Annotated in this window: 97 protein-coding genes, 1 pseudogene and 1 riboswitch; of the genes and pseudogenes, 33 read left to right on the top strand and 65 right to left on the bottom strand. The window is 72.2% G+C overall.

Annotated features, from left to right (window positions below):
* Positions 1–136: 136 nt before the first annotated feature.
* Positions 137–608 (bottom strand): annotated as a pseudogene (locus ASC56_RS22435) (metallophosphoesterase); the annotation flags it as partial.
* A 69-nt stretch (positions 609–677) separates the two neighbouring features.
* A complete protein-coding gene (locus tag ASC56_RS42055) occupies positions 678–920 on the bottom strand; it encodes an SCO4848 family membrane protein (RefSeq protein WP_055493279.1) in 243 nt (80 codons plus the stop codon).
* On the opposite strand from ASC56_RS42055, the gene ASC56_RS22425 reads away from it, so the two are divergent.
* Positions 859–2,316 (top strand): D-alanyl-D-alanine carboxypeptidase, encoded by a 1,458-nt coding sequence (locus ASC56_RS22425; protein WP_234377019.1) that lies wholly within the window; start codon positions 859–861, stop codon positions 2,314–2,316. The genes ASC56_RS42055 and ASC56_RS22425 overlap by 62 nt on opposite strands.
* Here the strand turns inward: ASC56_RS22425 and ASC56_RS22420 are convergent.
* On the bottom strand, positions 2,264–3,175 hold the full coding sequence (locus tag ASC56_RS22420; protein WP_055493278.1) for a YihY/virulence factor BrkB family protein: 912 nt from the start codon (positions 3,173–3,175) through the stop codon (positions 2,264–2,266). The genes ASC56_RS22425 and ASC56_RS22420 overlap by 53 nt on opposite strands.
* Positions 3,176–3,316: 141 nt before the next feature.
* On the opposite strand from ASC56_RS22420, the gene ASC56_RS22415 reads away from it, so the two are divergent.
* Positions 3,317–4,081: a decaprenylphospho-beta-D-erythro-pentofuranosid-2-ulose 2-reductase gene (locus ASC56_RS22415; RefSeq protein WP_107309326.1), complete on the top strand. Its 765-nt coding sequence runs from the start codon at positions 3,317–3,319 to the stop codon at positions 4,079–4,081.
* Positions 4,082–4,116: 35 nt separating this feature from the next.
* Here the strand turns inward: ASC56_RS22415 and ASC56_RS22410 are convergent, their stop codons facing one another.
* Both ASC56_RS22410 and trpS read right to left on the bottom strand, forming a co-directional pair.
* On the bottom strand, positions 4,117–4,719 hold the full coding sequence (locus ASC56_RS22410; RefSeq protein ID WP_055493276.1) for a 2'-5' RNA ligase family protein: 603 nt from the start codon (positions 4,717–4,719) through the stop codon (positions 4,117–4,119).
* A gap of 154 nt (positions 4,720–4,873) precedes the next feature.
* A complete protein-coding gene (trpS, locus tag ASC56_RS22405) occupies positions 4,874–5,884 on the bottom strand; it encodes a tryptophan--tRNA ligase (RefSeq protein WP_055493275.1) in 1,011 nt (336 codons plus the stop codon).
* A 176-nt stretch (positions 5,885–6,060) separates the two neighbouring features.
* On the opposite strand from trpS, the gene ASC56_RS22400 reads away from it, so the two are divergent.
* Positions 6,061–6,729, top strand: a complete 669-nt coding sequence (locus tag ASC56_RS22400; RefSeq protein ID WP_234377024.1) for a hypothetical protein — start codon at positions 6,061–6,063, stop codon at positions 6,727–6,729.
* Positions 6,730–6,759: 30 nt separating this feature from the next.
* Here ASC56_RS22400 and ASC56_RS22395 read toward each other — a convergent pair whose 3' ends face one another.
* On the bottom strand, positions 6,760–8,208 hold the full coding sequence (locus ASC56_RS22395) for a glycine hydroxymethyltransferase (RefSeq protein ID WP_055493274.1): 1,449 nt from the start codon (positions 8,206–8,208) through the stop codon (positions 6,760–6,762).
* A 32-nt stretch (positions 8,209–8,240) separates the two neighbouring features.
* Positions 8,241–8,334, bottom strand: a riboswitch (ZMP/ZTP riboswitch).
* A gap of 102 nt (positions 8,335–8,436) precedes the next feature.
* On the opposite strand from ASC56_RS22395, the gene rocD reads away from it, so the two are divergent.
* Together rocD and ASC56_RS22385 are read left to right on the top strand one after the other, a co-directional pair.
* Complete coding sequence (gene rocD, locus ASC56_RS22390) at positions 8,437–9,642, top strand: ornithine--oxo-acid transaminase (RefSeq protein WP_055493273.1); 1,206 nt, start codon at positions 8,437–8,439, stop codon at positions 9,640–9,642.
* Positions 9,643–9,729: 87 nt separating this feature from the next.
* Positions 9,730–10,551, top strand: a complete 822-nt coding sequence (locus ASC56_RS22385) for a hypothetical protein (RefSeq protein ID WP_055493390.1) — start codon at positions 9,730–9,732, stop codon at positions 10,549–10,551.
* Positions 10,552–10,567: 16 nt separating this feature from the next.
* On the opposite strand, the gene ASC56_RS22380 is transcribed toward ASC56_RS22385, so the two are convergent.
* Positions 10,568–11,959 (bottom strand): PLP-dependent aminotransferase family protein, encoded by a 1,392-nt coding sequence (locus ASC56_RS22380; protein ID WP_055493272.1) that lies wholly within the window; start codon positions 11,957–11,959, stop codon positions 10,568–10,570.
* 46 nt (positions 11,960–12,005) lie between these two features.
* Here ASC56_RS22380 and ASC56_RS22375 point away from each other — a divergent pair, with 46 nt between their 5' ends.
* Genes ASC56_RS22375 through ASC56_RS22370 form a run of 3 tightly spaced genes read left to right on the top strand, consistent with a single transcriptional unit; the run spans position 12,006 to position 13,386 of the window.
* Positions 12,006–12,503 (top strand): carboxymuconolactone decarboxylase family protein, encoded by a 498-nt coding sequence (locus ASC56_RS22375; protein WP_055493271.1) that lies wholly within the window; start codon positions 12,006–12,008, stop codon positions 12,501–12,503.
* On the top strand, positions 12,500–12,655 hold the full coding sequence (locus ASC56_RS42050) for a hypothetical protein (RefSeq protein ID WP_234377018.1): 156 nt from the start codon (positions 12,500–12,502) through the stop codon (positions 12,653–12,655). The genes ASC56_RS22375 and ASC56_RS42050 overlap by 4 nt, the downstream gene beginning before the upstream one ends.
* Positions 12,601–13,386, top strand: a complete 786-nt coding sequence (locus ASC56_RS22370; RefSeq protein WP_371330234.1) for an isocitrate lyase/phosphoenolpyruvate mutase family protein — start codon at positions 12,601–12,603, stop codon at positions 13,384–13,386. The genes ASC56_RS42050 and ASC56_RS22370 overlap by 55 nt, the downstream gene beginning before the upstream one ends.
* Here the strand turns inward: ASC56_RS22370 and ASC56_RS22365 are convergent, their stop codons facing one another.
* The 5 genes from ASC56_RS22365 to ASC56_RS22345 form a co-directional block, all read right to left on the bottom strand.
* Complete coding sequence (locus ASC56_RS22365; RefSeq protein WP_055493269.1) at positions 13,387–14,343, bottom strand: ABC transporter substrate-binding protein; 957 nt, start codon at positions 14,341–14,343, stop codon at positions 13,387–13,389.
* Position 14,344: 1 nt separating this feature from the next.
* Positions 14,345–16,282 (bottom strand): proline/glycine betaine ABC transporter permease, encoded by a 1,938-nt coding sequence (locus ASC56_RS22360; protein ID WP_055493268.1) that lies wholly within the window; start codon positions 16,280–16,282, stop codon positions 14,345–14,347.
* A complete protein-coding gene (locus ASC56_RS22355; RefSeq protein ID WP_055493267.1) occupies positions 16,282–17,370 on the bottom strand; it encodes a glycine betaine/L-proline ABC transporter ATP-binding protein in 1,089 nt (362 codons plus the stop codon). Before ASC56_RS22355 ends, ASC56_RS22360 begins: the two co-directional genes overlap by 1 nt.
* Positions 17,370–18,896, bottom strand: coding sequence for a GMC family oxidoreductase (locus ASC56_RS22350; RefSeq protein ID WP_055493266.1), 1,527 nt, complete (start codon positions 18,894–18,896; stop codon positions 17,370–17,372). Before ASC56_RS22350 ends, ASC56_RS22355 begins: the two co-directional genes overlap by 1 nt.
* A 65-nt stretch (positions 18,897–18,961) precedes the next feature.
* Positions 18,962–20,482 carry an aldehyde dehydrogenase family protein gene (locus ASC56_RS22345; RefSeq protein ID WP_055493265.1) on the bottom strand — a complete coding sequence of 507 codons (1,521 nt, stop codon included), beginning with the start codon at positions 20,480–20,482 and terminating at the stop codon, positions 18,962–18,964.
* 214 nt (positions 20,483–20,696) lie between these two features.
* On the opposite strand from ASC56_RS22345, the gene ASC56_RS22340 reads away from it, so the two are divergent.
* On the top strand, positions 20,697–21,479 hold the full coding sequence (locus ASC56_RS22340; protein WP_055493264.1) for a hypothetical protein: 783 nt from the start codon (positions 20,697–20,699) through the stop codon (positions 21,477–21,479).
* An 87-nt stretch (positions 21,480–21,566) separates the two neighbouring features.
* Here the strand turns inward: ASC56_RS22340 and ASC56_RS22335 are convergent, their stop codons facing one another.
* From ASC56_RS22335 to ASC56_RS22315, 5 genes are all read right to left on the bottom strand, one after another.
* Positions 21,567–22,556 carry a malate dehydrogenase gene (locus ASC56_RS22335; protein ID WP_055493263.1) on the bottom strand — a complete coding sequence of 330 codons (990 nt, stop codon included), beginning with the start codon at positions 22,554–22,556 and terminating at the stop codon, positions 21,567–21,569.
* 431 nt (positions 22,557–22,987) lie between these two features.
* Complete coding sequence (locus tag ASC56_RS22330; protein ID WP_079102640.1) at positions 22,988–24,208, bottom strand: XRE family transcriptional regulator; 1,221 nt, start codon at positions 24,206–24,208, stop codon at positions 22,988–22,990.
* Between the two features lie 389 nt (positions 24,209–24,597).
* Positions 24,598–25,143, bottom strand: coding sequence for a helix-turn-helix transcriptional regulator (locus tag ASC56_RS22325; RefSeq protein ID WP_055493262.1), 546 nt, complete (start codon positions 25,141–25,143; stop codon positions 24,598–24,600).
* 276 nt (positions 25,144–25,419) lie between these two features.
* Positions 25,420–25,905, bottom strand: a complete 486-nt coding sequence (locus ASC56_RS22320) for a DUF3017 domain-containing protein (RefSeq protein ID WP_055493388.1) — start codon at positions 25,903–25,905, stop codon at positions 25,420–25,422.
* A 16-nt stretch (positions 25,906–25,921) separates the two neighbouring features.
* Positions 25,922–26,776, bottom strand: coding sequence for a bifunctional methylenetetrahydrofolate dehydrogenase/methenyltetrahydrofolate cyclohydrolase (locus ASC56_RS22315; protein ID WP_055493261.1), 855 nt, complete (start codon positions 26,774–26,776; stop codon positions 25,922–25,924).
* A 260-nt stretch (positions 26,777–27,036) separates the two neighbouring features.
* Here ASC56_RS22315 and ASC56_RS22310 point away from each other — a divergent pair, with 260 nt between their 5' ends.
* Positions 27,037–27,693 carry an RDD family protein gene (locus ASC56_RS22310; protein ID WP_055493260.1) on the top strand — a complete coding sequence of 219 codons (657 nt, stop codon included), beginning with the start codon at positions 27,037–27,039 and terminating at the stop codon, positions 27,691–27,693.
* Between the two features lie 101 nt (positions 27,694–27,794).
* Here ASC56_RS22310 and purH read toward each other — a convergent pair whose 3' ends face one another.
* Positions 27,795–29,387, bottom strand: a complete 1,593-nt coding sequence (gene purH, locus ASC56_RS22305) for a bifunctional phosphoribosylaminoimidazolecarboxamide formyltransferase/IMP cyclohydrolase (RefSeq protein ID WP_055493259.1) — start codon at positions 29,385–29,387, stop codon at positions 27,795–27,797.
* Entirely contained in the window at positions 29,384–30,034 is a 651-nt protein-coding gene (purN, locus tag ASC56_RS22300; protein ID WP_055493258.1) for a phosphoribosylglycinamide formyltransferase, read from the bottom strand. Before purN ends, purH begins: the two co-directional genes overlap by 4 nt.
* A 339-nt stretch (positions 30,035–30,373) precedes the next feature.
* On the opposite strand from purN, the gene ASC56_RS22295 reads away from it, so the two are divergent.
* The gene (locus ASC56_RS22295) at positions 30,374–31,165 is read left to right on the top strand and encodes a hypothetical protein (RefSeq protein WP_055493257.1); all 792 of its coding nucleotides are present in this window, start codon (positions 30,374–30,376) and stop codon (positions 31,163–31,165) included.
* A 91-nt stretch (positions 31,166–31,256) separates the two neighbouring features.
* On the opposite strand, the gene ASC56_RS22290 is transcribed toward ASC56_RS22295, so the two are convergent.
* Complete coding sequence (locus tag ASC56_RS22290; protein ID WP_063784993.1) at positions 31,257–32,927, bottom strand: DUF6350 family protein; 1,671 nt, start codon at positions 32,925–32,927, stop codon at positions 31,257–31,259.
* Between the two features lie 96 nt (positions 32,928–33,023).
* Between ASC56_RS22290 and ASC56_RS22285 the strand changes: the two genes are divergently transcribed.
* Positions 33,024–34,148, top strand: a complete 1,125-nt coding sequence (locus ASC56_RS22285) for a helix-turn-helix domain-containing protein (protein ID WP_055493256.1) — start codon at positions 33,024–33,026, stop codon at positions 34,146–34,148.
* Between the two features lie 205 nt (positions 34,149–34,353).
* Here ASC56_RS22285 and sucD read toward each other — a convergent pair whose 3' ends face one another.
* The 6 genes from sucD to ASC56_RS22255 all read right to left on the bottom strand — a co-directional run bounded on the left by sucD (position 34,354) and on the right by ASC56_RS22255 (position 42,733).
* A complete protein-coding gene (gene sucD, locus ASC56_RS22280; protein WP_055493255.1) occupies positions 34,354–35,238 on the bottom strand; it encodes a succinate--CoA ligase subunit alpha in 885 nt (294 codons plus the stop codon).
* 21 nt (positions 35,239–35,259) lie between these two features.
* Positions 35,260–36,441, bottom strand: a complete 1,182-nt coding sequence (gene sucC, locus ASC56_RS22275) for an ADP-forming succinate--CoA ligase subunit beta (RefSeq protein WP_055493254.1) — start codon at positions 36,439–36,441, stop codon at positions 35,260–35,262.
* Between the two features lie 541 nt (positions 36,442–36,982).
* Positions 36,983–37,192 (bottom strand): hypothetical protein, encoded by a 210-nt coding sequence (locus ASC56_RS22270; protein WP_234377017.1) that lies wholly within the window; start codon positions 37,190–37,192, stop codon positions 36,983–36,985.
* Between the two features lie 589 nt (positions 37,193–37,781).
* On the bottom strand, positions 37,782–38,981 hold the full coding sequence (locus tag ASC56_RS22265; RefSeq protein WP_055493252.1) for a VWA domain-containing protein: 1,200 nt from the start codon (positions 38,979–38,981) through the stop codon (positions 37,782–37,784).
* A complete protein-coding gene (locus ASC56_RS22260) occupies positions 38,978–41,338 on the bottom strand; it encodes a DUF5682 family protein (RefSeq protein ID WP_055493251.1) in 2,361 nt (786 codons plus the stop codon). The genes ASC56_RS22265 and ASC56_RS22260 overlap by 4 nt, the downstream gene beginning before the upstream one ends.
* A gap of 126 nt (positions 41,339–41,464) precedes the next feature.
* Positions 41,465–42,733, bottom strand: coding sequence for an AAA family ATPase (locus tag ASC56_RS22255; RefSeq protein ID WP_055493387.1), 1,269 nt, complete (start codon positions 42,731–42,733; stop codon positions 41,465–41,467).
* Between the two features lie 134 nt (positions 42,734–42,867).
* On the opposite strand from ASC56_RS22255, the gene ASC56_RS22250 reads away from it, so the two are divergent.
* Positions 42,868–44,220 carry an SWIM zinc finger family protein gene (locus ASC56_RS22250; RefSeq protein ID WP_055493250.1) on the top strand — a complete coding sequence of 451 codons (1,353 nt, stop codon included), beginning with the start codon at positions 42,868–42,870 and terminating at the stop codon, positions 44,218–44,220.
* A gap of 143 nt (positions 44,221–44,363) precedes the next feature.
* Positions 44,364–45,986, top strand: a complete 1,623-nt coding sequence (locus tag ASC56_RS22245; protein ID WP_055493249.1) for a DUF5691 domain-containing protein — start codon at positions 44,364–44,366, stop codon at positions 45,984–45,986.
* A gap of 357 nt (positions 45,987–46,343) precedes the next feature.
* On the opposite strand, the gene ASC56_RS22240 is transcribed toward ASC56_RS22245, so the two are convergent.
* A complete protein-coding gene (locus ASC56_RS22240; protein WP_055493248.1) occupies positions 46,344–46,760 on the bottom strand; it encodes a cobalamin B12-binding domain-containing protein in 417 nt (138 codons plus the stop codon).
* 656 nt (positions 46,761–47,416) lie between these two features.
* On the opposite strand from ASC56_RS22240, the gene ASC56_RS22235 reads away from it, so the two are divergent.
* Complete coding sequence (locus tag ASC56_RS22235; protein WP_055493247.1) at positions 47,417–48,277, top strand: triacylglycerol lipase; 861 nt, start codon at positions 47,417–47,419, stop codon at positions 48,275–48,277.
* A gap of 272 nt (positions 48,278–48,549) precedes the next feature.
* Positions 48,550–50,175, top strand: coding sequence for a M23 family metallopeptidase (locus tag ASC56_RS22230; RefSeq protein WP_055493246.1), 1,626 nt, complete (start codon positions 48,550–48,552; stop codon positions 50,173–50,175).
* 50 nt (positions 50,176–50,225) lie between these two features.
* On the opposite strand, the gene pcrA is transcribed toward ASC56_RS22230, so the two are convergent.
* Entirely contained in the window at positions 50,226–52,712 is a 2,487-nt protein-coding gene (pcrA, locus tag ASC56_RS22225; RefSeq protein WP_055493245.1) for a DNA helicase PcrA, read from the bottom strand.
* Between the two features lie 258 nt (positions 52,713–52,970).
* On the opposite strand from pcrA, the gene ASC56_RS22220 reads away from it, so the two are divergent.
* Entirely contained in the window at positions 52,971–53,945 is a 975-nt protein-coding gene (locus ASC56_RS22220) for a tellurite resistance/C4-dicarboxylate transporter family protein (protein WP_055493244.1), read from the top strand.
* On the opposite strand, the gene ASC56_RS22215 is transcribed toward ASC56_RS22220, so the two are convergent.
* Complete coding sequence (locus ASC56_RS22215) at positions 53,923–54,276, bottom strand: hypothetical protein (RefSeq protein ID WP_055493243.1); 354 nt, start codon at positions 54,274–54,276, stop codon at positions 53,923–53,925. The genes ASC56_RS22220 and ASC56_RS22215 overlap by 23 nt on opposite strands.
* 463 nt (positions 54,277–54,739) lie before the next feature.
* Here ASC56_RS22215 and ASC56_RS22210 point away from each other — a divergent pair, with 463 nt between their 5' ends.
* A complete protein-coding gene (locus ASC56_RS22210; protein WP_055493242.1) occupies positions 54,740–55,807 on the top strand; it encodes a C40 family peptidase in 1,068 nt (355 codons plus the stop codon).
* A gap of 50 nt (positions 55,808–55,857) precedes the next feature.
* Here the strand turns inward: ASC56_RS22210 and ASC56_RS22205 are convergent, their stop codons facing one another.
* Both ASC56_RS22205 and ASC56_RS22200 read right to left on the bottom strand, forming a co-directional pair.
* Positions 55,858–56,592 carry a response regulator transcription factor gene (locus ASC56_RS22205; RefSeq protein WP_055493241.1) on the bottom strand — a complete coding sequence of 245 codons (735 nt, stop codon included), beginning with the start codon at positions 56,590–56,592 and terminating at the stop codon, positions 55,858–55,860.
* On the bottom strand, positions 56,589–57,881 hold the full coding sequence (locus tag ASC56_RS22200) for an ATP-binding protein (RefSeq protein ID WP_107309323.1): 1,293 nt from the start codon (positions 57,879–57,881) through the stop codon (positions 56,589–56,591). The genes ASC56_RS22205 and ASC56_RS22200 overlap by 4 nt, the downstream gene beginning before the upstream one ends.
* Before the next feature lie 177 nt (positions 57,882–58,058).
* Here ASC56_RS22200 and ASC56_RS22195 point away from each other — a divergent pair, with 177 nt between their 5' ends.
* Both ASC56_RS22195 and ASC56_RS22190 read left to right on the top strand, forming a co-directional pair.
* The gene (locus ASC56_RS22195) at positions 58,059–59,558 is read left to right on the top strand and encodes a PspC domain-containing protein (protein WP_055493239.1); all 1,500 of its coding nucleotides are present in this window, start codon (positions 58,059–58,061) and stop codon (positions 59,556–59,558) included.
* Entirely contained in the window at positions 59,545–59,787 is a 243-nt protein-coding gene (locus ASC56_RS22190) for a hypothetical protein (RefSeq protein WP_055493238.1), read from the top strand. The genes ASC56_RS22195 and ASC56_RS22190 overlap by 14 nt, the downstream gene beginning before the upstream one ends.
* A gap of 73 nt (positions 59,788–59,860) precedes the next feature.
* Here ASC56_RS22190 and ASC56_RS22185 read toward each other — a convergent pair whose 3' ends face one another.
* Both ASC56_RS22185 and ASC56_RS22180 read right to left on the bottom strand, forming a co-directional pair.
* Complete coding sequence (locus ASC56_RS22185; RefSeq protein WP_055493237.1) at positions 59,861–60,391, bottom strand: DoxX family protein; 531 nt, start codon at positions 60,389–60,391, stop codon at positions 59,861–59,863.
* Positions 60,392–60,528: 137 nt separating this feature from the next.
* A complete protein-coding gene (locus ASC56_RS22180; protein WP_055493386.1) occupies positions 60,529–61,818 on the bottom strand; it encodes a hypothetical protein in 1,290 nt (429 codons plus the stop codon).
* Positions 61,819–62,086: 268 nt separating this feature from the next.
* Here ASC56_RS22180 and ASC56_RS22175 point away from each other — a divergent pair, with 268 nt between their 5' ends.
* Positions 62,087–62,965, top strand: coding sequence for a DUF4429 domain-containing protein (locus ASC56_RS22175; protein WP_055493236.1), 879 nt, complete (start codon positions 62,087–62,089; stop codon positions 62,963–62,965).
* Positions 62,966–63,034: 69 nt separating this feature from the next.
* Here the strand turns inward: ASC56_RS22175 and ASC56_RS22170 are convergent, their stop codons facing one another.
* A complete protein-coding gene (locus ASC56_RS22170; protein WP_055493235.1) occupies positions 63,035–63,829 on the bottom strand; it encodes a class II aldolase/adducin family protein in 795 nt (264 codons plus the stop codon).
* Between the two features lie 183 nt (positions 63,830–64,012).
* Here ASC56_RS22170 and ASC56_RS22165 point away from each other — a divergent pair, with 183 nt between their 5' ends.
* A complete protein-coding gene (locus ASC56_RS22165; protein WP_055493234.1) occupies positions 64,013–64,498 on the top strand; it encodes a pyridoxamine 5'-phosphate oxidase family protein in 486 nt (161 codons plus the stop codon).
* A gap of 18 nt (positions 64,499–64,516) precedes the next feature.
* Here the strand turns inward: ASC56_RS22165 and guaA are convergent, their stop codons facing one another.
* A complete protein-coding gene (gene guaA, locus ASC56_RS22160) occupies positions 64,517–66,106 on the bottom strand; it encodes a glutamine-hydrolyzing GMP synthase (RefSeq protein WP_055493233.1) in 1,590 nt (529 codons plus the stop codon).
* 361 nt (positions 66,107–66,467) lie between these two features.
* Between guaA and ASC56_RS22155 the strand changes: the two genes are divergently transcribed.
* Positions 66,468–66,830, top strand: a complete 363-nt coding sequence (locus ASC56_RS22155; RefSeq protein ID WP_055493232.1) for a chorismate mutase — start codon at positions 66,468–66,470, stop codon at positions 66,828–66,830.
* A gap of 646 nt (positions 66,831–67,476) precedes the next feature.
* On the opposite strand, the gene ASC56_RS22150 is transcribed toward ASC56_RS22155, so the two are convergent.
* A complete protein-coding gene (locus ASC56_RS22150) occupies positions 67,477–68,595 on the bottom strand; it encodes a hypothetical protein (protein WP_055493385.1) in 1,119 nt (372 codons plus the stop codon).
* Between the two features lie 214 nt (positions 68,596–68,809).
* Between ASC56_RS22150 and ASC56_RS39860 the strand changes: the two genes are divergently transcribed.
* Positions 68,810–69,814, top strand: coding sequence for an LPXTG cell wall anchor domain-containing protein (locus ASC56_RS39860; protein ID WP_055493384.1), 1,005 nt, complete (start codon positions 68,810–68,812; stop codon positions 69,812–69,814).
* A 126-nt stretch (positions 69,815–69,940) separates the two neighbouring features.
* Here the strand turns inward: ASC56_RS39860 and ASC56_RS22140 are convergent, their stop codons facing one another.
* From ASC56_RS22140 to ASC56_RS22110, 7 genes are all read right to left on the bottom strand, one after another.
* Positions 69,941–71,755 (bottom strand): GMC family oxidoreductase N-terminal domain-containing protein, encoded by a 1,815-nt coding sequence (locus ASC56_RS22140; protein WP_055493231.1) that lies wholly within the window; start codon positions 71,753–71,755, stop codon positions 69,941–69,943.
* A gap of 59 nt (positions 71,756–71,814) precedes the next feature.
* The gene (locus ASC56_RS22135; protein ID WP_055493230.1) at positions 71,815–73,455 is read right to left on the bottom strand and encodes a succinic semialdehyde dehydrogenase; all 1,641 of its coding nucleotides are present in this window, start codon (positions 73,453–73,455) and stop codon (positions 71,815–71,817) included.
* A 155-nt stretch (positions 73,456–73,610) separates the two neighbouring features.
* Entirely contained in the window at positions 73,611–75,266 is a 1,656-nt protein-coding gene (locus tag ASC56_RS22130) for a serine/threonine-protein kinase (protein WP_079102636.1), read from the bottom strand.
* Between the two features lie 77 nt (positions 75,267–75,343).
* Positions 75,344–76,984, bottom strand: coding sequence for a serine/threonine-protein kinase (locus ASC56_RS22125; protein ID WP_055493228.1), 1,641 nt, complete (start codon positions 76,982–76,984; stop codon positions 75,344–75,346).
* Between the two features lie 129 nt (positions 76,985–77,113).
* Positions 77,114–78,715 (bottom strand): serine/threonine-protein kinase, encoded by a 1,602-nt coding sequence (locus ASC56_RS22120; RefSeq protein WP_055493227.1) that lies wholly within the window; start codon positions 78,713–78,715, stop codon positions 77,114–77,116.
* 183 nt (positions 78,716–78,898) lie between these two features.
* Positions 78,899–81,559 carry a protein kinase gene (locus tag ASC56_RS22115; RefSeq protein ID WP_079102657.1) on the bottom strand — a complete coding sequence of 887 codons (2,661 nt, stop codon included), beginning with the start codon at positions 81,557–81,559 and terminating at the stop codon, positions 78,899–78,901.
* 170 nt (positions 81,560–81,729) lie between these two features.
* Positions 81,730–83,805: a serine/threonine-protein kinase gene (locus ASC56_RS22110; protein ID WP_055493225.1), complete on the bottom strand. Its 2,076-nt coding sequence runs from the start codon at positions 83,803–83,805 to the stop codon at positions 81,730–81,732.
* Positions 83,806–84,092: 287 nt separating this feature from the next.
* Here ASC56_RS22110 and ASC56_RS22105 point away from each other — a divergent pair, with 287 nt between their 5' ends.
* Positions 84,093–85,145 (top strand): serine hydrolase, encoded by a 1,053-nt coding sequence (locus ASC56_RS22105; protein ID WP_055493224.1) that lies wholly within the window; start codon positions 84,093–84,095, stop codon positions 85,143–85,145.
* 124 nt (positions 85,146–85,269) lie between these two features.
* On the opposite strand, the gene ASC56_RS22100 is transcribed toward ASC56_RS22105, so the two are convergent.
* Positions 85,270–86,976: a glycerol-3-phosphate dehydrogenase/oxidase gene (locus ASC56_RS22100; protein WP_079102635.1), complete on the bottom strand. Its 1,707-nt coding sequence runs from the start codon at positions 86,974–86,976 to the stop codon at positions 85,270–85,272.
* 261 nt (positions 86,977–87,237) lie between these two features.
* On the opposite strand from ASC56_RS22100, the gene ASC56_RS22095 reads away from it, so the two are divergent.
* Complete coding sequence (locus tag ASC56_RS22095) at positions 87,238–88,446, top strand: nucleotide sugar dehydrogenase (RefSeq protein ID WP_055493222.1); 1,209 nt, start codon at positions 87,238–87,240, stop codon at positions 88,444–88,446.
* Between the two features lie 132 nt (positions 88,447–88,578).
* On the opposite strand, the gene ASC56_RS22090 is transcribed toward ASC56_RS22095, so the two are convergent.
* The 4 genes from ASC56_RS22090 to ASC56_RS22075 all read right to left on the bottom strand — a co-directional run bounded on the left by ASC56_RS22090 (position 88,579) and on the right by ASC56_RS22075 (position 92,986).
* Positions 88,579–89,703 (bottom strand): GuaB3 family IMP dehydrogenase-related protein, encoded by a 1,125-nt coding sequence (locus ASC56_RS22090; protein ID WP_055493221.1) that lies wholly within the window; start codon positions 89,701–89,703, stop codon positions 88,579–88,581.
* Positions 89,704–89,849: 146 nt separating this feature from the next.
* Positions 89,850–91,355, bottom strand: a complete 1,506-nt coding sequence (guaB, locus tag ASC56_RS22085) for an IMP dehydrogenase (protein ID WP_055493220.1) — start codon at positions 91,353–91,355, stop codon at positions 89,850–89,852.
* Between the two features lie 187 nt (positions 91,356–91,542).
* Positions 91,543–92,118: a sigma-70 family RNA polymerase sigma factor gene (locus tag ASC56_RS22080; protein ID WP_055493219.1), complete on the bottom strand. Its 576-nt coding sequence runs from the start codon at positions 92,116–92,118 to the stop codon at positions 91,543–91,545.
* Positions 92,119–92,374: 256 nt separating this feature from the next.
* Positions 92,375–92,986: a response regulator transcription factor gene (locus ASC56_RS22075; RefSeq protein ID WP_003948568.1), complete on the bottom strand. Its 612-nt coding sequence runs from the start codon at positions 92,984–92,986 to the stop codon at positions 92,375–92,377.
* A gap of 378 nt (positions 92,987–93,364) precedes the next feature.
* Between ASC56_RS22075 and ASC56_RS22070 the strand changes: the two genes are divergently transcribed.
* Entirely contained in the window at positions 93,365–93,697 is a 333-nt protein-coding gene (locus ASC56_RS22070) for a WhiB family transcriptional regulator (RefSeq protein WP_055493218.1), read from the top strand.
* Positions 93,698–94,069: 372 nt separating this feature from the next.
* On the opposite strand, the gene ASC56_RS22065 is transcribed toward ASC56_RS22070, so the two are convergent.
* Entirely contained in the window at positions 94,070–94,966 is an 897-nt protein-coding gene (locus ASC56_RS22065) for a LysR family transcriptional regulator (RefSeq protein WP_055493217.1), read from the bottom strand.
* A gap of 80 nt (positions 94,967–95,046) precedes the next feature.
* Between ASC56_RS22065 and ASC56_RS22060 the strand changes: the two genes are divergently transcribed.
* The 3 genes from ASC56_RS22060 (at position 95,047) to ASC56_RS22050 (ending at position 97,459) form a co-directional block, all read left to right on the top strand.
* Entirely contained in the window at positions 95,047–95,721 is a 675-nt protein-coding gene (locus ASC56_RS22060) for an MOSC domain-containing protein (RefSeq protein ID WP_055493216.1), read from the top strand.
* An 88-nt stretch (positions 95,722–95,809) separates the two neighbouring features.
* Entirely contained in the window at positions 95,810–96,583 is a 774-nt protein-coding gene (locus ASC56_RS22055; protein ID WP_055493215.1) for an SDR family oxidoreductase, read from the top strand.
* A gap of 168 nt (positions 96,584–96,751) precedes the next feature.
* Complete coding sequence (locus tag ASC56_RS22050) at positions 96,752–97,459, top strand: ester cyclase (protein ID WP_055493214.1); 708 nt, start codon at positions 96,752–96,754, stop codon at positions 97,457–97,459.
* Between the two features lie 175 nt (positions 97,460–97,634).
* On the opposite strand, the gene groL is transcribed toward ASC56_RS22050, so the two are convergent.
* From groL to ASC56_RS22030, 4 genes are all read right to left on the bottom strand, one after another.
* Positions 97,635–99,260 carry a chaperonin GroEL gene (groL, locus tag ASC56_RS22045; protein ID WP_055493213.1) on the bottom strand — a complete coding sequence of 542 codons (1,626 nt, stop codon included), beginning with the start codon at positions 99,258–99,260 and terminating at the stop codon, positions 97,635–97,637.
* A gap of 150 nt (positions 99,261–99,410) precedes the next feature.
* Positions 99,411–99,719: a co-chaperone GroES gene (groES, locus tag ASC56_RS22040; protein WP_055493212.1), complete on the bottom strand. Its 309-nt coding sequence runs from the start codon at positions 99,717–99,719 to the stop codon at positions 99,411–99,413.
* Between the two features lie 649 nt (positions 99,720–100,368).
* Positions 100,369–101,190 carry a polysaccharide deacetylase family protein gene (locus tag ASC56_RS22035; RefSeq protein ID WP_234377016.1) on the bottom strand — a complete coding sequence of 274 codons (822 nt, stop codon included), beginning with the start codon at positions 101,188–101,190 and terminating at the stop codon, positions 100,369–100,371.
* Positions 101,187–102,158: a polysaccharide deacetylase family protein gene (locus ASC56_RS22030; protein WP_079102656.1), complete on the bottom strand. Its 972-nt coding sequence runs from the start codon at positions 102,156–102,158 to the stop codon at positions 101,187–101,189. Before ASC56_RS22030 ends, ASC56_RS22035 begins: the two co-directional genes overlap by 4 nt.
* 90 nt (positions 102,159–102,248) lie before the next feature.
* On the opposite strand from ASC56_RS22030, the gene ASC56_RS22025 reads away from it, so the two are divergent.
* Positions 102,249–103,424, top strand: coding sequence for a class I SAM-dependent methyltransferase (locus ASC56_RS22025; protein ID WP_055493210.1), 1,176 nt, complete (start codon positions 102,249–102,251; stop codon positions 103,422–103,424).
* Here ASC56_RS22025 and ASC56_RS22020 read toward each other — a convergent pair.
* From ASC56_RS22020 to ASC56_RS22000, 5 genes are all read right to left on the bottom strand, one after another.
* Positions 103,421–104,716 (bottom strand): RNA polymerase sigma factor, encoded by a 1,296-nt coding sequence (locus tag ASC56_RS22020; protein WP_055493209.1) that lies wholly within the window; start codon positions 104,714–104,716, stop codon positions 103,421–103,423. The genes ASC56_RS22025 and ASC56_RS22020 overlap by 4 nt on opposite strands.
* Before the next feature lie 44 nt (positions 104,717–104,760).
* On the bottom strand, positions 104,761–105,117 hold the full coding sequence (locus ASC56_RS22015; protein ID WP_055493208.1) for a YciI family protein: 357 nt from the start codon (positions 105,115–105,117) through the stop codon (positions 104,761–104,763).
* 165 nt (positions 105,118–105,282) lie between these two features.
* Positions 105,283–106,329 (bottom strand): LCP family protein, encoded by a 1,047-nt coding sequence (locus tag ASC56_RS22010; protein WP_199836039.1) that lies wholly within the window; start codon positions 106,327–106,329, stop codon positions 105,283–105,285.
* A 217-nt stretch (positions 106,330–106,546) separates the two neighbouring features.
* Positions 106,547–107,920, bottom strand: a complete 1,374-nt coding sequence (locus ASC56_RS22005) for an ATP-binding protein (RefSeq protein ID WP_371330241.1) — start codon at positions 107,918–107,920, stop codon at positions 106,547–106,549.
* Between the two features lie 244 nt (positions 107,921–108,164).
* On the bottom strand, positions 108,165–108,842 hold the full coding sequence (locus ASC56_RS22000; protein WP_055493207.1) for a response regulator transcription factor: 678 nt from the start codon (positions 108,840–108,842) through the stop codon (positions 108,165–108,167).
* A gap of 134 nt (positions 108,843–108,976) precedes the next feature.
* On the opposite strand from ASC56_RS22000, the gene ASC56_RS21995 reads away from it, so the two are divergent.
* Entirely contained in the window at positions 108,977–109,591 is a 615-nt protein-coding gene (locus ASC56_RS21995) for a PepSY domain-containing protein (protein ID WP_055493206.1), read from the top strand.
* A gap of 13 nt (positions 109,592–109,604) precedes the next feature.
* Here the strand turns inward: ASC56_RS21995 and ASC56_RS21990 are convergent, their stop codons facing one another.
* From ASC56_RS21990 to tsaB, 4 genes are read right to left on the bottom strand one after another with little or no spacing between them, the layout of a single operon-like run.
* The gene (locus ASC56_RS21990; RefSeq protein WP_055493205.1) at positions 109,605–109,859 is read right to left on the bottom strand and encodes a hypothetical protein; all 255 of its coding nucleotides are present in this window, start codon (positions 109,857–109,859) and stop codon (positions 109,605–109,607) included.
* Positions 109,856–110,953, bottom strand: a complete 1,098-nt coding sequence (gene tsaD, locus ASC56_RS21985; RefSeq protein WP_055493204.1) for a tRNA (adenosine(37)-N6)-threonylcarbamoyltransferase complex transferase subunit TsaD — start codon at positions 110,951–110,953, stop codon at positions 109,856–109,858. Before tsaD ends, ASC56_RS21990 begins: the two co-directional genes overlap by 4 nt.
* Positions 110,946–111,443: a ribosomal protein S18-alanine N-acetyltransferase gene (gene rimI, locus ASC56_RS21980; RefSeq protein ID WP_055493380.1), complete on the bottom strand. Its 498-nt coding sequence runs from the start codon at positions 111,441–111,443 to the stop codon at positions 110,946–110,948. Before rimI ends, tsaD begins: the two co-directional genes overlap by 8 nt.
* Before the next feature lie 29 nt (positions 111,444–111,472).
* A complete protein-coding gene (tsaB, locus tag ASC56_RS21975) occupies positions 111,473–112,126 on the bottom strand; it encodes a tRNA (adenosine(37)-N6)-threonylcarbamoyltransferase complex dimerization subunit type 1 TsaB (RefSeq protein WP_055493203.1) in 654 nt (217 codons plus the stop codon).
* Between the two features lie 172 nt (positions 112,127–112,298).
* On the opposite strand from tsaB, the gene ASC56_RS21970 reads away from it, so the two are divergent.
* Entirely contained in the window at positions 112,299–112,856 is a 558-nt protein-coding gene (locus ASC56_RS21970) for a hypothetical protein (RefSeq protein WP_107309312.1), read from the top strand.
* Between the two features lie 27 nt (positions 112,857–112,883).
* Here the strand turns inward: ASC56_RS21970 and ASC56_RS21965 are convergent, their stop codons facing one another.
* The 3 genes from ASC56_RS21965 to ASC56_RS21955 all read right to left on the bottom strand — a co-directional run bounded on the left by ASC56_RS21965 (position 112,884) and on the right by ASC56_RS21955 (position 114,970).
* Positions 112,884–113,066, bottom strand: coding sequence for a hypothetical protein (locus ASC56_RS21965; protein WP_055493201.1), 183 nt, complete (start codon positions 113,064–113,066; stop codon positions 112,884–112,886).
* A gap of 172 nt (positions 113,067–113,238) precedes the next feature.
* Positions 113,239–113,769: a tRNA (adenosine(37)-N6)-threonylcarbamoyltransferase complex ATPase subunit type 1 TsaE gene (tsaE, locus tag ASC56_RS21960; RefSeq protein WP_055493200.1), complete on the bottom strand. Its 531-nt coding sequence runs from the start codon at positions 113,767–113,769 to the stop codon at positions 113,239–113,241.
* Positions 113,738–114,970 carry an alpha/beta fold hydrolase gene (locus tag ASC56_RS21955; protein WP_055493199.1) on the bottom strand — a complete coding sequence of 411 codons (1,233 nt, stop codon included), beginning with the start codon at positions 114,968–114,970 and terminating at the stop codon, positions 113,738–113,740. Before ASC56_RS21955 ends, tsaE begins: the two co-directional genes overlap by 32 nt.
* Between the last annotated feature and the right edge of the window lie 47 nt (positions 114,971–115,017).

Below are 115,017 nucleotides of genomic sequence, written 5' to 3'. Positions count from 1 at the left end.
CTCAGCGCATACCACTCCCCTGTGGCGCGGATCACCTAATCACAAGTGTTTCAGCCGGGGGAAGAGGGATCTGGCGAGATGAGAAAGAACTTACCGTCGGGGTGTTTCGACGCCGTTTCAGCGCTGACGGGGGGGCTCACGCCCGCTTCGACGCCAGCTCCACGACCGTGACGTCCGAGGGCGCTCCGCCCCGCGTCGGCGGCCCCCAGGCGCCCGCGCCGCGGGACGCGTGCAGCCGGGCGCCGGAGAGTTGCTCGTGGTTCCCGGCGACGAAGTAGCTGCCGTGACGCGCCCTCAGCTGCGCCGGCGGAGCCGCCGCCGGGCCCCAGTCCTTGACGCTGCCGTCGACCAGTTCGCCCCCGACGGCGGTCAGATCGGGCTGGGCCGAGTTGATCGTGTCGGCCACGCGCTGGGCGAAGCCCCGGCCGAGGGCAGGGCCCAGGTGGATGTCGCTGACCACCGCGATGCGGAAGCCTTCCGTGAGCGCGGCGGTTTGGCCAGCGGACCGTGACGCGCTGCACGGCGGGGCCGCGGAGCACGCGGCGGGCGAGGCCCCTTCCCCTGGTGCCGGGCCAGTCGGTGCCGCGCGTACCAGTGCAGCGCCGTGAGCGCGGCCGGAACGGGGTAGAGCGACCAGCGCCAGGACGACGACCGCCGTGCGTGTGCCCGTCCTTCCGCTATGACTTTCGCCGCAGCGCGCGCAGTCCGCGCAACCCGATGACGCCGATGACAGTCCCCAAGACAAAGGAGACGACGGCGAGCGTCAGATGGACCCAGAAGTACGCCGTCGGATTCCCCGCGTCATCGAACGCGAGTCCGCTGGCGTCCTTCCACAGATTCTTGACGAAAGTGACCCAAATGATCCAGCTCCACACCCCGAAGGCGAGCAGGAACCAGGAGATGGGGCGGCTGAGCTTCATACGTTCAGTATCGCCTCTCTCCCCGGGTCGCTCCCTGCGGGGTGGGGAGCACCGCCCGGGGCTTCTGGCCACGGACCGACCGGAATACGACGGGACTTCGCGCCCCGTGACCGGTACTTTCGCGGCCGTGTCCGCCCTCAAGAAGATCGCCGGGCGCCGCCTGCCGGTCGCCTCCGCCGCCCTGTTGTCCCTCTCCCTCTCCCTCGCCGCGCCCGCCACCGCGTTCGGGGCTCCGCGCAGCCCGGCCGTGTCGCCCCCGGCCACGCCCCCCGCCGTGATGTCGACGCTCGGCGGCGCGCTGCTGGGCCGCCCGGGCACGCAGGTGAACCTCGGCAACGGCGCCCCGGTGCTTCCGAAGGACCTCACCGCCCGTTCCTGGATCGTCGCCGACGCCGAGTCGGGTGAGGTCCTGGCCGCCCACAACGCGCACTGGCGGCTGCCCCCGGCGAGCACGCTGAAGATGCTGTTCGCCGACACCGTGCTGCCCAGGTTCCCGGGGAGCGAGGAGCACAAGGTGGTCCCCGCCGACCTGGCCGGCATCGGCTCCGGGTCCAGCATGGTCGGGATCAAGGAGGGCGAGACCTACACGGTCCACGACCTGTGGCTCGGCGTCTTCCTGCGCTCCGGCAACGACGCCGTGCACGTGCTGTCCGCGATGAACCACGGCGTCGAACAGACCGTCAAGGACATGCGGGCGCACGCCGAGGAGCTCCAGGCCCTGGACACGCACGTGGTCAGCCCGGACGGCTACGACGCCGACGGACAGGTGTCCTCGGCGTACGACCTGACGCTGTTCGCCCGCTCCGGGATGCAGAAGAAGGACTTCCGGGAGTACTGCTCGACGGTGCGGGCGCAGTTCCCGGGCGAGACCACGGAGAAGAAGGGCAAGAAGACCCGCGGGTCCTTCGAGATCCAGAACACCAACCGGCTGCTGGCCGGTGACTTCGACATGACGCCGTACCGGGGCATAGCCGGCGTGAAGAACGGCAACACCACCAACGCGGGCGCGACCTTCACGGGCGTCGCCGAGCGCGACGGCAGGGTACTGCTCGTCACGGTCATGCACCCCGAGAAGAACGAGCACAACGAGGTCTACAAGGAGACCGCCCGGCTGTTCGACTGGGGCTTCGCCGCGGCGGGCAAGGTACGGCCGGTGGGCGAGCTCGTCGCCCCGAGGGGCGCACAGACGGGCGGGCAGCCCGGCGCGAACCCGTCCACGGGGGCGGGCAGGGAGTCCGCCAGGCCGGTGGCCGCGTCGGTACGCGGCGGCTCCGGCGGCATGGGCGTGGCGCTCGGTGTCGCGGGCGCTGTGGTGGCGCTGCTCGCCGCGGGCGTCTTCCTGGTCAACCGCCGCTGGCCGCTGCCTGATCTGGTACGCCGCCGGACGCGCCCCTGACCTTCTCGGCTCCGTTGCTCTGCGTCGCCGTCCAGGCGGCGCAGAACAGCACGAGCTTCGCGGTGAAGTTGATCCACAGCAGCAACGCGACCGGCACTCCGAAGGCCCCGTACATGCTCTTCGAGGCGACGCCCTGGATATAGCCGCTGAGCAGCTGTTTGAGCAGTTCGAATCCGACCGCGCCGATCAGGGCGGCGGTCAGCAGCCGGCGCCGCGGGGGTTCCACGCCGGGCAGCAGCGTGAGGACGTACAGCAGCACCAGGAAGTCGGCGAGGACGGCGACGGCGAAGGCGGCGATCCGCAGCAGCAGGCTCCCCCAGCCGCCCCTGCCGAGGCCGAGCTGCCCGGCCGCCCAGTCGACCAGCGCGGTGGCGACGGTGGACGTGGCGATGGTCACGAGGATCGCTCCGCCCAGGCCGATGAGCACCACGGCGTCCTTGACCACGCGCAGCACCGGGTTCTGGTCTCCGTCCGGCAGCTCCCACACCGCGCGCAGGCAGTCGCGCACCTGGCCGACCCAGCCGATGCCGGTGAACAGCAGCGCGGCACCGGCGATGACCCCGACGGTGCCGGCGTTCTGGACCAGGCCGTGGATGTCGAGCTGGTCGGAGATGCCGGGGAACTGCTCGGCGATCTTGCGCTGCAGCTTGTTCTGCTGGGACTCGCTGAGCGTCGCGGCGCCGATCGCGGCGGAGACGGTGAGCAACGGGAAGAGGGCCACGAAGCTGATGAACGTCATGGCGGCGGCGAGGCGGGTCCACTTCACCCGGTCGAGGCGTTCGTACGAACGCCAGGCGTGGGTGGCCATGAGCCGGGTGACCAAGGGTCCGATGCCGGGGAGTCTCTTCAGCCAGTCCATGATCCGAATCTCCCCTCCAGACCCTCCGTCTGATCCTGCGCGGAAGACCGAGTGCCCCCACTCGCCCATTTCAGTGAGGAGCCGCAGGAAGGTGGAGGCATTGGCGAGTTATATCCCTTTTGTAATGCTACGGTCATGGCCATGCCTGCCCACAAGGACGCCTTCGGCACTCCCCAGTCCCTGCTGATCCTCGGCGGCACGTCCGAGATCGCGCTGGCCACCGCGCGCCGCCTCATCACCCGGCGCGCCCGTACCGTATGGCTGGCCGGGCGCCCCTCCCCCGAGCTGGAGAGGGCCGCCGGGCACCTGCGTGCGCTCGGTGCCGACACCCGGACCGTCGCCTTCGACGCGCTCGACCCCGAGGGCCACGAGAGCGCCCTGGGCAAGGTGTTCGCGGAGGGCGACATCGACCTGGTGCTCCTCGCGTTCGGTGTGCTCGGGGACCAGGCGACCGACGAGCGCGACCCGGTGGCCGCGGCACGAGTCGCACAGACCAACTACACGGGCGCGGTCTCGGCAGGTCTGGTGTGCGCGGGTGCGCTCCAGGCGCAGGGCCATGGCTCGCTGGTGGTGCTGTCGTCGGCCTCCGGTGAACGGGCCCGCCGCTCCGACTTCATCTACGGCTCCAGCAAGGCGGGGCTCGACGCGTTCGCCCAGGGCCTGGGCGACGCGCTGTACGGCACCGGCGTACACGTCATGGTCGTGCGTCCCGCCTCCGTCCGTACCCGTCAGGTGGCCGCGCGGGAGGAGGGGCCGCTGGCCACCACACCGGAGGCGGTCGCCACCGCGATCGAGCTGGGACTGCGCAGACGCTCGGAAGTGGTGTGGGTGCCCGGCGCTCTGCGGCTGGTCATGTCGGCCGTGCGGCACGTGCCGCGGGCGCTGTTCCGCCGGCTGTCCCTCTAGACGGTGTCCGACCCACCCGGCGGACGGGGCGTTCGTCAGCTGCAGGCCGTCTGTGGCCGGTCGCACAGTTCCGCGCGCCCCTCACGGGTCGCGTTCGCCTGCGGCGGCACCACCGCGCTCCCGAAGGGGAACTCGCTCAGCTTGCGCCACATGCCGTCCGCGCCCTGCTCGTACAGCGCGAAGCCCGTGCACGGCCACTCGGCCTCGTAGTCGGCGAGCTCCTCGTACGCCCGGTCCATCGCCGCCTCGTCGATGCCGTGCGCCACCGTGACGTGCGGGTGGTAGGGGAAGAGCAGCTCGCGCGCCACCGGGCCGGAGGCGTCGCGAACCTGCTTCTGCAGCCACTCACACGCCTCGGCGCCCTCGACGACCCGGACATAGACCACGGGAGACAGGGGCCGGAACGTGCCCGTCCCGGACAGCCGCATCGGGAAGGGGCGACCGGCCGCCGCGACCTCGGTGAGGTGCGCCTGGATCGCGGGCAGCTCGTCGGCGTCGACCTCCGTCGGCGGCAGCAGGGTGACATGCGTGGGGATGCACGGCGCCGCGGCGTCGCCGAAGCCCTCGCGCAGCTCCTGGAGCTGGCTGCCGTGAGGCTCCGGGACCGCGATCGACACTCCGATCGTTACGGTCCCCACGTCGTCTCCTGTCGTCGTGCTGTTGTCTGGGGCGGCAGGGGCGCCTGCCGCTGCGGTGTTCGGCTTCCGACTGTAAGGCCGGGCGCGTGCCCTCGGGCAGGCGCAGACGGAGTGGAGTGCAGCACTCCATGGCGCGTCGGGGCGCTGCGGCGGGTCAGTGCTTGGCGGGCAGGAAGCCCACTCTGTCGTACGCCTGTGAAAGGGTCTCCGCGGCGACGGCGCGCGCCTTCTCCGCGCCCTTGGCCAGGATCGAGTCCAGCGTCTCCGGGTCGTCCAGATACTGCTGGGTGCGCTCCCGGAACGGCGTCACGAAGTCGACCATGACCTCGGCGAGGTCCGTCTTGAGCGCACCGTAGCCCTTGCCGGCGTACATCTGCTCCAGTTCCGCGATACCGGTTCCGGTGAGGGTCGAGTAGATGGTCAGCAGATTGCTGATGCCCGGCTTGTGCTCCACGTCGTACCGGATGACGGTGTCCGTGTCCGTGACGGCGCTCTTGACCTTCTTGGCGGTGCTCTTCGGCTCGTCGAGCAGGTTGATCAGGCCCTTGGGCGTGGAGGCCGACTTGCTCATCTTGATCGACGGGTCCTGCAGGTCGTAGATCTTCGCCGTCTCCTTGAGGATGTACGGGCGCGGGACCGTGAAGGTCTCGCCGAAGCGGCCGTTGAAACGCTCGGCGAGGTCGCGGGTCAGCTCGATGTGCTGACGCTGGTCCTCGCCGACCGGCACCTCGTTGGCCTGGTAGAGCAGGATGTCGGCGACCTGGAGGATCGGGTAGGTGAACAGACCGACGCTCGCGCGGTCGGCGCCCTGCTTGGCGGACTTGTCCTTGAACTGGGTCATGCGGCTCGCCTCGCCGAAGCCGGTGAGGCAGTTCATGACCCAGGCGAGCTGGGCGTGCTCGGGAACATGGCTCTGCACGAAGAGCGTGCACCGCTCCGGGTCGAGCCCGGCCGCGAGCAGCTGGGCGGCGGCCAGGCGGGTGTTGTCCCGCAGGTCCTTCGGGTCCTGCGGGACAGTGATCGCGTGCAGGTCGACGACCATGTAGAACGCGTCGTGGGTCTCCTGCAGGGCCACCCACTGACGAACGGCGCCGAGGTAGTTGCCAAGGTGGAACGAGCCGGCGGTGGGCTGGATCCCGGAGAGCACCCGAAGAGGGCGCTGCATCGCGGAGCCATTCCCCTGAGGGTGGCGGTGGGAGACGGGCGGGCGGTCTGAAGCCATGCTCACCATTCTCTCAGGTTCGCGGGGTCGGTCCGGAACTGGTGGGCAACAGCTGCGGACCGAATCGTCACCGGCGGTGCAACAAGAGGACAGGAGAGGGAGGGGACCGCGTGCGCGGGCTGGGCAGGCTGGTGGCGTCGCTGGTGGTGACGGTCGCGGCACTGACGGGGGTGGCGGGGGCCGCCGCCCCGGCGGAGGCCGTGAGCAAGGACATACCGGATCTGGCGCTCGTCGTGGCCAACGGCACCGGCCGTACGACGACACTGCGCTCCGGGGACCGGGACTTCGCGCTGCTGTGGCAGCTCTTGTCCCCGTCGCAGAGCGGGACGGAGCGGGTGCCCGATGCCTGGGTCCGGGGACGGTATCCCCGGGTGCGGGCCACCGTGGTGTGGGCGCTGACCGGGATCGGGGGGTGGCCGTACACCAGGCGGGCGCCGGGGGGCGACGTGGCCATCGAGCGCCAGGATCAGGTGTTCCTGGCGCCGGACGGGACGGCGTGGGTCCGGTCGGGTCCGGCGCCGGACGCCTCCGACGGTGACGTGAGGTGGCGTCGGGTGTCGCGATCGGCGTTCGACCGCTTGGAGAAGGGCGGGCTGTTCGGTCAGCCCTCCGACGCGGTCCAGGACGGCTCCTCCGGCACCTTGCTGTGGGGGGCCCTGGGGCTCGGGGCCGGGCTGGCCCTGGGTGTCGGGGGAACGCTCGTGGTGCGGCGGATGGCGGCCCGCCGGGAGGGCGGGCCGCCACCGGAGCCGCGCAGCGAACTGATCGATCTTGGCGAGCTGGGGTGACTGAGGGACGCCCCGGCCCCGGCCTCGGCCTCAGCCGAGGTCGATCTCCGGGTACAGCGGGAAGCCCGACACCAGGTCGGAGGCCTGGTGGGCGATCTCGTCCGCGATCTTCGAGTCCAGGACGTGCTGAGCCTTGGACGGTGTCCCCTTGCTCGTCGTGCCGGGGACGGCGGTGGTGAGGACGCGGTCGATCAGGGCCGCGATCTCGTCCATCTCCGCCGCGCCCAGGCCGCGGGTGGTCAGCGCGGGCGTGCCGATGCGGATGCCGGAGGTGTACCAGGCGCCGTTCGGGTCGGCCGGGATGGCGTTGCGGTTGGTGACGATGCCCGACTCCAGCAGGGCGGCTTCCGCCTGGCGGCCGGTCAGGCCGTAGGAGGAGGCCACGTCGATCAGGTTCAGATGGTTGTCGGTACCGCCCGTCACGAGCGTGGCGCCGCGGCGCAGCAGGCCCTCGGCCAGCGCCCGGGAGTTGTCCACGATCCGCTGGGCGTAGTCACGGAAGGAGTCCTGCCGGGCCTCCGCCAGCGCCACGGCCTTCGCGGCCATGACGTGCGGGAGCGGGCCGCCGAGCACCATCGGGCAGCCCCGGTCGACCTGGTCCCTGAGGGAGTCGTCGCACAGGACCATGCCGCCACGCGGGCCGCGCAGCGACTTGTGGGTCGTCGTCGTCACGATCTGGGCGTGCGGAACCGGATCGAAGTCCCCGGTGAGGACCTTGCCCGCGACCAGGCCCGCGAAGTGGGCCATGTCCACCATCAGCGTCGCGCCGACCTCGTCGGCGATCTCCCGCATGATCCGGAAGTTCACCAGACGCGGGTAGGCCGAGTAGCCCGCCACGATGATCAGCGGCTTGAACTCGCGGGCGGAGGCGCGCAGGGCCTCGTAGTCGATGAGCCCGGTGGCCGGGTCGGTGCCGTAGGAGCGCTGGTCGAACATCTTGCCGGAGATGTTCGGGCGGAAGCCGTGGGTGAGGTGGCCGCCCGCGTCCAGGGACATGCCGAGCATGCGCTGGTTGCCGAAGGCGCGGCGCAGCTCGGCCCAGTCCTCCTCGGAGAGCTCGTTGACCTGGCGGACGCCCGCCTTCTCCAGGGCGGGGGCCTCGACGCGCTGGGCGAGGACGGCCCAGAAGGCCACGAGGTTGGCGTCGATGCCGGAGTGCGGCTGGACGTAGGCGTGGCGGGCGCCGAAGAGCTCCTTGGCGTGCTCGGCGGCGAGCGACTCGACCGTGTCGACGTTGCGGCAGCCCGCGTAGAAGCGGCGGCCGACGGTGCCCTCGGCGTACTTGTCGCTGAACCAGTTGCCCATGGCCAGCAGCGTGGCCGGGGAGGCGTAGTTCTCGGAGGCGATCAGCTTGAGCATCTGACGCTGGTCGGCGACCTCCTGGCCGATGGCGTCGGCGACGCGCGGCTCCACCGCGCGAATGACATCGAGGGCGGCGCGGAAGGCGGTGGACTCGGTGGAGAGGGGCTGCTCTGGCATGGGGACCTCCGGACAACGTGCGTTCGGCGTACACGGCTGGCCCAGGCGCACGGCACACGATCGCTTGACTCCGGGCCGCTCCCCGATGGTCGGTCCCATCCCAGCGCGCCAGTCACGGCCCGCCGGTCAGCCTACCGGGCGCCCCGGACGGCCAGGTTCCCGCGTCCACCATGCGAGCGAGGATAGGAAGGGCGGTACACGTCCTCGTACGGCCGGAAGGGGAGCCCCGTGAGCACCATCGACAGCCTCATCGCCGCGGCAGAGGCCCACAGCGCACCCACGTACCACCCCCTGCCGGTCGTCGTGGCGACGGCGGACGGGGCCTGGATGACCGACGTGGAGGGGCGCCGCTACCTCGATCTGCTGGCCGGTTACTCGGCGCTGAACTTCGGCCACGGCAACCGGCGGCTCCTCGACGCGGCCAGGGCGCAGATGGAACGGGTGACGCTGACGTCACGGGCGTTCCACCACGACCGGTTCGCCGACTTCTGCGCGCAGCTGGCCGAGCTGTGCGGCATGGAGATGGTGGTGCCGATGAACACGGGCGCCGAGGCGGTGGAGACCGCGGTGAAGACGGCCCGCAAGTGGGGTTACCGGGTCAAGGGCGTGCCCGCCGAGATGGCGAAGATCGTGGTGGCGGCCAACAACTTCCACGGCCGTACGACGACGATCATCAGCTTCTCCACCGATCCGGAGGCGCGCGCGGACTTCGGCCCGTACACGCCGGGCTTCGAGATCGTTCCGTACGGGGACCTCACCGCGATGCGCTCGGCGATGACGGAGAACACGGTGGCGGTGCTGCTGGAGCCGATCCAGGGCGAGGCGGGGGTGCTGGTGCCGCCGGCCGGGTATCTGCCGGCGGTGCGGGAGCTGACGCGTGAGCGGAACGTGCTCTTCGTGGCCGACGAGATCCAGTCCGGACTCGGCCGCACGGGGCGGACCTTCGCCTGCGAGCACGAGGGGGTCGTGCCGGACGTCTACGTGCTCGGGAAGGCGCTCGGCGGCGGGATCGTGCCGGTGTCGGCGGTGGTGTCGAGCGCCGAGGTGCTCGGGGTCTTCCGGCCCGGCGAGCACGGGTCGACCTTCGGCGGGAACCCGCTGGCCTGCGCGGTGGCGCTGGAGGTCATGGCGATGCTGCGGTCCGGCGAGTACCAGGCGCGGGCCGCGGAGCTCGGCGAGCATCTGCACCGCGAGCTGGGCGCGCTGACCGGCACGGGCCGCGTGAGCGAGGTGCGTGGGCGCGGGCTGTGGGCGGGCGTGGACATCCATCCCAGGTACGGGACGGGACGGGAGATCTGCGAGAAGCTCATGGACCGGGGCGTTCTGGTGAAGGACACCCACCGGTCCACGATCCGCATCGCCCCGCCGCTCGTCATCACCAAGGAGGACCTGGACTGGGGGCTCGCCCAGCTGCGCGGCGTCCTGGGCATCTAGGGTGATCGCACTGGAGAGCGTCGCTCCGGTCTTCCCCCCTGCCCCCGCGTCTGCGCCGTCCCCTACAGTCACTTCGTGTTCTTCGGCATGGTGTGCGCGCTCGGCGCGGCGGTCTGTTTCGGTACGGCGACGGTGTTGCAGGCGGTCGCGGCCCGCGCGGCGGGTACGGGCGGGGGCGGCGACGCCGCGCTGCTGCTGCGGGCGCTCGCGCAGTGGCGTTATCTCGCGGGGCTCGCGCTGGACGGGCTCGGATTCCTGCTGCAGATCGCGGCGCTGCGGTCCATTCCGATCTACGCGGTGGGAGCGGCGCTCGCGTCCAGCCTGGCGGTGACGGCGGTGGTCGCGGCCCGGCTGCTGCGGGTGCGGCTGACCGGGAGCGAGTGGTCCGCGGTGGCGGTGGTGTGCGCGGGGCTGACGATGCTGGGGCTGGCGTCCGGGGCGGAGGGGCACCGGGACGGGTCCACGACGCTGAAGTACGTGATGCTGGCGACGGCGGCGGTCGTGCTGCTGCTCGGGCCGGCCGGGGGGCGGCTGCCCGAACGTGGCCGGGCCCTGCTGCTGGGGCTGGGCGCCGGGTTCGGGTTCGGGGTCGTCGAGGTGGCGGTCCGGCTGATCGACGGGCTCGCGCCGTCCGTTCTGCTCACCAATCCGGCGACGTACGCGCTGCTGCTGGGCGGGGGCGCCGCGTTTCTGCTGCTGACGACCGCTCTGCAGCGGGGGTCGGTGACGACCGCGACGGCCGGGCTGGTGATCGGCGAGACGATCGGGCCCGCGCTGGTGGGCGTGGTGTGGCTGGGCGACCGTACCCGTGAGGGCCTGGCCTGGCTGGCGGTGCTGGGCTTCCTGGTCGCGGTGGCGGGGGCGCTGGCACTGGCGCGCTTCGGGGAGGCGCCGGCGGCGGAGGGGTGAGGCGGCGGCGCATACGTCAGGGCAGCGCCCTGCACAACGCCTCAAGCGCCCCCGCCCACGCATGCTCCGGCGGGGTGCCGTACCCCACGACCAGGGCGTCCAGCGGCTCGACGGCGGCGTCCGGGTGACGGAAGCGGGACAGGCCGGGCACGGCCAGGCCCTGCCATGCCGCCGCCTGGACCACCGCTTGTTCGGTGCCGGGCGGCAGGCGCAGGACCGCGTGCAGGCCCGCCGCGATACCCGTGACGCGCACCTCGGGCGCACGGCTCGCCAGGGCGCGGACCAGCGCGTCACGGCGCCGCCGGTAGCGCAGCCGGGCGGCGCGCACATGGCGGTCGTACGCGCCCGACGTGATGAACTCCGCCAGCGTCAACTGGTCCAGCGCCCCGCATGTGTCGGCCCTTCCCTTCGCCGCCGCGGCCTCCGCCACGAGCCCCGGCGGCAGCACCATCCAGCCCAGGCGCAGTCCGGGGGCCAGGGACTTGCTCGCGGTGCCCAGGTACACCACGTGGTCGGGGTCCAGTCCCTGCAGCGCGCCCACCGGCTGGCGGTCGTAGCGGAACTCGCCGTCGTAGTCGTCCTCCAGGACCAGGCCACCCGTCCGCCGCGCCCAGTCCACGACCGCGGCCCGCCGGTCCGGATGCAGCGGCAGGCCGAGCGGGAACTGGTGCGCCGGGGTCAGCAACACCGCCCCCGCACCCGTCGGCTCATCGGTGCGCGTGCCCTGTTCGTCGAGGGGAAGCGGCAGCGTGGCCAGGCCCGCTCCGGTCAGCAGCATCCGGTGGGTGTCGAGCCCGTACGACTCCACCGCGACGCTCCGCACGCCGCGCGCCCCCAGTACCGCGCCGAGCACCTTCAGACCGTGCGAGAACCCCGCGCAGACGATGATCCGTTCAGGGTCGGCGCGCACGCCGCGTGCCCGGGACAGGTACTCCGCGAGCGCGGTGCGCAGTTCGGCGCGGCCGCGCGGATCGCCGTAGCCGAGGGCGTGGTGCGGGGCGGCGGTCAGGGCGCGACGGGCGGCCTTGAGCCACTCCGCGCGCGGGAAGGACGCCAGGTCGGGGGTGCCGGGCATCAGGTCGTGGGCGGGGCGTCCGGGCTCGCGGGCGGGGGTCGCGGCGGGTGCGGTCCGCGGCGCGGGCGGGGTGCGCTCGGCCACCCGGGTGCCGGAGCCCTGCCGGGCCGTGAGCCAGCCCTCGGCGACCAGGTCGGCGTACGCGTCGGCGACCGTGTTGCGCGCGATGCCCAGGTCGGCGGCGAGCGAACGGGACGACGGCAGGCGCGTGCCGGGTGCCAGGCGGCCGCTGCGGACCGCCTCGCGCAGGGCGTCCGTCAGGCCCTTGCGCACACCGGACCCGGTCGGTTCGAGATGGAGGTCGACCCCCAAAGTGGCCCAGGATCTTGCCATGGAAATGGACCATACCTCTGGGCTGCCTCGTCCGTAGGGTCGAGGCATGACTACCGAGGAGATCATGGGGTACGCCCCCGAACACACCCCCCGACTGGACTGGGCCCGACAGGCCCCCGAGGCCTACAAGGCGATGGTCCGGCTCGACGCCGCGGCCCGGCGGGGCCTCGACCCGAAGCTGCTCGAACTGGTCAAGATCCGCGCCTCGCAGATCAACCACTGCGCCTTCTGCCTCGACATGCACACCAAGGACGCGCTCGCGGCGGGCGAGAGCGTCGAGCGGATCGTGCAGCTGAGCGCCTGGGAGGAGTCGAGGCACTTCTACACCGGGAAGGAGCTCGCGGCGATCGAGCTGACCGAGGCGGTCACCGTACTCACGGACGGATTCGTCCCGGACGAGGTCTATGAGCGGGCCGCCAAGCACTTCGAGGAGGCCGAACTGGCGCAGCTGATCGCCGCGATCACGGTGATCAACGCATGGAACCGGTTCGCTGTGACCACCCGGATGGTGCCGGGCCACTACCGGCCGGGCCAGCACGGGTGACCCGTACGAACCTGCAGGACCGCGCGCTCGGCACGGCCATGTCCGCGCCGAGCGCGGCCGCGAAGAAGCTGATCGGGCTGATCACCGTCGTCAACGGATGGAACCGGCTGATGGTCGGCCGCCGCATCCCACCGGGAGGCTGTACACCGTGAACAGCGTCGAGACCTTCCGGGCCCTGCACCGGGGCCGTCTGCCGGGCGATGCGCTGATCCTGCCCGGCCCCTGGGACGCGGCGAGCGCGCGGGTGCTGGCGGACGCCGGGTTCCCGGCGCTCGCCACACCCAGCGCCGGGATCGCGGCCTCGCTCGGGTACGCGGACGGTGCCACCCCCGCCGACGAGATGTTCGCGGCCGTCGCGCGGATCGTCCGGGCCGTCGACGTGCCGGTGTCGGCGGACCTGGAGGACGGCTACGGGCTCGCGCCGAAGGAGCTGGTGGAGCGGCTGCTGGAGACGGGGGCCGTGGGCTGCAACCTGGAGGACTCGCGCGGGGGTGTCCTCAAGGATCCGCGGGAGCACGCCGACTGGCTCGCCGGGGTACGGGCCGCGGCCGGCGACCAGGTGTTCGTCAACGCGCGCGTCGACACGTTCGCGTGCGGAAACCACGGGGCCACCACCGCCGAACAGACCATCGAGCGGGCCGCGTTGTACGTCACCGCGGGCGCCGACTGCATCTATCCGTTCGGCGCCCCGGCGGACGTACTGCCGCTGCTGCGGGCCGGAATCCAAGGTCCGCTCAACGCGTTCGCCTGGCTCGACGGGGTGGGCCCCTCGCCCGCCGAGCTCGGTGAACTCGGGGCCACCCGCGTCACGTTCGGGCCCTGGCTGCAGCGCCGTGCGACGGCCGCGCTCGGCGAGATCGCGGCACTCCTGGCCCGAGGGTGATCAGTGCAGCCACGCCTTCCATGTGGAGGCGTGGCCGTCCACCCACTTCTTCGCGGCCTGTTCCGGGGTCAGCTTCTGGTCGGCGATCATCAGGGCGACCTGGTTCTGGTCCTCCGTCGTCCACCTGAACTTCTTGAGGAACGCCGCCGCCTTGCCGCCGCTCTTCGCGAAGTCCGCGTTCAGGTACTTCTTCAGCGGCGTGTGCGGGTAGGCGCAGGCGACCTTCGCCGCGTCCGCGTCGCAGCCCTCCTTGTACGGCGGCAGCTTCACCTCGGTCATGGGGACCTTCTTGAAGAGCCACTGCGGCGCGTACCAGTACGTGAGGAAGGGCTTCTGCTCCTTCGCGAACTGCCTCATCTGCGTGATCTGCGCCGCCTCCGAACCCGCGAAGACCACCTGGTAGTTCAGCTTCAGGTTCTGCACCAGCGCCTTGTCGTTGGTGACGTACGACGGCGAGCCGTCCAACAGCTGGCCCTTGCCGCCGCTCTCCGGGGTGCGGAAGAGGCTCGCGTACTTGTCGAGGTTCCTCCAGTCGGTGATGTCCGGGTGCTGCCGGGCGAGGTAGGTGGGGACGAACCAGCCGATGTGCCCGGTGACCCCGAGGTCACCGCCGCGCGCGATCGTCTTCTTGTCCTCGACGTACCGCTTCTGCTGCTCGGGGTGGCCCCAGTCCTCCAGCATGGCGTCGACCCGGCCCTGACTGAGCGCGTCCCACGCGGGAACCTCGTCGGCCTGGACGGTGTCGACGCGGTAGCCGAGCTCGTGTTCGAGGATGTACTGCGCCACGGCGACGTTCGCCTGCGCGCCCACCCACGACTGCACCGAGAGGGTCACGGTCCTCGATCCCCGGGCGTTCGCGAACGGCGAGGCCTGCTTGGTCATGTCCGCCGCGCCGCAGCCGGTCGTCAGACCCAGAACGGCCAGGGCGATCACGATCTTCGTACGCGTACGACGCATGTCACGCTCCCTTCTGCGCGCGCCGCTCGGTCGGCTGGGTCACCCGGTCGAGCATCAGGCCGAGGCAGACGATCGCCGCGCCGGCCACCAGACCGGTCGCCAGGTCACCCTGCGCGAGACCGAAGACGACGTTGTAGCCGAGCGCGCCGCCGCCGACCAGGCCGCCGATGATGACGACGGCGAGCACCAGGACCACGCCCTGGTTGACGGCCAGCAGCAGCGCCGGGCGCGCCAGCGGAAGCTGGACCTGGCGCAGCTGCTGGACGCTCGTGGCGCCCAGCGAGCGCGCCGACTCCAGGGCGGCCGGATCGACCTGGCGCAGACCCTGGGTGGTGATCCGGACGACGGCCGGGAGCGCGTACACGATCGCCGCGGCGACGGCGGGGGCGCGGCCGACGCCGAGGAGCGCGACCACCGGGATCAGATACACGAACTGCGGCATCGTCTGGAACACGTCCAGCACCGGGCGCAACAGCCGCTCGAAGCGGTCGCTGCGGGCGGCGGCGATCCCGGTCCCGACGCCGATGACCAGGGTGACGGCGACGGCCGCCAGCACCTGGGACAGCGTGTCCAGGGACGGCTTCCACACGCCGAGCACGCCGGTGGCGGCCATGGCGAGGACGGCGGTGAGCGCGGTGCGCCAGGTGCCGATCAGCCAGGCCGGCGCGGCGACCACGAACAGCACCGCCCACCAGGGCAGCCACTGCAGTCCGGCGCGCATCGGGTCGAGGATCCAGGTCGTGAAGTGGCCCGCCCAGTCGGCGGTCCCGCCCACATAGGGGACGCCCGAGTACAGATGGGCGGTCATCCAGTCGACGGCGCGATTCACCGGCTCGGCGATGTGCACCGTCCACGGCCCCGGCCAGTCCAGGCGGCCGGCCAGCCGTGCGGCCACGGCGACGGCGACGGTCACGGCGGCGGCGTACGCCCATCCCGCGCGGCCGCCGGCCCGCAGGCCCTCGCCCGCCGCGCCGGTGACCCGGTCCAGGACGACCGCGAGCAGCACGATCGGGATGCCCGCGGCGAGCGCGGCGCCGACGTCCACGGAGGCGAGCGCCTGGTAGACGCGGTCACCGAGACCGCCCGCGCCGATCACGGAGGCGATGACGGCCATGGACAGCGCCATCATGATCGTTTGGTTGAGGCCGAGCAGCAGCTCCTTGCGGGCCAGCGGGAGGCGGGCGGTGAACAGGCGCTGACGGGCGGTGGTGCCGAGCGACTCGACCGCTTCCAGGACCTCCTCGTCGGCGCCCCTCAGGCCCAGCGCGGTCAGGCGGGCCATCGGCGGGGCCGCGTAGACCACGGTGGCCAGCACGGCGGCCGGCACACCGATGCCGAAGACCAGGACGACGGGCAGGAGGTAGGCGAACGCCGGGAGCACCTGCATGGTGTCGAGGACGGGGCGCAGGGCACGGAACGTACGGTCGGACAGGCCCGCGGCGAGACCGAGCAGCGCGCCGAGCACGACCGAGGCGAGAACCGCGACCCCCATGAGTGCAAGCGTCTGCATGGTGGGTACCCACATGCCGAGCAGACCGCAGGCGAGGAACGCGGCCCCCGTGCCGAGGGCAAGACGTACGCCCGCGACACGCCAGGCCAGCAGCCCGGCGCCGGCCGTCACGCCCGCCCAGCCGGCCGCGAGCAGCACGAGGTAGACGGCTCGCACGGACAGGACGACGGCGTTGCTGATGTAGCCGAAGAAGTACAGGAACAGAGGGTGGCTGTCCCGGTTGTTGATGATCCAGTCGCTGGCGGCGGCCAGCGGCTTGGAGAGGTCGACGGTCAGCTCCTGGGGCCAGCTGCCGCTCGCCCAGCGGGCGTTCGCCAAGGGGACGAGCACCGCCGCGAGGGCCGCGAGCAGGAGGAGCTTGCCGACCGCAGGGCGTTTGAGGAGGCCGGGGAGGGCGGTACGGGGCGCGGGAGCGGTGAGGGTCGCCATCATCCGGCCTCCCCGGGGTGCCCCGTTCCGGCCACGACGCCGAGCAGCCGCTCGTGGTCGACGACTCCCAGGCAACGGCCACCGTCCATGACACGGGCCGGGCAGCCGGTGCGGGCCACCGCCTCGATCGCCTCCGACACCGTCGCGTCCGGGGACACCGCCGGGCCGCCGCCCGCCTCCTCCGCGGAGGCGGTGCGCATGGCCGAGCGGACGGTCATGACCTGTTCGCGCGGGACGTCCCGGACGAACTCGCGGACGTAGTCGTCGGCCGGGGAGCCCACGATCTCCTCCGGGGTGCCCAGCTGCACGATGCGGCCGTCGCGCATGAGGGCGATGCGGTCGCCGAGCTTGAGGGCCTCGGTGAGGTCGTGCGTGATGAAGACCATCGTGCGGCTCTCCTCGCGGTGCAGCCGGACCACTTCGTCCTGCATGTCGCGCCGGATCAGCGGGTCGAGCGCGCTGAACGGCTCGTCGAACAGGAGCACCTCGGGATCGACGGCGAGCGCGCGGGCCAGTCCGACGCGCTGCCGCTGGCCGCCGGACAGCTGGGCGGGGCGCCGTTGCTCCATGCCCTCCAGGCCGACCTTGGCGACGAAACCGGCGGCGCGCTCGCGGCGTTCGGCCCTGCCGACGCCCTGGATCTCCAGACCGTACGCGACGTTGTCGAGGACCGTGCGGTGCGGCAGCAGGCCGAAGTGCTGGAAGACCATCGCGGCCCGGTGGCGGCGCAGTTCGCGCAGCCGGGTCCCGTCCATGGCGCGCACGTCCTCGCCGTCGATGGCGATCGTGCCGGCGGTCGGCTCGATCAGCCGGGTCAGACAGCGCACGAGCGTGGACTTGCCGGAGCCGGACAGGCCCATGACGACGAACACCTCGCCCTTGTGGACGTCGAAGCCCACATCACGGACGGCGGCCGTGCAGCCGGTGCGTTCACGCAGGTCGGCGGGCGGGAGTTCGGCGAGTTCGGGCTCGGCCGGGACGCGGTCGGCCTTGGGGCCGAACACCTTCCACAGGCCGTCCACCGAGAAGACGGGGGCCTCGGCGGAGTCGCCGGTGGGGGGCTTGCGGGTGGGGACCGTGAGTGCCATCAGGCCTCGCCTCCGATCAGGTCTGCGGCCTTCTCCCCGACCATCAGCACCCCGATCATCGGGTTGACGGCGGGCATGGTCGGGAAGACGGACGCGTCGGCGACGCGGATGCCGTCGAGGCCGCGGATGCGCAGCTGCGGGTCGACCACGGCCTGTTCGTCGGTCTCGGCACCCATGCGGCAGGTGCCCGCCGGGTGGTACACGGTGTGGGCCACCTGGCGCGCGTACGCGCTCAGCTCCTCGTCACCGGTGAGGCCCGGGCCGGGGCACACCTCCCGCTTGAGCCAGCCGGCCAGCGGCTCGGTCCTGGCGATCTCGCGGGCGATCCTGATGCCGTCGACGAGGGTACGGCCGTCGTAGTCGTCCTCGTCCGTGAAGTACCGGAAGTCGAGCGCGGGCTTCTCGTCCGGGTCGGCGCTCTTCAGGTAGAGGCGGCCCCGGCTCTTCGGCTTGGGGATGTTGGGGGTCATCGAGACCCCGAACTCCGGCCGCTCGTAGCCGATGCGCTCCGGGTTGTCCGTGAAGGGGATCTGGTAGAAGTGGAACATCAGGTCGGGTCCCGCGTGGTCGGGGTCCCGGCGCACGAAGAGCCCGGCGTCGCTGTCCATCGCGGAGTTCTCCGGGATCGGGCCGTGCGTCTCCCACACGATCACCGACTCGGGGTGGTCGAGCAGGTTCTCGCCGACACCCGGCAGATCATGCACGACGGGTATGCCGACCTTCTCCAGGTCCGCCTTCGGGCCGATACCGGAGTGCAGCAGCAGCCGCGGGGAGTCGACGGCGCCGGCGCACAGCACGACCTCGCGCCGGGCCCGTACCAGGATCTCCTCGCCGTCCTTGGTGCGCACGTGCACGCCCTCGGCGCGGGTGCCGTCCAGCTCCAGCCGGTACGCCCAGGTCTCCAGGAGGATGTGCAGGTTGGGGCGCTCGTCCATCACTGGGTGCAGATACGCCACCGACGCGCTGGAGCGCTTGTTGTTCTCGGGGTGGTAGGCGAGGTCGAAGAAGCCGGCGCCCTCGGTGAACGGCTTCTTGTTGAAGCCCTCGACGCGCGGGACGCCGAGCGCCGACTGCGCCGCGTCCACGAAGTCGCGGGCGATCGCGTTCCGGTCCTTCTCGTCCACCGGGACGATGTTGTTGAGCAGCCGGGCGTAGTACGCCTCCATCGGGACGGCGCCCCAGCCCTCGGCGCCGGCCGCCTCCCACTCGTCCCAGTCGGACGGCAGCGGCTTGAACGCGATCAGCGTGTTGTGCGAGGAGCAGCCGCCGAGCACACGGGCGCGGCTGTGCCGGATGTGCGAGTTGCCGCGCGGCTGCTCGGTGGTCGGGTAGTCGTAGTCCAGTTCGCCGCCGAGCAGGCCCATCCAGCGGCGCAGGGTGAGGACATCGTCGCGGCCGACGTCGCTCGGGCCGCCCTCGATGACGGCGACGGTGACGTCCGGGTTCTCGGTGAGGCGGGAGGCGATGACGGAGCCCGCCGTGCCGCCACCGATGACGACGTAGTCGTAGATGTGGTTCTCGGACATGGAGTGCTGCTCCTCGGGGGTCGTACGAAGGTGCTGCGCGTCAGGGGCGCGGGTGGGGCGGGGGCTCAGCCCGCGAACCAGCGGACGGGGCGCGGCGCGAGGTTCTGGTAGACGTGCTTGGCCTCGCGGTACTCGGCGAGGCCCGCCGGGCCGAGTTCGCGGCCGATGCCGCTCTTGCCGAAGCCGCCCCACTCCGCCTGCGGGAGGTAGGGGTGGAAGTCGTTGATCCAGACGGTGCCGTGCCGCAGCCTGCCCGCGACGCGGCGGGCGCGGCCGGCGTCGGCGGTCCAGACACCGCCGGCGAGGCCGTACTCGGTGTCGTTGGCGAGCCCGATCGCCTCGTCCTCCGTGCGGAAGGTCTCCACGGTCAGGACGGGCCCGAAGACCTCCTCCCGGACGACCTTCATCTCCCGGTGGCACTGGTCGAGCACGGTCGGCTCGTAGAAGTAACCGGTGGCCGGCCTGGTCTCGGCCGGCTCGGGGCGCCTGCCGCCGCAGCGCAGCACCGCGCCCTCGGCGAGCGCGGAGGCGACGTACTCCTCGGTCCTGGTGCGCTGCTGCGCCGAGACGAGCGGGCCGCACTCGACGTCCTTCTCGGTGCCGCGCCCGAGGCGGATCCGGTCGGCCCGGCGGGCGAGTTCGGCGACGAAGCGCTCGCTGACGGACTCCTCGATGATGAGGCGGGAGCCCGCCGAGCAGACCTGGCCGCTGTGGATGAAGGCCGCGTTGAGGGCCTGGTCGACGGCGGTGTCGAAGCCGTCGTCGGTGGCGCAGGCGTCGGCGAAGACGACGTTGGGGTTCTTGCCGCCGAGTTCGAGGGCGATCTTCTTGACGCCCGCGGCGGCGGCCTGTGCGACCTTCGTGCCGCTGACGAGTCCGCCGGTGAAGGAGACCAGGTCGACGCCCGGGTGTTCGGCGAGCCGGGCGCCGACCGTGTGACCGGGCCCGGTGACGAGGCCCGCGACCCCGTCGGGCAGCCCGGCCTCGACGAGCAGGTCGATCAGCGCGATCGTGGTCATCGGGGTGATCTCGCTCGGCTTGACCACGAAGGTGTTGCCGGCCGCGAGGGCCGGTGCGATCTTCCAACTCGCCTGCAGCAGCGGGTAGTTCCAGGGTGTGATCAGGGTGCACACACCGACGGGCTCGTGCACGACGACGCTGTGGACGTCGGGCGAGCCGGCGTCGACGACGCGGCCGGCGCCCTCGGCGACGACGAGGTCGGCGAAGTAACGGAAGGCATCGGCGACGCAGTCGACGTCGATCCGGCCCTCTTCGACCGTCTTGCCCGCGTCCCGGCTCTCCAGGAGGCCGAGCTCTTCACGATCGCGTATGAGGAGGTCGGCGACCCGATGCAGCAGCGCGGCGCGCTCGGCGACCGGCGTGCGCGGCCACGGCCCCTCGTCGAAGGCATGGCGGGCGGCGGCGACGGCCGCGTCCGCGTCCCGTTCGCCCCCCTCCGCGACCAGGGCCAACGGCTCGGCATCCGCGGGATCGAGGATCTCGCGGGTGGCGCCGGAGAGGGCCGTGCGCCACTTTCCGGCCACGTGAATGGTCTCTGCTGCCTGCCGTTCCTGATGTCCGGCCATGATCGGTCTTGCCTTCCGTTCCAGATCGGTACCCCTGTGTTACAGACGTGTCACTCTCAGGGACCGGGTGCGCCTGCCCCTTGTTCGCATTTGCATGCACGCATCTGGCCGAAAGTGCGCCACGTCACTGAAAGTGCGGGCGAAAAGGGTGAAACGTAAGCTGAGAGTGACCGTCCGTAGGGGTGGCGTAATCGCCGCCCGTGGAGGTGACCTGATGCCCCGGATCCATGGCTTCGCGATCGCGACCGGTGCGGCGATGACAGCCGCGACGATGACCCTCTTGTCCTCGCCCCCGTCGGGCGCCGCCGCCCCGGCCCAGACCGGCGGCGGCCCGAGCGCGCAGCAACTGGCCGCGCAGGCTCGCGCGGGGCTGCAGAAGGCGAGATCGGTCCATCTCGGCTACGCGGATCGCGGTGCGCAGGCGACGACGAGCCGCACCCTGCCGACGGCCATGGATCTCTCACTCGACCAGGGTGGAGACTGCACGGGCACCCTGACCATGGGCGGGCACGGCGGCACGGTCCAGATCGTCAAGCGGGGCACCGACGTATGGCTGAAGCCGGACGCCGCGTACTGGAAGGCGGAGCTCGCCGGCAACCGCAGCAGCTCCACGACCGCGTCGTTCCAGAACCGCTACATCCACGGCACCACGTCCAGCGGGCTCCTCAGCGGCATCGCGAGCGCCTGCGACCTCAAGTCCCTCCAGCAGGTCGCGACGGGCGGCCCGGCCCTGCCGTCGTCCCTGAAGAAGGGCGCCCGGACGGCGCTGGGCGGCACGCCGGTGATCCCGCTGTCCTTCCGGGGGAACGGCCTGACGTCGACGCTGTACGTCACGGCGGACCCGACGCACCACCTGTACCGCGCCGCGCAGCAGGGCCCGGGCACCGACCTGGCCCTGACCTTCACGGGCTACGACAGGCCGGTGGTGCTGAAGATCCCGCCCGCGAACCAGACGGTGGACATCTCGACCGTGCAGGCCCAGCTGACCGGGGGCTGACGGAAGCGGACGGAAGACGGCCACAGGCCCCGCCCCGGATCGAACCGGGGCGGGGCCTGTGCGGGTGTGCGGCGGGGCCGCCGGGCGTCAGATGAGGCCCAGCGCGCGGACCGCGTCGCGCTCCTCCTCCAGCTCCTTGACGGAGGCGTCGATACGGGCGCGGGAGAACTCGTTGATCTCCAGGCCCTGGACGATCTCGTACGTGCCGTCCTTGGTGGTGACCGGGAAGGAGGAGATCAGACCCTCCGGGACGCCGTAGGAGCCGTCCGACGGGATGGCCATGGAGGTCCAGTCGCCCTCGGCGGTGCCGTTGACCCAGGTGAAGACGTGGTCGATGGCGGCGTTGGCGGCGGAGGCGGCCGACGAGGCACCGCGGGCCTCGATGATCGCGGCACCGCGCTTGGCGACGGTCGGGATGAAGTCGTCGGCGAGCCACTTCTCGTCGTTCACGACCTCGGCGGCGTTCTTGCCGGCCACCGTGGCGTGGAAGATGTCCGGGTACTGGGTGGCGGAGTGGTTGCCCCAGATCGTCAGGCGCTTGATGTCGGCGACCGAGCTGCCGGTCTTCTTCGCGAGCTGGGTCAGCGCGCGGTTGTGGTCCAGGCGGGTCATCGCGGTGAAGCGCTCGGCCGGTACGTCCGGGGCGGCGGCCTGGGCGATCAGGGCGTTGGTGTTGGCCGGGTTGCCGACGACCAGAATCTTGACGTCGTCCGCGGCGTGGTCGTTGATGGCCTTGCCCTGCGGCTTGAAGATGCCGCCGTTGGCCTCCAGGAGGTCGCCGCGCTCCATGCCCTTGGTACGCGGGCGGGCACCCACGAGGAGGGCGACGTTGGCGCCGTCGAACGCGACGTTCGGGTCGTCGCTGATCTCGATGCCCTGCAGGAGCGGGAACGCGCAGTCGTCGAGCTCCATGGCCGTGCCCTCGGCGGCCTTCAGTGCCGGGGTGATCTCCAGGAGGCGCAGCTTGACCGGCACGTCCGCGCCGAGCAGCTGGCCGGAGGCGATGCGGAAGAGCAGTGCGTAGCCGATCTGGCCGGCCGCGCCGGTGACGGTGACGTTCACGGGAGTGCGGGTCATGGCGTTCTCCGTATGACAGCTGGCGGTGGGGCGTCCCTGCCCCGGGGTGCGGGATCCCCGCCACCGGCTTGTGGCCGGCGCCCGCCGCGATGATCGATCACGGGTATGAATGATCGATCTCTTGGCGTCAAGAGAGATCCAGCGGCCAGGCTATCGCGCATCCGGGAAGCCGGACCGCCGGGTCCCTGTGGCCCACCCCACAACGGACGACACGGCGGCCGCCCGTCCGGGAGAGGAGGGACTGAGGCAGCCGCCGTGGGGGTGTCCTGCCGGAAGGGGTATGGGCCTCCCGGCGCTGCCGGACTCCCGTGGGGGTACGGTGCCCCTGCCCAGGATCCGCGAAGGCATTCCTGTCCGAGGACCGGTTCTTGCCGGTTCTTCCGGAACGGACGTCGGCACGACTCTCGGAGCTCCAAGAGCTCCGAGCCGGGTCACGTCGTGCACCCCTTCCGCCCCGACTTCAGCGTCACACAGGCCTTCGCCGAGGCCGCGTCCTGCACGGCCACCATCGGTGTGTACGCGTCGGTGTCCGCGGCCGCGGTCACCGAGCCCGTCTGCCGGGCGACCACCGAGGCGCTCCGCCGGGACGATCCGCCCGAGGACACCTCGACCGTGTCCCCCTGAGCCGCCCTGGTGACACGGGCCCACGCCGCGCCGCAGGTCTTGCTGTAGCGCACCTCGACGAGGGTCGTGCCGACGGTGACGCTGGTGGTGGTCGTGGCCTGCGTCCCGCCGCACCCCATCTTCTCCGGGTCCTTGCCGGCGCAGCCGGCGCCGGCGCACTTGACCCCGGCCGGCAGGTCGGGGTTCGCGCTCGCCGACGGCGCGGACGGCCTGGGGGCGCCCGTCGCCTTCTTGTCGCCGCCGGTGACCGAGACGACCACCGCGATCACCACGAGCGCCCCGACCACGCCCCCGAGGAACATCGTCAGCCGCCGCTTGCGGCCCGCACCCGCGGACGCGCCACCGACGGCCGGCCGTCCGTCGCGCGAGGGCCCTCCCGCCTCGGCCGGGCCGAAGGTCCCGGGCGGCTCCGACGTCCTGGCCGGGCCGTCCGCCGACGCCGCCGGTGCCTTGGCGGCGGCGCTCCGCCCACCTGCCGCCGACGGCCCCCGGTACCCGGCCAGTCCCCAGGAGTTGCCGCCGGAGGCACGGCCCCGCGACTCCCGTGCGTCCGCCCCCGCGTCCCCGGACTCCGCGGCCGTCGGCTGGGACGGCACGACCGGGACCACTCCGGCGGGCCCCGCGACACCCGGTGTCGCCGTGGCGCTGCGGGCCGCCCTGCCGGCGCGGTCCCTGGTCTCGGAGGCCGTGGACTCGTCCAGCGCCGCGCGCGCCTGGGAGATCCGGATGGCCTCCATGGTCATGTCGTGGCGCATCTCCGAGCGGCTCCAGGCGCGCTCGGCCAGCTCCCACATGGTGGTCAGATGGACGGGATTGGTGCCGGTGACCTCGGCCAGGGCGACGATCGCGCCCTTCGGTGCGAGCAGCCGGCCGTTGAGGTAACGCTCCCAGGACGTCTTGCTGTAGCCCGTGCGGTCGGCCACGGCGGAGATGCTCAGCCCGCTGCGGTCCACGAGCCGCCGCAGCTGTCCTGCGAACTCCCTGACCTGCGGATCGAGTTCATCGGGCAAGGCCTTCCAGCGAGGCATCGCTTCCCCCCTCTTTCCCCCGGTGTGTACGGTCTCTCCCCCGTGCGTGGTGCCCGCTGCCGCGTCCCCGTTCTGGCTACCCACGGGGATGCGCCCGGCCAGGATTTCGGTTCCCGGGGCGGGGGCGCACGGGAGCATTGGGCGGGGGCATGCGCCGTTGCACGCCCGTCGGTCCGCGGCCCGGGCCTTCCACGGCCCGTTCGTACGGCCGGAATCCGCCGCGGCGCCGGGCTGTGAGCACCCGGCTCACCGCGCGGGACGCCCCGGACCGTCCCGGTTGGACACGTTAGCCCCGGTGTACGGCCGATTCGGCGTACATCCGGGAACTTGTCGACACATCAACACAACGGAAACACCGGGGTGATCTCGGCAGACTCAGGCGCATCAGCTCACCCGAGCGTGACGGCGCCGACGAGAGTGACGACGAGCAGCGCCAGCAGGGCCAGGAGCGCGGTGAGAAGGAGGCGCCGCCCGGCGGGCCTCGGCCGGGGCTCCTCCAGCGGCCGGTCCCACCAGGGAACGGTCGGATCGTCCTCGTACCCCCCGGGCGCGGGACCGCCCTCCGGGACCGGCGCCGCACCACCCACCGGTCCGCCCTCCGGGACCGGCGCCGCGCCGTCTTCCGGAGCCGTCGCCGGAGACGGCACCGGGGTCGGCGTCCGGGGCCAGGCGTGCACGGCCAGTTCCCAGCGCACACCGAAGCGCTCGGTCTCCTCACCCGTGAGTCCCGCCACCCGGCATAACGCGATGACCGCCTGGCGGGGCGGCGGCTGGGTGGCGTTGAGATAGCGCTGCCAGGAGGACTTGCTGTAGGCGGTGCGCGCGCCGAGGGCGACGAGGCTGAGCCCGGTGCGGTCCTTCAGGAGCCGCAACTGCTCCACGAAGTGCCGTACCTCCGGCGGCAGATCGTCCGGCAGCGGCTGCCAGGCGCCCATCGCTCACTCCTCCGCGTTGCCCGGTCCCAGAGCCTGTCTTCGTTCGATTGACGACGTCAGAGGCTGCGTCGGTTCCGTTGCGAGGCGCGGACACCGTAGCGGAACGGTCACTTCCGTGCCACAGGGAACTGCCAGGTGTTGAACAGCAACCGCAGGTGGATGAAGGTGTTTCCCCAGCGGCCCAAAACCGCACAGGCGCCCGGCCCTCCACGGGGGAGGGGCCGGGCGCCGCTTCGCGCTCGGTGCCATGCCGCAGCACGGGGCAGGGGCGCGGTGTCAGGTGCGGACCGTGAAGTGCAGCGTGTCGTCCAGGAACGGTATCTCCAGCCATGGCTTCGGCTGGGCCATCATCGCGAGCAGCACGATGGCGATCCCCAGAGCGCCGTAGGTGACCATGTCCGTGAAACGGGAGCGCACCGCGAGCATGCCCACGTCGGGCAGCATCCAGCGCATCACGGCACCGCCCAGCAGCGCGACGCCGATCAGGATCGTGCCGAAGCGGAACGCGTCCAGCGCGGTCAGCAGCAGCCCGAGCCCCACGACGCCCAGCACGGCGAGGATCGGCCACTGCCGTGCCGGCGCGGGCGCGCCACGGGGCGCGGCCCTGCCTCCACCCTCGGGGCGCGCGGTGTCCCGCGTGATGCGTGGGAACCGCCGGGTGGTACGCCGCGGCGTGCCGTCGGCGTCGGGTGCGCTGATGGCGTCCGGCACGGTCGGCTCGGCACCGCTTCCCGGCCGCTCCTCGGTCCCCTTCTCACGGATGCCCTCGGGCCTGTCCTCAACCGACACTGCGCTCCGCCGCCTCGACCACGTTGACCAGCAGCTGGGCGCGGGTCATGGGGCCCACGCCGCCCGGGTTCGGGGAGATCCAGCCGGCCACCTCGGCCACGTCCGGGTGGACATCGCCCACGATCTTGCCCTCGGCGCTGCGCGAGACGCCGACGTCGAGAACGGCGGCGCCCGGCTTCACGTCCTGCGGCCGGATCAGGTGCGCGGAGCCCGCCGCGGCCACGATGATGTCGGCCCGCCGGAGGTGGGCCGAGAGGTCGCGGGTGCCGGTGTGACACTGGGTGACCGTGGCGTTCTCGCTGCGCCGGGTCAGCAGCAGGGGCATCGGGCGCCCGATGGTCACGCCCCGGCCGACGACCACGACCTCCGCGCCCTTGATCTCCACGCCGTAGCGGCGCAGCAGGGTGAGCACACCGTTCGGGGTGCAGGGCAGCGGCGCCGGCTCGTTCAGGACCAGGCGGCCGAGGTTCATCGGGTGCAGGCCGTCCGCGTCCTTGTCCGGGTCCATCAGCTCCAGGATGCGGTTCTCGTCGATGCCCTTGGGCAGCGGGAGCTGCACGATGTATCCGGTGCAGACGGGGTCCTCGTTCAGCTCGCGCACGACCGCCTCGATCTCCTCCTGCGTGGCCGTCGCGGGCAGTTCGCGCTGGATCGACGCGATGCCGACCTCCGCGCAGTCGCGGTGCTTGCCCGCGACGTACTTCCGGCTGCCGGGATCGTCCCCGACCAGGATCGTGCCGAGGCCGGGCGTGACGCCCTTCTCCTTCAGCGCCGCCACGCGGGCGGTCAGATCGGACTTGATCGCGGCTGCAGTGGCCTTGCCATCGAGAATCTGGGCGGTCATGGCTCCCATCCTCGCGGATGACCCGCCCCCGGTTCCAATCCGGGCACCGCCCTGGTCCTTCCTGTCCGTTTCAGGCCATGATCAGTGATGTTGCACTTGCACAACACCTGGGAAATGCGACTGGACAAGGACTCGTCTCTCCTACAACGATGAACGGCGCAGTATCGCGGTCCGTGTTGGGGGGCAAACCGCTCGTACGTTGACGTTTCCTCCGCGCAAAATCCGCATCGTCCCCGCTTGTACAACGGAGGAAACCCGTCATGAGTTTCGGCTCGCCCAACAGCCCGTACGGTCAGCCGCAGAACCCGCAGCAGGGCTACGGCTACCCGCAGCAGGGGCAGCCCGGTTACGGCTACCCCCAGGCGCCCGGTGGCATCCCGCAGCAGGGGTACGGCTACCCGCAGCAGCCGGGGTACCCGGGCGGTGGGGCTCCTCGGGTCGCCTCGATGGGCCGCCGTTTGGGCGCCCGTCTCATCGACGGCGTCGTCCTCTCCGTCGTCTACCTCGTCCTCTCCGTCGCCGGCGTCGCCGGCTCCGTCGGCGCGGCCAAGAACTGCGACCCGAACGCCGCCGACTACCAGACCTGCATCAACAACGCCAGCGGCAACATCGTCGCCGCGGCCGGCGCGGTGGTCGGTGCCCTCGCGGTCTGCGGCCTGCTCTACGAGTGGCTGATGGTCGGCCTGGTGGGAGCGACCCTGGGCAAGATGGCCGTCGGACTTCGCGTGGTGAAGGCCGATACGGGCCAGAAGCCGGGCCTGGGCTCCTCGTTCATCCGCTGGATCATCCCGATGGTCGGCAGCCTCGCCTGCGGTATCGGGCAGCTGCTGGTCTACCTGTCCCCGTTCTGGGACAAGTCGGGCCGCCAGCAGGGCTGGCACGACAAGGCGGCGAGCACCATGGTCGTGCAGAACTGAAGTTCCCCCGGCCGCCCGCCGGTTGACGCGCACGTGAGATGACAACGGCCTCCGCCCCTCGACCAGAAGGCCCTGGGGGCGGAGGCCGTTGCGCCGTCCGCTCAGTGGAAGAAGTGGCGCGTGCCCGTGAAGTACATGGTGACGCCCGCCTGCTGCGCCGCCTGAACGACCTGCTCGTCACGGATCGAGCCGCCGGGCTGGACGATGGCCTTGACGCCCGCGGCGATCAGGATCTCCGGCCCGTCGGGGAAGGGGAAGAAGGCGTCCGAGGCGGCGTACGAACCACGCGCCCGCTCCTCGCTGGCCCGCTCCACGGCGAGCTTGCAGGAGTCCACGCGGTTGACCTGGCCCATGCCCACGCCGACGGAGGCACCGTCCTTGGCGAGCAGGATGGCGTTGGACTTGACGGCGCGGCAGGCACGCCAGGCGAAGGCGAGCTCCTCGAGCTCGTCGGGGCCGAGCGCCTCGCCCGTCGCCAGGGTCCAGTTGGCGGGGTCGTCGCCGTCGGCCTGGAGGCGGTCGGTGACCTGGAGGAGCGCACCGCCGTCGATCTGCTTGATCTCGGCCGGGTTCTCCGGACCGTTCGGCGCCCTCAGCACCCGGATGTTCTTCTTCTTGGTGAGGGCCTCCAGCGCGCCTTCCTCGTAGTCCGGCGCGACGATGACCTCGGTGAAGATCTCGGCGACCTGCTCGGCCATCTCCTTGCTCACCGGCCGGTTGACGGCGATGACACCGCCGTACGCGGAGACCGGGTCGCAGGCGTGCGCCTTGCGGTGCGCCTCGGCGACGTCCGCGCCGATCGCGATGCCGCAGGGGTTGGCGTGCTTGATGATCGCGACACAGGGCTCGTCGTGGTCGTACGCGGCACGGCGCGCGGCGTCCGTGTCCGTGTAGTTGTTGTACGACATCTCCTTGCCGTGCAGCTGCTCGGCCTCCGCCAGGCCGCCGCCACTGCCGTCGACGTAGAGGGCGGCGGGCTGGTGCGGGTTCTCGCCGTAGCGCAGGGTGTTCTTGCGCTCGTAGGTGACGCCCAGGAAGTCGGGGAAGACGGACTCGTCGACGGGCGCGTACGAGGACGCGAACCAGGACGCCACGGCGACGTCGTACGAGGCGGTGTGCTGGAAGGCCTCGGCCGCGAGCCGCTTGCGCGCGGTGAGGTCGAAGCCGCCGTCGCGGACCGCCGCGAGCACGTCCGCGTACCGCTCGGGGCTGGTGACCACGGCCACGGACGGGTGGTTCTTGGCGGCGGCGCGGACCATCGACGGGCCACCGATGTCGATCTGCTCGACGCACTCGTCGGGGGAGGCCCCGGAGGCGACGGTCTCGCGGAAGGGGTAGAGGTTGACGACGACGAGATCGAACGGCTCGACGCCCAGCTCGGCGAGCTGCTGCCGGTGGCTGTCCAGGCGAAGGTCGGCGAGGATGCCCGCGTGGACCTTGGGGTGCAGGGTCTTGACCCGGCCGTCCAGGCACTCGGGGAAGCCGGTCAGCTCCTCGACCTTGGTGACGGGCACGCCGGCGGCGGCGATCCTCGATGCGGTGGAGCCGGTGGAGACGAGCTCCACACCGGCCTCGTGGAGCCCGCGGGCGAGCTCCTCCAGCCCGGTCTTGTCGTACACGCTGACGAGCGCGCGCCGGATGGCCCGCTTGGTGCTCTCGGTGCTCCCGGCCGTGCCGGTGCTGTCGGCGGTCACTGGATTACTACCTTTCGTCCCTCAATGCGATAGCCGTTGCGGGCGAGCCGCCCCACGACCTCGACGAGCAGCCTTCGCTCGACTTCCTTGATGCGCTCGTGCAGAGCGCTCTCGTCGTCCTCGTCCCGGACCTCCACCACGCCCTGCGCGATGATCGGGCCGGTGTCGACGCCGTCGTCGACGAAGTGGACGGTGCAACCGGTGACCTTGGCGCCGTACGCGAGCGCGTCGCGCACGCCGTGGGTTCCGGGGAAACTGGGCAGGAGAGCGGGGTGGGTGTTGATGAACCGCCCGCCGAACCGCGCGAGGAACTCCTTGCCCACGATCTTCATGAATCCCGCGGAGACGACGAGATCGGGCTCGTACGCGGCGACGGCCTCGGCAAGGGCGGCATCCCACTCATCCCGGCTGCCGTGGTCCTTGACCCGGCACACGAACGTGGGCAGGCCGGCCCGCTCGGCGCGGGCGAGGCCCTCGATGCCGTCACGGTCGGCGCCGACGGCGACGATCTCGGCCCCGTAGGCGGCGGCCGACGTCTCCGCGATGGCGTCGAGGAGCGCCTGCAGATTGGTGCCGGACCCGGAGACCAAGACGACCAGACGCTTGGCCGCGGACTCGTCGACGGTCTCGGCCACGGACTCGGCCACGGCAAGGCCCTTTCTCGGGGGGAGCGTTCCTGCGGTCGCTCGAGAGAGCGTTTGTATGGTCGTACGAATGCTTCGCGCCCCGGGATACGGGGAAGTCTACGAAGCGGCCGACCGTCAGCAACGATACCGGCACACGGGAAGGCCCCCACGGGACGGGGGCGTGGCCGGCAGGTAGCGTCTGGGGAGGAGCCGCCCGGGGAAACCGGTTCGACGCGGGGAACGCGATGCCCGCGTGGGACGTTGATCCGGGACGGGTACGCCTGCCCGGCGCGCCCGCCGCAGGGCGAGCTCCGTGGCCAAGCCACCCGCCGGAACCTCCAAGGGGAAGACGCACACCTGATGCCGGACCGTAGTCTCCGACTCCCTCAGCTGCTGCTGCGCGAGCGGCACCCTTCGCCCGTGCCGCCGCGGGAGAGCGAGGAGAAGCCTTCCTCCGGGGGCGACTCCGCGGGCGCCGACTCCGGAGACGGCGAGCGGGGTCCGGAGGCGCCCACGGACGACAACCCCTTCGCGCCGCCGCCGGAGGGGGCGCCGGACCGTCCCTGGCGGCCGCGGCACCCCGCGCCCGGCCAGGGAGAGGGCGGCTCCGACGAGGGCGGGCACTCCCCGTGGGGCAGCCAGTGGAGCGACCGGCAGCCGGGCCCGGCGGCGGGCGGCCGCTTCGGCGAGCGTCCCGGCCGCCCCGGCGGACAGGGCGGCGGCCCGGAGGGACCCAGCGGCCCCGGCGCGGGTCTGCGCTGGGACCCCACGGACCCGGCGCAGCGCCGCGCGCGCTACGCGTTGCTCTGCGGAATGTGGGCCTTCTTCTTCGCCCTCTTCAGCTGGCCCTACGTGGCGCTGCTGCTGGGCGCGCTGGCGATGTACTGGGGCGGGAGCGCGCTGCGCGCCAAGCCCCGCGATCCCGGCCCGAACGCCCCCGCCCCCACGGCCCGCCCGCAGACCACGGCGGCGATCAGCGGCCTGGTCACGGCGTCCCTGGCCATCGCGATGGTGGCGGCCACGTTCACGGCCCAGTTGGTCTACCGCGACTACTACACGTGCCTGAACGACGCCCTGACGAGCACGGCGAAGCAGTCCTGCAACGACCTGCTGCCGAAGAACCTGCAGGGAGTCCTGGGAACGCACGACTGAGGGATCCTTGCACTATGCCCGCCCGGGTCGCGTGGTCTGGCACCGCACGGCGACGGGGCGGCCCTACCGCGGCTGGACGGCGCCCGCGCCCTCATGGTTCTTCCGGCGGCGGCGCCGACCGCGGTGCGGTCCATCCTGGCGCCGGTGGCGCCTCGCCCCGCGGCTCCGGTCCGGGATCCTTGGACAGGAACGGATCGACCTCGCCCGACAGCACCTCGTAGGGCTTGAGGTCGGGATCCTCCCATGCCCCGTCGCCCGGCCCGTCGGCGAACGGCGCAAGCGTCCGGACCGCCGCCGGCTCCGGCACGGGAGTCACCGGCGCGGGGACCCGGGGTGCCCGTACGCTCCGCGGCCACACCACCCGCCATCCGCGCCTCTTCCCCTCGCGCCCTTCCGCCACCGGCCGCTCCTGCGCCGGGCACCCCCGCAGCCGCCACGCCCGTACCGCCAGGCCCACCGGCACCCCCACCCCCACCGTCCAGCCGGCCGCCGCACCACCCACCTGCCACCCCACCGGCCCGAACCGCGCGAGCTCGGCCGCCCCGAGCGGCCCGCCCGCGGCCTCCGCGAGCACCCCGAACACCACCCCGCACACCACCCCCGCCACCACGACCGCCCCCGCCGTCCGCGCGGCCGACCACACTGCCTGCCGCCCCTGCTCCCGGTCACGGCACGCCGCCCTCGCCACGAACCACCCCACGGTCGCCCCGGCCGCGACCGGCACCGCCCCCACCGCCCAGAGCAGCGGCCCGCCCGCCGCTCTGGGCACCGCCGCCAGCAGCGGAAACGGGGGCAACAGCGCCGGGGGGCGCGCCGTGGACAGCGGCCCCATCGCATGGCTCACGCCCAGCACGAACCCGGGCCCGAGCCCGTACGCCGCCCCCCACACCGCCGCGTTCGGCACCAGCGCCGCCGCCAGGAGCAGCACCGCACACCGCCCCGACCACCCCTCGGTGAGCTGCAGGAACGACGCCTGCGCCGCACCGCCGTGGCACACCAGCGACACCCCCACGAGCACCGCTCCCCCACCCAGGAGCACGGCCGCCCCGGCCAGGGCCGCATGCACGGAGACCCGCAGTCGTTCCCGCCCCTCACGATCGGTCGCCCCCGCGGCCATCGCCCCGCGCACGCCCGGGGGGAGCCGTTCGAGCCTTCGGCGCGCACCCGGCGGCAGGGACCCGAGCGGGCGCCCGTACGCCGTCCACACCCCCGTGCCCGCCGACACCACGACGACCAGCGGCAGGCACGCCGCGGTCCAGGTCCACGACGGCCGCAGCACTCCGCCGGAGGCGAACGCCGCCGCCGCGGCAGCCACCCCGAGGTAGCCCGCCACGACACCGCACCACGCCGTGCGCGCGGGGACGAGCGGCGCGTCGCCTCCCTCGGCGTCCACGTCCTCCCGGTCCGTCGCGTCGCGCCCCGCCCGATGCAGCAGCCACACCGGCAGCGCGGCCAGCAGCAACGGTGTGACACCGATGGGCGCGGCCACCCCGGAGAGCGTCTCGGTGCGGATGAGGTCGACGCCGTGCGCCAGCAGCCACAGCGAGGCCGCCACGCGCAGCGCGCCGCCCGGTCCGCTGTCGGGATAGGGCGAACTGATCCACAGCGTCATCACGAGCAGGGCGCACGAGCCGAGCCCCAGCACCGCGGCGACGATGCCGTCCAGGAGACTGGCGCCCAGCCCGGGCGACCGGTCCCGTACCCGGGCGAGCAGGGGCGGCAACGGCGTTCGGTGGTCGGTCCATTGGGTCACGACGGCCATGCTCCCAACGACACGCGCTTTCCCGTCGTAACAGGCGAAGCCCCGCTGTGTCGCTCAATATACTTTTATGTACCTTTTCGCACGGAGGGCCGCCCTGTGACACAGAGCCCCGCCTCCCCGCTGCCACCCCCCAAGGAGCTCCGACGCCTTCGCGAGGCCGAGTCGCTGACCCAGGCTCAGGTGGCCGCCATGGTGGGCGCCTCCCTTGAGACGGTGCTCTCCTGGGAGACCGGCGGCACGGCCCCCCAGGGCCGTCATCGGGAAACGTACGCACGACTGCTCGCCGGGTGGGCGGCGAAGAACGCGGCCCCCGCGAGGAAGCCGCAAGGAGAGCTGAGGTCTCGTCACGCGCCCCCGCTGTACGCGCGGCCGGCCGGCACCGAGGGCCCCGTGCTTCCCTGGCGGCCGGGCCGTGCCACGAACTTCGTGACGCCCCATCAGGCCTTCGACGAGTTGTACGGAATCTGCGCCGCCGCCCTGGTACGGCAGGCGTATCTGCTCACCGGCCGCCGCGAACTGGCCCGCGAGTCGGTCGAGCGGGCCTTCCAGCTGGCGTGGCAGCGCTGGCCCGAGGTGGCCCGGGACCGGGATCCGGCGGGATGGGTGCGGGCGGCGGCACACGACTGGGCACTCTCGCCCTGGCACCGCTTCCGTCCGCGCCACCGGCACGCCGAGCCACCGCCCGCCGCCCCCGCGGACCGGGCACTGATGCAGGCCCTGCTGAAGCTGCCGCCGGTCCACCGGCGCACGCTGGTGCTGTACGACGGTGTCGGTCTCGGCCTGCCGGAGACCGCGGCCGAGACGGAGGCGAGCACCCCCGCCGCGGCCGCCCGGCTGCTGTACGCCCGCGAGGTGGTGGCCGCGCTCGTGCCGGAGCAGGCGGCGCCGGAGGTGCTCCATCGCAGACTGGCCGAGCTCGCCTCGTCCGAACATCTGCGCGCCGCCAGAGCGCTCTCGGTCCGGACCTTCGGCGAACGCCGTATCCGCCGCTGGACCCGAGGGGCGCTCGTCCTCACCGCCGCGATCACGGGTGCGACCATCCTGACTCTGCGCACCGCCCCGGACCACTACGAACGGCCGGTGGCCCGGGGAACGGCGATCCAGGACATCCCGGCACGCGCCGCCCAGGGCCCGCTGTCCGATCGCCAACTGGAACTCCAGGCGAAGCTGAGGTCGGAGTCCCACGCCGGCCCGGAACGGCTGATGCCGGAGGCCCGCTGAACCCGCGACCGCCCGTCGGCGGTCCTGGTCACCGCGAAGCCGCGGCCACCGTCGGGCCGTCGTGGTCACCTCCGGCAGTCCTGGTCACCGCGAAGCCGCGGCCGCCATCGGGCCGTCGTGGTCACCGCCGGGTACAGCCCCGTGAAACGCCAGGGGGCCCGCCCCCACCAGGGGTACGGGCCCACCGGACGTTCAGCCGGTGACCTCAGCCGGCCAGGATCTCGCGCGCGAGCTTGGCCGTCTCCGTCGGCGTCTTGCCGACCTTGACGCCGGCCGCCTCGAGCGCCTCCTTCTTCGCCTGGGCGGTGCCCGACGAACCGGAGACGATGGCGCCCGCGTGACCCATGGTCTTGCCCTCGGGCGCGGTGAAGCCCGCGACGTAGCCGACGACCGGCTTGGTCACGTTCTCCTTGATGAAGGCCGCGGCCCGCTCCTCGGCGTCGCCGCCGATCTCACCGATCATGACGATCAGGTCGGTGTCGGGGTCGTCCTGGAAGGCCTTCAGCGCGTCGATGTGCGTGGTGCCGATGATCGGGTCACCGCCGATGCCGACGCAGGTCGAGAAGCCGAGGTCACGCAGCTCGTACATCATCTGGTACGTCAGCGTGCCGGACTTCGAGACCAGGCCGATGCGGCCCGGCTTGGTGATGTCGGCCGGGATGATGCCGGCGTTCGACTGACCCGGGGTGATCAGGCCGGGGCAGTTGGGGCCGATGATGCGGGTCTTGTTGCCCTTCTTGCCGGCGTACGCCCAGAAGGAGGCCGTGTCGTGGACCGCGATGCCCTCGGTGATGACGACCGCGAGGGGGATCTCGGCGTCGATGGCCTCGACGACCGCGTCCTTGGTGAACTTCTCCGGGACGAAGATGACCGAGACGTCGGCACCGGTCTGCTCGACGGCCTCCTTGACGGAGCCGAACACCGGTACCTGGGTGCCGTCGAAGTCGACGCTCTGGCCCGCCTTGCGCGGGTTGACGCCACCGACGATGTTCGTGCCGGAGGCGAGCATGCGACGGGTGTGCTTCTGACCCTCGGAGCCGGTCATGCCCTGGACGATGACCTTGGATCCCTTGGTGAGGAAGATAGCCATGGTTGTGTGTGACCTCGTCCCTTACTTCGCGGCAGCAGCCAGCTCGGCGGCCTTGTCGGCCGCGCCGTCCATGGTGTCCACACGCTGCACGAGCGGGTGGTTGCGGTCGTCCAGGATCTTGCGACCCAGCTCGGCGTTGTTGCCGTCGAGGCGCACGACCAGCGGCTTGGTGACCTCTTCGCCCTTGGACTCGAGGAGCTCCAGGGCCTGCACGATGCCGTTGGCGACGGCGTCGCAGGCGGTGATGCCACCGAAGACGTTGACGAAGACGGACTTGACGTCCGGGTCGCCCAGGATGATCTCCAGGCCGTTCGCCATGACCTCGGCGGAGGCGCCACCGCCGATGTCGAGGAAGTTGGCGGGCTTGACGCCCTTGTGGTTCTCACCGGCGTAGGCGACGACGTCCAGGGTCGACATGACCAGGCCGGCGCCGTTGCCGATGATGCCGACCTCGCCCTCGAGCTTGACGTAGTTGAGGTTCTTCTCCTTGGCGGCCGCCTCGAGCGGGTTGGCGGCGGCCTTGTCGTGGAGTTCCTCGAACTCGGGGTGGCGGAACTCGGCGTTGTCGTCCAGGGACACCTTGCCGTCGAGGGCGAGGACATCGCCGGAGGCGACCTTGGCGAGAGGGTTGACCTCGACCAGGAGGGCGTCCTCCTTGACGAAGACCTCCCACAGCTTGACGAGGACGTCGGCGATCTGGTCGGCGACCTCCGCCGGGAACTTGGCCGCGGCGACGATCTCCTGGGCCTTCGCCTGGTCCACACCGTCGATGGCGTCGATCGCGATCTGGGCGACGGCGTCGGGGCGAGTGGCGGCGACCTCCTCGATCTCCATGCCGCCCTCGACGGAGGCGATGGAGAGGAAGGTGCGGTTGGCGCGGTCGAGGAGGAAGGAGACGTAGTACTCCTCGACGATCTCCGGAGCCGTCTCGGCGATCATCACCTTGTGGACCGTGTGGCCCTTGATGTCCATGCCGAGGATGTCCGTCGCGCGGGCGACCGCCTCGTCCGGGGTGGCGGCCAGCTTCACGCCGCCCGCCTTGCCGCGGCCACCGACCTTCACCTGCGCCTTGACGACCGACTTGCCGCCCAGCCGCTCGGTGATCTCGCGCGCCGCCTCAGGCGTGTCGATGACTTCACCGGCCAGCACCGGTACACCGTGCTTGGCGAAGAGGTCCCTCGCCTGGTACTCGAACAGGTCCACGCGCTTCCGTCCCTATCAGTGATCTCGCGGTTCGTTGGATGCGTGGGCGTGCCGCGAAGGGCAACGTGACGTCCGCTGTGTCACAAGGGAGGCGCACACGGTGTCCGAGCGCGCGGCATGTCCGTCTCGCAGGTTATCGCCGCTCGCCGTGGGGCTCTAAATCACAGATCACACCTGAGCGGTGATACCTGTCACACGTGCACCCTACGACTGTCGGCGGAGTCGGCGGCAGGGTCCCACCGGGTCGGGGTTGGCCCGGTGGGACCCTTGTGCCGCCCCGCAGGGGCGCGGGACGGGCGGGCCCCACCCCAATGGGGCCACCCGTCCGGACCGCGGGATCCGGCTCGGGCAGGCCGACGGCTTTCGGCCACCCGGTGCCTCGGCCCCCCGGAGTCGGTCGGGTGCCGTACGCCGGCGCCGACGGGCACACGTCGTACGGCACCGACGGGTCGGACGGAGTACCTGCCGTACGGGCCGTGCTGCAGGTGGCTCGGGGTGACGGACTCGGCGACGCCCTGGACGCCGGTCACCGCGCGGGCGGTCAGCGAGCTGCCGTCCGCGTGGGCGTCCCGGCCAGGCCCCCGGCGAAGGGCGCGACCTGACCCACGACGCCGTGCGCGCACAGGCCGGCCTCGCCCGCGACCTCGCCGGCGAAGGGCCGCACGTCACCCGCCACGCCGTACGCCAGGTCCGTGGCGCTGCCCGCCACCCCGTGCGCGACGGGCTGCACGGTGTCGCTGACCGGCCGCACGACCGGCTGCACCGCCCCGACCGCTGCACCGCCCCGACCACGCCGTGCGCGAACGGCTGCGCCTCCTCACCGACGCCGTACGCCGACCGCGTCGCGCTCCCGGCGACGCCCTCACCGAGCGACGGAACCTGGCGGGCGACCCCGCCCGCAAAGGGCCCCACGTCACCCGCCACGCCGTACGCCGGCCGCGTCGCGTCTGACCGCCTGCCCGGCGACGGGCACGAACCCGTGGGCGGCGGGCCTGGGCGACCGGCGGCAGCACCGAGGCGGCCACATCACCGGTCGCCCGGCCCGCCGCGCCGTGCGCCGGCGGCTGCCCGTCGGCCGCGACGCCGCGGGCGAGCGTGGACGCGTACCCGGCGGCGTGCCGCGCGAGTGGCTGGACGTCCGCCCCGACCCCGTGCGCCAGACCGGCCGCGTTGCCGACGGCGTGCCCCGGCGACCGGCGGCACACCACAACCCGCCCAGCGTCAGACGCAGCGCACGCCGCCCCACCGCCACACGCATCGCGCGCAGTGCGGCACCGGCGAAGGGCAGAGCGGCCGGCAGGGTCAAGACGGTGAGAGCCTCCGTGCACCGCCCACCGGCGTCATGCCGTCTCCGGTATCGGCAGGGGACGCTTCTCGATCGCCGCCGCCATCACCTCCGGGAACAGGTCGGGCGTGCACGCGAACGCCGGGGCGCCCAGCGCCGCGAGGGCCGCCGCGTGCTCGCGGTCGTACGCCGGTGCCCCCTCGTCCGAGAGCGCGAGCAGCGCCACGAACTGCACCCCCGACGCCTTCATCGCCGCCACCCGCCTGAGCATCTCGTCCTGGATCCCTCCCTCGTACAGATCGCTGATGAGGACCACGACCGTCTCCGTGGGCCGGGAGATCTGCGACTGGCAGTACGCCAGCGCCCTGTTGATGTCCGTGCCCCCGCCGAGCTGGGTGCCGAAGAGGACGTCGACCGGGTCGTCGAGCTGGTCGGTGAGATCCACCACGGCCGTGTCGAACACGACGAGCCGGGTGGCGATGGACCGCATGGACGCGAGGACCGCCCCGAACACGGACGCGTACACCACCGATGCCGCCATCGACCCCGACTGGTCGATGCAGAGGACGACCTCCTTCTTCACGGACCGGGACGCCCGCCCGTACCCGATCAGCCGCTCCGGCACGACCGTGCGGGACTCCGGCAGGTAATGCTTGAGGTTGGCCGCGATGGTGCGGTTCCAGTCGATGTCGTGGTGGCGGGGCCGGTTGACGCGGGCACTGCGGTCGAGGGCACCGGTGAGCGTGGCTCTGGTGCGGGTGGCGATCCTCTTCTCCAAGTCCTCGACGACTTTGCGCACCACCGCACGCGCCGTCTCCTTGGTGGTCTCCGGCATCGCCTTGTTCAACGAGAGCAGCGTGCCGACCAGGTGCACGTCCGCCTCGACCGCCTCCAGCATCTCCGGCTCCAGCAGAAGCGTGGACAGCCCGAGCCGGTCGATGGCGTCGCGCTGCATGACCTGGACGACGGACGAGGGGAAGTACGTGCGGATGTCGCCGAGCCAGCGCGCGACGGACGGCGCCGAAGCCCCGAGGCCCGCCGAACGGTCCCGCCCCCGCTGCGGCCCGTCCCCCTTCCCGTACAGCGCGGTCAGTGCCCCGTCCATCGCCGCGTCCCGCCCCGTGAGCCCGTACCCGGTGCCGTCCGAGGCGTCTCCGCCGAGCACGAGCCGCCAGCGCCGCAGCCGCTCATCGGCTCCGGCCGCCCGGCCGTCCGACGGCGCGCCGTCCACCCGGTCGGTCGAGTGCGTGCTCATCCGGCCACCCCCACGACGTCGTTGACATCACTGCCGTCCGGCTCGTCCAGCCCGAGCAGCAGGCGCAGCACCGGGACCACCGCGTCCGCCCGCCCGGTATCGAGGCCGGAGCCGAACCCGGGGACGCCGGGCCCGGTGGCCACCACGCTCCCCCGCGCGTCCGGGCCGCGTCTCACCAGCTCACCGAGCGTGCGCCGCACTCCCGGCTCGTACGCCGAGAACGTGCGCCGCAGCAGGGGCAGTACGTCCGTGAACGCCTCCGCCGGCACCCCGGTCAGCCATGCGTCCACCAGCCCGAGCAGCCGCTCGTCGTGCACGAGCAGCATCCCTCCGCCGGAGCCGCCTCCGACGAACCCCTCGATCCACGCGGCCGCGTCCGCCGGCGCCGTCCCCGGCGACAGCACGAGCCCCATCAGCCGCGCCGCCTCCTCGTGCCCCATCTCCCCGTCGTCCAGAAGCAGTCGAACGGCACGGCCGCGGACGACGCCGGGAACGGTGTCCCGTCCGCAGAGCGCCCGCAGCACCGAGCGCCACCGCCCGCGCAGCTCGCCGTGGGCCGCGCCGGCTCCCTCTTCCAGGAGCCCCACCGCACCGTGCACCGCGTCCACATGGCGGCGCATCTCCTCGGCCGCCTCCGCGTCCAGCGCGGCGCAGGCCGGTGGCAGCCCTACGAACACGCGCTCCGCGAGGCCCGCCGCGACGCCCGCCAGTGCGTGGGTGTCCGTGCCGCGCACGTCGCCGTAACGCAGCGAGCGGACCAGGGCGGGCAGGGCCTGGGCGAGGTGGCCGACATCGGCGTCGAGGGCCGCGCGGTCGGCGAGCACCCGCATCACCACGGGCAACGCGTCCGGCAGTTGTGCCAGCAGGCACCGTTCGGCGAGCGCCGTGACGTCGGCGAGCGACCGCGCGGCGACCGCGTCAGCCTCGGCCTTCGCGGTCGCGGCAGCGAGCACGGTCGTCCCCCACACCCCCGCCTCGGCGACCTGCACCGCCAGCTCCGGCTCCCAGCGCAGCCGCCATGTCTCCCGGAACGTCCCCGTGCTGCCGCGCGAGGCCGCGGGCTCGCCCCAGCCGATGCCGAGCAGCCCGAGCCGGTGGAGCAGCCGACTGCGTCCGGCGTCGGTCTCCTTGCGCAGATCCAGCTCCAACTCCCGCTCCAACGGCTCCGGTTTGAGCCTGAGCCGCTTCTGGAGCCGCGCGAGGTCCCGCTGCAGGGGAACGGCGGGGGCCGATGGCGGCACCTCCCCCAGAAGGTCGCCGACCACGAGCCGGTCGTGCACCAGCGCCAGCGGCACGTCCGAGCCGTCGCACAGCACGGCCCGCACGGCGTCCATCGTCTCGGACAGCCCCGGCAGCGGGCGCCCGCGCAGCGCCGCGAGCGTCTCCGCGAGCCGCACGGCCTCGATGACATGCGCGGACGACACGATCCGGTCCTCCTCGCGGAGCAGCCCCGCGACCTTGGTCAGCCACCGCTCCACGGGCCGGTCGGAGGCGCCGAACAGATGCGCGTACCAGCCCGGCGAGTCGATCCCCGCCCCGTAACCGCCGGCCTTGGACAGCCTCCGGTGGGTCCAGGGCACCCAGGTCATGTCCGTCTTCGCCTTGGGCAGCCCCTTCACCAGGGCGCGATCGGCGGCGACAGCGGTCCTCCGCCGCAGCGCGGGCACGTGCCAGGCCCCGCACACCACGGCCACGTCGGGGCCGAACTCCCGCTGCGCCGCCCGCATCTGGAGCCGCATGTACGCCTCGCGCACCCGGTCCCGCTCATGCCCTGCGGTGCCGTACGCCTCGCGCAGCGCGGTCATTGCCTCTTCGAGCACGGTGAACGGCGCGAGCGCGTCCCCCTTCCCCGCTCCCCGGTGCTCGACGACGTCCTCCCACCACCGCTCCGGGTCGTCGTACCCGGCGGTCCCGGCGAGCACCGCCAGGGGATCGACGCGGAGGGCGTCGTCCTGCGGCCTCTCCTGCCCACCCGGCTCCGGCGCATGTCGCCCCTCCTCCCCTGCCAGCGTGTGGGTGGCCGGCAGATCGATGAACCGGGCCGCAGCGCCATGTTCCAGGGCCCAGCGGATCGCCACCCACTCCGGGGAGAACTCGGCCATCGGCCAGAACGCCGATCGTCCCGGCTCGTCCACGGCATGGGCGAGCAGCGCCACCGGCGGACGCATCTCCTCGTCCGCGGCGAGCGGGATCAGGGCGTCCGCCTCCGGTGGTCCCTCGATCAGTACGACCCGCGGCCGCGCCACCTCCAGCGCGGCCCGCACGGCCCGTGCGGATCCCGGCCCGTGATGGCGCACCCCGAGCAGCAGCGGCCCCTCGCCGGCCGTCGCGCCCGGCGGTGCGTCAACGCCTGTCATGGGCTCCCCCTCGCCTCCGGGACCACCGCGCCGGCCGGCCGTCCACGTCCGCTCCTGCGGCGTCACGGCTCCCCGCACCCGGTCCACTCGCCACGCTCAGGAAGTCCCCCGTGGAGCCGACGTCGTTCATACGGTCACCTCCCGGCATGCGCGGTAGAAGTCCGTCCAGCCGTCGCGCTCGCGGACCACCGTCTCCAGGTACTCCTGCCAGATGACGCGGTCGGCCGCCGGGTCGCGGACGACGGCGCCGAGGATGCCCGCGGCCACGTCACCGGCCCGCAGCACCCCGTCCCCGAAGTGGGCCGCGAGCGCGAGTCCGTTGGTGACGACGGAGATCGCCTCGGCGGTGGACAAGGTGCCGCTGGGCGACTTCAGCTTCGTACGGCCGTCCGTCGTGACGCCGCTGCGCAGCTCCCGGAAGACCGTGACGACGCGGCGGATCTCGTCGATGCCGTCGGGCACGCCCGGCAGGTCGAGCGAGCGGCCGATCTGCTCGACCCGGCGGGAGACGATGTCGACCTCGGCGTCGGCACTCTCCGGAAGCGGCAGTACCACCGTGTTGAAACGGCGGCGCAGCGCGCTCGACAGATCGTTGACCCCGCGGTCGCGGTCGTTGGCCGTGGCGATCAGGTTGAAGCCGCGGACGGCCTGCACCTCCTGCCCCAACTCCGGTATCGGCAGGGTCTTCTCCGACAGGATCGTGATCAGCGTGTCCTGTACGTCGGCGGGGATGCGGGTCAGCTCCTCGACGCGCGCGGTCATGCCCTCGCTCATGGCCCGCATCACGGGGCCCGGCACCAGCGCGTCGCGGCTGGGACCGTGCGCGAGCAGTCGCGCGTAGTTCCAGCCGTAGCGGATCGCCTCCTCCGGGGTGCCCGCCGTGCCCTGCACGAGGAGGGTCGAGTCGCCGCTGATGGCCGCCGCCAGGTGCTCGGACACCCAGGTCTTCGCCGTGCCGGGCACACCGAGCAGGAGCAGGGCCCGGTCGGTGGCGAGCGTGGTGACGGCGACCTCGACGATGCGGCGCGGGCCGACGTACTTCGGTGAGATCACCGTGCCGTCCGGCAGTGTGCCGCCCAGCAGATAGGTCGCCACGGCCCACGGTGACAGCTTCCAGCGGGCCGGGCGTGGCCGGTCGTCCTGCGCCGCCAGCGCGGCGAGTTCGCCCGCGAAGGCCGCCTCGGCGTGCGGCCGCAGCACCTCGGCCGCCGCCGTCCCCTTCTCTCCCGCGGTCTCTCCCGCGGTCCCTCCGGCCCTCTCTCCCGCCGCGTCTTCCATGGGTGCGCGCACGGACCTGGGCGCCCGCCCGTGCGAGCCTGTGCCGCCGCCTCCGTTCGCAGGCGCGGACTCGCTCGGGCTCGGTTCGACGGACATCGGATCAACGGACGCACGCATGGCCACTTCCCCCTCCAGCTCGGCCGGTTCGGATCTGCCACCAACCGTGCACCACCCCACTGACAACGCGTTGTGACCTGCGCAAACGCCCTCGCGACCGGTGATTGTCAGTGCCGGGACCTACCTTCGATGGCATGACTCAGCAGGGGGTGCGCTGGACCGCGGACCAGGTGCTGGCACTGGCACCTGACGTGGCGTCACGCAAGGCGGGAAGCAAACTCGGCGCGGCGGGGCCGTGGTCGGAGGCGGGCAGTTCCGAGGAGGGGACGGTGTGGGGGCTGTGCAAGGGCAGCGGCAGCAAGCCGTATCAGACGGTCGTCGACATCGCGGACGCGGCCGGACCGGCGTACAAGTGCAGTTGTCCGAGCCGCAAGTTCCCGTGCAAGCACGCGCTCGGACTGCTGCTGCTCTGGGCGGGCGGGGACGGCACGGTGCCGCCGGGCCGGGCGCCGGACTGGGCGGAGCAGTGGATCAAGGGGCGTAGACAGCGCGCGCAGGAGACGCGGGAGACGGAGGGCGCGAGCTCGGCCGGGTCCGCCGATCCGGAGGCGGCCCGGCGCAGGGCGGAGCGGCGGGCGGAGCGGGTCACAGCGGGTGCCGTCGAACTGGAACAGCGGCTGACCGATCTGCTGCGCGGCGGACTGGCCACGGCCGAGCAGTCGGGGTACGGGCTGTGGGAGGAGACGGCGGCCCGCATGGTCGACGCGCAGGCGCCGGGACTGGCCGCACGGGTGCGGGAATTGGGGGCGATCCCGTCGTCGGGCCCGGGCTGGCCGGTGCGCCTGCTGGAGGAGTGCGCGCTGCTGCATCTGCTGGACCGGGGCTGGCTGCGTCGTGAGCGACTGCCGGAAGGGCTGGCGGCGACGGTTCGTTCGCGTATCGGGCTTCCCGCCTCGCCCGACGGCCCGCCCATCCGGGACCACTGGCTCGTCCTGGCGCAGTACGACACCTCGGACAGCCGGCTCACCACGCGCCGGATCTGGTTGTACGGCGCGGAGTCCGGTCGCACCGTGCTGCTCCTGTCCTACGGGGCGGCGGGGCGCGCACCGGAACCGGCACTGCCGGTGGGCCTGGCCTTCGAGTCGGAGGTGACCGCGTATCCGGGTGCGGGGCAGCTGCGGGCCGCCCTGGGCGAGCGGTTCACGCCTCCCGCGCCGACAGCGGTACGGCCTCCCGGTGCGACCACGATCCAGGCGGCCGCGCGTTACGGGGAGGCACTCCGGGAGGACCCCTGGCTGGACTCCTTCCCGGTGACGCTGGGCCGGGTCATACCGACGCCGGTCGAGGGCTCCTGGCAACTTGCGGACGCGGACGGCGGCACGGCCCTGCCGCTCACTTCCTCCGCGGGCGCCCGCCCGGGCCTGTGGCGCCTGGTCGCCCTGTCGGGCGGCGCCCCGGTCACGGTCTTCGGCGAGTGCGGCCACCGCGGCTTCACCCCGCTCACCGCCTGGCCGGAAGGCGCCGGAGAGGCGGTCACGCTGTGCTGAGGACACCCGATGTGACGACACCCGATGTGACGACACCCGATGTGCTGAACACCGAGCAAGTTCCGTACCCACGTAGCAACGACCCGACCCACCGGTGCACCGATGCACCGATGCACCGACGACCCGATCTCGAGGGGACTGACATGAGTGCCACTCCCGCTCCGCAGGACGCGCCACGCGAAGTGCCCTGGGAGGAGCTTGTGACGGTGGCCCTGCTGGGCATCGACCGGCGTACACCGCCCTGGCTGCCGCCCGGCCGTGAGGCACCGGCCGCGCTGCTGGATCTGGCGGCGGTGGAGACCGTGCGCCGCAGGGCCGGGCTGCGTCCGGCGCCGGCCGGGCCACGGCTCGAGCCCGCGGCAGCGGACCCCCGCCCGCCGCTGCCGCCCGCGGCGGCCCGCAGACTGGCCATGCTGCTGTCCGACCGCCCCGGCCAAGGCGGTGGCGGCCGCCGGGGTACGGCTCCCGACCTCATGGAGCTGCTGCCGCAGTGGCTCTCCCTGGCCAATGAGCACGGCTTCGCGCCGCCCCCGGAAGCCCTGCCCGGGCTCCTGGACGCCGCCCGCGGGCGGACGGACCTGCGGCCGGCGGCCCTGGCCTTCGCCGGTCCGCGCGCGCTCTGGCTGGCCCGGCTGAACCCGGACTGGCGCTTCGCACTGCGCTCCGCGCCCGGCGGTGGGTCCGAACTGCCGTCACCGGATGAGCCGGACCGCGTCCAACGCCTCTGGAAGGAGGGCCTGTTCGCGGAGCGGGTGGCCCTCCTCAGCGCGCTTCGCGCACGACAGCCGGCCGTCGCCCGCGCACTGCTGGCCACCAGCTGGGCGACGGAGCGGGCCGAGGACCGCCTCATGTTCCTCGACTCGCTGCGCACGGGTCTGGAGTCCGCGGACGAGCCGTTCCTCGAACAGGCACTGTCCGACCGGAGCCGCAATGTGCGGGCGACGGCGGCGGAGTTGCTGTCGGCGCTGCCGGAGTCGGCCCTGGCGGCGCGGATGGCGGCGCGGGCCGCGGCCTGCGTGGCGGTCGACCGCACGCCGGGTGAGCCGACGATCGTCGTCGAGGCACCGCACGAGTGCGATCCGGGCATGGAGCGCGACGGAGTGGTGCCGAAGCCGCCCGCTGGGCGCGGTGAACGATCGTGGTGGCTGGGCCAGTTGGTGGATGCGGCACCCCTCCCCTCATGGACGGCTCGGCTCGGGGGGCGCACGCCGGAGGAGATCGTCGCGCTGCCGGTGGCGGACGACTGGCGGGACGAACTGCACGCGGCATGGTGCCGGGCGGCGGTGCGGCAGCGGGACCCCGGCTGGTCCCGGGCCCTGCTCGGACCGCCCTCGGCGCCGGAGGCCGGGGGCCCGGGAGCGGTCTCCCTGGCCGAGCGGGCGAAGCTGCTGTCGACGCTGGGGGCGGAGGAACGGGCCGACTGGGTCGGCGGGTTCATCGCGACACACGGCTTGTCGGAGGCGTTCCAGCTCCTCGGAGTGTGCGCGGTCCCCTGGGCCGCTCCGCTGGGCCGGGCGGTCGTGGACGCGCTCAACATCGCGCGGGACGCGGGCAGTTACCCCTGGAGTTTCAGTGGGGTGATGGGCCTGGCCGAGCGCTGTCTGAACCCCGCCGAGGCGAGCCGCCTGGACACACTGACGGCGATACCCGACGAACCGGAGGACGCGTCACCCGGGGCGGGCGGCTACTGGGCGGAGGCGTTCCAGCGCCTGACGACGACGCTGCGCCTGCGCGCGACGATGCGGGAGGAATTGGGGGAGCCGTGAGGCCGGGGGAGGCGGGGGGTCGGGGGAAGGCGGGGGGTCGGGGGAGCCGCAGCGGTCGGGGGACCCGGGGCCGAGGTGCTGCCCGGGGCCCGCCCTCACCCCCTCGATCGGCCCAACGGCCGAACGGCCCAACGGTCCAACGGCCGGCCCAACGGCCGCAACGTCCTCGCACGCCGGACGGCCCGGCCACGCCGACCTCGGCCGAATGGGTGCGTGCCATCGGAGCACACCCAGCCACCGGCCCGACAGCCGCAGCCGAAACCCCGACGACACCCGCACCCGGCACCCCGGCACCCAGCACCCCGCCACCCAGCACCCGCCACCCGGCCTGGGCGAGACGGCTCGCTCGCGGTAGTGCTACGCCCCCGCCGGCTGCCGTACGTTCGCCCGTACCCAGTCGACGATCGACGCGGTGGTCGCGCCGGGCGTGAAGATCTCCGCGACGCCCTTCTCCTTCAGCAGGGGGATGTCCCCCTCGGGGATGATCCCGCCGCCGAAGACCAGGATGTCCTGCGCGTCCCGCTGCTTCAGCAGCTCGATCACCGCGGCGAACAGCGTGTTGTGCGCGCCGGACAGGATCGACAGCCCGATCGCGTCGGCGTCCTCCTGGATCGCCGTGTCGACGATCTGCTCGGGCGTCTGGTGAAGGCCGGTGTAGATGACCTCCATACCCGCATCGCGCAGCGCCCGCGCGATCACCTTGGCCCCGCGATCATGGCCGTCGAGCCCCGGCTTGGCCACCACCACGCGGATCGGACCGGCTGCCACACCCATCACTGCCTCCATGAAGCGACTACTCCACCCTGTACCGACGTACCGCCTTGCCGCCACATCACCCCATCGGCGGACACGCGACCGCACGGTCGGCACAGCCCGTGCGGACCACGCCCACCGCCCACCGCACGCCTCACGGCGCAGGCGCCCCGCGCCGCACCGACCGGGGAAGTGAACGAACGTTATCGCCAGCATCCCGCAACCGGCAGTTTCACGGTGGCGACCGAGGGGGAAATCACACAATGGGACACGTTCGCCGCGCAGGGTCCCCCCTCCCCGCGGCACACGCGCCGCAGCAGTAGCGGTTCGCGCGCCGTGGACTGAGGGGATCGTGCGCAAGGAGAGCCGCAACGAGGCGGCCGCACCACCGCTCGGGCAGCAGGGCGGCGTGGTGGGGCTCGCCGGCGAAAGGAATGCAAGGGCACGACAGCGGGGAGCCACACCCGTACGAGGAGGACGGGAACCACGCCACCAGGACGGGCGGGGTCGCGTCATCACGACGAGAAGGCGCCCGTCACGACCGGCGTCGCACGCGCCGCACCCCGCGGCACGGCCTCAACTCCGGCACCCGCCCCGCAGGCCACCGCCGTCACGGCTTTCCACAAGGGCACACGGGGGACAGAGGCGTCCTCGCGTGCGCCGACGGGAGGTCGGCCATGAAGGTCACCCGGGCAGTCGAGCCCCTTCTTCCGCTCTGCCAGTACCTGCTCCCCACCAGGCTGGCCGGACTCTCCATGGCCCTGCTGAAGGCGACCGCCCTGGAGCTCGCGATCCTCGCCGGACACCTGCTGCTCTACCCCTCGGGCATCATCCAGGAGCGTCGTTCCGCCGCGCTCCCGCCCCCTCCGGACACCACCACGCTCCCCGCCAGGCCCAAGCCCCCGGTCGTCCTGCTGCACGGGTTCATCGACAACCGCTCGGTCTTCGTCCTGTTGCGCCGCAACCTCGCACAGCACGGCCGGCAGCACATCGAGTCACTCAATTACTCTCCGTGGACGTGGGACATACGCACCGCCGCCAAGCTGCTCGGTCGGCACATCGAGGAGATCTGCGAGCGCACCGGGCAGCCGCGGGTGGACATCGTCGGGCACAGCCTGGGCGGGCTGATCGCGCGGTACTACGTGCAGCGCCTGGGCGGCGACCTCCACGTCCGTACGCTCGTCACCCTGGGCACTCCGCACTCCGGCACCCGGGTGGCGCCGCTCGCCAACGCGCATCCCATCGTCCGCCAGATGCGCCCGGGCTCGGAACTGATCGAGGAGCTGCGCGGTCCGGCCCCGGGGTGCCGTACGCAGTTCGTGAGCTTCTGGAGCGATCTGGATCCGCTGATGGATCCGCTGGAGTCGGCCTGCGTCGAGCACCCGGACCTGTCGGCGCAGAACATCCGGGTGAGTGGCATCGGCCACCTCGCCCTGCCGGTGCACCCCGCGGTCGCGGCCGGGATCCGGCAGGCACTCGACCTCGAACAGCCGGGGGCGCCCGCCGCCGCGCACACCAACGGCCTGACCGTGGCGTGACATCGAGGGCGCGTCCGGCGCAGCGGACGGCAACGCCCGGCACGGCGCCCGCACATCCCCGATACCGCGGCCCGACAACCCCCGGACACCCGCACGCCATCGAACATTCATCGAACGCAGAATCAAAGCCTTGGCGGGGACCGCCGAAACACGGCCGAATGCCCGTTTCCTGCCCGCGGGAAACCTGCCGAAGATTGTCGCGCCCGCATACCGCCGGGTACAGTCACCGCACTGCTCTGCCAGCCCCTGTTGTCGAGGCGAAAGAGAAGTTGGTGAACGACCGTCACCCGTCGGGGACCGCAACTCCCCCGGCACCGGCCTCCGATGCCGACTCGGCGCACTACGCGTCGTACGGGCAGCAGGGCGGCCACTACGGTGACTTCACGACGTACACCGACCCCGCGGCGATCGCTTTCGACACCGGCGGCCATACGGCCGCGCCCTTCGCGTCCGACCCTCTCTTCGGCGACTTCCCGGGCTCCGGCCCGACCGCTTCGTACGACGCCGGCCAGTGGTCCACGGGCAGCCACCAGACCCTGGGCACCGGCACGTACCACACGCCGAACTACGACCCGTACGCCGCGCAGCACCACGCCGCGTTCGACACGGGTGTCCATGACACGACGGCCTGGGCGGCCGGCTATCAGCAGCTCGCCGGCATTCCCGCGCAGGCCTCGGCCCCCGATGCCACGGGGCAGTGGGACGCGCACGCGTGGCTGGAGGCCGACCGGTCGACCGGCCAGACCCAGCAATGGGAATGGGGCACACAGGCCTTCGACACGGGTGCGTACGACGCCACGCAGTGGAACTCGGGCGGCACCGCCGCGCACGAGACCCATGACCAGCACTCCACGGCGACGGACGCGGCGACCGTGACGGAGACCTTCGAGCAGGTCGGCGCCGAGACCTACGACCAGCAGGCCACGGCCACGTTCGACCGGGCCGAGCCCTACGACCGGCAGGCCACCGCCACCTTCGACCGGGCCGAGCCCTTCGACCAGCAGGCCACCGCCACCTTCGAGCAGTTCGCGTACGAGCGACCGGCCGACGGCGACGGCGCGCTGGCGGACGTCCGGGAGACGCCCGGCGAGACTCCGCTGCTCGAGGACCAGGAAGAGATCACTCCGCTCCCGGCCTCGCGGGCCGCGTCCCGCGCCGTCGGCCGGTCCCGGCGCCGTACCCCGGCGAAGCGTTCCGCGCTGCTGACGGTCGCCGTGCCGTCGGTGTGCGTGATGGGGGTCGCCGGGATCGCCGCCGCGTCCGTCGGCGTGGGCGGGAGCGACGGCAAGAACACGACGGCCGACGCGTCCGACGCGGCTGCGGTGAAGCCGTCCACCGCCAACAACAAGCTGGACTCCCAGCTCGAAAGCCTCTCGGCGGGTGCGAACGACTTCGCGGACCGGGCGAGCCGCACGCAGGAACGCATCGACCTCAAGGCCCAGCAGGTGGCCGAGCACAAGAAGGCGGCGGCGGAGGCGGCCCTCAAGGAGCGGCTGCGGCCGAAGTTCGTCCTGCCGGTCACGCAGAGGGGGCTCAGCGCCTACTTCGGCCAGGCGGGCGTCAACTGGATGTCCGTGCACACCGGTATCGACTTCCCGGTCGCGTACGGCACGACGGTGATGGCCGCGACCGACGGCACTGTCCGTACGCAGTGGAACAGCGCCTACGGCAACATGCTGATCGTGACCGCGAAGGACGGTACGGAGACGTGGTACTGCCACCTCTCCAGCTACCAGGTCCCGTCCGGTACGACCGTGAAGGCCGGCCAGCCGATCGCGTACTCCGGCAACTCCGGCAACTCGACCGGCCCGCATCTGCACTTCGAGGTGCGGCCGAGCGGCGGCGCCGCGATAGACCCGCTGCCCTGGCTGCGAAGCCACGGGCTGGACCCGACCTGATCAACTCCTCCGTGAGCCCCCGCCGTTCGGCGGGGGCTTCGCTGTGCGGACTACAGCTTCTCCACCGGCGCGTACCGCAGCAGCAACCGCTTCGGCTTCGCGTCTCCGAAGTCGATCGTCGCCTCCGCGTTCGCGCCCGTGCCCTTCACGCCGACGACGGTCCCGAGACCGAACTGGTCGTGCGTGACGCGGTCACCGACCGCCAGGGGGATCACCGGCCTCTCCGTCGCACCGCCCCGGCGCGTGGCGAAGCCGGACGCGCCCGCCGCCGAGGACCGCGACCGGGAGGACGACAGCGAGGCCGCCACACCGGAGACCGGACCGGCCGACAGGGGGGCGGAGGAGGCTCCGGTCCGCTTCCACTCGACGTGCTGGTCGGGGATCTCCTCCAGGAAACGGGAGGGCGGGTTGTACGAGGGCTGGCCCCAGGCGCTGCGCATGGCCGAGCGCGTGAGGTACAGCCGCTCCCGGGCGCGTGTGATGCCGACGTACGCCAGGCGCCGCTCCTCCTCCAGCTCCTTGGTCTGGCCGAGCGCACGCATGTGCGGGAAGACACCGTCCTCCATGCCGGTCAGGAACACCACCGGGAACTCCAGGCCCTTGGCGGTGTGGAGGGTCATCAGCGTGATGACGCCGTCGCCCTCCTCCTCGTCGGGGATCTGGTCGGAGTCGGCGACCAGGGCGACCTGCTCCAGGAAGTCCGCCAGGGTGCTCGACTCACCCTCGCCGCGTTCCTGCTCGAACTCCAGGGCCACGGCGGCGAGTTCCTGCAGGTTCTCGATCCGGGTCTCGTCCTGGGGGTCGGTGGAGGCCTGCAACTCGGCCAGATAGCCGGTGCGCTCCAGGATCGCCTCCAGGACCGTGGCCGGTCCGGCGCCCGACTCCACGATCGTCCGCAGGTCCTCCATCAGCGCGTTGAACCGCTTGACCGCGTTCGTCGAGCGGGCCGCCATGCCGTACGCCTCGTCCACGCGGCGCAGCGCCTGCGGGAAGCTGATCTTCTCCCGCTGGGCCAGGGCGTCGATCATCGCCTCGGCGCGCTCGCCGATCCCCCGCTTCGGCACGTTCAGGATCCGCCGCAGCGGCACGGAGTCCTCCGGGTTCGCCAGCACCCGCAGGTACGCCAGGACGTCCCGGACCTCCTTGCGCTCGTAGAAGCGGACGCCGCCGACGACCTTGTAGGGCAGGCCGACGCGGATGAAGACCTCTTCGAAGACACGGGACTGGGCATTCGTCCGGTAGAAGACGGCGACGTCGCCGGCCTTCGCCTCACCCGTGTCGGTGAGGCGGTCTATCTCATCGGCGACGAACTGCGCCTCGTCGTGCTCGGTGTCGGCGACATAGCCGGTGATGCGCGCGCCCGCGCCCGCGTTGGTCCACAGGTTCTTGGGGCGGCGGGACTCGTTGCGCTCGATGACCGCGTTGGCGGCGCTCAGGATCGTCTGTGTGGAGCGGTAGTTCTGCTCCAGGAGGATCGTCGTGGCGTCCGGGTAGTCCTCCTCGAACTGGAGGATGTTGCGGATGGTCGCGCCGCGGAAGGCGTAGATCGACTGGTCGGCGTCACCGACGACGCACAGTTCGGCAGGCGGGAGGTCGTACTCGCCGGGCGGCACGTCGACCGGGTGCTCGGAGGTGCCGACGAGCTCGCGCACCAGGGCGTACTGGGCGTGGTTGGTGTCCTGGTACTCGTCCACGAGCACATGGCGGAAGCGGCGGCGGTAGTGCTCGGCGACGTCGGGGAAGGCGCGCAGCAGGTTGACCGTCGTCATGATCAGGTCGTCGAAGTCGAGCGCGTTCGCCTCACGCAGCCGCGACTGGTAGAGCGCGTACGCCTGGGCGAGGGTCTTCTCGAAGCCGTCGGCGGCCTGGGCGGCGAAGTCCTCCTCGTCGATCAGCTCGTTCTTCAGGTTGGAGATCTTCGCGCTGAAGGCCTTGGGCGGGAAGCGCTTGGGGTCGAGGTCCAGGTCGCGGCAGACCAGCGCCATCAGACGCTTGCTGTCGGCGGCGTCGTAGATCGAGAAGGAGGAGGTGAAGCCGAGCTTCTTGCTCTCCCGGCGCAGGATGCGGACGCACGCGCTGTGGAAGGTCATCACCCACATCGCGTTCGCGCGCGGGCCGACGAGCTGCTCGACACGCTCCTTCATCTCGCCCGCGGCCTTGTTGGTGAAGGTGATCGCGAGGATCTGGCCGGGGTGCGCGCCCCGCTCGGCCAGCAGATACGCGATGCGGTGCGTGAGCACGCGGGTCTTGCCGGAGCCGGCGCCGGCGACGATGAGCAGGGGGGAGCCGGCGTGCACGACGGCCGCGCGCTGGTTCTCGTTCAGCCCCTGGAGCAGCGCCTGGGGGTCGATTGCCGGGCGCGGCGCGCCGTCGCGGTAGTACATGTCACGGTCCGGCGGCATGTCGAACTTCCCTCCGAACAGATCGTCCGGAACCGGCTCCGGAACATGATCGTCCTCGGGCGGCGCGGGCTCCTCCTCGTGGGCCGAGGTGGCCTTGAGGTCCGCCAGGAAGCTGTCGTCAAAGAGGCTGCTCATCGCTCTCCGAGTCTAGGGCGCCTCACTGACAACCGACCGCCACCCCGAGAACTCGGCCTTCGGGATCGCCGCGTGGCCCGGTGATCTTCCGGTATCGACCATCCGGCAGTCCATCACCGTTCGAAACTGACGCCATCAGCCACTTCGGCATCCACATCTGCAACGGCAACCCGCGCGCCGCGCGCGCGGGGTTGTTTTCGGACTCCCTGCGCGCGTGCCCCGTACGCAACCCGCCTGTGCGTCCCTAGCATCGGGCGCATGTCAGGCACCTCCGCGCTCCGCACCTGGTGGGCGCAGCGTCCGCCCGCCACCGGGGCCGCCGTGATGGCGACCGGCGTCCTCTCCGTCGGGCTGCACCTGAGCGGGTACGAGGTCCTCTCCACTGTCGCCCTGGTTCTGGCGGCCGTTGCCTGGCTGGGGCTCGCGACCGACTTCGTCCTACGGCTGCTGTGGGAACGCGGCCGGTGGCCGGTCGAGGTGCGCTCCCCGGCCGCGCTCACCGCGGTCGCGGCGACGACCGTGCTGGGTACGCGGGTGTCCGCCCTGGGACGGCAGCGGCTCGCGGAGGCGCTGCTCGCGGCGGCCGTCGCGCTGTGGGCGGCCCTGATCCTCCCGGCCGTGGGGAACTGGAAGCGCCGGATGTCGGGTGCGGTGTTCCTCGGGTGCGTGGCGACGGAGGGGATCGCGGTGCTGGGGGCGGTGCTCGCCGCGGCGGAGCGGGTGGCGTGGCTCGCGCACACGGCGCTGGTGTTCTTCTGGCTCGGCCTGGTGCTCTACGCGGTCGGCCTGTGGTGTTTCGACCCCCGGCAGGTGGCGACAGGCGCCGGGGACCACTGGCTGGCGGACGGTGCGCTCGCCCTCTCCGCGGTGGCCGGGTCCAGGCTCTTCGCCGCCGCGCACAGTGGGCTCTACCTCTGGAACAACGACGACGACGACGTCCTGCGCGCCGTCACGGTCGGCCTCCTCGCCCTCGCCTGTGGCTGCTTCTGCGTGCTGGCGGCGGCCGAACTGCGGTGGCCACGGCCCCACTACGACGTGCGGCGCTGGGCGACCGTCTTCCCGATGGGAATGACGGCGGTGGCGGCACTGTCCGTCGCCACCTCCCTGGGGGTGCCGTGGCTGCGCGGCCCCGGCCGGGTCCTGCTGTGGATCGCGGTGGCCGTCTGGTGCGCGGTCCTCGCCGGAGCCGTCCGCTCCGGCCTGGGACCCGTCAGGTCCACAGCACCGCGATGAAGATGTTCACGATGGTCAGCGCGCCGACGGCGGCGAAGAGGGGCTTCTCGACCCGCACCTCGTCACGCTTCACGTAGACGAGTCCGAGGATCACGATCAGCAGGGCCAGCTTGATGCCGATCTTGATGGCGTTGACCGAGTGGTGGTCCGCCTGGTTGATGCCGACCAGGGCGACACCCGTGACCAGCATGGTCAGCGCGCCGTGCAGCATTCCGGGCACGAAACGCGCCGTGCCCTGGCCCATCGCCTTCATCTGGGTGAGGAAGCCGCCGAGAAGCGCGGCGATGCCGACGATGTGCAGGCCGACGAAGAGATGGATGAGTACGTCCATGGGGCCGGAGCCTAACCAGGGGCCCGTGGGCCCCTGCCACCGGCCCTGCGGATGTGACGGCGGTCGCACGCGCCCCCCACGACATGGCCGCGTGCTCGCATATGGCCGCGTGCTCGCATATATGCGCCCCATAGCACTCCGTCACCACCTGGTGCCGCGGAACCGCCGCATCGGTCATCACACAGCGTGAAGTCGGCGACCGCGTGACGGGATCACGGTCACATGCGGTCACCGGCAGTCCCCTCCCGCCAGTTCCGTACATCGCGTCACGATGTCATCACGCCGAGGCATAGCGTCCTCCACCAGGTGACCGGCTCCCCACCGCCGCCCGGGCCAGGGGCGGCCGTCGGACACCACCGCCGAGAAAGGTCCGGCGGCGGCTCGCTTCCCCTGTGCAGGCCGCCGCCGGACGCATGGCACCGCCCGTGGCCCCGGCGGTCGTACGAAAGGACGTGTCGTCCAGGTGGCAGCGCACCGCAAGCCCAGACAGCGAGCGTTCGGCGGCGGCACGACCCGCACCGCCGTCACGATCGCCCTCGCGGGAGCGGCGTCCGCGACCGGCTTCGACGGAACCGGGCACGCCGAGCCGACCCTCTCGCCGGCCCAGGTCAAGGCCAAGGTGGACAAGCTGTATCAGGAGGCCGAGGTCGCCACCGAGAAGTACGACGGGGCTAAGGAGAAGGCCGACGAGGCGGCGCAACGGCTCAACGGGCTGCGGGACGAGGCGGCTCGGCGGACGGACCAACTCGCTTCGGCGCGCGAGGCGCTCGGCTCGGCCGCGGCGGCGCAGTACCGCGAAGGGGGCCTCGACCCCTCGGTGCGGCTTCTGCTCTCCTCGGACCCCGCGCGGTACCTCGACGACGCCGCGTTCGCCGAGCGCGTCGACAGCCGGCAGGCGGCGGCCGTGGCGCGTGTCCGCGACCAGTTACGGGAGATCGAGCGGCTGCGCGGCGCTGCCCGGGTGGAACTTGCCTCCCTGAAGTCGCGGCAGGCGGAGCTGCGGCGGCAGAAGCGGACGGTCACCGAGAAGCTGGGCGAGGCGCGAGGGCTGCTGTCCAGGCTGACGCGGGAGCAGCGGGCACAGCTCACGGCGGACGGCAGCGCGGGACGATCGGCGCGGTCCGCGGGGCGGGACCTCCTCGGGCCGGTGTCGCCCTCCGCGGCGGCCGCGGAGGCGCCCGGGGCACGGGCCGCTGCCGCGGTGGCGTACGCGTACGGCAAGCTCGGCAGCCCCTATGTCTGGGGCGCCACCGGTCCCGACGCCTTCGACTGCTCGGGCCTGGTGCAGGCCGCGTACCACTCGGCGGGCATCTCGCTGCCCCGGACGACGTACGCCCAGATCGGCGCGGGCCGCCGCGTCCCGCGCTCCGAACTCCTCCCCGGTGACCTGGTGTTCTTCTACTCCGGGGTCAGCCACGTGGGGATCTATGTGGGCCACGGCCAGATGATCCACGCCCCGAACCCATCGGCACCGGTGCGGCTGGCACCGATCGACGAGATGCCGTTCGCGGGGGCCACCCGGGTGGTGTGAGCCGCTGTGCGCGCTCGGCGCGTATACCTCACCCGCTCGGCGGGTGACCGTCACACCAGCCTGCGAGCCGCCGCCCAGCGTGTCAGCTCATGGCGGTTCGACAGCTGGAGCTTGCGCAGGACCGCCGAGACATGGGACTCGACCGTCTTCACCGAGATGAACAGCTGCTTGGCGATCTCCTTGTACGCGTAGCCGCGGGCGATGAGGCGCAGGACCTCGCGCTCGCGCTGGGTGAGACGGTCGAGGTCCTCGTCGACCGGCGGGGCGTCGGTCGAGGCGAAGGCGTCGAGGACGAAGCCGGCCAGGCGGGGCGAGAACACCGCGTCGCCGTCCTGCACGCGGAAGATGGAGTCCACGAGGTCCGAGCCGGTGATCGTCTTGGTGACATAGCCCCGGGCACCACCGCGGATCACGCCGATCACGTCCTCGGCGGCGTCCGACACGGACAGCGCGAGGAACCGGACGGGCCGCTCGGTGTCGGCCGTCAACGAGGCGCAGCGACGCAGCACCTCGACCCCGCCGCCGCCCGGCAGATGGACGTCGAGGAGGACCACCTCGGGCCGCGTCGCCGTGATCACCGAGACCGCCTGGTCGACATCCGCGGCCTCGCCCACGACCTCCACGCCCGTCCGCTCGGTCTGCCCGATCTCGGCCTGCACGCCCGTACGGAACATACGGTGGTCGTCCACGAGCACGACCCGTACACGCCGGCCGCCCGCGCTGTCACCGGCCGCCGCCGACTCGTCGGAACCTGCCTGCCCGGTCGACCCGTACGCGTCACTCATGACGTGCCCTCCGCCCTCTCCATCTCCAGTTCGACCTCCGTGCCGCCGTCCGGAACCGCGCGCAGCCGTGCCGTACCGCCGTTGCGCTCCATCCGGCCGATGATCGATTCTCTGACACCCATGCGGTCGGCGGGTATCGCGTCGAAGTCGAAGCCGGGACCGCGGTCGCGGACGGACACGAAGACCGTCTTGCCCTCGACCTCGGCGTAGACCTGGACGGCACCGCCGTCGCCACCGTACTTGGCGGCGTTCACCATCGCTTCGCGCGCGGCCTGCATCTGTGCGGTGATCCGCTCGTCGAGGGGGCAGTCGCCGACGATGACGACCTCGATGGGGACGCCGTGCTTGTCCTCCACCTCCGCCGCGTTGCGCCGGACCGCCTCCGCGAGGGTGTCCGGCTCCTCGGCCTCGTCCTTGCCGGTGCCCTCGGGGTTGTACAGCCAGGCGCGCAGGTCGCGCTCCTGGGCGCGGGCCAGGCGGCGCACCTCGTTCACGTTCTCCGCGTTGCGCTGGATCAGGGTCAGGGTGTGCAGGACCGAGTCGTGGACATGGGCGGCGACCTCCGCGCGCTCCTGGGCGCGGATACGCATCAGGCGCTCCTCGGAGAGGTCCTGGGTCATCCGGACCAGGTACGGCCCGGCGAGCAGCGTGATGCCGACGAGGACGGCGAGGGCCGCCTGCAGGACAGAGCCGAGGTGGGCCGCGGAGCCCTGCAGCACGAAGATGCCGGAGACACCCGCGGTGACCAGGAGGACCCCGGCCGCGGCACGCAGCAGGGTGAGGGTGCGCCGACGGCTGCCGACCTCCATCCAGCGGGCGCGCCGTGCGTTGTCCGCCTGACGCCAGACGAGGGCGACGCCCGCCGCGACCAGGACGGCCGGAATGAGGTACGCCTTGGCGCCGCCGCCGAGGTTCACGCTGCCCACGAAGGTCAGCGCCACGACGACCATGAGGAGCAGGGCGACGATCTGGCCGCGGTCGGGCTTGCGGGCGACCAGTCTGCGGCGGCCGTCGGGCGAGCTCTCGGTGCCGACCAGGGTCGGAGAGCGCCGGTCGTCGACGCCGCCGACGCCGAGCGGGACGAAGAACCAGAACGCGGCGTACAGCAGCGCGCCGAGGCCGTCCGCCATGATGAGGCCGACGAAGACGAGGCGCACCCAGATCACGGGCAGCCCGAGATGTCCGGCCAGGCCCCGCGCCACGCCCCCGAGCCAGCGTCCGTCGCTGCTGCGGTAGAGCTTGCGCGGCGGCCGCGGGTCGGCGAGGGGCAGTGCAGCGACGTCCGGCATGCCATCGATGGTCACACGACCGAGCAGCCCGGACATCAGGGTCGGCCCCCTAGACTCCCCTGATCTTCGACTCCGTGGTGATCGAACACTTCCCCCGGCAGCCATCAGTCAGATTTCAGGGTTCGGCCAGGGTCGTCCCGACTGCCGCAGCACGGCCACGCCAGGGACCATGGACGCATGACAGATCAGCAGCACGCGGCAGCGGGCCGGGGCCCCGGCGCGGGGCACGGCCCCGCGGCCGGGTCCGGCCCCGCCGCGGAGGGGGGCGCCCGGTCCACTCCTCAGGACGCGCCACGCGCCGCCGCGGGAGCGCGCGGGGCCGCGGGCGCGGACGCGCACGCCCGCGACCATGCCCGCGGCAGGCCGGACGCGTCCGGACGCCAAGACGCCGCCGGGCGCGACGACGCGGCGGCCGAGAGGCAGGGGGGGTTCCGGCGGGACCGGCGGTTCAAGATGCTGGCGGGTGTCTGCTCGGGCCTGGCCCGGCAGTACGACATGGATCCGGTCATCTTCCGGATCGTGCTCGCGGTGCTCTCCGCGACGGGCGGCCTCGGACTGATCTTCTATGGGTTCGTCTGGCTCCTGATCCCCTACGAGGACGAGGAGGAGAACGAGATCCGCAAGCTGCTGACGGGTCGCGTAGACGGCCAGGGCCTGGCCGCGGTCCTCTTCGCCCTGGTCGGCTGCGGTGTCTTCCTGTCGATGCTCAGGAACGGCGGGTTGCTGAGTTTCGCCGCCGTCCTGTCCCTGCTGCTCGCGGGCGCGGCGTACTGGTCGCGGTACCGCGGCGCCTCGGACCCCGATCCGCTGGCCGCGCAGGCCGTGGCCGACGCCCCGCCGGAGGCGACGGCGCCTCCCGTCCCCACCGCCTACCCCTCCTGGTGGCGCGACCCCATCGTCAAGGACGGCACCCACGTGGGCGGCACGGGTTATCTGTGGGGCCCGAGCAACACGCCCGGCCGTGACGTGGCGGCGGCGGTCGACATCGCCCGTGGCTCGTCGTACGACCGGCGGATACGCACCGCGCAGCAGCCGAGGCCCCGCGGACCGCGCTGGATCGGCGGCTGGGTGTTTCTGTTCGCCCTGCTCGCGGGCGGCCTCGGCACCGGTATGACCTGGGACGGCCAGGCCCTCGGCACAAGTCTGCAGACGGGCCTGGCATGCGCGCTCGTCGTCCTCGGCGCGGGCATGGCGGTCAGCTCGTTCCTGGGGCGCACGGGAGCGGGCTCGATCTTCCTCGCGGTGCTCACGGCCGGCCTGCTCGCCGGGTCCGCGGCCCTCCCGAAGGACATCGGTACGCACTGGACGCGCACGACCTGGGCACCGGCCTCGGCGGCGACCGTCCGAGGGACGTACGACCTGGGCACGGGCGTCGGCACCCTGGACCTCAGCCATCTGGGACTCGCCAAGGACCGGACGGTGACGACCCGGGCGGAGGTGGGCGTGGGTCGGCTCAAGGTGGTGCTCCCGAAGGACGCCACGGTGAAGCTGACGATCGACACAGGTCTCGGCGACATCCGGTTGCCGGGCGACTCCACCAAGGACGTGGACGTGAAGCCGGGCAGGCACAAGCAGGTGACGCTCTCCCCCGCCTCGGGGGCGAAGAACACGGCCACGCTCGGCCTCAGCCTGGAGGTCGGCGTGGGCCAGGTGGAGGTGACCCGTGCTGCGTCATGAGTTCCAGCCCGGCCGGCTGATAGCCGGCCTCGCCCTGACCGTCGCGGGTGTCCTCTACCTCGGTGACGCGAGCGGCGCCTGGGAGACGCCGTGGTTCGCGATCATCCCGATCGTCGGCGGCGGTCTGTGCCTGGCGGCCGTGACGGGCCTGCTGACCCGCGCGATACGCAGGGGCCGCAGGGCCCACGGAGACGTGCACGGCGAACAGGAGGGAGCGACTGCTCCATAGCCCGGAAGGAGCGGACGACGGCTCCATAGCCCGGAAGGAGCGGACGACGGCTCCGTGGCCCGGGAGTACGGGCCTACCGGTATCCGCCCACGCGTCGCCGTCGTCGCGCGCGGATGGCGGCGTCCACGGAGAGAACCGGCGCGCCGGCCAGGACCAGCGGGAGCCAGGCCATCAGGTAGGCGAGGTCGTTGCCGTAGTAGTACGGGGTTGAGGCCCAGCTCACGGTCAGCCACAGGCTCAGCGAGATCAGCGCGCCGCCGAGCGCGGCGATGCGGGCCAGCAGGCCGAGGAGCGTGCCGATGCCGACGGCCAGTTCACCGAAGGCCATGGCGTGGCCGAAGCCGACGGGGTTCTTCAGCGCCAGGTCGACCAGGGCCGGGATCGCCGACGAGCCGCGCACGCTCTGCATCAGTTCGCCGATCGAACCGGAGCCGGAGTCGTGCAGGAAGGCGCTGTTGGTGAGCTTGTCCAGGCCCGCGTAGATGAAGGTGACGCCGAGGAAGACGCGCAGGGGGAGCAGGGCGTAGCGGCCGGCGGTTTCCCGCCAGGCTCGGCCCTCGTCGAGGTAGGAGGTGTGGGAGTCCATGCGCATGCCATGCGTCATCGTGGTCGCCGCCTCTCGCCCGCCCTGCCGTTGACTCCTCAGCAGACCATACGTACGAAAGGGGGCAACCGCTCAAGCACCGCGCGGCACATTTCCAGCGGTCGGCTCGGGATTCCCCGGGGCCGGCTCGGTCGCTCTCACTCCGGCACGTCGATCGTCACCCGGTTCGTCTCCACCCCCGCGGCCGTCACCACCTGGACATCCACCCTCCCGGGCTCCACGTCCGCCGGTACCGGCACCGTCAGGAGCGTGTCCGTCGGGTTGCTGAAGCCGCCGGGGACCGGGACCAGGGGGACATGGACGTGAACCGTGCCGATACGGACGACCATCCGGGAGAGACGGTCGGCCGTCTGGGCACCGGGCGGGACGAAGCCCGCACCGCGGATCTCGATGTCGTCACCCGTGCGGATCGGCGCGTCCAGGTCGCCGACCTCCCGCGCCCGGACCACCGAGAGCACCACCGGACGGCCTCCCTCCGCGTACTTCCCGGCGAGATACGTGGCGGCCGACACCAGCACCAGCAGCGCGAGTCCCCATGGCAGATCGGGCAGTTGGTCGGGGCGGCGGGCCAGCCGCACCACCGCGAAGGCCAGGGCGACCGCGCTGACCACCACGTACTGGGTGTCCGCGAAAGCGCCCCGCCCCGAGTCGTCGGTCAGCAGGTCCGCCGCCCGCGGACGGTCGGCACCCACCTTCTGCAGGCGCTGGCCGAGGACCCGCAGCCCGACCACCCGCCGCACCAGGACCGCGATCCCGCACACGACCGCGACCACGGTCACCACACCCACCCCGCGTGCGAGGTCGAGCCCGGCGATCAGCGCGTCGCGCCTGCCGTGCGCCGAGGCCGCCGCCAGCTCGCCGACCAGTACCAGCAGCGCATACACCACGAACAGCACCCAAGCAGCCGCCACCGCACGGGAGGTCGACAGCCGGTTGTCCTCCCCGATGACGGGCGCGAGCGCCCCGCCGCGCGCCCGGTGCAGATATCCCGCGACGGTCAGCGCGGCACCCAGCAGCACGGCCGCGAGCAGCCCGGCCGTCCGCGCCACGGTCCACCCGGCGCCGATCGCCGTCAGCGCCTGCGCCACCAGCAGGACGCCCACCGCGCCCCACACCGCGACGGCCGTACGCCGCCACAGCCGGCCGAGCCAGGCCTCGCCGTCGGCCCGGCTCCGCTCGGCGACGAGGTCGGCGGACTGGGTCAGCTCGTCGGACACCCATTGGCGGGACGCGGACGCGGAGTACGCGACCGCCGCGGGCAGCCCCCGCCCGGAGGCGAACTCCTCCCGTTTCGCCAGGAATTCGGCGACCGCGCGCCGGTGTCCCGCGCGCGCGCCGTGCGGGCCGTCCCCGCAGGTGCAGCCACTCTCGTGCGCACCCGGACCGCTCCCGAGCCCCGCGCCCTGCCTCGCCTCCTGCACCGCCACGCCCGCTGCCGCCTTCCCGCGCCGGATCACCACATCGCGCCCGGCCACCGCACGACCGGACGCCTCCGCCCGGCCGGGCACGTCGTTCGTACGACCGGCGGACGGCCACGCCGCACAACAGCCGTGCGACGACAGCGAATTGTGCCGTACGAAACCCCACACGCGTCCGCCAGGTCCGGTCAGGACGGGTGAAAGAACGAATCCTCGGTTGACCAGCGTCGAAAAGCCTCTGTTTAGCCCCTGTTGACCCGGCTGCGAGAATTTCCGTATGGCCGAGATCATCCAGCGCGACGGGACCTGGGCCTTCGACGGCAGTACGGTCCGGATCACGCCGGGGCTCCATCGCTCGGTGCCGCTGTTCCGGCAGACGTACGGGGAGATCGCCGTGCCTCTGGAGGCGATCGCCGGGGTCGTCTTCGAGCCCGAGCGCAAGCGCGGCCGACTCCGGCTCCGGCTGCGCGAGGGCGCCGATCCGCTGCTCCAGGCGACCGGTGGGCGCCTGCCGGACGGGGCGGATCCGTACCGGCTGACCGTGGCCGTCGACCGCTCCGGCGCCGCCGAGTACGTCGCCGAGGAGATCCGCCACTCCCTGCTGCTGGAGCAGATTCCCAAGGAACCGGCCAGGACCTACCTCCTGCCGGGCCCGCCGGTTCCCGTCTCGGTGCGTTCCAGCGACGGAACCGTCTCCTTCGACGGCGCCCGGGTGCGCATCGACTGGAGCGAGAGCTCCGATCGGGTCAAGCGCGCGACCGGCCCGCGGATCATCAGCACAGGGGACCTGGTCCAGGTCGAGTGGCTGCCCAACTCCGGTCACGAGGACGGGTTCGTGCGCTTCGTCACACAGGAGACGGTGTTCTCGAAGCTGCCGCCCGAGAAGGATCCGTACGCCCTCGACCTGTGGGGCAGCAGCCGCCGTGACCTGCTCACGGCCCTCGTGGCCACCGCGGTCACCGCCCGGCTGCCGCACCCGTCGGCCCGTGCCCCGGACGGTGCGGAGCGTCCGCGGCCGGACGCCGTTGCGCCGTCGGCCGACCACCACGACATACTGCTGCGCCGTTTGCGGGAGTTGGGTGAACTGCACCGCGCGGGCGTCCTCACGGACGAGGAGTTCGCGACCACGAAGGCGGCCGTTCTGCGCGGCTTCTGACGACGTCCGGCGAAGCCCTGGACTCGGCGGGTGGCTCCGCCGGGCAGATCCGTCGGCCCCGCGGAGCCGTCAGCGCAGCAGATCGGGCTCGCTGCGGCTGATGTCCTGCCACAGCGGCTGGTAGTTGATCCAGGCCACCAGGTCCCCGCCCAGTTGTTCCCGTGTCGCCGCCGCCTGCTTGTGGTCGATCAGGACGGGCCGACCCGCCGCCTTCGCGGTGAGTTGCACCTGGCAGGAGCGTTCCATCGACAGGAACCACCAGGCGGCCGCGTCCACCGAGTCGCCGACGGTCAGCAGCCCGTGGTTGCGCAGGACGAGCGCCTTGCGCGTGTCGAGCGCGGCGGCGATCCGGCGGCCCTCCTCGGCGTCCACGGCCACGCCGGTGTAGGCGTCGTAGACGGCGTGGTCCTCGTAGAAGGCGCAGGACTCCTGCGTGATGGGATCCAGCAGGTCGCCGAGCGCCGCGAGGGCCCGGCCGTGCACCGAATGGCAGTGGGCGACGGCGACGACGTCCGGGCGGGCGGCGTGGACCTGGGCGTGCACGGTGAACGCCGCCTGGTTCACGTGGTAGCGGCCCTCGATCACCTGCCCGTCCTGGTTGGCCAGCACCAGATCACTCACGGTGACGTGCCGGAACGGCATTCCGAACGGGTTGACCCAGAAGCAGTCGGTGAACTCCGGGTCGCGCGCGGTGATGTGCCCGGAGACCCCGTCCTCGAAGCCGAGCCGTCCGAAGATGCGCAGCGCTCCGGCCAGCCGCTCCTTGCGGTGCTGCCGCTCGTCGGCCGGGGATTCGTGCATCGGCGGCATGGCGAACTGCAGCTGATCGGTGGGCAGGGGCAGCGGTGGGGTCGGCCCGTGCATGTGTCCTCCAGCACTGGGTTCCTTTACGGAGCGGAAGTTACCGTCGGTTTCCACACGAGAACAGGGGCGTTCGGTGAAGAGAGTGCGCAACCGTTACGTGCCTCCACGCGCCCCCGCCCCGGCCCTGATACTGCCCGGGATACCGGACAGAAGATGTCGGGAATGGGCGCGAGACTCGGCCGCATGAGTTTGAGGAGCCCTGTGAGCTGGTCTGCTTTCGCCGCCGCCGAACCCGAACTCGCCGCGACCGCCGGGGCGCGCTTCGGTGCCTTCACCCATCACGTCCTGGCGACCCTCCGCAGGGACGGCTCGCCGCGCACCACCGGTATCGAGGTCCGCTTCCTGCGCGGCGAGTTGTGGCTCGGCATGATGCCGGGCTCGCTGAAGGCGCTGGACCTGCGGCGCGACCCGCGCTTCGCGCTGCAGGCGAACCCCGGGCCGGGAACCGGGATGGGCGGCGGTGACGTGCGGATCTGCGGCCGGGCGGTCGAGGTCGAGGACGGCCGGACGAAGGGCGCGTATGTGAGAGAGGTGGAACCGCCGCAGCCGTTCCACCTCTTCCGCACCGAGCTGACGGAGGTCGTGCGGACCTTCGTCGAGGACGACACCTGTCTGGTCGTCGAGATCTGGAAGCCCGGAGAGCCGGTGCGCGCTCTCAGGCGGAGGTGACCCGGGACGTCGCCGGGGTCACTCCCACTCGATCGTGCCCGGCGGCTTCGAGGTCACGTCGAGGACGACGCGGTTGACGTCGCGGACCTCGTTGGTGATCCGGGTCGAGATCTTCGCGAGCACGTCGTACGGGAGCCGGGACCAGTCGGCGGTCATGGCGTCCTCGGACGAGACCGGGCGCAGGACGATCGGGTGGCCGTACGTCCGGCCGTCGCCCTGGACACCGACGCTGCGGACGTCGGCGAGCAGGACCACCGGGCACTGCCAGATCTCGCGGTCGAGGCCGGCCGCGGTCAGCTCCTCGCGGGCGATGGCGTCGGCGTCGCGGAGCAGGTCGAGCCGCTCCTTGGTGACCTCGCCGACGATACGGATACCGAGGCCGGGGCCCGGGAAGGGCTGGCGCTGGACGATCTCCTCGGGGAGGCCGAGCTCCTGGCCGACCATCCGCACCTCGTCCTTGAAGAGCTTGCGGAGCGGTTCGATCAGCTGGAATTCGAGGTCTTCGGGCAGGCCGCCCACGTTGTGGTGGGACTTGATGTTGGCCGTGCCGGTGCCGCCGCCGGACTCGACGACGTCCGGATAGAGGGTGCCCTGGACGAGGAACTCGACCGGCTCGCCGCTCTCGCCGGCCTCGGCGATGATCTCGGCCTGGGCCTGCTCGAAGACCCGGATGAACTCGCGGCCGATGATCTTCCGCTTCTCCTCGGGGTCGGAGACACCCTTGAGCGCGGTGAGGAACCGCTCCTCCGCGTCGACGACCTTCAGCTGGACGCCGGTGGCCGCGACGAAGTCCTTCTCGACCTGCTCGGTCTCGCCCTTGCGCATCAGGCCGTGGTCGACGTACACGCAGGTCAGCTGGGAGCCGATGGCCTTCTGGACGAGGGCGGCGGCGACGGCGGAGTCCACGCCGCCGGAGAGCCCGCAGATGGCGCGCCTGGTGCCGACCTGCTCGCGGATCGCCTCGACCTGCTCCTCGATCACGTTGCCGGTGGTCCAGGTGGGACTCAGGCCCGCGCCGCGGTACAGGAAGTGCTCGAGGACCTGCTGGCCGTGCGTGGAGTGCATGACCTCCGGGTGGTACTGGACGCCGTAGAGCTTGCGCTCGTCGTTCTCGAAGGCGGCGACCGGCACGACGTCCGTGGACGCCGTGACGGCGAAGCCCTCGGGGGCGGCTGAGCAGGCGTCGCCGTGGGACATCCAGACGGACTGCTCGGCGGGGGTGCCCTCGAAGAGGGTGGAGGACGGCCTGCAGACGGTCAGCGCCGTACGGCCGTACTCACGGGCCCCGGTGTTGTCCACCCTGCCGCCGAGGGCCTCGGCCATCAGCTGGAAGCCGTAGCACATGCCGAAGACGGGGACGCCGGCCTCGAACAGGGAGCGGTCGACGGTCGGGGCGCCCTCCTCGTAGACCGACGAGGGGCCGCCGGAGAGGATGATGGCCGCCGGGTTCTTGGCGAGCATCTCCTCGACCGGCATGGTGCTCGGCACGATCTCGCTGTAGACCCGGGCCTCGCGGACGCGACGGGCGATGAGCTGGGCGTACTGCGCGCCGAAGTCGACGACCAGGACGGTGTCGGGGGCGGCGGCAGCGGGGGTCGCTGATGACACGGGTTGCCTTCCGGCGGCTTGACAGGGGGCTGTGGTACCGATTCTAACGGGGTGGGCGAAAGTGCCCTCCCGTCGCCGCCGGGGGCCGGACCTCCCGGGGTCGGCCCCCGGGCGCCCGTCTCACCATCCGGTCCCGCTTGGACGGCGCCCGGTGCCACGGCATACTGGGACCATGCTCACGCAGCCGAACTTCGTGTTTACCTATGGCAACCGGCCCGCCGGATGCCATGGTCGTGCTGCTTGAGCCACTGACAAGCGACTTCCCAGGCGCCCCGGGCCGATACGGTCCGGGGCGCCTGACGTTTGCGGACCGTGCCGATCCGGGGCACCTCGTCGCGACACCGACCGAGGAGCCCCCGGCATGACCACCACGACCACCGAGCAGACCGCCACCGAGCGGACCGCCACCGAGCGGACGGCCACCGACACAGCCGCCAAGGACACAGCGGCCAAGGACAGGACCGGCGCCCGTACTCCCGAGGCCGCCGGCGTGGTCTCCGGCGCCCGCGAACGCATCGACGCGCTCGACGACCGCATCATCGGCCTCGTCCAGGAGCGCATGGCGGTCTCGGCCGTCATCCAGGAGGCCCGCATCGCCTCCGGCGGCCGCCGTGTGAACCTCTCCCGCGAGATGGAGGTCCTCGGCCACTACAGGGAGGCGCTCGGCAAGCCCGGCACCGCCCTCGCCATGACCCTGCTCGAACTGTGCCGGGGCCGCATCTGACGACCGGACACGGACCGGCGTACGACGTGCGTCCGGCGCACCCACGTTCGCATGCCTCTCACCCGTACGGCGCGTGACCGGTCCCGCGCGGGCTTCGTTGGTCCCGGTGTCCGTGCCAGCCAGGGGCGGGCCCGAAAGAACCACGCGTGGCTCCGCTGGGGCGATGGAGGCGTACGGAACATGCTGTGCGTCGTGGGACCTCGCTCCAGGGTTGTGACCGGACGGCAGGGGACAGCAGCCCGGTCACCCAGATAGCGGTCGGCTCCGGGGACGCCCGGGGCCGGCCGACGGAATCTGTTCCGGGGGGGGGCGAAACGGTTGCGGAGGCCGTGACCCGTCCACCACGATGCGAGGACAGTCCCGTCGACAGCAGCAGTACACGCGACCGGACGCACCAAGCCTCCGGCGGACAACCACATCGCTCCCGCACACCCGACTGCCATGGGTCGACCACGCGCTCCCCGAGCGCGCCGGAGGCACCATCGGCGGTCACCCAGGCAAGCGGCGCAACCCCCCGGCGCCGCTCCCCGGCACCGGCGCTGCCCTGACGTCGGTGCTGACGGAGAAGGGCCCCGCGGAACCTCCCGCCTCGGCAATGCCGAGCGGGACCCCCGCGGGGCCCTTCGCTTGCCCTTCGGGGCCTTCCTCAGGTGCGCGAGGCCGTCCCGCACAGCCCGCTGTCGCCCCGGCGGAGGTCCCCGCTGCGGTCGTACGGGTCGGTCGTCGGGCCCGACGGAGCGGCGCCCGTGGGGGTCGCCGAGGGGAACTGCGGATGCAGGAAGCCGTCGTGGACGCCACAGGCCGAGTTGCCCGCGGACTCCTCGTAGCGGACGAGCTGGAGCCTGCCCGGGGTGACCGTGTACTTCGCGGGGTCGGCCAGTTCGGTCTCGACGACGCGCCGCACGACCGTGCGGGTCACTTCGGTCGAGTCGCCCCGGGACACCGGGTAGACGAAGGTGTAGTCGGCGTGGACACGGACCGAGGCCTGTTCGCCGCGGGCGAAGGTGATACGGCCGCGCACCTTCACGACCTTTCCCACGAGCCGCACCTCGCGGGGGTCGAAGCGGCTGAAGAGCATCAGCGGGTCGTACTTCTCACCGGGGGTGCTCAGGGACCGGTTCAGGTCGGCGAGGACATCCGACTGCTTGGGGTCCAGCACCCCGAGCGCCGCCATGGGGCGCGCGCCGAGCAGGGTCTTCGGATTGAGGTTCGCGTCGACCAGCAGGGTCTTCGTCTGCTGCAGGGCGGTGGCGACCTGGGCCTTGGTCAGTGAACCGACCGTCTCGGCACCGGGCAGCACGATCCCGGACTCGCCGTCCGCCCAGTGCAGGGCCGGGGAGCCGGCGAAGGGGTGGTCGACCGTGGGGGTGCCCGGGGCCGCCGCCGACGGCGGCGCGGTGGGGGGTGCGGTCTCGGCGGGCGGTTCGGTGGCCGGGGCCGGGCCGGAGCCGGTGCCGAAGGGGTCGCCGGGTATCAGCGACGGCTTCATGGCCACGACGGCGACGGCGAGCGCGAGGAGCAGACCGAGCACCGTCCATGTGCGGCGGCGCAGGGGCCGGGCGCCCGCGGCCGGAGGGGCGCGCCAGCCGTCGGGCCGTATGCCCTGGGCGTCCTGTTGCCGCAGCCGCTGCGTCACCATCCGCGCCCGCGCGGACGGTTCCTTGGGCGCGGAGGCACGGATCTCACGCTCGGTGTCGCGGGCGAACCGCTCCCATACGTCGTCGGGAAGGGAGGGTTCCGGTTTCTCAGGGTGCTGGTCAGACACGAGGGTCAGTTCTACGGGGAGCGAACGGCGGTTCACAAGGCGCACACGGCTGTGACTCAAGACACATAAGGGTTCTGTGAATGTCTTACAACCGTTCACAGGTTCCACAGGTCACACCTACCGGATCAAGGGCCACTCCCGCGCCCCACACGCGGAGGCCTCCCCCTGAACATGTGCCGCATTGTCGCGGCACACCGGATGTCTCGAGGTCTTCATGAAGCTTCGCCGTGCCCTGGCCGTCGCGGCGGCGACGGCCGCCATAGCCCCGCTCGCGCTGGTGTCTGCCACGGCAGCGTTCGCGGCGGACCCCTCGCCCTCCGTCAGTGCGAGCGAGTCCGCGGGCTCCCCGTCGCCGACCGGCACCGCCCCCGGGGCCGGCGCCTCGACGACGCCGGCCGATGGTGGGTCCTCGGCGTCGGCCTCCTCGGCACCGGCCTCCTCGGCGCCCGCGGGCAAGCCGTCCGGCTCGGCGAGCGCTTCGGCCACGCCGACCGCCACTGCGAGGCCCACCGCCGCGCCGACGCCGTGCACCGCGAACGAGGTCGACCCGGGCTCCCAGCTCACCATCTCCGTCTCCGGTCTGCCCGGCAAGATCGTGGCGGGCAGCGGCTGGCACAGCTTCACCCTGACCGCGGCCAACCACAGTGACCAGTCCCTCGGCCAGGTGCAGTGGCTCGCCCTCGTCGACAACGACTCGATGAGCGACAACGAGAAGGACTGGCTGGGCACCTACGCCGTGCTCGAGTACCTCAACCCGAAGACGAAGGCGTGGGAGTCCCTCGCGGACGAGGTGGGCAACGGCGTCTACTTCGGCGAGACGCCGCTGGGCCCCAAGGAGACGGTCGACATCAAGCTGCGGGTCGACATCACCGCGAAGGCCCCCGCAGGCGACGGCTACACCGTGGGCCTGGGCGGATACGTGGACCAGGAGAAGAACTGCGTGCACAGCGCGTTCGACTACTACACGTTCACCGTCCTCAGGCCCGGCAGCACCAACGACCACCCGGGCAACGCCAAGCCCGGCAAGGGTGAGAAGCCGGCCGGCGGCAAGAAGCCGCAGGGCGGCGCCGCCGAGATCCCGGCCACCGGCAGCCTCGCCTCCACCGGTTCCTCCTCCGCCCTCCCGGTCATCGCCCTCGTCGGCGGTGTCGCCGTCGTCGCGGGCGGCGGTGTCGTGTTCGCGTTGCGGCGCCGGAAGTCGGGGGGCCAGGCCGCGTAAGGCCTCCCCCGCACACAGACTGCGTCAGGCGCCCCGCGCGCCTCGCAACAGGAAGAAGGACCTGAGCTCGGAGGGGGGCACAGGTCCTTCTTCTGTGTGTACGACGTGCGTACGACCGTCACGCGCTCACGTGCGCTGCTTCTTCGGCGGCACCGCCGGCATCCCCAGGAACGGCAGCCGCAGCGCCCCGAACGCCCCCGTGGGTACCGCCGGGTGCCTGGGCTCCACCGGCTTGAGGCGTTCGTACGCCGCCCCCTGCGCCGGACGCGGGTCCGCCTCCCCCTTGTTCGGCCAGTACGACATCGCCCGCTCGGCCTGGGCGGTGATCGTCAGCGAAGGGTTGACGCCCAGGTTCGCCGACACCGCCGCGCCGTCGACCACCGAGATGCCGGGGTGTCCGTACAGCCGGTGATAGGGGTCGATCACTCCCGTCCGGCGAGAGGCGCCGATCGGGCAGCCGCCGAGGAAGTGCGCGGTCAGCGGAGTACCCATCAGTTCGCCGACGTTGCTGCCCGCGAAGCCGTTGATCTCGGCGGCGATCGCGGACGCCGCCTCCGACGCCACCCTGATCTGCTTGGGGTTCGGGGCGCCGTGACCCTGTCGTGCCGTCAGCAGGCCCTTCCCGGCGCCGGTCGGCTTCAGATACGTGGTCAGCGAGTTGTCCAGCGACTGCATGACCAGGCCGATGATGGTCCGCTCCGACCAGCGGCGGTTGGAGAGCGAACGGACCAGGAGCCAGGGGTGCTTCGCCGCGTTCGCCAGCCAGGCCAGGACCCGGGAGGAGCCCTCGGCGTACGGGACCTGAAGGATGGACAGACCGCCCATCGCGTTAGACCCCTTGCCGTAGCGGACCGGCTCGATGTGCGTGTTCTCGTCCGGGTGGATCGACGAGGTGATCGCCACGCCCCGCGTGAAGTCGGCCCGCGCCGTGCCATGCGCCCTGCGATAGCGGCGGTTGTCCGTCTGGGCGCCCACCAGGGCCTCGGAGTTGGTGCGGGTCAGTTCGCCCAGCCGGTCGGAGAGGTACGGAAGGAGGCCGTTCGCCTTCATGCGGTGCAGCAGTGTCTGCGTGCCGTAGGTGCCCGCCGCGAGGACGACCCGCCGCGCCGTGAAGATCCGCCCCTCGCCCTTGCGCTTCTCGTCCGTCGGCAGGGTCGCGACGGCGTACCCGCCCCGTGAGTCGTCCGTGACCGACACGACCGTCGTCATGGGGTGGACGACCGCGCCCGCCTTCTCCGCGAGATGCAGGTAGTTCTCGTTGAGGGTGTTCTTCGCCCCGTGACGGCAGCCCGTCATGCACTCGCCGCACTCGGTGCACGCCCGGCGGGCCGGCCCGGCGCCACCGAAGTACGGGTCAGGTACCTCCTCGCCGGGCCTGGCCCTGACCGCTCCGTCGGCGTCGTCACCGTCCCCGAAGTACACGCCGACCGGCGCCATGTGGAAGGTGTCGCCCACGCCCATCCGCTCGGCGGCCGCCTTGAGGTGGACGTCCGAGGGAGTCAGCGTCGGGTTGAGCCGCACGCCCAGCATGCGCCGCGCCTGGTCGTAGTACGGCCCCAACTCCTCCTGCCAGTCGGTGATCTCCCTCCACTGCGGGTCGTCGAAGAAGGCCTTCGGCGGTACGTAGAGGGTGTTGGCGTAGTTGAGGGAGCCACCGCCGACCCCGGCGCCCGCGAGCACCATCACATTGCCCAGCAGATGGATGCGCTGGATGCCGTACATGCCGAGCCTGGGGGCCCAAAGATAGTTCTTCAGGTCCCAGGAGTTCTTCGGCAGCGACTCGCGCGTGAAGCGGCGGCCCGCCTCGAGGACGCCCACGCGGTAGCCCTTCTCGGTCAGCCGCAGGGCGGTGACGGAGCCGCCGAAGCCTGAGCCGACGACGATGACGTCGTAGTCGTAGCCGCCATCGTCCTGATCGGGGGCAGAGTTCTCCTGTGACACGTGCCTCTCCTCGTTGAGAGTTGGTGCTGTCTAGGGCGCTTCTGACGGGTCACACGCGCCTAGCGCAGGCGGAACGCCTTCATCGCCCTGAGGCTGCGGCTCATGAAGGCCGCGTACTTCTCGTCGTCCATGCCCAGCGACGGTGCCATCGGCAGCAGCCGCTGGTGGGCGACGGTCTGTGCCTCGGTGTACTTGAGGATGCCCTCGGAGCCGTGGCGGCGGCCGAGGCCGGAGTCCTTCATGCCGCCCATCGGGGACTGGACGCTGCCGTACGCGGGTGCGTAGCCCTCGTTGACGTTGACCGTGCCGGTGCGCAGGCGGGCGGCCACCTCGCGGCCGCGCCGGCCGTCCTTCGTCCAGACCGAGGAGTTCAGGCCGTACGGCGTGGCGTTGGCGCGCTCGATCGCCTCGTCCTCCGTCGCGAAGCGGTAGATCGACACGACCGGGCCGAAGGTCTCCTCCGCGCACACCGACATCGGCGCCTCGACGCCGTCGAGGATGGTGGGCTCGTAGAAGTACGGACCGATGTCCGGACGGGCCACCCCGCCCGCCAGGACCTTCGCGCCCTTGGCCACGGCCTCCTCGACGTGCCGGTTCACGGTCTCCAACTGCCGCTCGCCGACCAGGGATCCCATGTCCGCGCCGTACGCGAGGGACGTACCGAGCCGCATCGCCCGGGTACGGGCGGCGAACCGCTCCACGAAGGCGTCCGCGATCGACTCGTGGACGTACAACCGCTCGATGGAGATGCAGAGCTGCCCCGCCGACGAGAAGCAGGCGCGCACGGCACCGGCCGCAGCCTTCTCGATGTCGGCGTCCTCAAGGACCAGCATGGCGTTCTTGCCGCCCAGTTCCAGCGAGACGCCGACGAGCCGGGCGGCCGCGCCCTGCGCGACCTCGCGGCCGGTGCGGGTGGAGCCGGTGAAGGAGACGTAGTCGGCGTGCTTGACGACCTCGGGGCCGACGACCGGTCCGTCGCCGATGACGACCTGGAAGACCTCGGCGGGCAGCCCGGCCTCGATCAGCAGGTCGCGCGCCCACAGCGCGGTCAGACACGTCTCCGTGTCCGGCTTCATCACGACGGCGTTGCCCGCGACGAAGGCCGGCAGCGCATCGCCGACCGACAGCTCCAGCGGGTAGTTCCAGGGGGCGATCTGACCGATGACACCGCGCGGGTGGCGCAGTTCGGTGACGCGCGTGAGCGTCGGGATGGCACCCGTGTGCCGCTTGGGCCGCAGATACGAGGGCGCCTTGCGGCCGTAGTGCCGGGCGGCCACGGCGACGGCCTGCACCTCCTCGTGGGCGTGGAGGCGCGCCTTGCCGGTCTCCAGCTGGATCAGGTCGAGGACCTCGGCCTGACGGGCGAGCACCAGGTCGTGGAAGCGGAGCAGAACGGCGGCACGCTGCCGTACGGGGGTCGCGGCCCAGGCGGGCTGCGCCGTGCGGGCTCGCGCGAACGCCTCCGCCACGTCCTGCGGGGTGGACTCCGGCAGGTCCGCCAGCTTCTCACCGGTGAACGGCGTGTGGTTGGCGGTGCGGCCGGAGCCGACCACGCCCTTGGTGAGCTGGGCCACCAGCTCCGGCGTGACCACGTCGACGGCCGTGCGGGCGCCGACGGGGGCGGGTGCGAGGGGGTTGGTGCCGGCCGTACCCGTACCGGTCCTGTCGGTGGCCTTCTCGGGGGCCTGCGAGTCCGTCATGAGGCGCAGGGTATGCGGGGACGGAGCGTTTGGGTACCCGTCGGTAACGCGCTTTCACGGGGTGTCCACACCGCGCCAGTGACCGCTGGCAGCGAATGCGCTGATCAGGCCGTCCGCTTCTCCCTCAGCCGGTGGTGGACCGTCTCCTCCCTGGTCTAGAGCCTGTCGATCTCCAGGTTCGCGATCGCCGTCCTCGCCACCTCGCGGCCGCGTTCCGTGAAGTCGCCCTTGCCCGGGTAGCTGACCGTGAGCTTGTACATGTTGCCCCGGGAGTCCTTGTAGTAGAAGATCCTCAGCTCCCGAGGACGCGGGTCCTGGCTGTCGTCGGTCGTGTAGACGACCGTGTTCTCCGCGGCCTTCTGACCGCGGTACGTGGTCAGCTCGGGGTCCGTCCTCGGGCCCTTGGGCATGTGGAGTTCGTAGGCGCCGTTGTCCTTGAACGCGCCGTTGTCGGCGTACATCTCGGCCGCCGACGAGTCCTTGATCTGGTGGGCGGAGTCATCGGACTTCTTCGCCAGGTGCAGTCCGATCCAGATGCTGCCGCTCCAGTCGGTGTACGTCACCCAGTTCTTGTCGGTGGCGTCCTGCTTGGGCACGCTCACCTGGTAGTCCGCGGGTGCCGCGACCGTCGCGCCCAGCGCCTTCTCCTGGTGCCGCTTCCAGCCCTCCGGCAGCGGGCCCGCGAACGGGTCCGCGAGGACCAGGTAGGCCGCCACCGCGAGCGCGACGACCGCCGCGCCGATCCCGGTCAGTGCCGTGCGACCGAGGCGGATGCCCCTGCCGGCCGGGACGGCCGGTCGCGCCGCCTGCGTCGGCTGCGGCGGTCTCACCGCCTCCTCCAGCAGCCGGCGGACCTCGGCCGCGACCGGCCGACGCGAGGGGTCCTTGTCCAGCAGGCCGTTGATGGCGTCGGCGAGCGGGCCGCGGGCCGCGGCGGGGGGTGCCGGCGTGGAGTTGAGGACCGACTGGAGCGTGGCGGGGGTGTTGGTGCGGCGGAACGGCGAGACGCCCTCCGTGACCGTGTACAGCACCACGCCGAGCGACCACAGGTCCGACGCCGGGCCGGGGCGGTGGCCCAGCACGCGTTCCGGCGCGATGTACTCGGGCGAGCCGACGAAGCCGCCCGTGTCCGTCAGACTGCTCTCGCCCTCGATCTGCGCGATGCCGAAGTCGGTGAGGACGACACGGTCATGACGGCCGAGCAGGACGTTGTCGGGTTTCACATCGCGGTGCAGGACGCCCGCCGAGTGCGCGGCCTCCAGCGCGCCGAGCACCTCCAGGCCGATCCTGGCCGCCTCGCGCACGCCGAGCGTGCCCTCCTGGAGAACCTCGCCCAGCGAGCGGCCCTGCACCAGCTCCATCACGATCCACGGCCTGCCGTCCACCACGGCGACGTCGTGCACGTTCACGACCGCGGGGTGGTCGAGGCGGGCGGCGGCCCGTGCCTCGCGGCGCATCCGCTCGTAGGCGTTGGCCTGTTCGCGCTCGGGAAGGTGATCGGGGACCCGGGGCTCCTTGACCGCGACCTCGCGGTCCACCGTCTCGTCCTTGGCCCGCCACACCGTGCCCATGCCGCCGTGGCCGAGCTTCGCGAGCAGCCGGTAGCGCCCGGCGACGAGCCGCCCGACACCCGGGTCCGGCGGCGCCTCGGGCACGATCTGGGTGGGGGCCGCGTGCGGCTGGGGGTCGGGGTGCGCCGGCTGCGGCCGGGCGTACGGGTTTCCCGGGTACGGCACGCCCGGACGCGGCGGTTGCAGTCCGAAACTCGTTGGCTCGTCGGACCACTGAGGCCCTCCCCCGTGGTTGCTCATGCGTTCATGCTTATCGCGTCGGGCGCTTCTCAGCCACCTCCGCCGCCGACCGGTCACAGACCCGTGACGTACCGACGTCACCCCCGTACGAACGTGCCGACCGCCACGTCGAAGTACGGCTTCGCCTCCCGCATCCTGCCGACCGGCGCCGACACCCACACGTCGTACATGCGGTCGCCCTCCTGCCAGCACAGGTCGTAGGTGTGCCGTGGGCCCTCCGCGGCGGTGAAGCCGTCCCAGCTGAACTCCCAGAGCGCGGCCGGGTTTCCGCCGTGGGAGGTCTCGGTGACCCGGCCGTCCCGGTAACCCGGGTTGTTGGACGGCCCCTCGGCGTCCGAGCGGCGCATCACCGCCAGCGGGCCGCCCGCCTCCGGATCCGACATCCTGACGCCGATGCGGAAGGTCTCCCCCGGCGACAGGTAGAAGATCCGCTCGCCCCCTGGACTGCGGGTGAACCCGTCCGGCACGGCGAGCGAGAACCCGTCCGGGTCATGCGTCAGCCGATACCCCGACGGCACCTTGCGTGCCACGGCCGACGCCGAGGAGGGCGAACGGGTCACCGTCACCGTGGGCGCGGGCGAGGAGCCGGAGGCCGACGGCGGTGACGGGCTCACGGACGTGTGCGGCGGCCCCGGACTCGTCGGCGTGCCGCCGCCGTTGCCGCCGTCGCGCATCAGCAGTGCCGCCGCCGAGACTCCCGCGCCCGCCATGGCCGCGACGAGGGCGGCCGTGACGAGCGCCCCCCGCGCGGAGTGTCGCGCGGGCCTCGACGGGACGGCGACCGGCGGGGTCGCCGTCTCGGGCGCCTCCCACGGAGGCGACGGCAGCGCACGCCGGGGCACATCCCGCTGCGTCGGCGTGTACGCCACCGGCACCTGCGGTGTACGCCCCGTCTCCAGGAACTCCCGCAGCAGCCGTTCCGCCTCCGCCGCGTCCAGGCGCCGCTCCGGATCGCGCTCCAGCAGCCCCCGGACGACGGGCAGGATCGGCTGCGCCTGCGCGGGCGGACGGATGTCGTCGACGACCACCGCGTGCAGGATCCCGCCCAGCGAGTCACGGCGGAAGGGGGACTCCCCGCTCAGCGCGGCACACAGCAGAGCGCCCAGCGACCACAGGTCGGACTCGGGTCCGGTCCGCTCGCCGGACATCCGCTCCGGCGCGGTGTACTCGGGGGAGCCGACGAAGGCGCCGCTCTCGGTGAGCGTGGTGGCGCCGGCGACCTGAGCGATGCCGAAGTCCGTGAGCACGACGCGGTCGGTGCCCGCCTCCATCAGGACGTTGGCGGGCTTGAGATCGCGGTGCAGCACGCCCGCGCCGTGCGCCCGGCGCAGCGCGCCCAGCAGGTCGATGCCGATCCGGGCGGCCTCACGGGCGTCGACGGGTCCGCGCCCGGCGATGCGCTCGGCGAGCGAACCGCCGTCGATCAGCTCCATGACGATGTACGGGCGTTCCTCGTCCTCGACGACGTCGTGGACGACGACGATGTGCGGGTGGGCCAACTGTGCCACCGCGCGGGCCTCGCGCAGCGTGCGCTCACGCTGGAGCCGGGCCTCCTCGGCGGAGAGGGACGGGTCGAGGACGAGCTCCTTGACCGCTACCTGACGGCCGAGCAGCTGGTCGGCCGCCCGCCAGACGACGCCCATGCCGCCCCGGCCGATCCGCTCCTCCAGCCGGTAACGGCCCGCGATGACACGGACGTTCTCCCCCTCGGTCCCCATGTGCCCCATCATGCCGCACCGGACCGGAACCCCCCGAAACTCCGTCCCGAGGGTGGCCGACAAGTGACGTACGTGGGCGTACGGGGGCGTACGAACGAGGGGCGAAGGCGTACGGAGGGGGCGGATCCGTCATCCCGACGGGGGACGCCACCCCCGCAGTACCACGTCGAACTGTTCGTGCACGGTCTTCCAGTCCGCCGCGGGGCCCGACATGTAGATGGCGTACTCGACACCGTCGCGGGCGAAGTACGTCTCCTCGACGGCGTGGCGCGGCCCGGGGAACGGCGTGTCCTTGGCCAGCGCGGTCCACGTGTACTCCCACAGGGAGCCGGGACGGTCACGGTAGATGTTCTTCCGCAGGATCACCCGCTGGTAGCCGACCAGCCGCCGCAGCTGCTGTTCCAGGTCCTGCTGGTGCGCGTGCGCGTCGTCGAAGTCCGGTGAACTGTCGACGGCGATACGGATGAAGTGCTTCCCGTCGTCGGGTGTGTAGTCGGTCTGGGAGGCGTCGAAGACCTTCCGCTTCCACTCCTTGCCGGGCAGGGCGAGGCTGAAGCCCGCGGGATCCTTCTTGCGCACCCAGCCGTCCGGGACGTTGCTCGCGTCCGGCGTGCCGGTGGTGGGTGCCGACGGGGGCGGCGTGGCGGCGGACGCGGTGCCGCTGCCACCGCCTCCTGCCTTGTGCAGGGCCATCACGCCCACGGCGCCGAGGACAGCGGCCACCGCGAGGACGAGCGCCACCGCCCGGCCACGGCGGCGCTTGCGGGGCGCGGGCGGCGGGGCGGCCTGGTGCAGGGTGCCGCCGGCCGTCTCCGGCTCGTGCTGCTGCCGGGGCCGCGGCACATGTGCGGTCGTGTCCCCGGGGCCCGACAGGTCCACGTGCTGCGTGGGCACGTACTCCTGCGCCGCCTTCGGGCGGCGCCCCTCCGCGGCCTCGGCCAGCATCTGCTCCAGCTCCGGCGCGCCGGGCCGCTGCGCGGGATCCTTGCGCAGCAGTGCCGCGATCACCGGCTCCAGGGGGCCCGCGAACTGCGGTGAACCGGGCTCCTCGTCGACGACGGCCTGCATGGTGGTCAGTGGCGAGGTCCGCCGGAACGGCGACTTGCCCTCCACCGCCGTGTACAGCGTGGCGCCGAGCGCCCACAGGTCGGAGGCGGGGCCCGGGTCGTGGCCCCGGACGCGCTCGGGTGCCAGGTAGTCGACGGATCCGACGATCTCCCCGGTACGGGTGATCGTCGTGTCGCCCTCGACCTGCGCGATCCCGAAGTCGGTGATCAGCACGCGGCCGTCGGCGGCGAGCAGCACGTTGCCGGGCTTCACGTCGCGGTGCAGAACGCCCGCCGAGTGCGCGGCGCGCAGGGCGCGCAGCACCCACAGCCCGATGCGCGCGGCCTCGGCGGCCTCGACGCGACCGCGCTCCTTGACCGCGTCGGCGAGCGAACCGCCCTCGACCAACTCCATGACGATCCACGGCCGGTTGTCGTGTTCCAGGACGTCGTGGACCGTGACCACGGCCGAGTGGTTGATGCGCGCGGCGGCCCGCGCCTCGGCGTGGGTCCGGGCGAGGAGCACGGCACGGTCACTGTCCGTCACGTACAGTGCGGCCGTCAGTTCCTTGATGGCGACCGCCCGGTGCAGCACCTCGTCGTGGGCGCGCCACACCCGGCCCATGCCGCCGCTGCCGATGGAGTCGACGAGCCGGTAGCGGCCCGCGAGGAGCAGGCCCTGCATCTGATTCACGTTTCCCCGCAATGTTCTTGACGAGGTCAGATTAAAGAGCGGCCCCCGCACTGGGAACCGGCGGGGTCGCACGGAGACCGCACTGTGACGGTTCTCCCTTCCACGTACGGGCCGGAACCACCGCACACTCAACGCAATCGGACCTCGCCGTGCCCGGCCCTCGGGGCCGGGGGCTCAGCCGGACGTCCGGTACGTCTGCTCCGCCTGCTCGAACAGCCGGGTCACCTCGTCGCGTTCGGCGTCCGGGCCGCGGACCTGCACCACGTGGTACCGGCCGCCGACGAGGAGGGCGAGGTTGCGTACGAACAGGTTCCGTCCGCTGCCGTCGGTCCAGGTGAACTGGCCCTCGGCCATGGTCCGCCCGCCGACGTCGATGCGCCGCATCCCGCTGGAGGTGGCCCAGCTGGAGTCGCGGAACGGCCGCAGTTCGGGCTCCGACTCCCGCTGGTAGGCCAGCGGATCGCCGCCGTACCTGCTCGCGCTGTCGCGTCCGGGCACGACGACGAGCTCGAAGTCTCCCTGGGAGTAGACGACCTGGCCCTGTCCGTTCTTCGGCGTGCGGCCCCAGCCGTTGGCCACGGCGACGCGGAAGCCCTCGGGGTCGGTGCGCAGGGTGAAGCCCTGCGCGACCTGGGACTCGCTGGTCTGCGTCTGCGGGGAACCGGGGGAGGGCGTGGAGGCGTTGGAACCGCTCTGGCCGGACTGGTGAGCGCCGCCCGTGGCGGACTGCCGTGGCGCGGGGCTCGCTTCCCCGGCGGCGCCGGTGTGCTCCGTCGTCGAGCCGCTCCCGCTGCCGCTGCTCGACTGGACCTTCGGCATGAACGCCATGGCGTACGCGATCGCCGCGGCCAGCGCGAGCAGGATCAGCAGGAGCAGGGTGCGGCCGAGCCTGCGGGGCTTGTGCGGACGCCCGTCCTTGGCGCGCCTGTGCCGGGCGTGGGTGGTCGCGGGCAGCCCGGCGCGGCGCCTGCGGACCAGCTCGCCGCGACGCCGTACGATCGGCAGCCGACGGGGGTCGACGGGCGGCGCCGCGATGACGTGCGCCCCGGCCTCCGGTTCGGGCGCGGCCCGGACGAGGGAGCGCAGCCAGCCGCGCAGCTCCTCGAAGTCGAGCCGCTCGGTCGGGTCCTGACGCAGCAGCGACTCCACGACCGGGCGCAGCGGCCCGCACTCCTCGGCGAAGGCGGGTGGTTCGGCGCAGACGAGCTGGACCAGCTCCGCGGTGTTCTCCTCGGGATACGGCGGGTGCCCCTGCACGGCCCGGAACAGCAGCGCGCCCAGCGCCCACAGGTCGGTCGCGGGGCCGATCGGCGGGGCCAGCTGCCAGTTCTCGTGCACGGGCCCGGCCTGCTCGGGTGCCCACCGCTCCGTCACGGGCCCGACGACGGCCATGCGCGCCTGCCGCGCCCGCTCGGCGGCGAGGGCGGTGGCGGGGCCACGGTGGTTCCAGGGGGCGCCGACGCCGTCGCCTGTCGCGTGCGTGGCGCGGGCCGCGCTCTCGTACGGACCGCCGCTCGCCCCGGTGCCGGGCGTGCCGTCGTCGTACGGAGCGGTGCCGTACGGAGCGGTGCCGTTGCCGGGGGCCCCGGGTGTGCCGCCGGGCAGTGCGGTGCGGCCCTGGCCGTCGGCGACCGGCGCCGCGGGACGCGGTACCGCGCCGTGCCAGGAGGTCGTACGGCTGTCCCCGTACGGGTCGGCGATCTGTCCCGGCGGCGGGGTGCCGGGGCGGTGCTCCTTCCCCTGCCCCGACGCGTACGACGGTGACACGGCGCCGGTGTCGGACGGGCGGGGCGCGGGCAACGCCGTCCGGGGGCCGCGCTGTTCCTCCTGGACCCGCGCCGCGGCCCGCGCCCCGGCGCGATACGCCGCGATCGCCCCGGCACGGGCCGCCCGCACGTCCTCGGCCGACTCGAGCGCGCGCGGCGCCACGGCGGGCACACCGCCGCCGTGCGCACCTCCGCTGCCGGGCGTGCCCCCGCCGCCGGCCGCGCCGTTCGCCCGCGCCTCGATCGCGGCGCGCCGTGCGGCCTCGGGATCCATACCCCGCGCGGCCCCGCTCACGGCCCCGAACGCCCCGGCACCGGGTCCCCCGGGGGCCTTGCCCGCGGGAGCGCCCAAGCCGCTGCCGCCCGCACCGGCGGGTCCGGGCCGCCCGGGTCGAGCCCCCGACGCGTCCCCGCCCGCCTCCGGCCGACCGGCGCTCGTCTCGAACTCCTGTACAGGCACGGGGTCGTATCCGCACAGCGCCTCTTCCGCCGCCCCGGCCGCCAGACCGGTCAGCACCACACGGCCGTCGTCACAGACGAGCACCGTGCGTGCGGTGATGTTGCGGTGCACCCAGCCGTGGGCGTGCAGCACGCGCAGGGCCATGAGGACGTCGGAGGCGACCTCGGCCGCCCGGTAGGGCGTCAGCGGCTTCTGCGCGAGCAGCGCCGCCAATGGCCTCGCGTCCACCAGTTCGCTCACGATCCACAGCGAGCCGCCCTCGGCGAACACGTCGAAGACCTGGTCGAGGCGGGGATGGTCGGGTATCTGCGCGGCCGCCTGAGCGGCCTCGATCGCGCGCCGCACGACGGGGTCGGTGGGGCGGCGGGTGGCCGCCGTCCGCGCGGAGGCGCCGCGGGTGCGGCCGTCCCGTGCCACGAACCCCTCGGGCAGCCCGTCCGCGTCGAGCACCTCCGCCTCGACGACCTCGGGCAACGGCACCTGCCGTACGAGGACTTCCTGCCCGCTGTACGTGTCGAAGGCCCGGGTCTCGGCGAGTTCGTACTCGTCGGAGGGCGGCAGCGGCAGGCGGTAGCGGTCGGCGAGTACCCGCCCCGCATAGTCCTCCACGATGCCTCCCCCGGTCGCCCGGTCGGTCAATTCCGTTCGCCTCGCGCCCCGTTCCCGCTGCGCACGGTTCGCAATCCCTCACGATACGTGCCGAAGGCAACCTGCAACCCGGGGATGTCATATCTCCCCGCGACAAGGCGGCACGGAACGTCAGTTCGGCGCGGAGTACGTCACGACTTCGGCTGGAAGGTCTGGGTCAGCGTCCTCCAGGTGCCGTTGCGCAGTTCGCCGTCCCAGTCCGCCGCCTTCGCCGTGTACATCAGCCCATACCCCTGATGCGAGTTGACGACGAATCCGCGGTCGATCGCCCGGTAGGTCGTGCCGCCGTCGGCGTAGGTGAACTCCCAGTCGGCCGTGTTCCAGCCGCGGTAGTCCACCTTCTCGATGCGGATCCGCTTGTACTGGGGGCGCACCATGCCGCGCTCCTGGTTGTTCCAGTCCGCCACCGGGTCGTTCTTGGGCGTGGACGTCCAGGCGACGAGCAGCCGCTGCCCGCCGGGCCCGGTGAAGCGGTCTCCCGCGGCGTCCGACGACTGGTACTTCCAGCCCGCCGGCAGCCCGATCGAGTACCCCTGACCGCCCTTGTACGTCGTCGCCGCGCCGCCCGACGCCCCGGAGGAGGCACCGGCACTCGCGCCGGCGGCGGGCGAACTCTTCGCCGTGCCCTGCCCGCCCGACCCGTTCGTCGCGGAGGCGCTCGCGCTGCCGCTGTCCGTGCGCGTCCCGCCGCTGCCCCTGCTCCCGCTCCCGGCGGTCGCGCCGCTGGACGCGGCCGCCTTGGCGCCGCCCTTGCCGTTGCCCTGCGAACCCTTGTCGTCGCCGCCGAGGGTGAACGCGAGCACGGCACCGACCACGGCGAGCACCACCACGACGGCGATGACCACCAGCGTCCGCTTGGGCACCACGTCGGTGAGCGGCGCCCGGGGGGGCGGCACCGGCCGCGGCGGCCGGTCCGGATCGGGCACGACGGGCCACCCCGAACTCCGCTTCGTCGGACCGGAGTTCGATCCGACGACAGCGGTGGTGTCCCGCGTGCCCGCCGACGCGCCTCCCGGGCTGTCCGAGCCGGACCCACCCGACGACCCGGGCGTGACGGAGGCACCGGACGCGCCGTCCCCGGGCGCGTCCACGCTCCCGGACGCCGTGCCTTCGGACTTGTCCGCGGTGCCGGAGCCGGACGACTTGGTCCGCGCGGCCGTCGCGGCCGCCGTGGCCGCACCCGCCGACGCCGCGGCCTTGCGCACGGACCGCAGCGCCCCGCGCAGCCGCTCGGCGGCCTCCTCGCCCCGCTTGCCCCCGGCGCCCGACGTCCCCGTGCCCGAAGGCTCCTTCGGCGGCGTCGGCGGCAGCGCCACGACCCGCGTCGCATCCGCCGGCACCTCCTCCTTGGGGTCGGGTGCGTGGATGACCTCGTGGAGCAGCGCCCGCGCGCCCGCGTCGTCCAGCCGCTGCTGCGGGTCCTTGGCGAGCAGCCCGTAGATGACCGGCTTCAACGGGCCCGCGTTCTTGGGCTCCTCGACCGGCTCGGTCATCACCGCGGTCAGGGTCGCGATCGCCGAGCCCTTGTCGTAGGGCGGCACGCCCTCGACCGCCGCGTACAGCAGACCGCCGAGCGACCAGAGGTCCGCCGCCGGGCCGGGCTTGTGCCCGCGCGCCCGCTCCGGCGAGATGTAGGAGGGAGCGCCGACGAGCATGCCGGTGGACGTGATCGACGGGTCGCCTTCGACCTGGGCGATGCCGAAGTCGGTGAGGACGACCCGGCCGTCCTCGGACATCAGCACGTTCGACGGCTTCACGTCACGGTGCAGGATGCCCTCGCGGTGCGCGGCCCGCAGCACGTCGAGGATGGCGAGCCCGACCTCGGCGGCCCGCCTCGGCTCCAGCAGGCCGTCCTCGCGGATGACCTCGGCGAGCGACTTGCCCTCGATCAGCTCCATCACGATCCAGGGCCGGTCGTCCTCGTGCACCACGTCGAAGACCGTCACCGCGCCGTTGTTGCGGATCCGGGCGATCGCCTTGGCCTCCCGCAGCGTGCGCGTGATCAGCCGGCGCTTCTCGTCCTCGTCGATGCTCGACGGGAACCGCAGCTCCTTGACGGCGACCGTACGGCCCAGCGTCTCGTCCTTCGCCCGCCACACCGTGCCCATGCCGCCGCGGCCGAGTACGTCTCCCAGCCGGTACCGCCCGGCGAGGAGACGTTCGCTCTTGTCCTGACGGGATGTCCCCGCCCGCTCCGCCTCCGACATGCGTCCCCTCATGCAACCCGCCCTGACAGAGCCTTCATTGTCTCTCACGCACGGACCGCCCAGCGCCCAGGGTGCCTCCTGATTCGGCGATCAGCCCGCATCCGGGGGACTTTTCGGCAGAGCGGACCCGTCATGGAGGACCGGGCGTGCCCCACCGTGACCGGTGTGCCCTGCCTTGGCCGCCCTGCCCTGCCGCCGGTGCCGGTGCCGGTGCCGGTGCGAGTGGCCCCCGCCCGGCCCCGCCCTGGACTCCTCCGCCATGATGGGCGCGACAAGGAAGGATTCCGATGCCGCTGCGCCGGACACGCCGGACCCTGCTGGCCGTGGCCGTGTCCCTGGCTCTGCTCGGACTCGCTCCCGGCGGCTCCGAGGCCCCCCTGGCCCCGGCGACGGACGCGGTGCTGCCACTGCTCGTGACCCGGGGCAGGGCTCCCGCCGCCGCGCTGCTGGCCCGTGAGGTGACGGACCGGCACTTCGCGAACGCCGGCCATGGCATCGCTATCGCCGACCACTTCCGCGCCGGCAGTCTCACCAAGACCTTCATCGCGACGGTCGTGCTGCAACTGGCCGCCGAGCACCGGCTGTCCCTGTCGGACTCGGTGGAGGACCATCTGCCGGGGCTGGTGCGCGGCGCGGGCAACGACGGCCGCGCGCTGACCCTGCGCGCCCTGCTCACCCACACCAGCGGTCTGGCGGACTTCACCGGGGTGTCCGGGGGCACGGTCCCCCTGACCCCGCTTCAGGCCGTGCGCATCGCGCTCACCCACCCTCCGACCGCTCGTGGCCGCTTCTCGTACTCCAACACGAACTACGTCGTACTCGGCATGATCGTCCAGCAGGTCACCGGTCACTCGTACGCCGTCGAGGCCCAGCGCCGCATCATCACTCCCCTCCGTCTGACAGGCACGTCCTTCCCGGGTGCCCGCACCACGCTTCCCCGGCCGCACGGCCGCGCCTACGCCGCCGACGGCTCCGACGTCACCGAGCTCGACCCGCGCGTGGCCGGCGCGGCGGGTGAGCTGGTGACCACGCTCGCCGATCTGGACCGCTTCTACGCGGCCCTGCTGGGTGGCGAGCTGCTGCCCCCGCGCCGGCTGCGCGAGATGCTCGACACCCGGGCCGCACATGGCGCGTACGGCATGGGGCTGTATCCGGTGAGGCTTCCGTGCGGCACCACGGTGTGGGGGCACGACGGCCGGATATCGGGCAGCTACGTGCGCACCGCAGCCACTCTCGACGGCCGTCGCGTCCTCACCTTCCGCGTGAACACGGACGCGTTCGCAGACTCCGGGCTGGAGCGGGACCTGCTCACCGCCGAGTTCTGCCCCCGCACCTCGTAGAACGAGCCGCTTGCGAACGGAGATCCCGACCGGCGGCACTCGTTCGGGTGATGTGGTCCAGGGTTCGCGAGCGCGGCGGCCCGGCCCCCCGAGCGGCGGTGCAACCCGTCCGGCCCGGGCGTGCCTACAGCGGCACGATGTCCGGCGCCCCCAACCGCGCCGCATCCGCCGTCAGATCGTCGGGCTGACGCTGCGACTCCCGCTCCGCCTCCACCCGCTTCTCGTAGTGCGCGATCTCGCGCTCGATATGGTCCTTGTCCCATCCCAGTACCGGCGCCATCAGCTCGGCCGCCTCCCGGGCGCTGCGCGTGCCGCGGTCGAACGTCTCGATGGAGATGCGCGTACGCCGGGTGAGCACATCGTCCAGGTGCCGCGCACCCTCGTGCGAGGCGGCGTACACCACCTCGGCCCGCAGATAGTCGTCGGCCGCCTGGAGCGGGCGGCCCAGCGAGGGGTCGGCCGCGATCAGGTCGAGCACCTCGTCCACCATCGACCCGTAGCGGTTCAGCAGGTGTTCCACCCGCACCACGTGCAGCCCGGTGCGCGCCGCCATGCGCGCCCGCGCGTTCCACAGCGCCAGATAGCCCTCGGCGCCCAGGACGGGGATGTCCTCGGTGACGCTGTCGGCGACACGCCGGTCGAGGGCGTGCACCGCCTCGTCGACGGCGTCCTTGGCCATCACCCGGTACGTCGTGTACTTGCCGCCCGCCACGACCACGAGTCCCGGTACCGGATGGGCCACGATGTGCTCCCGCGACAGCTTGCTGGTGGCGTCCGACTCCCCGGCGAGCAGAGGTCTGAGACCCGCGTACACCCCTTCGACGTCATCGCGGGTGAGCGGCACCGCCAGGACCGAGTTGACATGGTCCAGCAGATAGTCGATGTCGGCGCTGGAGGCCGCGGGGTGCGCCTTGTCGAGGCTCCAGTCGGTGTCCGTCGTCCCTATGATCCAGTGCCGGCCCCACGGGATGACGAAGAGGACGGACTTCTCGGTGCGCAGGATCAGGCCCGTCGTGGAGTGGATCCGGTCCTTCGGCACGACCAGGTGGATGCCCTTGGACGCCCGTACATGGAACTGGCCCCGCTCCCCCACCATCGCCTGGGTGTCGTCGGTCCACACCCCCGTCGCGTTGACGACCTGCTGGGCGTGGATCTCGTACTCCCCGCCCGTCTCCACGTCCTGCACCGTGGCGCCGACGACGCGCTCACCCTCGCGCAGGAAGCCCGTGACGCGGGCGCGGTTGGCGACCTTCGCGCCGTACCACGCGGCCGTGCGCACCAGGGCCGCCACATAGCGGGCGTCGTCCACCTGTGCGTCGTAGTACTGCAGGGCGCCCACCAGTGCGTTCTTCTTCAAGCAGGGGGCGACCCGGAGAGCTTGACGGCGAGTCAGGTGACGGTGCATCGGCAGGCCCCGGCCGTGGCCGCGCGCCATCGACATGGCGTCGTAGAGCGCGACGCCCGAGCCCGCGTACAACCGCTCCCAGCCCTTGTGCTGCAGCGGATACAGGAACGGGACCGGCTTCACGAGATGGGGCGCGAGGCGCTCCAGCAGCAACCCACGCTCCTTCAGCGCCTCGCGCACAAGCGCGAAGTCGAGCATCTCCAGATACCGCAGGCCGCCGTGTATCAGCTTGCTCGACCTGCTGGATGTGCCCGACGCCCAGTCACGTGCCTCGACCAGGCCGGTGGACAGACCGCGTGTGGCGGCGTCCAGCGCCGTGCCCGCGCCGACCACTCCGCCACCCACGACCAGCACGTCCAGCTCGCGCTCGGCCATTCCCGCCAGGGACTCGGCGCGCTGCGCCGGCCCCAGTGTCGCTGTCCTCACCGCTGCCTCCCGGCTCTGTCGCGCTGGCCGCACCCGTCAGGCGAAGCCCGGCTCACCTACCCCCATGCCCAAAGTCTGACCGGGATGCCCGGGTTCGGCCACCACGCGCCCGCGGCCTGTGGACAACACTCACGGAAAGCGGACGAGTCAATACCGCAAATCGGTCATATTTACTCCTAGTCTGACATTGCGCTCGCTCATTCTGTCCACAGCGCTTGCGCACCTCTCCCGCGTCGGCTACAGGGAAGGACGGCCCACCCCATGCCCGCAGACCTCGCCGTCATCGGACTCGGTCATCTCGGCCTGCCCCTGGCCCAGGCCGCCGTCGCCGCCGGTATCCCCACGCTCGGGTACCGGACGGGACCGGAGGCCGGGTCCCTCACCGCAGCCGAACTGCGCCGCATGCTCTCCCGGGGTTTCCGCCCGACCAGCAACCCGGCCGAACTCGGCCGCGTCCGCACCGCCGTCATCTGTGCCCCCGCCCCGCGCGGAGCCGGCGGCGCGCTCGACCTCACCCAGGTGGAAGCGGCCGCCCGCGCCCTCGCCGAGCGGCTGCGCCCGCACACCACCGTGATCCTGGAATCGCCCGTGCCTCCCGGCACCACGGAGGACTTCCTGCGGCCTCGCCTGGAAGAGGGCTCCGGTCTGCGCGCCGGACGCGACTTCCATCTCGCCTACTCACCGAGCCGCGTCGACCCGGGCAACCGCGACTTCGGGGCGGCCAACATCCCCAAGGTCATCGGCGGCCTCACCCCCGCCTGCACCGAGTCGGCCGCCGCCTTCTACGGGCGCCTCACCGACAAGGTGGTACGCGCGCGTGGACCGCGCGAGGCGGAGACCGTGCAGGTCCTGGAGACGAACTACCGCCAGGTCAACATCGCCCTGGTCAACGAAATGGCGGTGCTCTGCCACGACTTGGGCGTCGACCTGTGGGACGTCGTGCGCTGTGCGGAGACCAAGCCGTTCGGCTTCCAGGCCTTCCGCCCAGGACCCGGGGTCGGTGGCCACGCCGTCCCCCAGGACCTCGCGGGGCTGACCGGGCGCACGCTGCGGATGGTGGAACTGGCACAGCAGGTCAACAGCCACATGCCGCAGTACGTCGTCCAGCGCGCCGCCACCCTCCTGAACGAGCACGGAAAGTCCGCTCGCGGCGCCCGGGTCCTGCTGCTCGGCGTGACGTACAAGCCGGACCTCGCCGATCAGCAGGGCTCCCCCGCGCACGAGATCGCACTGCGCCTGATGGAGCTGGGCGCGTCCATCAGCTACCACGACCCGCACGTCCCGGCATGGAGCGTCCTCGACCGCCCGATCCCGCGCGCGGACTCCCTCTACGAGGCGGCGGCGTGCGCGGACCTGACGATCCTGCTCCAGCAGCACCGCACGTACGACCTCCAGGGCCTGTCGGTGAAGGCACAGCTGCTGCTGGACACGCGGGGGGCGACGCCCACGGGAGCGGCGCACAGGTTGTGAGCTTCCAAGGACCAGGTCCGGACCCCGCCGTCGGGGCCCGGACCGAACCCCTCAGAGGCAGAACGCGCCCCCACCCGGGCGCTCACGAAGGGCCCGGCCCACCGGCGGGTGAACCGGGCCCCGCGCTCGGTGTCAGCGCTTGTGCTGTGCGTCCGCCACGGTCACCTCGACGCGCTGGAACTCCTTCAGCTCGCTGTAGCCGGTGGTGGCCATGGCGCGGCGCAGGGCGCCGAAGAAGTTCATCGAGCCGTCCGGGGTGTGCGACGGGCCCGTGAGGACCTCCTCGATCGTGCCGACCGTGCCGAGGTCGACCTTCTTGCCACGCGGCAGCTCCTCGTTGACCGCCTCCATGCCCCAGTGGTGGCCCTTGCCGGGCGCGTCCGTGGCGCGGGCCAGCGGAGAGCCCATCATGACGGCGTCGGCGCCGCAGGCGATCGCCTTGGGCAGGTCGCCGGACCAGCCGACGCCGCCGTCCGCGATCACGTGCACATACCGGCCGCCGGACTCGTCCATGTAGTCGCGGCGGGCCGCCGCCACGTCCGCGACGGCCGTGGCCATGGGGACCTGGATGCCCAGAACGTTGCGCGTGGTGTGCGCGGCGCCGCCGCCGAAGCCGACCAGCACGCCGGCCGCACCGGTGCGCATCAGGTGCAGAGCCGCGGTGTACGTGGCGCAGCCGCCGACGATCACGGGGACGTCGAGCTCGTAGATGAACTGCTTCAGGTTCAGCGGCTCGTGCGAGTGGGAGACGTGCTCCGCCGACACCGTCGTACCCCGGATGACGAAGATGTCCACGCCCGCGTCGACCACGGCCTTGGAGAACTGGGCCGTGCGCTGCGGGGAGAGTGCGGCCGCGGTGACCACGCCCGAGTCGCGCACCTCCTTGATGCGCTGCCCGATCAGCTCTTCCTTGATGGGAGCCGCGTAGATCTCCTGGAGACGGCGGGTCGCGGCGTCGGCGGGCAGCCCGGCGATCTCGTCGAGGAGCGGCTGCGGGTCCTCGTACCGCGTCCACAGGCCTTCGAGGTTCAGCACGCCGAGGCCGCCGAGCTCACCGATGTGGATGGCGGTGGCCGGGGAGACGACCGAGTCCATGGGGGCCGCCAGGAAGGGCAGCTCGAAGCGGTAGGCGTCGATCTGCCAGGCGATCGAGACCTCCTTCGGGTCCCGCGTACGGCGGCTGGGGACGACGGCGATGTCGTCGAAGGCGTACGCCCGGCGGCCGCGCTTGCCGCGCCCGATCTCGATCTCAGTCACGTCTGTGGCCTTTCCCTCTGCGTTTCAGCGTCTTCCAGTATCGCCGACGGGCAGGCGACGGTCGCCCCGGAGGCGCGAGGAGGGCGGTCCCGGAACCTCCGGGCCGCCCTCTGACGTGCTCCACCCGCGCTTCACGCGCGCGTGGATCAGCTCTTGCTGTAGTTCGGCGCCTCGACCGTCATCTGGATGTCGTGCGGGTGGCTCTCCTTGAGGCCCGCGGACGTGATCCGCACGAACTGGCCCTTGGCCTGCAGCTCCGGAACGGTCCTGCCGCCGACGTAGAACATCGACTGGCGCAGGCCGCCGATCAGCTGGTGGACGACCGAGGAGAGCGGGCCGCGGTAGGGCACCTGCCCCTCGATGCCCTCGGGGATCAGCTCGTCGTCGGAGGCGATGCGCTCCTGGAAGTAGCGGTCCTTGGAGAAGGACCTGCGGTCGCCACGGGACTGCATGGCGCCCAGGGAGCCCATGCCGCGGTACGACTTGAACTGCTTGCCGTTGATGAAGAGGAGCTCGCCGGGCGACTCCTCGCAGCCGGCGAGCAGCGAGCCCAGCATCACCGTGTCGGCGCCCGCGACCAGGGCCTTCGCGATGTCGCCGGAGTACTGCAGACCACCGTCGCCGATGACCGGGACACCGGCCTCCCGCGCCGCGAGCGACGCCTCGTAGATGGCGGTCACCTGGGGGACGCCGATGCCGGCGACCACGCGGGTCGTGCAGATGGAGCCGGGGCCGACGCCGACCTTGATTCCGTCCACGCCGGAGTCGATGAGCGCCTGGGCGCCCTCGCGGGTGGCGATGTTGCCGCCGATGACGTCGACGCCCGAGGAGTTCGACTTGATCTTGGCGACCATGTCGCCGACCAGCCGGGAGTGGCCGTGCGCGGTGTCGACGACGATGAAGTCGACGCCCGCCTCGATGAGGGCCTGGGCGCGCTCGAAGGCGTCGCCCGCCACGCCCACCGCGGCACCGACGAGCAGGCGGCCCTCGGCGTCCTTGGCGGCGTTCGGGTACTTCTCCGCCTTCACGAAGTCCTTGACCGTGATCAGGCCCTTGAGGACACCCGCGTCGTCGACCAGCGGAAGCTTCTCGATCTTGTGACGGCGCAGCAGCTCGATGGCCTCGTCGCCGGAGATGCCGACCTTGCCGGTGACCAGGGGCATCGGGGTCATGACCTCGCGCACCCGACGGGAGCGGTCGCTCTCGAAGGCCATGTCGCGGTTGGTGACGATGCCCAGCAGCTTGCCGGCGTTGTCGGTGACCGGGACGCCGCTGATGCGGAACTTGCCGCACAGGGCGTCGGCCTCGGCGAGCGTGGCGTCCGGGTGGATGGTGATCGGGTTGGCCACCATGCCGGACTCGGAGCGCTTGACCAGGTCGACCTGGTTGGCCTGGTCCTCGATCGACAGGTTGCGGTGCAGTACGCCGACGCCGCCCTGGCGGGCCATCGCGATCGCCATGCGCGACTCGGTGACCTTGTCCATGGCGGCGGACAGGAGCGGGATGTTGACCCGGACGTTCTTGGAGACGTACGAGGTGGTGTCGATCTGGTCGGGCGCCATGTCCGACGCGCCCGGCAGCAGCAGCACGTCGTCGTAGGTCAGCCCGAGTGTCGCGAATTTCTCGGGCACTCCGTCGACGTTGGCAGTCATGACACCTTCCCCAAATGGCCTTGATCGGTGCGGATGTCCATGCTAACGGGAAGCACGGGTCTCTCATTCCACGGTTCGGGGTGACCCTGGGCCTCGTATGTTCGTACGGAAACGGGGGGTCGCCTGTTCATCCGGCCCGTGAGCCAAGGGTGCGGGCGAGGTGGGAGCAGGCTCCCGGCGGAGGCCGCTACTGCTCGGCGAGCGCCCGCAGCCGGCTCAGCGCCCTGTGCTGCGCCACCCGCACCGCTCCCGGTGACATTCCCAACATCTGACCCGTTTCCTCCGCGGTCAAGCCCACCGCGATGCGCAGCAGCAGCAGCTCGCGCTGGTTCTCCGGCAGATTGGCCAGGAGCTTCTTGGCCCACTCGGCGTCGCTGCTCAGCAGCGCCCGTTCCTCGGGCCCCAGCGAATCGTCCGGGCGCTCCGGCATCTCGTCCGAGGGGACCGCCGTCGAGCCCGGATGACGCATCGCCGCGCGCTGCAGATCGGCGACCTTGTGCGCGGCAATCGCGAAGACGAACGCCTCGAAGGGACGCCCGGTGTCCTTGTAGCGCGGCAGCGCGAGGAGCACCGCGACACAGACCTCCTGCGCCAGATCCTCGACGAAGTGGCGCGCGTCGCCGGGCAGTCGGGACAGACGCGTACGGCAGTAGCGCAGCGCCAGAGGGTGAACACGGGCGAGCAGGTCATGGGTCGCCTGCTCGTCGCCGTCGACGGCACGATGGACGAGCGCACCGATCAGCGTTGTCTCGTCGTCGCGCATCGGTCCATGGTGCCTCGGCGTCGTCCGATCCGTGGCACCGCGTCCGTAGTTGTGCACCGAAGCGTTATGAGCAGGTGCGCCGGAACTCATCTCCTGCGCCCTCCCCTCCCGCTCGACCGACTCGTCCCCGAGGAACTCCACACCTCAAGGATGCGGCATCCGCGGCGAAACGAGCAGCGGGCACCCGGCGGGCCCCGTTGCCAACCCCGCCCACCCTGCGGTAGGCGGGGATCCGCACACCCCCGCGGTGATCCACTTAACGGACCAGGCCCCACCGGAAGCCGAGCGCCACCGCGTGCGCGCGGTCCGAGGCGCCGAGCTTCTTGAACAGCCGGCGGGCGTGCGTCTTCACGGTGTCCTCGGAGAGGAACAGCTCGCGGCCGATCTCCGCGTTGGAGCGGCCGTGGCTCATGCCCTCCAGCACCTGGATCTCACGCGCGGTGAGCGTCGGCGCTGCTCCCATCTCGGCCGAGCGCAGCCGACGCGGCGCGAGCCGCCAGGTCGGATCGGCGAGCGCCTGCGTGACGGTCGCCCGCAGCTCCGCGCGCGAGGCGTCCTTGTGCAGATAGCCGCGCGCGCCGGCGGCGACCGCGAGCGCCACACCGTCCAGGTCCTCGGCGACGGTGAGCATGATGATGCGCGCCCCGGGGTCCGCGGACAGCAGCCGCCGCACGGTCTCGACGCCGCCCAGACCGGGCATGCGTACGTCCATCAGAATCAGGTCCGAGCGGTCGGCACCCCAGCGGCGGAGGACTTCCTCGCCGTTGGCCGCCGTCGTCACACGCTCGACGCCGGGCACGGTCGCCACCGCGCGGCGGAGCGCCTCTCGGGCAAGCGGGGAGTCGTCGCAGACGAGGACGGATGTCATGACCGCCCTCCGCAGCTGATGCGCGTCACCTTGAGCCTCCAGGCTGGTACGAATCGTCACCTGTGCGGTCGACGCCCTCGGACGCCTGCCCGAGCGCTTGTTGTTTCAACCGCCTCCGCACTCTCAACGATGGTCACTCGAAAGAGTTACGGTGCAGCAAGCCATCTTCGGCACTGTACGTGAGGGCACGGACACGCTGCAGACATGCGCGGCAGACCCTCGAACTTTCACCACAACCATGCCCCATTTAGCCGCTTTTCTTCCCGTTCGCTGGTGTCTGGGGCTAGATTCGCAATGAGTCATATTTTCATCTCGTAAGATCGTCGTTGTACGGTCGGGGGAACATATCCGCCCAAAACGGAAACAAGGGGACACGCAATGGCAGATTTCTCCCGCCTTCCCGGTCCGAACGCGGATCTGTGGGACTGGCAGCTCCATGCGGCCTGCCGCGGGGTCGACAGTTCGCTCTTCTTCCATCCGGAGGGCGAGCGCGGCGCGGCCCGGAGCGCTCGTGAGAACTCGGCCAAAGAGGTCTGCATGAGGTGCCCCGTACGCGCGGAGTGCGCGGCCCACGCACTGGCGGTGCGCGAGCCGTACGGCGTGTGGGGCGGACTGACCGAGGACGAGCGCGAAGAGCTCATGGGACGGGCGCGGAACCGGCTGGTGCCGGCGTCGAGTACCAGCGGGGGCACCGCCGCCTCGAACAGCTGAAAGAACGTTTCTGCAGGGACGGGCACGCAGTCGAATGCCCACACCTTCCGGGAGGGATGTCTCCGGGGAGAGGTACCGCTAGGGGGTCAGGGGGTGTTCCAGGGGCGAAGGACGGCCTACCAGGGGGCTGCATCGGGGGCGAGGGACAGCCCAGGGGCTGCACCAGGGGGAGAGCTACACCCAAGGGGACGCATCGGGGGCGAAGGACTACCAGGGGGACGCACCGGGGGCGGAGGACGACCAGGGGGACGGATCGGGGGCGGAGGACGACCCGGGGGAAGCAGACGGTCCGGGGGACGCAACGGGGGCGAAGCAAGGACTTGAGGAGCGCGGCCCGACCGCACGGCAGGCGGTTCGGGCGTCGAGTGCGCCCTATCGCAGGGCCGCCCGTGCCAGTTCCCCCAGCGTCGCCGCGACCGCCGGCACATGGGCGAGGTCCGGCAGCGTGAGGGCGACGATCTCCCGCCGCACCACGGGCTCCAGCCGGACGGGACGCGCGCCCCTCGGACGTACCGACTCGATCGCGAGCTGCGGCAGGACCGCCACTCCGAGGCCCGCACCGACCAGACCGGCCACCGCCGGGTAGTCGTCGGTCGCGAAGTCGATGCGGGGCGTGAAGCCGGCGCTCTCGCACACCTCCACCAGCTGCCCGCGACAGCGCGGGCAGCCCGCGATCCACGGCTCCCCGGACAGTTCACCGATGGCGACCGACTCCGCGCGTGCCAGCCGGTGCCCCTCGGGGACAAGACCGACCAGCCGGTCGGTGAGCAGTGGGCGTACGACCAGGTCGTCCCACTCCTCGGCACCCGCGGCGCCCTCGTAGCGGAAGGCGAGCGCGATGTCGCAGTCGCCCGCGCGCAGCTTCTCGACGGACTCGGGCGGCTCGGCCTCCTCCAGGGAGACCCGGGTGCCGGGGTGCGCGGCGCGCAGTGCGGCGAGCGCGGCGGGGACGAGCGTGGAGCTGCCGCTCGGGAAGGACACGAGGCGGACGCGGCCGGCCCTGAGGCCGGCGATGGCGGCGACCTCCTCCTCGGCGGCGGTCAGCCCCGCCAGGATGCCCGCCGCGTGCCGGACCAGCGCCTCGCCGGCCTGGGTCAGGCGCATCTCGCGACCGTTGCGGATCAGCAGCGGAGTGCCGACGGACGTCTCCAGAGCCTTCATCTGCTGGCTGACGGCGGGCTGGGTGCAGCCGAGCTCGCGACCCGCCGCCGAGAAGGAGCCGGTGGCGGCCACGGCGCGCAGCACACGGAGATGACGGGCCTCGATCACCCTGTGAGCATAAGCGAATCTTGGGTTCGGGAGCCAATAATGCGTCGCTGCTTTGACCGCCCATCCCCTACCGTGCGGACATGAAGCTTCTGTCTCTGAACCTGGGCCGACCCGTGGCCGTCGACTACACCGACCAGCCGGAGGGCCTGACCGGCATCGACAAGCGACCGGTGGACGGGCCGGTGCGGGTGACCGCACCGGGGCCCAAGGGGACCGGCGCGAGCGGGGTGGCCGGGGACGCCGTCTGCGACCTGCGGCACCACGGCGGCGACGACCAGGCGGTGTACGCGGTCGCGCGCGAGGACCTGGACGGCTGGGAGCGCGAGCTGGGCCGGGCACTGCCGAACGGATCGTTCGGCGAGAACCTCACCACGGAGGGGCTGGACGTGTCGGGCGCGCGGATCGGCGAGCGCTGGCGCATCGGGTCCGAGCTGGTGCTGGAGGTCACCTCCGGGCGGATTCCGTGCCGCACCTTCCAGGAACACCTGGGTGAGCGCGGCTGGGTCAGGCGGTTCACGCGGAAGGGGGCGCCCGGCGCCTATCTCAGGGTGGTGGTGCCCGGTGAGATACGGGCGGGCGACCCCATCGAGGTCGTGCACCGGCCGGACCACGAGGTCACCGTCGCCTTCCAGTTCCGGGCGTCCACGACGGAACGGCATCTGCTGCCGCACCTGTTGACGGCCGGTGACGCGCTGCACACGGAGATCGCGGCGACGGCGCGGGAGTACGCGCAGAAGTACACGACGGGCAACTGACCTGTGGGGTAAGAGCGTTGGCGGCGGAGCGGGCCGAGGCGCCGTCCGGCGAGCGGACGCTGTCCGTCCGGGTCACTATCGTTGGCCCATGACAACGGCTCTGATTACGGGAGCGACCGCGGGCATCGGCGCCGCGTTCGCCCGGCGGCTCGCCGCCGACGGCCATGACCTCGTCCTGGTGGCCCGGGACACCAAGCGGCTGCGCGAGCAGGCGACCGAGTTGCACGACCGGCACGGCATCGAGGCGGAGGTGCTGACGGCCGACCTGGCCACCGACGAGGGCATCGAGGCGGTGGCCGCACGTCTGTCCGACCTCAAGAACCCGGTCGACCTGCTCGTCAACAACGCCGGCTTCGGCAACAAGGGCCGTTATCTCGACGTACCGATGGCCGACGAGCTGCGGATGCTCAAGGTGCACTGCGAGGCCGTGCTGCGGTTGACGAGCGCCGCGGCGGAGTCGATGCGCACGCGCGGCCGCGGCGGGATCGTGAACGTGTCCTCGGTCGCGGCCTTCGTCCCGCGCGGTACGTACGGTGCGTCCAAGGCCTGGGTCGTGCAGTTCACGCAGGGCGCGGCGCGGGATCTGGCCGGGTCCGGGGTACGGCTGATGGTGCTGTGCCCGGGCTTCGTCCGTACGGAGTTCCACGCGCGGGCCGGGATGGGCACGGACAACATCCCGAACTGGATGTGGCTGGATGCGGACAAGCTGGTCGCCACGGCGCTCACGGATCTGGCCCGGGGCAAGACACTGTCCATTCCGGACCCGCGGTACAAGGCGCTGATGGGCGTGGTGAAGGTGGCGCCGCGCTCTCTGCTCGGGGGGATCTCCTCGCGGACGGGGCGCAAGTACGGGCCGCAGTAGCACACGCTGCGGCCTTCGACGGCCAAGGCCGCGGCTTCGGCGGCACGAGTACGAGCCGCCACAGGACATCGGCGGCACAAGTACGAGCCGCGACAGGACAGGTGACGCCGCCCCTCGGGTGGGAAAATGGCCGTACTGACCGGACCCAGGGGGGCCGGAGGCGGCGTCATGACTTTCGTCCAGCTCATCGACTGCAAGACCAGCCGATTCGACGAGATGAACCGGCTGATGGACACATGGGTCGAACGGACCAGAGGCAAGCGGACCGCGACACACAGCGTGATCGGCAGGGACCGCTCCGACGATTCACACTTCATCGAGATCGTGGAGTTCCCGTCGTACGAAGAGGCGATGCGGAACTCGAACCTCCCCGAGACCGACGAGGTCTTCCGCGAGATGGTCGCGCTCTGCGAGGAGAGGCCCACCTTCACCGACCTGGAGGTGGTGCGGGACGAGCAGTTGTACACGGCGAACGCCCGGCGGTTCTTCGAGATCCTCGCCATGAGGGGTGAACTGCCACCGCTCGACGGTCTGCTCGCGGAGAACTACCACGACCACGACCCCGCCAACGAGCAGGACACCATCGGGATGGACGCGATGCGTCGCGAGATAGAGATGTGGCGCAGCGCCTTCGACTTCGCTTTCGTCATCGACGACCAGATCGCCGAGGGCGACCGGGTCTGCACCCGGTGGACCTGGAAGGCCCGGCACACGGGCGAGTTCCTGGGGATCCCGGCCACGGGCAGGAACGTCGCCATCACCGGCATGACCATCTTCCGCTTCGGTGAGGACGGGAAGATCGTGGAGGGCTGGTGGCAGTACGACCGGCTCGGGCTGATGGCGCAGATCGGGGCGCTGGACGAGCTGGAGACCTAGGGCGACGGGGACGCGAACGGACACCGCGAGGGGGGCGAGGACGCGGCGAGGACGCGAACGGAAAGGGGAACGGGGACGGGGCCAGGACGGAACGGGACGGGACGGGCGAAGTGGGCAAGGCGAAGGCCCGGCACCCCAGGGGGCGCCGGGCCTCGGTGTGGCTTGGTGGCCTGTGTCAGTGGGCGTGGCCGTGGCCGTGGCCCGCCGCGGCCGGCTCCTCTTCTTCCTTCTTCTCGACGACCAGGGTCTCGGTCGTCAGCAGCAGGGAGGCGATGGAGGCGGCGTTCTCCAGGGCGGAGCGGGTGACCTTGACCGGGTCGATGACGCCGGCCTTGATCAGGTCGCCGTACTCACCGGTGGCCGCGTTGTAGCCCTGGCCCTTCTCCAGCTCGGCGACCTTGGAGGCGATGACGTAGCCCTCCAGACCCGCGTTCTCGGCGATCCAGCGCAGCGGCTCGACGACGGCGCGGCGGACGATGGAGACACCGGTGGCCTCGTCGCCCTGCTTGCCGAGGCCGTCCGCCAGCACCTTGGAGGAGTGGACCAGCGCGGAACCACCACCGGAGACGATGCCCTCCTCGACCGCGGCGCGGGTCGCGGAGATGGCGTCCTCCAGACGGTGCTTCTTCTCCTTGAGCTCCACCTCGGTGGCGGCGCCGACCTTGATCACGCACACGCCGCCGGCCAGCTTGGCGAGGCGCTCCTGGAGCTTCTCGCGGTCCCAGTCGGAGTCCGTGTTCTCGATCTCGGCCTTGATCTGCGCGATGCGGGCCTGCACGTCCTCGGGCTTGCCGCCGCCGTCGACGATGGTCGTGTCGTCCTTGGTGACCGTGACGCGGCGGGCGCTGCCCAGCACGTCCAGGCCGACCTGGTCGAGCTTGAGGCCGACCTCCTCGGAGACGACGGTGGCGCCGGTGAGGACCGCCATGTCCTGCAGCATCGCCTTGCGGCGGTCGCCGAAGCCCGGGGCCTTCACGGCGACGGCGTTGAAGGTGCCGCGGATCTTGTTCACGACAAGGGTGGAGAGGGCCTCGCCCTCGACGTCCTCGGCGATGATCAGCAGCGGCTTGGAGGAGCCCGCCTGGATGATCTTCTCCAGCAGCGGCAGCAGGTCCGCGATGGCGGAGATCTTGCCCTGGTGGATGAGGATGTACGGGTCGTCGAGGACGGCCTCCATCCGCTCCGGGTCCGTCACGAAGTACGGAGACAGGTAGCCCTTGTCGAAGGCCATGCCCTCGGTGAAGTCCAGCTCCAGACCGAAGGCGTTGGACTCCTCGACGGTGATGACACCGTCCTTGCCGACCTTGTCCATCGCCTCGGCGATGAGCTCGCCGACCAGCTGGTCCTGGGCGGACAGCGCGGCGACGGCGGCGATGTCGGACTTCTCGTCGATCGGGCGGGCCGAGGCCAGCAGGTCCTCGGAGACGGCCTTGACGGCGGCGTCGATGCCCTTCTTCAGGCCGGCCGGGGAGGCACCCGCGGCGACGTTCTTCAGGCCCTCGCGGACGAGCGCCTGGGCCAGCACGGTGGCGGTGGTCGTACCGTCACCCGCGACGTCGTTGGTCTTGGTCGCCACCTCCTTCACCAGCTGGGCGCCGAGGTTCTCGTACGGGTCGTCGACCTCGACCTCACGGGCGATGGTGACGCCGTCGTTGGTGATGGTGGGAGCGCCGAACTTCTTGTCGATGACGACGTTGCGGCCCTTGGGGCCGATCGTCACCTTGACCGTGTCGGCAAGCTTGTTGACGCCGCGCTCGAGGGCGCGACGGGCGTCCTCGTCGAACTTCAGGATCTTCGCCATGGAGCGTCTCAGTCCTCTCGATTGCGATGCTCGGCCGCCCTCCCGGAGCGGCCGCCATCGCGGTGAAGAACGAACCGCGCCCCCGGCGCCCGGCTGATCATCTGTCGCGGGGGGCCAGGGGCGCAGCTCAAAGCAGTCTGCTTGGGTGAATTACTTCTCGATGATCGCGAGCACGTCGCGAGCCGAGAGAACGAGGTACTCCTCGCCGTTGTACTTCACCTCGGTGCCGCCGTACTTGCTGTACAGCACGATGTCGCCGGTCTTGACGTCGAGCGGGAGACGCTCGCCGTTCTCGAAGCGACCCGGGCCCACGGCCAGGACGACGCCCTCCTGGGGCTTCTCCTTGGCGGTGTCCGGGATGACCAGGCCAGAGGCCGTGGTCTGCTCGGCGTCCAGCGGCTGGACCACGATGCGGTCCTCGAGCGGCTTGATGGCAACCTTGGAGCTGGCGGTCGTCACGATCCGACCTCCCCCTTCGGAGATCTCGCGGGGTTAACTGTCTGAGGTGGCGACCAGGTGGATCCGTCGTCGCGGGTGCCGGACCTGCCCGTCGCTTTGTTGGCACTCTCCGGTGGCGAGTGCCAGAGCCGAGACTATGACCGGGATTAGCACTCGGTCAAGCGGAGTGCCAATTGCCTGCGGCGCGGCGTGGAGCGTGGGGTCGCACGGGGCTCGTTCCGCGGCCGGGAGCGGCACCGGCCTGGAGGCCGCGCCCCCTTGAGTCGGCCGCTGGAGACCTGCGGCGTCAACGGGCGGTCGCGGGCGCGAGGAGCGGGGGCCGGGTGCAGTCGCCCGGGCGGGGCGGGGTACCCGACCGAAGCCGGACGGCCGGACCGGACGCCGACGAAAGCCCGGCAGCCGGACCACAGCCGGACCAGACGCCGACCGAAGCGGGGCGGCGGCCGGATCGAAGCAAGCAGGGGCCGGAGGTCGGCCCAAGACAGGCCCGGGCCCGCCCGGAGGGGACCGGAGCGGCCGAAGCCGACCCCGAAGGGGCGGGAGAGGGACCCTGGGCCCGGAACCCCGCTACAAGAGCCGGGGCCCCGAGCCCCCGGCGGCAAGAAGCGGGCCGCCACCGGCCACAAGAGGCAGCGCCGCCCCGCCCCCGCTACAAGTAGTCCTCCAAGCGGCCCACCGTGAGGCCCTTCGCCTGGATGCGGCGCAGGAGGCGGGTCGTCTCCGTGGTCAGGGAGGTGAGGGGGCGGCCCCCCTCGTGGGGCAGCACGATGTCGCCGGGGCGCGGGGACTCGCCCCCTCCGTACGGTTCCGGCTCCGGGCCCGGGCACGGGCGCCACAGGATCAGCGCCGTCACCCCGCAGTCCGCCGCCGCCCGGAGCGTCGTACGGTCGTATCTGCCGTACGGCGGCCGCAGCAGCCGGGGGCGCAGGCCCAGGAGGGATCTCAGCCGGTCCCGCTGGCCACAGATCTGGGCGCGCTGCTCCTCGTACGGCCGACCGCGCAGCGCGGCGTGGTCCAGGGTGTGGTTCTGGATGACCGCACCGGCCGCCCGCAGCCGTGCCACCCGCGCGTACCCCGGTCCGACGGCAGTGTCCGTGAGGAACACGCTGACCGGCAGCCGCAGTTCACGGACCATCTCGACGAACCGAGGGTCGTTCTCGGCACCCTCGTCGTAGGTGAGGAAGACGACCTTGTCCTCGGTGGGGACGCGGTCGAGGACCTCCGGCAGACCGGCCCCCGCCTGGTCCGCGCCGTGGGACAGGGGACGGGCCGGCCGGGGCGCGGGCGCGAGCGGGACGGCGAGCCCCCAGCGACGGTACGAACCGTCGCGCGGTCCCTGCGTCCGGCGCACCTTCTGCGCCGCCTTCTTGCCCAGCCGTTCGATCGGATCGACGGACTGGGCGCAGCCGGCCAGGAGTGCGGCGGTGAGCAGCCCGGCGAGCAGCGCCCACAACCGCCACCGTGCCCTCACAGGTAGTCCTCGAGGCGCGCCACGGCGTACCCCTCGTCCGTCACCTTCTTCAGGAACCGGCGGACCAGGTCGGTCATCGTGCCGTTCCAGTCCGACCTGCCGCGGAAGTGGGTCAGGACGATGTCCCCGGGGTGCAGGCTGCGGTCCCACTCGCGGTACTCCCAGTGGTCGACGTAGACCTCTTCGTCCCAGATCGGCGCGTACTTGATGCCGCAGGACTTCGCGGCGCGCAGGGTGTCCCCGTTGTAGTTGCCGTACGGCGGCCGGAAGACGGTCGGGCGCCTGCCGAACTCCCGCTGCATCACGTCCTGCATGCCGCAGATCTCCTGCCGCTGCTCCTCGTAGGGCAGTCCGGGCAGGTAGGGGTGGTGCAGGGTGTGGTTGTTGAGCGTGACACCGAGGTCGCGCATCTTCCGGAAGTACCCGTAGTCGTCCTTGACCAGGTAGTCGCTGAGGAAGGCGGTGTAGGGGATCTTCAGGTCGCTCATCATCCGCAGGAACGCCGGGTCCTTCTCCGCGCCGTCGTCGATGGTGAGGAAGACGACCCTGTTCCTGGTCGGGATGGTGGTGAAGATCGGGGGCAGGTCGTCCCCGTTCGTGACCTCGAACCCCGTGCGGAAGGTGATCAGCGGCTTCTGCTCCGGGGGTGGGGGCGCGGTCAGCGGCACCTTCGTCAGCCCCCAGCGCTTGGTGGCCGCCGCGCGCTCGGCGTACAGGGCGCGCAACTTGGTGGCGTACTCGTCGAGAGCGCGCGCTGACGGCGCCTTCAGGGGCTGCTGTCCGTGCGCCCCGTGCACCTCTCCCGGACCGGTGCAGCCGGATGCGAGGGCGGTGACGGCCAGGACGGCGAGGGTGCCACGCAGCACGGACGTGGCACCGGCACCCCGAGGACGCCGCACACACGAACGCTTTTCATACCCTTGGGGGCACTTCACACTCTTCTCATCATTTTGTCGCACCAGTCGCATGGTGCCGGATCCTTCCAGCCGTGGACCGACACGGCGGTTCGACACCGCGACCGGACGCACGTCATCCACCGACTGGCCGACAATGACCCCGTGAACGACCTCACCTTCGCCTCCCTGCTCACCCCCGAGGGCCGCGCCCTCCTCGACGAGGTGCGCGGCACCGCCCCGGCCCAGGAGCTGGCCGTCGCGACCCGGCTGCGCCGAGCACACCCCGCGGAGCTGGTCTCGGCGGCCCTCGCGCAGGCGCGGCTGCGCGAACGGGCGGCGGCGAAGTTCGGCGCGGACGCGGAGCGGATGTTCTTCACACCGAACGGCGTCGAGCAGTCCACCAGGAGCACCGTCGCGGCCCACCGCGCCGAGCGGCTGCGGGCGCTGGGCGTGACCTGCGTCGCCGACCTGTGCTGCGGCATCGGGGGCGACGCGATCGCGCTCGCCCGGGCGGGGATCCGGGTGCTGGCCGTGGACCGCGACCCGCTGACGGCTCGGGTGGCCCGGGCGAACGCCGCGGCGCTGGGCCTGTCCGCGCTCATCGAGGTACGCGAAGCCGATGTCATGGACGTGGACGTGTCCTCGTACGACGCCGTCTTCGTCGACCCGGCACGGCGGGGCGGCCGGGGCCGGATCTTCGACCCGGAGGCGTACGCGCCCCCGCTGTCCTGGGCCGTGGCGACGGCCCGGAAGGCCCCGTATGCCGCTCTGAAGGTCGCCCCGGGGATCCCGCACGAGGCGGTGCCCGCCGGGGCCGAGGCCGAGTGGATCTCGGACGGCGGGGACGTGAAGGAGGCGGTGCTGTGGTTCGGTACGCAGCCGGGGCTCGTACGGGCCACGCTGCTGCCCGGCCCCCGCGTGCTGCGCGGCCGCGGGCTGCCCGATCCGCCGGTGCGCCCGCCCGGCCGCTACCTCTACGAACCCGACGGCGCCGTGATCCGCGCGCACCTGGTGGCGGAGGTGGCCGAGGAACTGGACGGGGGGCTGATCGACGAGACGATCGCGTATGTGACGGCGGACGAGCACCGTGCCTCCCCGTACGCCACCGCGTACGAGATCACCGACCGAATCCCCTTCAACGTGAAGAAGTTGAAGGCGCTGCTACGAGAGCGGGAGGTCGGGGTCCTGACGGTCAAGAAGCGCGGCTCGGCCGTCGAGCCGGAGGAACTGCGCCACAAGGTGCTGCCCAAGCCGCACGGGGCGAACGCGGTGACCGTGTTCCTGACACGGGTGACGGGCGGGCCGACGATGCTGCTGGGGCACCCCGTCCAGCCCTAGCCCTGGCGCCCGGCCCGGCGGCAGTCCTCCGCGCGTGCCTCCAGCATCTCCCGCTCCCGTTCGTTGCGGGCGAGGGAGGCGGCGCGTTCGAACTCGGCGCGGGCCTCGGCCGTGCGCCCCAGGCGGACCAGCAGGTCACCGCGGACGCTCGGCAGCAAGTGATAGTCACGCAGGGCCGGTTCGGTGGCGAGGCCGTCGACGATCTCCAGGGCCGCTCCGGGGCCCTCGGCCATCGAGACGGCGACCGCGCGGTTCAACTCGACCACGGGCGACGGCGACCGGGCCGCCAGCAGGCCGTACAGGATCGCGATACGCGCCCAGTCGGTCTCCTCGTACGTGTACGCGTGCGCGTGGCAGGCGGCGATCGCGGCCTGGAGGGCGTACGGGCCCGGTGCCCCGGTGGCGGCCGCGTCGGCGCGGCCGAGGGCAAGGACGCCGCGGGCGATGAGCATGCGGTTCCAGCGGGCCCGGTTCTGGTCCCGGAGCAGGACGGGCTCGCCCTTGGGGCCGGTGCGGGCGGCCGCGCGGGACGCCTGGAACTCCAGCAGGGAGGCCAGCGCGTGCACTTCCGGCTCCTTGGGCATCAACTCGGCCAGCACACGGGCCAGCCGGAGCGCGTCCTCGCACAGGGCGGGGCGCAGCAGGTCGTCGCCGGCGGTGGCCGCGTACCCCTCGTTGAAGATCAGGTAGATGACCTCCAGGACGGATCCGAGTCTCGCCTCGCGCTCGGGTCCGTAGGGCACCTCGAAGGCGATGCCCTTCGCCGCGAGCGTCCGTTTCGCCCGCACGATGCGCTGGGCGACGGTGGCCTCCGGCACCAGGAACGCACGGGCGATCTCGGCCGTCGTCAGCCCGCCGAGCAGGCGCAGGGTGAGCGCGATACGGGACTCGGCGGACAGGACGGGGTGGCAGGCGGTGAAGACGAGCCGCAGCAGGTCGTCGTCGATGTCGTCCGGGTCGGCCGGCGCGTCGAGGTGGTACGGCGCCGCCTCCAGGTCCCGGCCCACCTCCGCCAGCTTGCGCGCGTACCGCTCCCGGCGGCGTACGAGGTCGATCGCGCGGTGCCTGGCGGTGGCCGTCAGCCAGGCGCCGGGGTTGTCGGGCACGCCGTCCCGGGGCCACTGCTCCAGGGCGGCGACCAGCGCGTCCTGCGCCAGCTCCTCGGCGATCCCCACGTCCCGGACGATCCGCGCGACAGCCGCGATGACACGCGGCGACTCGATACGGAAGACGGTCTCGAGGGCGTGGGCGGGGCCGTCGGGGGCCGGGGCGGTGGTGGGCTGCTGTTCCACAGCCCACCATGCAACACCCCCGGCGGACGAGCGCCAAGGTTCTCTCACGCCTCGGCGATCTCCCGTACCTCACAGGTGATCGTCCAGTACTCCTCGTGCACCCTCGCGAACCGCTTGGTCCACTCCACGGCCTCGTCCATGTCCTTGCACTGCGTGATGGCGTACCCGCCGACGACCTCCTTGGCCTCCGTGAACGGTCCGTCGGTGACCGTGAGGTTGCCGCCCTCCCAGCGGACCCGCTTGCCCTGGGCGGACGGCAACAGCCCAGCGGTGTCGAGCATCACCCCGGCCTTGGTGACCTCCTCGATCAGCTCACCCATCCGTTCCATCAGCTCGGGGCTGGGGCCCTCCGGCGGCGCGGTGGTCTCGTCGATGCGCACGAGCGACAGGTAACGCGGCATGGTGACTCCTCGGGTCTCGGGGCCGGGCTCCTCCCGGCCCCTCACCCCTGCGTCGAACGGGAGACACCCGGATCGACACGCTCGCGGAATCTCTTCGAGGAATTCTCTGCGCGCCGGTCGCACCCCGCCGCAGCGCGGAGCTCACCCCCGCCGCCCGACGTGACGTCAGCGGAGCGACCTCCACAGCTCACTCGCGGCCGGTTCGTTCGCCACCACCCGGTTGGGGTCAGAAGGGGCCGTCACCACCGGCATCATCACCGTCCGCACGTGCTGCGACGTCAGGCCCTGCAGGCTCTGGCCCAGGCGTATCAGTTCCGGCAGTGAGTCCAGGCCCGTGTCCGTGGTCAGGCTGCCGGTGATCGTGTCCGCGACCCGGTACAGCTTCGTGGGGTCGATGAGCACGTCCGTCGAGGCGATCCGTTCCAACAGCGCCTTCACCAGCTTCTGCTGCAGTCCTATACGGCCCAGGTCGCTGCCGTCGCCTATCCCGTGGCGCGTGCGGGCCAGGGCCAGGGCCTGCGTGCCGCCCAGATGGTGGGTGCCCGCCGTCAGCCGCAGATGACTCTTGTCGTCGTTGATGTCCTGGTCCGTGGTGACCGTGACCCCGCCGAGCGCGTCCACCAGCTTCGCGAAGCCCGAGAAGTCGATCTCCAGATAGTGGTCCATGCGGATGCCGGTGATCGACTCGACCGTCTTGACCGCGCAGACCGGTCCGCCCACCGAGTAGGCGCTGTTGAACATCGTGCGGTACGCCACCGCCGTCGTACCGCCCGACGCCAGCGGGCACGAGGGCCGGGTCACCAGGGTGTCGCGCGGGATGCTCGCAACCGTCGCCCTGGTACGGCCCGCCTCGATGTGCACCACCATCGCCGTGTCCGAGCGGGCGCCGGAGCTGTCGCCGCCGCCTAGCGCCGCGTTCGCCGTACCGCTGCGCGAGTCCGAGCCCAGGACCAGGATGTTCAGGGCGCCGCTGGGCAGCGTGGACGTGGAGGGCGTCGGGACCGGCGCGCGCGCCGGACGGTCGTCGCCCAGCGCGCTGTTGATGTCGACGCTCCTGATGTTGTGGTTGAACCGCCAGTACGCCCAGGCCGCCCCGGCGACCGAGAGCACGAGTCCGCACGCGACCACGGCGCCGACGACCTTCCACACGCGTGACCGCCGGCCGCCGTACCTCTCGGTGTCCCCGCCCCCGTGCTCCTCTTCTGAAGTCACACAGAGGAACGTAAGTCGGAATTATTACGAGCAGGGACGCCTGACCGGCATTCTTCGGATAATCTCACGCTTCTCAGTGCGCCTTCAGGCGACCGTCACGCGCCCGCACCACGCCGGTGGCGCCCCGGTGCTGCTGCGCTCCGCCAGACTCGTCGCCGGCTCCACCCGGGACGCCGCCGCGGCCCGGGCCCTCGGGGTCCGGACGAGGATGGAGCCGTCAGAGTTCGGACCGTGAGAGTGGGATGCGGGCGACGATGCGGGCGCCGTGCGGGTGGGGCTCGGCGGTGAGGGTGCCGTGGTGGTGGGTTGCGATGTCGCGGGCGATGGCCAGGCCGAGGCCGGCTCCGCCGAGGTCGCGGCTGCGGGCGTCGTCCAGGCGCGTGAAACGCTCGAAGACCCGGTCGCGGTCGGCGTCCGGAATGCCCGGCCCGTCGTCGCTCACCTCCAGCACGGCCGTCCGGGTGCCCCGATCGGCGCGCAGGGCCAGCTCGATTCGCCCGCCGGCATGCCGTTGGGCATTGTCGAGCAGATTGGTCAGGAGCCTGGTGAGCCGGCCGCGATTGCCCTCGACGACGACGCCGGGTTCCAGCCTGGTGTCGATGCGGATCCGGTCGCCGTGGCGCACGGCGACGGTCGTGCGGCAGAGTTCGGCCAGGTCCAGCGGGTGACGCTGAACGGGCTCGGCCGCGTCCAGACGGGCCAACAGCAGCAGGTCGGAGGCGAGGTCCTGGAGCCGGACGGTGTCCTCCAGGGCGTCGCCGAGCAGGTCCGGCCACAGCGCCGGGTCCGGGTGGGCGAGGGCCACCTCCAGCTGGGTGCGCAGGACGGTGATCGGGCTGCGCAGTTCGTGGGAGGCGTCGGCGATGAACCGGCGCTGGCGGACGACCGCGTCCTCCAGCCGGTCGAGGGTGGCGTTCATGGTGCGGGCGAGTCGGGCGACCTCGTCCTGGGCGGCCGGGACCGGGACCCGGCGGTGCAGGGCGTGTCCGGTGATCTCGGCGACCTCGGACCGGATGGCTTCCACGGGACGCAGCGCCCGCCCGGTCACCCACCAGGTGACCAGCGCGACCGTGGCCAGGAGCAGCGGTGTTCCGATGCCCAGCGCGACCGCGGTGATCTCGTCGGCCGCGTCCGCCTCCCGCAGGGACGTGCCCGCGTACACGACGACCGTGCCGCCGGGGGTCCGGGCGGTGACGGCGACGATCCGCTGGCGGTGCCCGTCCTCGAACGGCTCGCCGGACCAGGTGGCGCGCAGCCTGCCGTCGTGGGGACGGAGGTGGGCCACGGCCGTTCGGCCGGCGAGGTTCTGGCTGGCGGCCAGCACGCGTCCGTGGGCGTCGACGACCTGGATGAAGTCGGCGCCGTGGCCGAGCGGCAACGGGTCCGGGAGCCTGCCCTGGGCGGCCAGCCGGCCCACGGTGTTCGCCTGCTGGGTGGCGGCGTCGTTGGCGTTGCGCTGGAGGTTGGCGTGCAGGATGCCGAGCAGCGCGAAGGATGCGGCGCTCAGCGCGACGGCGACGACGGCGGTCGCCCCGAGTGTCGCCCGCGCCCGCACGGACCCCGGCCACAGGCGCCGCGCATGCCGCAGCACGGTGGCGCGCAGACGCCGGGTCGCGGCCGGGATGCCCTCGCGGGCGAATCGTCCAGGGCCCTTCTGACGGATCTCCGCGGCGTCGCGACACCCGGCACGCGCCCCCAGCCTTCGGCCGGGAGGCGCCCCCGCTCGCCGCACCGCGCGAAAGCCCAGCAGCGCCGCCACGAGGACTTCCGCCCGGCACGCCGAGAGCACGCACCGGACGCCGCTCCTTGTCCCACGCAGACCCGTCAGAAGCGCCCTAGCCACCGTCGGCCGCCAGCCGGTATCCGGCACCGCGGACGGTCTCCAGGGCGGACCGCCCGAAGGGGGTGTCGATCTTGCGACGGACGGCGCTGACATGGACCTCGACGAGGTTGAGGTCGGCCTCGAAGGCGGAGTCCCAGACGTGCTGGAGGATCTCGCGCTTGGACACCACCTCGCCCGCGCGGCGGGCCAGGTACTCCAGGATCGCGAACTCCCTTGTGGTCAGCCGCACTTCGCTGCCGCCGCGGACGCAGGTGCGGCGGGCCGGGTCGATGACCAGGTCGCCGAGCGCGAGTGTCGCGGGGAGCCGGTGGCCGGTGCGGCGGTGCAGTGCCCGGAGCCGGGCCACCAGGACCACGTAGGAGAACGGCTTGGACAGGAAGTCGTCGGCGCCGGTGTCCAGCGCCTCGGCCTCGTCGTACTCGCCGTCCTTGGCGGTGAGCATCAGGATCGGCGTCTCGCTGCCGGCCGCGCGCAACCTGGCGCAGACGCGGTAGCCGTTGAGGCCGGGCAGCATGATGTCGAGCACGATCACGTCGTAGCCGTGCTCCAGGGCGAGCCACAGCCCCTGGTTCCCGTCGTGGGCGACGTCGACGGTGAATCCCTCGGCCGTCAGCCCGCGCTGCAGGGCGGCGGCGAGCCGCTTCTCGTCCTCCACCACCAGTACGCGCACGGAGTACAGCCTCGCATGCCGTCCGCGAGGTTCCTGAAGACGCCTTCAGCTGCCTTCAGCCTGGCTTCAGCAACGGCGCTCCAAGCTGACCGCAGCAGCCGGCGCAGGGCCGGCCGAACCATCAGGAGCCGAGCATGTCCCAGCCCGTCCCGCCGGAACACCCCGAGTCCACGCAGGCCAGGAAGCTGTTTTGGCGGCGCCTTCCGCGGCTGGGCCGCAGCCGTGTGGTGGCTGTCGGCGCCGCGGTGGTCCTGCTGGGCGGTGCCGCCGTGGGCGCCGCCGCACTCGCGGAGCACCACCACGAAGGAAGGGGCGGACACGACCGCGTCGCGGCGGAGCAGGACCGGCGGGGCGGCGACGAGACCCGCGGTGGCGACACCCGCGACGGCGACGAGGGAAGGTTCCGAGGGCACGGGAACGGCCGAGGCACGGACGGCGGCCAGGACGACAAGTCCCAGGCGGCTCAAGGCACCCAGGGCACCCAGGGAGCCCAGGGAACTCAGGGGAATCTCGCGCCCGCGCCGGTGCCGGCGGTCGCGGCGGACAAGGCTGTCCAGGCGGCCACCAAGGCGGTCCCCGGTGGGAAGGCGGACGCGCTGCGCGTGGTCGGACAGCAGGGCGGCGGAAGCGCCTGGGAGGTCGAGGTGCTGGGCACCGACGGCGTCCGGCACCTGGTGACCATCGACGGTGCGAGCGGCTCGGTCACCGGCAACACCGTGGCGCCCACCTCTGGGAGCAACGGAGGCTGAAGTCCCCGGCTCCTCACCCGTCCATCGACTCGAACCGCCACCGGTGCACCGCCCGGGTCACCAACTCCCCGCCAGGCTCGGGGAGTTCGGGAAGGTCGGCGTCGTACGACGCATCCCACCACGTGATGATCAGGACCCGGTCCTGGGGCGCGCGGAAGGTCTCGCGGCGCAGCGGCGCGGGCGTCAGCTTCTGCTCCCGGGCCCAGGCCAGCAGCTCCTCGCCCCGTCCGGCGGCGGCCCGGGCCTCCCACATCAGGGCGACGGTCACGAGTACAGGTTCTCCTTGCTGATCTCGTGCACGTGATCGTGGCTGTGCGAGTGGCCCGGCACATGCGGGTCCGTCACCGGAAGCGACGAGTCCGCCGACAGATCCCAGTCAGAGGCGGCCCGCCCCCGGGCGACCATCTCGGCTCCCAGGGCCGCGACCATCGCGCCGTTGTCCGTGCACAGCTTGGGGCGGGGCACCCGCAGCCGGATCCCGGCCGCGGTGCACCGCTCCTCGGCCAGCACGCGCAGGCGCGAGTTCGCCGCCACACCGCCGCCGATCATCAGATGGTCGACGCCCTCGTCCTTGCAGGCCCGTACGGCCTTGCGGGTCAGCACGTCCACCACCGCCTCCTGGAAGGAGGCCGCCACGTCCCGTACCGGCACTTCCTCCCCCGCCGCTCGCTTCGCCTCGATCCAGCGGGCCACGGACGTCTTCAGGCCGGAGAAGGAGAAGTCGTACGCGGGGTCGCGCGGCCCGGTCAGACCGCGCGGGAACGCGATCGCGGCCGGGTCGCCCTCCTTCGCGTACCGGTCGATGACCGGGCCGCCGGGGAAGCCGAGGTTCAGCACCCGCGCGATCTTGTCGAAGGCCTCGCCCGCCGCGTCGTCGATGGTGGCGCCCATGGGGCGTACGTCCGACGTGATGTCCGTGGACAGCAGGAGGGACGAGTGTCCGCCGCTCACCAGGAGCGCCATCGTCGGCTCGGGCAGGGCGCCGTGCTCGAGCTGGTCCACGCAGATGTGGGAGGCGAGGTGGTTGACGCCGTACAGCGGCTTGCCCAGGGCGTACGCGTACGCCTTCGCCGCCGAGACGCCGACCAGCAGCGCGCCGGCCAGACCGGGCCCGGCGGTGACCGCGATACCGTCCAGGTCTTTCGCGCTCACCCCCGCTTCCTTCAGCGCCCGGTCGATCGTGGGCACCATCGCCTCCAGGTGCGCGCGGGAGGCGACCTCCGGCACCACCCCGCCGAAGCGCGCGTGCTCGTCGACGCTGGACGCGACGGCGTCCGCGAGGAGGGTGGTACCGCGGACGATGCCGACACCGGTCTCGTCGCAGGAGGTCTCGATCCCCAGGACCAGGGGTTCGTCAGCCATTGCTCTCGGTTCCTTGTACTGATTCGGAGCCCGCAGCGCAGCCGCTGTCGGGCACGGTGGTCAGACGCATCACCAGGGCGTCCACGCTTCCCGGCTGGTAGTAGCCGCGCCTGAAGCCGATGGGCTCGAAGCCGAAGCGCTCGTACAGCTTCTGCGCGCGCACGTTGTCGACCCTGCATTCGAGCATCACCTCGGCGCACTCGAAGGAGGTCGCGGCCCTGAGCAGCTCGGTCAGCAGCCGGCCGCCGAGACCCGTGCCCCAGTGGTCGCGGGCGACGGCGATGGTCTGGATGTCACCCAGGTCGCCCTGGGCCGCCAGCCCCGCGTATCCGACGACCCGCTCGCCCTTGACGGCCACGATGTACCGCCGGGTCGCCTCCGGACCCCGGGAGTGCGCCAGCTCGGACCAGAACATGCCCCGCGACCAGGCGTCCTCGGGGAAGAGGTCCTTCTCGAGGCCCAGTACGGAGTCGATGTCCCACCAGCGCATCTCGCGCAGCTCGGGCGTCACGGGCGCGGTCACTTGGGGGTGACCACCTTGTAGTTCTTGGGCACCTGCGCGTCCGGGCGGCGCAGGTACAGCGGACGGGGCGCGGCCAGTTCCTCGCCCGCCGCCAGCCTCTCGACCGCCAGGGACGCGAGCGCCGCCGCCGAGACGTGCTCGGGCTCGCGCGCCTGTTCGAAGGTGCCGGGATACAGCAGCGCGCCGGCGCCGACGGCGGGCAGCCCCGCCACCTGTTCCGCGATGTCCGCGGGCCGGTCCACGGCGGGCTCGGTGACACGGGTCCGGGCGTTGTCGTAGCGCGCCCAGTAGACCTCCTTGCGGCGCGCGTCCGTGGCGACCACGAACGGCACGGTGAGGTCGGAGGCGTAGGCGAGGGCGTCGAGGGTGCACAGGCCGTGGACGGGCACGCCGAGCGCGAGCCCGAACGTGTCGGCGGTCATCAGGCCGACGCGCAGCCCGGTGTACGGGCCGGGGCCCACGCCCACGACGATGCCGGTGACGGCGTCGAGCCGTGTGTCCGCCTCGGCGAGGACCCGGTCGACGGCGGGCAGCAGCAGCTCCCCGTGTCGACGAGCGTCCACCTGGCTCGACGAGGCGACGACGGACGTGCCGTCGTGCAGGGCGACGGTGACGGCGGGGGTGGCGGTATCCAGAGCGAGCAAGAGCACGCAAACAGCCTACGGCGCCCGCGCCCGGCGCACGGCCGACCCGGTCCGGCCCGCGCCTGCTGCTACCGTCACAGCGAAGACGTACGACCGAATCGGCAAGCGAATCGGTACGTCGTACGAGGGACACGGGCGACGCGTACTTCCGCGTGCTGGGTCGAGAGGTGGGCACAGGGTGGCTAGGAGCAGCTCGGGAATCGTGGCCGGGCTCACCGCGGCGGCCATCATGGCTGTCGGTTTCCTCGCCTTCCAGGCGTCGGCACACGTGCCCGACTCGCTGGGCAAGCCGCAGGTGAAGAAGTCCCCGGCGCACGGCCCGTCGAGGTCACCCCGGGACACGAAGAACCCGACGGCGCTGCCGGGCGGCTCGGGCACCGGTGAGCGGGTGGTGTACTCGCTCGGCGACAACCGGGTGTGGCTGGTCGGCGCGGACAACAAGGTCCAGCGCACGTTCGGCGTCACACCGGGGACGGTGGACCCGGCCCCGGGCACGTACCCGGTGAACTCCCGGTCCGCCACCGGCACCGGATCGGACGGTACGGCGGTGGAGCACATCGTGCGGTTCGCGGTGGCCGGCGACAGCGTCGTGTTCGGCTTCAGCGCGGCGGTGGACGGCACGACGGCCCCGCCCGACGCCTCGAAGAAGCTGGGCGGGATCCGCGAGTCCCGAGCGGACGGCACGGCGATGTGGGAGTTCGCGACCTTCAACACGAAGGTCGTCGTCATCAAGTAGCCGGGAGCGCATGCCGCGCCGGGGGGCCTACGCGGCGCGACGGTGCTCCTCGGTCGCGGGCGTCGGGCGGGGCTGCGGAGGTGCGGGGTCCCGCGGCGGTGTCGAGATCACCTTCGCCGCGGCGCACGACGCCAGCAGGTCCCGCATCGACACTCCGGCGGTCCCGGCGACCACGCGCGGCGGCGTCTCGTCTCGTTCTGAAGCCGGCATGGACGCCTCCTGGAGTCGCGGGGGCGGGCATGGCCAGGCAGACTTAGGCAGACCTAACCATGGACTGATGTCCATGTGACCACGCCCGGTACCTGCGGCGCAACACTTTGCCGACGGCTTGTCGGCACGGTCGGCCGAGGAGTCGACCGAGGATACGAACGCACCGGGCCGCTCAGGCCGACAGCACACCCAGGTCCACCGTCGCCCAGCGCTGTCCGAGCCCCGTGACGGTGACGTGCCGCACCTCGTCGGTCGTGTCCCCGACGGCGCGGTGGATGACCACGTGGAGCCGGTCGTCCGTCAGTTCCTCGACCTTGCCCTCGCCCCACTCCACGACGACCACCGACTCCGGCAGCGAGATGTCGAGGTCGAGGTCCTCCATCTCGTCCAGCCCGCCGCCCAGGCGGTAGGCGTCCGCGTGGACCAGCGGCGGGCCGTCCCCGAGGGACGGGTGCACACGGGCGATCACGAAGGTCGGCGAGGTGACCGCGCCCCGCACGCCCAGTCCCTCGCCGAGGCCGCGGGTCAGCGTGGTCTTGCCCGCGCCCAGCTCGCCGTTCAGCATCACGAGGTCGCCGGCGCGCAGCAGCTTGGCGAGACGGCGCCCCAGTTCCTGCATCTGTTCGGGGGAGGTGACGGTGAACTCGGTGGTGACGCCCGGCATCGGGGCCTCAGCCGGGCTGTGCGGTGCTGGTGCTTCCATAGCCACCCACGGTAGCCCCTGCGGGGACCGCTCCCGCGCGCACGAGGAGGTCGGCGAGGCGGTCCGTGACGACCTCGGGGTGCTCCAGCATGACGAGGTGCCCCGCGTCCGGCACGAGCACCAGTTCGGCGTCCGGCAGCAGACCGGCGATCGCCTCGCTGTGCTCGCTCGGGGTGACCAGGTCCTGGACGCCGGCCAGTACGAGCACCGGCAGACCGGCGAAGCGGGCCAGCGCCTTCGTCTTGTCGTGGTCGGTGAAGGCGGGGTAGAACTCGGCGACCACGTCGATCGGCGTGCCCTCGATCATCCGCTCCGCGAACCGGGCGACGGCCGGGTCGACGTCCCGGGAAGCGAACGAGTACCGCTTGATGATCCCCGCGAACAGGTCGGCCGTGGCCCTGCGCCCCCTCTCCACCAGCGCGGCCTGCTGCCCCAGCGCCTTCAGCACGCCGGGGAGTATGCGCCGCACGGCGTTGACGCCCGCGACCGGAAGCCCGAAGTTGACCTCGCCGAGGCGCCCGGAGGAGGTGCCGACGAGGGCGACGCCGACGACCCGGTCGCGGATCAGCTCGGGGTACTGGTCGGCGAGGGCCATGACCGTCATACCGCCCATGGAGTGACCGACGAGCACCATCGGGCCCTCCGGCACGGCCGCGTCTATCACGGCCTTGAGGTCGCGCCCGAGCTGGTCGATGGAGACGGGCGTGCCGTCGGCCTGGGCCATCCCGCGCGCGGAGCGGCCGTGGCTGCGCTGGTCCCAGTGCACGGTGCGGACGACGCCGCGCAGAGCGGCCCGCTGGAAGTGCCAGGAGTCCTGGTTGAGGCAGTAGCCGTGGCTGAAGACGACGGTGACCGGGGCCGGGGCCTTGCGCCCGAAGAGTCGGCGGCGGCGTGGTGCCGAGCCGCCCTCCGGCTCGACGTCGTCGACCTCGTAGTACAACTCGGTGCCGTCGTCCGCCCGCGCCTTGCCGGGGGTGCCGCGCAGGGCTCCGTACGGTCCCGCCGAGTCGAGGGCGAGCCGGGCCTTGCGGCGCATGCCGCGGCCGACCGTCATCCGCTCGATGGCGACACCGGCCGCGGCGCCCGCCGCGACCACGCCTATCGCGGCGCCGGCGACACCGGCGATGCGCCAGTTCCCGGCGGCAGTGGCGGCCGCGCTCCTGACGGCCTCCACGGCCGTCTCCGCGCTGCTCTCGCTCACGTCCCGCTCCTCCCCGGGGGCTTCGCTCGTCCTGCCGTACGCCTGCC

The organism is Streptomyces sp. TP-A0356 (assembly GCF_001417775.1).
Classification (GTDB): Bacteria; Actinomycetota; Actinomycetes; order Streptomycetales; family Streptomycetaceae; genus Streptomyces.
This window is presented reverse-complemented; position numbering and strand designations above follow the sequence as displayed.

Coding starts and splice junctions, on each gene's coding strand:
- ASC56_RS22240 (WP_055493248.1), bottom strand. CDS start 46,760: ATGGGTGTGGCAGCCGGTCCGATCCGCGTGGTGGTGGCCAAGCCGGGG.
- ASC56_RS22205 (WP_055493241.1), bottom strand. CDS start 56,592: ATGAGTGACGCGTACGGGTCGACCGGGCAGGCAGGTTCCGACGAGTCG.
- ASC56_RS39860 (WP_055493384.1), top strand. CDS start 68,810: ATGAAGCTTCGCCGTGCCCTGGCCGTCGCGGCGGCGACGGCCGCCATA.
- ASC56_RS22075 (WP_003948568.1), bottom strand. CDS start 92,986: ATGACATCCGTCCTCGTCTGCGACGACTCCCCGCTTGCCCGAGAGGCG.
- ASC56_RS22125 (WP_055493228.1), bottom strand. CDS start 76,984: ATGGGGACCGAGGGGGAGAACGTCCGTGTCATCGCGGGCCGTTACCGG.
- ASC56_RS22325 (WP_055493262.1), bottom strand. CDS start 25,143: ATGGGCGCCTGGCAGCCGCTGCCGGACGATCTGCCGCCGGAGGTACGG.
- ASC56_RS22255 (WP_055493387.1), bottom strand. CDS start 42,733: ATGCGTGCGTCCGTTGATCCGATGTCCGTCGAACCGAGCCCGAGCGAG.
- ASC56_RS22380 (WP_055493272.1), bottom strand. CDS start 11,959: ATGGCAAGATCCTGGGCCACTTTGGGGGTCGACCTCCATCTCGAACCG.
- ASC56_RS22170 (WP_055493235.1), bottom strand. CDS start 63,829: ATGCACGGGCCGACCCCACCGCTGCCCCTGCCCACCGATCAGCTGCAG.
- ASC56_RS22015 (WP_055493208.1), bottom strand. CDS start 105,117: ATGCCGCGTTACCTGTCGCTCGTGCGCATCGACGAGACCACCGCGCCG.
- ASC56_RS22290 (WP_063784993.1), bottom strand. CDS start 32,927: ATGGCCGTCGTGACCCAATGGACCGACCACCGAACGCCGTTGCCGCCC.
- ASC56_RS22220 (WP_055493244.1), top strand. CDS start 52,971: ATGTCAGGCACCTCCGCGCTCCGCACCTGGTGGGCGCAGCGTCCGCCC.
- ASC56_RS22185 (WP_055493237.1), bottom strand. CDS start 60,391: ATGACGCATGGCATGCGCATGGACTCCCACACCTCCTACCTCGACGAG.
- ASC56_RS22385 (WP_055493390.1), top strand. CDS start 9,730: ATGGTGTGCGCGCTCGGCGCGGCGGTCTGTTTCGGTACGGCGACGGTG.
- ASC56_RS22345 (WP_055493265.1), bottom strand. CDS start 20,482: ATGGCCGGACATCAGGAACGGCAGGCAGCAGAGACCATTCACGTGGCC.
- ASC56_RS22360 (WP_055493268.1), bottom strand. CDS start 16,282: ATGGCGACCCTCACCGCTCCCGCGCCCCGTACCGCCCTCCCCGGCCTC.
- ASC56_RS22295 (WP_055493257.1), top strand. CDS start 30,374: ATGCCGGACCGTAGTCTCCGACTCCCTCAGCTGCTGCTGCGCGAGCGG.
- ASC56_RS22055 (WP_055493215.1), top strand. CDS start 95,810: ATGACAACGGCTCTGATTACGGGAGCGACCGCGGGCATCGGCGCCGCG.
- ASC56_RS21995 (WP_055493206.1), top strand. CDS start 108,977: ATGTCCCAGCCCGTCCCGCCGGAACACCCCGAGTCCACGCAGGCCAGG.
- ASC56_RS22370 (WP_371330234.1), top strand. CDS start 12,601: ATGGAACCGGCTGATGGTCGGCCGCCGCATCCCACCGGGAGGCTGTAC.
- ASC56_RS22330 (WP_079102640.1), bottom strand. CDS start 24,208: ATGCCTCGCTGGAAGGCCTTGCCCGATGAACTCGATCCGCAGGTCAGG.
- ASC56_RS22420 (WP_055493278.1), bottom strand. CDS start 3,175: ATGGACTGGCTGAAGAGACTCCCCGGCATCGGACCCTTGGTCACCCGG.
- ASC56_RS22235 (WP_055493247.1), top strand. CDS start 47,417: ATGAAGGTCACCCGGGCAGTCGAGCCCCTTCTTCCGCTCTGCCAGTAC.
- ASC56_RS21965 (WP_055493201.1), bottom strand. CDS start 113,066: ATGCCGGCTTCAGAACGAGACGAGACGCCGCCGCGCGTGGTCGCCGGG.
- ASC56_RS22130 (WP_079102636.1), bottom strand. CDS start 75,266: ATGAGCAACCACGGGGGAGGGCCTCAGTGGTCCGACGAGCCAACGAGT.
- ASC56_RS22250 (WP_055493250.1), top strand. CDS start 42,868: ATGACTCAGCAGGGGGTGCGCTGGACCGCGGACCAGGTGCTGGCACTG.
- ASC56_RS22070 (WP_055493218.1), top strand. CDS start 93,365: ATGGCAGATTTCTCCCGCCTTCCCGGTCCGAACGCGGATCTGTGGGAC.
- tsaD (WP_055493204.1), bottom strand. CDS start 110,953: ATGGCTGACGAACCCCTGGTCCTGGGGATCGAGACCTCCTGCGACGAG.
- ASC56_RS22215 (WP_055493243.1), bottom strand. CDS start 54,276: ATGGACGTACTCATCCATCTCTTCGTCGGCCTGCACATCGTCGGCATC.
- ASC56_RS22155 (WP_055493232.1), top strand. CDS start 66,468: ATGACCACCACGACCACCGAGCAGACCGCCACCGAGCGGACCGCCACC.
- ASC56_RS22395 (WP_055493274.1), bottom strand. CDS start 8,208: ATGCCAGAGCAGCCCCTCTCCACCGAGTCCACCGCCTTCCGCGCCGCC.
- ASC56_RS22175 (WP_055493236.1), top strand. CDS start 62,087: ATGGCCGAGATCATCCAGCGCGACGGGACCTGGGCCTTCGACGGCAGT.
- ASC56_RS22105 (WP_055493224.1), top strand. CDS start 84,093: ATGCCGCTGCGCCGGACACGCCGGACCCTGCTGGCCGTGGCCGTGTCC.
- groL (WP_055493213.1), bottom strand. CDS start 99,260: ATGGCGAAGATCCTGAAGTTCGACGAGGACGCCCGTCGCGCCCTCGAG.
- pcrA (WP_055493245.1), bottom strand. CDS start 52,712: ATGAGCAGCCTCTTTGACGACAGCTTCCTGGCGGACCTCAAGGCCACC.
- ASC56_RS22310 (WP_055493260.1), top strand. CDS start 27,037: ATGAGTTTCGGCTCGCCCAACAGCCCGTACGGTCAGCCGCAGAACCCG.
- ASC56_RS22375 (WP_055493271.1), top strand. CDS start 12,006: ATGACTACCGAGGAGATCATGGGGTACGCCCCCGAACACACCCCCCGA.
- ASC56_RS22350 (WP_055493266.1), bottom strand. CDS start 18,896: ATGTCCGAGAACCACATCTACGACTACGTCGTCATCGGTGGCGGCACG.
- guaB (WP_055493220.1), bottom strand. CDS start 91,355: ATGACTGCCAACGTCGACGGAGTGCCCGAGAAATTCGCGACACTCGGG.
- ASC56_RS22135 (WP_055493230.1), bottom strand. CDS start 73,455: ATGACGGACTCGCAGGCCCCCGAGAAGGCCACCGACAGGACCGGTACG.
- ASC56_RS22340 (WP_055493264.1), top strand. CDS start 20,697: ATGCCCCGGATCCATGGCTTCGCGATCGCGACCGGTGCGGCGATGACA.
- ASC56_RS22095 (WP_055493222.1), top strand. CDS start 87,238: ATGCCCGCAGACCTCGCCGTCATCGGACTCGGTCATCTCGGCCTGCCC.
- ASC56_RS22315 (WP_055493261.1), bottom strand. CDS start 26,776: ATGACCGCCCAGATTCTCGATGGCAAGGCCACTGCAGCCGCGATCAAG.
- tsaE (WP_055493200.1), bottom strand. CDS start 113,769: ATGGAAGCACCAGCACCGCACAGCCCGGCTGAGGCCCCGATGCCGGGC.
- ASC56_RS22245 (WP_055493249.1), top strand. CDS start 44,364: ATGAGTGCCACTCCCGCTCCGCAGGACGCGCCACGCGAAGTGCCCTGG.
- rimI (WP_055493380.1), bottom strand. CDS start 111,443: ATGCGCTGGTGGGACATCGACTCCGTACTGGGCCTCGAGAAGGACCTC.
- ASC56_RS22365 (WP_055493269.1), bottom strand. CDS start 14,343: ATGCGTCGTACGCGTACGAAGATCGTGATCGCCCTGGCCGTTCTGGGT.
- ASC56_RS22060 (WP_055493216.1), top strand. CDS start 95,047: ATGAAGCTTCTGTCTCTGAACCTGGGCCGACCCGTGGCCGTCGACTAC.
- ASC56_RS22415 (WP_107309326.1), top strand. CDS start 3,317: ATGCCTGCCCACAAGGACGCCTTCGGCACTCCCCAGTCCCTGCTGATC.
- ASC56_RS22260 (WP_055493251.1), bottom strand. CDS start 41,338: ATGACAGGCGTTGACGCACCGCCGGGCGCGACGGCCGGCGAGGGGCCG.
- ASC56_RS42055 (WP_055493279.1), bottom strand. CDS start 920: ATGAAGCTCAGCCGCCCCATCTCCTGGTTCCTGCTCGCCTTCGGGGTG.
- ASC56_RS22200 (WP_107309323.1), bottom strand. CDS start 57,881: ATGCCGGACGTCGCTGCACTGCCCCTCGCCGACCCGCGGCCGCCGCGC.
- ASC56_RS22165 (WP_055493234.1), top strand. CDS start 64,013: ATGAGTTTGAGGAGCCCTGTGAGCTGGTCTGCTTTCGCCGCCGCCGAA.
- ASC56_RS22080 (WP_055493219.1), bottom strand. CDS start 92,118: ATGCGCGACGACGAGACAACGCTGATCGGTGCGCTCGTCCATCGTGCC.
- ASC56_RS22110 (WP_055493225.1), bottom strand. CDS start 83,805: ATGTCGGAGGCGGAGCGGGCGGGGACATCCCGTCAGGACAAGAGCGAA.
- ASC56_RS22195 (WP_055493239.1), top strand. CDS start 58,059: ATGACAGATCAGCAGCACGCGGCAGCGGGCCGGGGCCCCGGCGCGGGG.
- ASC56_RS22355 (WP_055493267.1), bottom strand. CDS start 17,370: ATGGCACTCACGGTCCCCACCCGCAAGCCCCCCACCGGCGACTCCGCC.
- trpS (WP_055493275.1), bottom strand. CDS start 5,884: ATGCAGCGCCCTCTTCGGGTGCTCTCCGGGATCCAGCCCACCGCCGGC.
- ASC56_RS22335 (WP_055493263.1), bottom strand. CDS start 22,556: ATGACCCGCACTCCCGTGAACGTCACCGTCACCGGCGCGGCCGGCCAG.
- ASC56_RS22050 (WP_055493214.1), top strand. CDS start 96,752: ATGACTTTCGTCCAGCTCATCGACTGCAAGACCAGCCGATTCGACGAG.
- sucD (WP_055493255.1), bottom strand. CDS start 35,238: ATGGCTATCTTCCTCACCAAGGGATCCAAGGTCATCGTCCAGGGCATG.
- ASC56_RS22030 (WP_079102656.1), bottom strand. CDS start 102,158: ATGCGACTGGTGCGACAAAATGATGAGAAGAGTGTGAAGTGCCCCCAA.
- ASC56_RS22265 (WP_055493252.1), bottom strand. CDS start 38,981: ATGAGCACGCACTCGACCGACCGGGTGGACGGCGCGCCGTCGGACGGC.
- ASC56_RS22425 (WP_234377019.1), top strand. CDS start 859: ATGATCCAGCTCCACACCCCGAAGGCGAGCAGGAACCAGGAGATGGGG.
- ASC56_RS22120 (WP_055493227.1), bottom strand. CDS start 78,715: ATGCAGGGCCTGCTCCTCGCGGGCCGCTACCGGCTCGTCGACTCCATC.